This window comes from Mycobacterium sp. NGS17 (assembly GCF_059813205.1).
The window spans coordinates 167,026-279,010 of sequence record NZ_JCALED010000006.1; the positions used below are offsets into that span (position 1 = coordinate 167,026).

General features: G+C 65.3%; 116 protein-coding genes, 4 tRNA genes and 1 pseudogene (1 of these 121 cut by a window edge). 60 read left to right on the forward strand and 61 right to left on the reverse strand.

What is annotated here, in order from left to right; translation table 11 throughout:
- The 5 genes from AC5Y7E_RS15170 to AC5Y7E_RS15190 form a co-directional block, all read left to right on the forward strand.
- Positions 1–15, forward strand: the 3' end of a protein-coding gene (locus tag AC5Y7E_RS15170; protein ID WP_499918714.1) for an NAD(P)-dependent oxidoreductase. Its footprint begins 879 nt before the window's first position; only the last 15 of its 894 coding nucleotides appear in the window; its start codon lies off the left edge, out of view; it ends in the stop codon at positions 13–15.
- Between the two features lie 248 nt (positions 16–263).
- Complete coding sequence (locus tag AC5Y7E_RS15175; RefSeq protein ID WP_499918715.1) at positions 264–1,355, forward strand: amidohydrolase family protein; 1,092 nt, start codon at positions 264–266, stop codon at positions 1,353–1,355.
- A 29-nt stretch (positions 1,356–1,384) separates the two neighbouring features.
- A complete protein-coding gene (locus AC5Y7E_RS15180; RefSeq protein ID WP_499918718.1) occupies positions 1,385–2,530 on the forward strand; it encodes an amidohydrolase family protein in 1,146 nt (381 codons plus the stop codon).
- A 1-nt stretch (position 2,531) separates the two neighbouring features.
- Entirely contained in the window at positions 2,532–2,930 is a 399-nt protein-coding gene (locus AC5Y7E_RS15185; protein WP_064882584.1) for a Rieske (2Fe-2S) protein, read from the forward strand.
- Between the two features lie 15 nt (positions 2,931–2,945).
- On the forward strand, positions 2,946–3,812 hold the full coding sequence (locus AC5Y7E_RS15190) for an alpha/beta fold hydrolase (protein WP_067133749.1): 867 nt from the start codon (positions 2,946–2,948) through the stop codon (positions 3,810–3,812).
- 17 nt (positions 3,813–3,829) lie between these two features.
- Here the strand turns inward: AC5Y7E_RS15190 and AC5Y7E_RS15195 are convergent, their stop codons facing one another.
- Positions 3,830–4,303 (reverse strand): hypothetical protein, encoded by a 474-nt coding sequence (locus AC5Y7E_RS15195; protein WP_499918720.1) that lies wholly within the window; start codon positions 4,301–4,303, stop codon positions 3,830–3,832.
- 36 nt (positions 4,304–4,339) lie between these two features.
- Between AC5Y7E_RS15195 and AC5Y7E_RS15200 the strand changes: the two genes are divergently transcribed.
- Genes AC5Y7E_RS15200 through AC5Y7E_RS15210 form a run of 3 tightly spaced genes read left to right on the forward strand, consistent with a single transcriptional unit; the run spans position 4,340 to position 7,128 of the window.
- Entirely contained in the window at positions 4,340–5,638 is a 1,299-nt protein-coding gene (locus AC5Y7E_RS15200; RefSeq protein WP_499949615.1) for an NADH-ubiquinone oxidoreductase-F iron-sulfur binding region domain-containing protein, read from the forward strand.
- Positions 5,635–5,931 (forward strand): ferredoxin, encoded by a 297-nt coding sequence (locus AC5Y7E_RS15205; RefSeq protein ID WP_499918723.1) that lies wholly within the window; start codon positions 5,635–5,637, stop codon positions 5,929–5,931. The genes AC5Y7E_RS15200 and AC5Y7E_RS15205 overlap by 4 nt, the downstream gene beginning before the upstream one ends.
- A 21-nt stretch (positions 5,932–5,952) precedes the next feature.
- Positions 5,953–7,128, forward strand: a complete 1,176-nt coding sequence (locus AC5Y7E_RS15210; RefSeq protein WP_499918724.1) for an acyl-CoA dehydrogenase family protein — start codon at positions 5,953–5,955, stop codon at positions 7,126–7,128.
- Between the two features lie 15 nt (positions 7,129–7,143).
- Here the strand turns inward: AC5Y7E_RS15210 and AC5Y7E_RS15215 are convergent, their stop codons facing one another.
- Genes AC5Y7E_RS15215 through AC5Y7E_RS15225 form a run of 3 tightly spaced genes read right to left on the reverse strand, consistent with a single transcriptional unit; the run spans position 7,144 to position 9,788 of the window.
- Entirely contained in the window at positions 7,144–8,100 is a 957-nt protein-coding gene (locus AC5Y7E_RS15215) for an LLM class F420-dependent oxidoreductase (RefSeq protein WP_499918725.1), read from the reverse strand.
- Positions 8,101–8,112: 12 nt separating this feature from the next.
- Positions 8,113–8,856 carry a hypothetical protein gene (locus tag AC5Y7E_RS15220; protein ID WP_499919028.1) on the reverse strand — a complete coding sequence of 248 codons (744 nt, stop codon included), beginning with the start codon at positions 8,854–8,856 and terminating at the stop codon, positions 8,113–8,115.
- Between the two features lie 8 nt (positions 8,857–8,864).
- Positions 8,865–9,788, reverse strand: coding sequence for an NAD-dependent epimerase/dehydratase family protein (locus AC5Y7E_RS15225; protein ID WP_499918726.1), 924 nt, complete (start codon positions 9,786–9,788; stop codon positions 8,865–8,867).
- Positions 9,789–9,964: 176 nt separating this feature from the next.
- Between AC5Y7E_RS15225 and AC5Y7E_RS15230 the strand changes: the two genes are divergently transcribed.
- From AC5Y7E_RS15230 to AC5Y7E_RS15255, 6 genes are all read left to right on the forward strand, one after another.
- The gene (locus AC5Y7E_RS15230) at positions 9,965–10,288 is read left to right on the forward strand and encodes a hypothetical protein (RefSeq protein WP_499949616.1); all 324 of its coding nucleotides are present in this window, start codon (positions 9,965–9,967) and stop codon (positions 10,286–10,288) included.
- A gap of 136 nt (positions 10,289–10,424) precedes the next feature.
- Entirely contained in the window at positions 10,425–12,077 is a 1,653-nt protein-coding gene (locus tag AC5Y7E_RS15235) for a thiolase C-terminal domain-containing protein (RefSeq protein ID WP_499949618.1), read from the forward strand.
- Complete coding sequence (locus AC5Y7E_RS15240; protein ID WP_499949620.1) at positions 12,074–12,964, forward strand: alpha/beta hydrolase; 891 nt, start codon at positions 12,074–12,076, stop codon at positions 12,962–12,964. Before AC5Y7E_RS15235 ends, AC5Y7E_RS15240 begins: the two co-directional genes overlap by 4 nt.
- Positions 12,964–13,779 (forward strand): NAD(P)-dependent oxidoreductase, encoded by an 816-nt coding sequence (locus AC5Y7E_RS15245; protein WP_499949621.1) that lies wholly within the window; start codon positions 12,964–12,966, stop codon positions 13,777–13,779. The genes AC5Y7E_RS15240 and AC5Y7E_RS15245 overlap by 1 nt, the downstream gene beginning before the upstream one ends.
- A 131-nt stretch (positions 13,780–13,910) precedes the next feature.
- Positions 13,911–15,116 carry a cytochrome P450 gene (locus tag AC5Y7E_RS15250; RefSeq protein WP_499949622.1) on the forward strand — a complete coding sequence of 402 codons (1,206 nt, stop codon included), beginning with the start codon at positions 13,911–13,913 and terminating at the stop codon, positions 15,114–15,116.
- An 11-nt stretch (positions 15,117–15,127) separates the two neighbouring features.
- A complete protein-coding gene (locus AC5Y7E_RS15255) occupies positions 15,128–15,328 on the forward strand; it encodes a ferredoxin (protein ID WP_499949624.1) in 201 nt (66 codons plus the stop codon).
- Between the two features lie 3 nt (positions 15,329–15,331).
- Here the strand turns inward: AC5Y7E_RS15255 and AC5Y7E_RS15260 are convergent, their stop codons facing one another.
- From AC5Y7E_RS15260 to AC5Y7E_RS15295, 8 genes are all read right to left on the reverse strand, one after another.
- Positions 15,332–15,616: a DUF1330 domain-containing protein gene (locus AC5Y7E_RS15260; protein WP_499918734.1), complete on the reverse strand. Its 285-nt coding sequence runs from the start codon at positions 15,614–15,616 to the stop codon at positions 15,332–15,334.
- Between the two features lie 31 nt (positions 15,617–15,647).
- Positions 15,648–15,836 carry a ferredoxin gene (locus AC5Y7E_RS15265; protein ID WP_499949625.1) on the reverse strand — a complete coding sequence of 63 codons (189 nt, stop codon included), beginning with the start codon at positions 15,834–15,836 and terminating at the stop codon, positions 15,648–15,650.
- Entirely contained in the window at positions 15,833–17,104 is a 1,272-nt protein-coding gene (locus AC5Y7E_RS15270; protein ID WP_499949626.1) for a cytochrome P450, read from the reverse strand. The genes AC5Y7E_RS15265 and AC5Y7E_RS15270 overlap by 4 nt, the downstream gene beginning before the upstream one ends.
- A 126-nt stretch (positions 17,105–17,230) precedes the next feature.
- Positions 17,231–17,734 (reverse strand): hypothetical protein, encoded by a 504-nt coding sequence (locus AC5Y7E_RS15275; protein WP_499949627.1) that lies wholly within the window; start codon positions 17,732–17,734, stop codon positions 17,231–17,233.
- Positions 17,731–18,345, reverse strand: a complete 615-nt coding sequence (locus tag AC5Y7E_RS15280) for a TetR/AcrR family transcriptional regulator (protein ID WP_499918739.1) — start codon at positions 18,343–18,345, stop codon at positions 17,731–17,733. Before AC5Y7E_RS15280 ends, AC5Y7E_RS15275 begins: the two co-directional genes overlap by 4 nt.
- 129 nt (positions 18,346–18,474) lie before the next feature.
- On the reverse strand, positions 18,475–19,629 hold the full coding sequence (locus AC5Y7E_RS15285; RefSeq protein WP_499949628.1) for a thiolase family protein: 1,155 nt from the start codon (positions 19,627–19,629) through the stop codon (positions 18,475–18,477).
- Positions 19,630–19,725: 96 nt separating this feature from the next.
- Positions 19,726–20,892 (reverse strand): acyl-CoA dehydrogenase family protein, encoded by a 1,167-nt coding sequence (locus AC5Y7E_RS15290; protein WP_499949629.1) that lies wholly within the window; start codon positions 20,890–20,892, stop codon positions 19,726–19,728.
- A 127-nt stretch (positions 20,893–21,019) separates the two neighbouring features.
- Positions 21,020–22,318, reverse strand: a complete 1,299-nt coding sequence (locus tag AC5Y7E_RS15295; protein ID WP_499949630.1) for an amidohydrolase family protein — start codon at positions 22,316–22,318, stop codon at positions 21,020–21,022.
- A gap of 388 nt (positions 22,319–22,706) precedes the next feature.
- Between AC5Y7E_RS15295 and AC5Y7E_RS15300 the strand changes: the two genes are divergently transcribed.
- The 8 genes from AC5Y7E_RS15300 (at position 22,707) to AC5Y7E_RS15335 (ending at position 28,837) form a co-directional block, all read left to right on the forward strand.
- Positions 22,707–23,240: a carboxymuconolactone decarboxylase family protein gene (locus AC5Y7E_RS15300; protein WP_499918742.1), complete on the forward strand. Its 534-nt coding sequence runs from the start codon at positions 22,707–22,709 to the stop codon at positions 23,238–23,240.
- Between the two features lie 17 nt (positions 23,241–23,257).
- Positions 23,258–24,535 (forward strand): aromatic ring-hydroxylating oxygenase subunit alpha, encoded by a 1,278-nt coding sequence (locus AC5Y7E_RS15305; RefSeq protein ID WP_499918743.1) that lies wholly within the window; start codon positions 23,258–23,260, stop codon positions 24,533–24,535.
- Positions 24,519–24,842 carry a hypothetical protein gene (locus tag AC5Y7E_RS15310; protein WP_499918744.1) on the forward strand — a complete coding sequence of 108 codons (324 nt, stop codon included), beginning with the start codon at positions 24,519–24,521 and terminating at the stop codon, positions 24,840–24,842. The genes AC5Y7E_RS15305 and AC5Y7E_RS15310 overlap by 17 nt, the downstream gene beginning before the upstream one ends.
- A 3-nt stretch (positions 24,843–24,845) precedes the next feature.
- Positions 24,846–26,066 carry a metal-dependent hydrolase family protein gene (locus AC5Y7E_RS15315; RefSeq protein WP_499949632.1) on the forward strand — a complete coding sequence of 407 codons (1,221 nt, stop codon included), beginning with the start codon at positions 24,846–24,848 and terminating at the stop codon, positions 26,064–26,066.
- Complete coding sequence (locus AC5Y7E_RS15320) at positions 26,044–26,514, forward strand: nuclear transport factor 2 family protein (RefSeq protein WP_499949633.1); 471 nt, start codon at positions 26,044–26,046, stop codon at positions 26,512–26,514. Before AC5Y7E_RS15315 ends, AC5Y7E_RS15320 begins: the two co-directional genes overlap by 23 nt.
- Before the next feature lie 18 nt (positions 26,515–26,532).
- Positions 26,533–27,630 carry an acyl-CoA dehydrogenase family protein gene (locus AC5Y7E_RS15325; RefSeq protein ID WP_499918749.1) on the forward strand — a complete coding sequence of 366 codons (1,098 nt, stop codon included), beginning with the start codon at positions 26,533–26,535 and terminating at the stop codon, positions 27,628–27,630.
- Positions 27,631–27,705: 75 nt separating this feature from the next.
- A complete protein-coding gene (locus AC5Y7E_RS15330) occupies positions 27,706–28,464 on the forward strand; it encodes an acyl-CoA dehydrogenase family protein (RefSeq protein WP_499949763.1) in 759 nt (252 codons plus the stop codon).
- 103 nt (positions 28,465–28,567) lie between these two features.
- Positions 28,568–28,837 carry a DUF4190 domain-containing protein gene (locus AC5Y7E_RS15335; protein WP_499949634.1) on the forward strand — a complete coding sequence of 90 codons (270 nt, stop codon included), beginning with the start codon at positions 28,568–28,570 and terminating at the stop codon, positions 28,835–28,837.
- An 8-nt stretch (positions 28,838–28,845) separates the two neighbouring features.
- On the opposite strand, the gene AC5Y7E_RS15340 is transcribed toward AC5Y7E_RS15335, so the two are convergent.
- Together AC5Y7E_RS15340 and AC5Y7E_RS15345 are read right to left on the reverse strand one after the other, a co-directional pair.
- Complete coding sequence (locus AC5Y7E_RS15340) at positions 28,846–29,403, reverse strand: acyl-CoA dehydrogenase family protein (RefSeq protein ID WP_499949764.1); 558 nt, start codon at positions 29,401–29,403, stop codon at positions 28,846–28,848.
- Between the two features lie 9 nt (positions 29,404–29,412).
- Positions 29,413–30,033 (reverse strand): annotated as a pseudogene (locus AC5Y7E_RS15345) (acyl-CoA dehydrogenase family protein); the annotation flags it as partial.
- 242 nt (positions 30,034–30,275) lie between these two features.
- On the opposite strand from AC5Y7E_RS15345, the gene AC5Y7E_RS15350 reads away from it, so the two are divergent.
- Both AC5Y7E_RS15350 and AC5Y7E_RS15355 read left to right on the forward strand, forming a co-directional pair.
- A complete protein-coding gene (locus AC5Y7E_RS15350; RefSeq protein ID WP_499949635.1) occupies positions 30,276–30,926 on the forward strand; it encodes a TetR/AcrR family transcriptional regulator in 651 nt (216 codons plus the stop codon).
- Positions 30,927–31,152: 226 nt separating this feature from the next.
- Positions 31,153–32,001 carry a mycofactocin-coupled SDR family oxidoreductase gene (locus tag AC5Y7E_RS15355; protein WP_499918753.1) on the forward strand — a complete coding sequence of 283 codons (849 nt, stop codon included), beginning with the start codon at positions 31,153–31,155 and terminating at the stop codon, positions 31,999–32,001.
- 3 nt (positions 32,002–32,004) lie between these two features.
- Here the strand turns inward: AC5Y7E_RS15355 and AC5Y7E_RS15360 are convergent, their stop codons facing one another.
- The gene (locus tag AC5Y7E_RS15360; RefSeq protein WP_499949636.1) at positions 32,005–32,421 is read right to left on the reverse strand and encodes a DUF5313 domain-containing protein; all 417 of its coding nucleotides are present in this window, start codon (positions 32,419–32,421) and stop codon (positions 32,005–32,007) included.
- Between the two features lie 19 nt (positions 32,422–32,440).
- On the reverse strand, positions 32,441–32,932 hold the full coding sequence (locus tag AC5Y7E_RS15365) for a MarR family winged helix-turn-helix transcriptional regulator (RefSeq protein WP_499949637.1): 492 nt from the start codon (positions 32,930–32,932) through the stop codon (positions 32,441–32,443).
- A gap of 85 nt (positions 32,933–33,017) precedes the next feature.
- Between AC5Y7E_RS15365 and AC5Y7E_RS15370 the strand changes: the two genes are divergently transcribed.
- The gene (locus tag AC5Y7E_RS15370; RefSeq protein ID WP_499949639.1) at positions 33,018–33,857 is read left to right on the forward strand and encodes an SDR family NAD(P)-dependent oxidoreductase; all 840 of its coding nucleotides are present in this window, start codon (positions 33,018–33,020) and stop codon (positions 33,855–33,857) included.
- 33 nt (positions 33,858–33,890) lie between these two features.
- Here the strand turns inward: AC5Y7E_RS15370 and AC5Y7E_RS15375 are convergent, their stop codons facing one another.
- The 8 genes from AC5Y7E_RS15375 to AC5Y7E_RS15410 all read right to left on the reverse strand — a co-directional run bounded on the left by AC5Y7E_RS15375 (position 33,891) and on the right by AC5Y7E_RS15410 (position 42,996).
- Positions 33,891–36,329: a CaiB/BaiF CoA transferase family protein gene (locus tag AC5Y7E_RS15375; RefSeq protein WP_499949640.1), complete on the reverse strand. Its 2,439-nt coding sequence runs from the start codon at positions 36,327–36,329 to the stop codon at positions 33,891–33,893.
- 2 nt (positions 36,330–36,331) lie between these two features.
- The gene (locus tag AC5Y7E_RS15380) at positions 36,332–37,459 is read right to left on the reverse strand and encodes a M24 family metallopeptidase (RefSeq protein ID WP_499949641.1); all 1,128 of its coding nucleotides are present in this window, start codon (positions 37,457–37,459) and stop codon (positions 36,332–36,334) included.
- Positions 37,449–38,687, reverse strand: coding sequence for a M24 family metallopeptidase (locus tag AC5Y7E_RS15385; RefSeq protein ID WP_499949642.1), 1,239 nt, complete (start codon positions 38,685–38,687; stop codon positions 37,449–37,451). The genes AC5Y7E_RS15380 and AC5Y7E_RS15385 overlap by 11 nt, the downstream gene beginning before the upstream one ends.
- Entirely contained in the window at positions 38,688–39,749 is a 1,062-nt protein-coding gene (locus AC5Y7E_RS15390; RefSeq protein ID WP_499949766.1) for an amidohydrolase family protein, read from the reverse strand.
- Between the two features lie 153 nt (positions 39,750–39,902).
- On the reverse strand, positions 39,903–41,147 hold the full coding sequence (locus tag AC5Y7E_RS15395) for a cytochrome P450 (RefSeq protein ID WP_499918761.1): 1,245 nt from the start codon (positions 41,145–41,147) through the stop codon (positions 39,903–39,905).
- A gap of 1 nt (position 41,148) precedes the next feature.
- A complete protein-coding gene (locus AC5Y7E_RS15400; protein ID WP_499918762.1) occupies positions 41,149–41,343 on the reverse strand; it encodes a ferredoxin in 195 nt (64 codons plus the stop codon).
- An 11-nt stretch (positions 41,344–41,354) separates the two neighbouring features.
- Positions 41,355–42,020, reverse strand: a complete 666-nt coding sequence (locus AC5Y7E_RS15405; protein WP_499918764.1) for a TetR/AcrR family transcriptional regulator — start codon at positions 42,018–42,020, stop codon at positions 41,355–41,357.
- Positions 42,021–42,189: 169 nt separating this feature from the next.
- Positions 42,190–42,996 carry an SDR family NAD(P)-dependent oxidoreductase gene (locus tag AC5Y7E_RS15410; RefSeq protein WP_499918765.1) on the reverse strand — a complete coding sequence of 269 codons (807 nt, stop codon included), beginning with the start codon at positions 42,994–42,996 and terminating at the stop codon, positions 42,190–42,192.
- A gap of 128 nt (positions 42,997–43,124) precedes the next feature.
- Here AC5Y7E_RS15410 and AC5Y7E_RS15415 point away from each other — a divergent pair, with 128 nt between their 5' ends.
- From AC5Y7E_RS15415 to AC5Y7E_RS15425, 3 genes are all read left to right on the forward strand, one after another.
- Entirely contained in the window at positions 43,125–45,908 is a 2,784-nt protein-coding gene (locus AC5Y7E_RS15415) for an ATP-binding protein (RefSeq protein WP_499949644.1), read from the forward strand.
- 96 nt (positions 45,909–46,004) lie between these two features.
- Positions 46,005–46,769 (forward strand): SDR family oxidoreductase, encoded by a 765-nt coding sequence (locus tag AC5Y7E_RS15420; RefSeq protein ID WP_499949645.1) that lies wholly within the window; start codon positions 46,005–46,007, stop codon positions 46,767–46,769.
- 21 nt (positions 46,770–46,790) lie between these two features.
- A complete protein-coding gene (locus AC5Y7E_RS15425; RefSeq protein ID WP_499918768.1) occupies positions 46,791–47,513 on the forward strand; it encodes an SDR family NAD(P)-dependent oxidoreductase in 723 nt (240 codons plus the stop codon).
- Between the two features lie 164 nt (positions 47,514–47,677).
- Here the strand turns inward: AC5Y7E_RS15425 and AC5Y7E_RS15430 are convergent, their stop codons facing one another.
- From AC5Y7E_RS15430 to AC5Y7E_RS15465, 8 genes are read right to left on the reverse strand one after another with little or no spacing between them, the layout of a single operon-like run.
- Positions 47,678–48,496: an alpha/beta fold hydrolase gene (locus AC5Y7E_RS15430; protein ID WP_499949646.1), complete on the reverse strand. Its 819-nt coding sequence runs from the start codon at positions 48,494–48,496 to the stop codon at positions 47,678–47,680.
- Positions 48,493–49,482 carry a cyclase family protein gene (locus tag AC5Y7E_RS15435; protein WP_499949648.1) on the reverse strand — a complete coding sequence of 330 codons (990 nt, stop codon included), beginning with the start codon at positions 49,480–49,482 and terminating at the stop codon, positions 48,493–48,495. Before AC5Y7E_RS15435 ends, AC5Y7E_RS15430 begins: the two co-directional genes overlap by 4 nt.
- Complete coding sequence (locus AC5Y7E_RS15440) at positions 49,470–50,297, reverse strand: coniferyl-alcohol dehydrogenase (protein WP_499949649.1); 828 nt, start codon at positions 50,295–50,297, stop codon at positions 49,470–49,472. The genes AC5Y7E_RS15435 and AC5Y7E_RS15440 overlap by 13 nt, the downstream gene beginning before the upstream one ends.
- A gap of 41 nt (positions 50,298–50,338) precedes the next feature.
- Positions 50,339–51,640: an LLM class flavin-dependent oxidoreductase gene (locus AC5Y7E_RS15445; protein WP_499949650.1), complete on the reverse strand. Its 1,302-nt coding sequence runs from the start codon at positions 51,638–51,640 to the stop codon at positions 50,339–50,341.
- Positions 51,641–51,642: 2 nt separating this feature from the next.
- Positions 51,643–53,370, reverse strand: a complete 1,728-nt coding sequence (locus AC5Y7E_RS15450) for an FAD-binding protein (protein ID WP_499949768.1) — start codon at positions 53,368–53,370, stop codon at positions 51,643–51,645.
- An 8-nt stretch (positions 53,371–53,378) separates the two neighbouring features.
- Positions 53,379–54,296, reverse strand: a complete 918-nt coding sequence (locus AC5Y7E_RS15455; RefSeq protein WP_499949651.1) for a 3-carboxyethylcatechol 2,3-dioxygenase — start codon at positions 54,294–54,296, stop codon at positions 53,379–53,381.
- Positions 54,244–55,965: a bifunctional 3-(3-hydroxy-phenyl)propionate/3-hydroxycinnamic acid hydroxylase gene (locus AC5Y7E_RS15460; RefSeq protein WP_499919041.1), complete on the reverse strand. Its 1,722-nt coding sequence runs from the start codon at positions 55,963–55,965 to the stop codon at positions 54,244–54,246. The genes AC5Y7E_RS15455 and AC5Y7E_RS15460 overlap by 53 nt, the downstream gene beginning before the upstream one ends.
- A complete protein-coding gene (locus AC5Y7E_RS15465) occupies positions 55,965–56,828 on the reverse strand; it encodes an alpha/beta fold hydrolase (RefSeq protein WP_499949653.1) in 864 nt (287 codons plus the stop codon). Before AC5Y7E_RS15465 ends, AC5Y7E_RS15460 begins: the two co-directional genes overlap by 1 nt.
- Before the next feature lie 127 nt (positions 56,829–56,955).
- On the opposite strand from AC5Y7E_RS15465, the gene AC5Y7E_RS15470 reads away from it, so the two are divergent.
- The 4 genes from AC5Y7E_RS15470 (at position 56,956) to AC5Y7E_RS15485 (ending at position 61,432) form a co-directional block, all read left to right on the forward strand.
- Entirely contained in the window at positions 56,956–57,633 is a 678-nt protein-coding gene (locus AC5Y7E_RS15470; protein ID WP_499918775.1) for an IclR family transcriptional regulator, read from the forward strand.
- A gap of 14 nt (positions 57,634–57,647) precedes the next feature.
- Positions 57,648–59,264, forward strand: a complete 1,617-nt coding sequence (locus AC5Y7E_RS15475; protein ID WP_499918776.1) for an FAD-dependent oxidoreductase — start codon at positions 57,648–57,650, stop codon at positions 59,262–59,264.
- 60 nt (positions 59,265–59,324) lie between these two features.
- Positions 59,325–60,065 carry a class I SAM-dependent methyltransferase gene (locus tag AC5Y7E_RS15480; protein ID WP_499918778.1) on the forward strand — a complete coding sequence of 247 codons (741 nt, stop codon included), beginning with the start codon at positions 59,325–59,327 and terminating at the stop codon, positions 60,063–60,065.
- 116 nt (positions 60,066–60,181) lie between these two features.
- Complete coding sequence (locus AC5Y7E_RS15485; RefSeq protein ID WP_499918779.1) at positions 60,182–61,432, forward strand: HNH endonuclease signature motif containing protein; 1,251 nt, start codon at positions 60,182–60,184, stop codon at positions 61,430–61,432.
- Between the two features lie 201 nt (positions 61,433–61,633).
- On the opposite strand, the gene meaB is transcribed toward AC5Y7E_RS15485, so the two are convergent.
- Positions 61,634–62,521 carry a methylmalonyl Co-A mutase-associated GTPase MeaB gene (gene meaB, locus AC5Y7E_RS15490; RefSeq protein WP_499918780.1) on the reverse strand — a complete coding sequence of 296 codons (888 nt, stop codon included), beginning with the start codon at positions 62,519–62,521 and terminating at the stop codon, positions 61,634–61,636.
- A gap of 223 nt (positions 62,522–62,744) precedes the next feature.
- Between meaB and AC5Y7E_RS15495 the strand changes: the two genes are divergently transcribed.
- Positions 62,745–63,629, forward strand: a complete 885-nt coding sequence (locus AC5Y7E_RS15495) for a proline iminopeptidase-family hydrolase (protein ID WP_499918781.1) — start codon at positions 62,745–62,747, stop codon at positions 63,627–63,629.
- Between the two features lie 21 nt (positions 63,630–63,650).
- Here AC5Y7E_RS15495 and AC5Y7E_RS15500 read toward each other — a convergent pair whose 3' ends face one another.
- From AC5Y7E_RS15500 to AC5Y7E_RS15520, 5 genes are read right to left on the reverse strand one after another with little or no spacing between them, the layout of a single operon-like run.
- Positions 63,651–64,421 carry an enoyl-CoA hydratase/isomerase family protein gene (locus AC5Y7E_RS15500; protein WP_499918782.1) on the reverse strand — a complete coding sequence of 257 codons (771 nt, stop codon included), beginning with the start codon at positions 64,419–64,421 and terminating at the stop codon, positions 63,651–63,653.
- Between the two features lies 1 nt (position 64,422).
- Positions 64,423–64,590, reverse strand: coding sequence for a hypothetical protein (locus AC5Y7E_RS15505; RefSeq protein WP_499949654.1), 168 nt, complete (start codon positions 64,588–64,590; stop codon positions 64,423–64,425).
- A 2-nt stretch (positions 64,591–64,592) separates the two neighbouring features.
- Entirely contained in the window at positions 64,593–65,675 is a 1,083-nt protein-coding gene (locus AC5Y7E_RS15510; protein WP_499918788.1) for an acyl-CoA dehydrogenase family protein, read from the reverse strand.
- The gene (locus AC5Y7E_RS15515; RefSeq protein ID WP_499918792.1) at positions 65,662–66,567 is read right to left on the reverse strand and encodes an acyl-CoA dehydrogenase family protein; all 906 of its coding nucleotides are present in this window, start codon (positions 66,565–66,567) and stop codon (positions 65,662–65,664) included. The genes AC5Y7E_RS15510 and AC5Y7E_RS15515 overlap by 14 nt, the downstream gene beginning before the upstream one ends.
- A complete protein-coding gene (locus AC5Y7E_RS15520; protein WP_499949655.1) occupies positions 66,545–67,948 on the reverse strand; it encodes a class I adenylate-forming enzyme family protein in 1,404 nt (467 codons plus the stop codon). Before AC5Y7E_RS15520 ends, AC5Y7E_RS15515 begins: the two co-directional genes overlap by 23 nt.
- 126 nt (positions 67,949–68,074) lie before the next feature.
- Here AC5Y7E_RS15520 and AC5Y7E_RS15525 point away from each other — a divergent pair, with 126 nt between their 5' ends.
- Genes AC5Y7E_RS15525 through AC5Y7E_RS15535 form a run of 3 tightly spaced genes read left to right on the forward strand, consistent with a single transcriptional unit; the run spans position 68,075 to position 70,053 of the window.
- Positions 68,075–68,413, forward strand: coding sequence for a 2Fe-2S iron-sulfur cluster-binding protein (locus tag AC5Y7E_RS15525; RefSeq protein ID WP_499918796.1), 339 nt, complete (start codon positions 68,075–68,077; stop codon positions 68,411–68,413).
- A gap of 23 nt (positions 68,414–68,436) precedes the next feature.
- Entirely contained in the window at positions 68,437–68,751 is a 315-nt protein-coding gene (locus tag AC5Y7E_RS15530) for a hypothetical protein (protein ID WP_499918797.1), read from the forward strand.
- Positions 68,752–68,784: 33 nt separating this feature from the next.
- Complete coding sequence (locus AC5Y7E_RS15535; protein WP_499949657.1) at positions 68,785–70,053, forward strand: amidohydrolase family protein; 1,269 nt, start codon at positions 68,785–68,787, stop codon at positions 70,051–70,053.
- 14 nt (positions 70,054–70,067) lie between these two features.
- On the opposite strand, the gene AC5Y7E_RS15540 is transcribed toward AC5Y7E_RS15535, so the two are convergent.
- Positions 70,068–70,946 carry a TIGR03620 family F420-dependent LLM class oxidoreductase gene (locus AC5Y7E_RS15540; protein WP_499949769.1) on the reverse strand — a complete coding sequence of 293 codons (879 nt, stop codon included), beginning with the start codon at positions 70,944–70,946 and terminating at the stop codon, positions 70,068–70,070.
- Between the two features lie 20 nt (positions 70,947–70,966).
- On the reverse strand, positions 70,967–71,860 hold the full coding sequence (locus AC5Y7E_RS15545) for an SDR family oxidoreductase (RefSeq protein WP_499949658.1): 894 nt from the start codon (positions 71,858–71,860) through the stop codon (positions 70,967–70,969).
- 164 nt (positions 71,861–72,024) lie between these two features.
- Between AC5Y7E_RS15545 and AC5Y7E_RS15550 the strand changes: the two genes are divergently transcribed.
- Entirely contained in the window at positions 72,025–72,930 is a 906-nt protein-coding gene (locus tag AC5Y7E_RS15550) for a LysR family transcriptional regulator (protein ID WP_499949659.1), read from the forward strand.
- Between the two features lie 92 nt (positions 72,931–73,022).
- Here AC5Y7E_RS15550 and AC5Y7E_RS15555 read toward each other — a convergent pair whose 3' ends face one another.
- From AC5Y7E_RS15555 to AC5Y7E_RS15585, 7 genes are all read right to left on the reverse strand, one after another.
- Entirely contained in the window at positions 73,023–74,012 is a 990-nt protein-coding gene (locus AC5Y7E_RS15555) for a CaiB/BaiF CoA transferase family protein (protein ID WP_499949771.1), read from the reverse strand.
- 53 nt (positions 74,013–74,065) lie between these two features.
- The gene (locus AC5Y7E_RS15560) at positions 74,066–75,022 is read right to left on the reverse strand and encodes an LLM class F420-dependent oxidoreductase (protein WP_499949660.1); all 957 of its coding nucleotides are present in this window, start codon (positions 75,020–75,022) and stop codon (positions 74,066–74,068) included.
- Entirely contained in the window at positions 75,007–75,447 is a 441-nt protein-coding gene (locus tag AC5Y7E_RS15565) for a cobalamin B12-binding domain-containing protein (protein WP_067349370.1), read from the reverse strand. Before AC5Y7E_RS15565 ends, AC5Y7E_RS15560 begins: the two co-directional genes overlap by 16 nt.
- Positions 75,448–77,025, reverse strand: coding sequence for a methylmalonyl-CoA mutase family protein (locus AC5Y7E_RS15570; protein ID WP_499949662.1), 1,578 nt, complete (start codon positions 77,023–77,025; stop codon positions 75,448–75,450).
- An 87-nt stretch (positions 77,026–77,112) separates the two neighbouring features.
- On the reverse strand, positions 77,113–77,925 hold the full coding sequence (locus AC5Y7E_RS15575) for a methyltransferase domain-containing protein (protein WP_499949663.1): 813 nt from the start codon (positions 77,923–77,925) through the stop codon (positions 77,113–77,115).
- A gap of 85 nt (positions 77,926–78,010) precedes the next feature.
- Complete coding sequence (locus tag AC5Y7E_RS15580) at positions 78,011–78,709, reverse strand: M15 family metallopeptidase (protein ID WP_499949665.1); 699 nt, start codon at positions 78,707–78,709, stop codon at positions 78,011–78,013.
- A 135-nt stretch (positions 78,710–78,844) separates the two neighbouring features.
- Complete coding sequence (locus AC5Y7E_RS15585) at positions 78,845–79,048, reverse strand: cold-shock protein (protein ID WP_065028413.1); 204 nt, start codon at positions 79,046–79,048, stop codon at positions 78,845–78,847.
- A gap of 355 nt (positions 79,049–79,403) precedes the next feature.
- Here AC5Y7E_RS15585 and AC5Y7E_RS15590 point away from each other — a divergent pair, with 355 nt between their 5' ends.
- A complete protein-coding gene (locus tag AC5Y7E_RS15590; protein WP_499949666.1) occupies positions 79,404–79,541 on the forward strand; it encodes a hypothetical protein in 138 nt (45 codons plus the stop codon).
- A 22-nt stretch (positions 79,542–79,563) separates the two neighbouring features.
- On the opposite strand, the gene AC5Y7E_RS15595 is transcribed toward AC5Y7E_RS15590, so the two are convergent.
- Complete coding sequence (locus tag AC5Y7E_RS15595; RefSeq protein WP_499918829.1) at positions 79,564–79,797, reverse strand: hypothetical protein; 234 nt, start codon at positions 79,795–79,797, stop codon at positions 79,564–79,566.
- Positions 79,798–80,267: 470 nt separating this feature from the next.
- On the opposite strand from AC5Y7E_RS15595, the gene AC5Y7E_RS15600 reads away from it, so the two are divergent.
- Positions 80,268–80,747: a DUF5994 family protein gene (locus AC5Y7E_RS15600; RefSeq protein ID WP_499919049.1), complete on the forward strand. Its 480-nt coding sequence runs from the start codon at positions 80,268–80,270 to the stop codon at positions 80,745–80,747.
- Here AC5Y7E_RS15600 and AC5Y7E_RS15605 read toward each other — a convergent pair.
- On the reverse strand, positions 80,744–82,033 hold the full coding sequence (locus tag AC5Y7E_RS15605; protein ID WP_499949667.1) for a cytochrome P450: 1,290 nt from the start codon (positions 82,031–82,033) through the stop codon (positions 80,744–80,746). The genes AC5Y7E_RS15600 and AC5Y7E_RS15605 overlap by 4 nt on opposite strands.
- A gap of 163 nt (positions 82,034–82,196) precedes the next feature.
- Here AC5Y7E_RS15605 and AC5Y7E_RS15610 point away from each other — a divergent pair, with 163 nt between their 5' ends.
- Positions 82,197–82,856 carry a TetR/AcrR family transcriptional regulator gene (locus tag AC5Y7E_RS15610; protein WP_499949668.1) on the forward strand — a complete coding sequence of 220 codons (660 nt, stop codon included), beginning with the start codon at positions 82,197–82,199 and terminating at the stop codon, positions 82,854–82,856.
- Positions 82,857–83,043: 187 nt separating this feature from the next.
- Positions 83,044–83,880: a mycofactocin-coupled SDR family oxidoreductase gene (locus AC5Y7E_RS15615; protein ID WP_499949669.1), complete on the forward strand. Its 837-nt coding sequence runs from the start codon at positions 83,044–83,046 to the stop codon at positions 83,878–83,880.
- Between the two features lie 66 nt (positions 83,881–83,946).
- Here AC5Y7E_RS15615 and AC5Y7E_RS15620 read toward each other — a convergent pair whose 3' ends face one another.
- Positions 83,947–84,486 carry a cation diffusion facilitator family transporter gene (locus AC5Y7E_RS15620; protein ID WP_499949670.1) on the reverse strand — a complete coding sequence of 180 codons (540 nt, stop codon included), beginning with the start codon at positions 84,484–84,486 and terminating at the stop codon, positions 83,947–83,949.
- A gap of 579 nt (positions 84,487–85,065) precedes the next feature.
- Between AC5Y7E_RS15620 and AC5Y7E_RS15625 the strand changes: the two genes are divergently transcribed.
- Both AC5Y7E_RS15625 and AC5Y7E_RS15630 read left to right on the forward strand, forming a co-directional pair.
- Complete coding sequence (locus AC5Y7E_RS15625; RefSeq protein ID WP_499949772.1) at positions 85,066–86,442, forward strand: TIGR00366 family protein; 1,377 nt, start codon at positions 85,066–85,068, stop codon at positions 86,440–86,442.
- A gap of 257 nt (positions 86,443–86,699) precedes the next feature.
- Positions 86,700–88,241 carry a rolling circle replication-associated protein gene (locus AC5Y7E_RS15630; protein ID WP_230587760.1) on the forward strand — a complete coding sequence of 514 codons (1,542 nt, stop codon included), beginning with the start codon at positions 86,700–86,702 and terminating at the stop codon, positions 88,239–88,241.
- On the opposite strand, the gene AC5Y7E_RS15635 is transcribed toward AC5Y7E_RS15630, so the two are convergent.
- Together AC5Y7E_RS15635 and AC5Y7E_RS15640 are read right to left on the reverse strand one after the other, a co-directional pair.
- On the reverse strand, positions 88,193–88,507 hold the full coding sequence (locus AC5Y7E_RS15635) for a hypothetical protein (protein ID WP_080677204.1): 315 nt from the start codon (positions 88,505–88,507) through the stop codon (positions 88,193–88,195). The two genes, AC5Y7E_RS15630 and AC5Y7E_RS15635, sit on opposite strands and share 49 nt — an antisense overlap.
- 215 nt (positions 88,508–88,722) lie before the next feature.
- A complete protein-coding gene (locus AC5Y7E_RS15640; RefSeq protein WP_012396369.1) occupies positions 88,723–89,304 on the reverse strand; it encodes a TetR/AcrR family transcriptional regulator in 582 nt (193 codons plus the stop codon).
- Between the two features lie 66 nt (positions 89,305–89,370).
- Here AC5Y7E_RS15640 and AC5Y7E_RS15645 point away from each other — a divergent pair, with 66 nt between their 5' ends.
- Positions 89,371–90,564, forward strand: a complete 1,194-nt coding sequence (locus AC5Y7E_RS15645; RefSeq protein ID WP_031349045.1) for a cytochrome P450 — start codon at positions 89,371–89,373, stop codon at positions 90,562–90,564.
- Between the two features lie 12 nt (positions 90,565–90,576).
- On the opposite strand, the gene AC5Y7E_RS15650 is transcribed toward AC5Y7E_RS15645, so the two are convergent.
- The gene (locus tag AC5Y7E_RS15650) at positions 90,577–91,263 is read right to left on the reverse strand and encodes a TetR/AcrR family transcriptional regulator (RefSeq protein ID WP_012396371.1); all 687 of its coding nucleotides are present in this window, start codon (positions 91,261–91,263) and stop codon (positions 90,577–90,579) included.
- 800 nt (positions 91,264–92,063) lie between these two features.
- Here AC5Y7E_RS15650 and AC5Y7E_RS15655 point away from each other — a divergent pair.
- Entirely contained in the window at positions 92,064–95,132 is a 3,069-nt protein-coding gene (locus AC5Y7E_RS15655; RefSeq protein ID WP_012396373.1) for an MMPL/RND family transporter, read from the forward strand.
- 14 nt (positions 95,133–95,146) lie between these two features.
- Positions 95,147–96,040 carry an alpha/beta fold hydrolase gene (locus tag AC5Y7E_RS15660; protein WP_014941273.1) on the forward strand — a complete coding sequence of 298 codons (894 nt, stop codon included), beginning with the start codon at positions 95,147–95,149 and terminating at the stop codon, positions 96,038–96,040.
- Positions 96,041–96,155: 115 nt separating this feature from the next.
- Here the strand turns inward: AC5Y7E_RS15660 and AC5Y7E_RS15665 are convergent, their stop codons facing one another.
- Entirely contained in the window at positions 96,156–96,578 is a 423-nt protein-coding gene (locus tag AC5Y7E_RS15665; protein WP_012396375.1) for a DUF6188 family protein, read from the reverse strand.
- 45 nt (positions 96,579–96,623) lie between these two features.
- Positions 96,624–97,256: a TetR/AcrR family transcriptional regulator gene (locus AC5Y7E_RS15670; protein ID WP_012396376.1), complete on the reverse strand. Its 633-nt coding sequence runs from the start codon at positions 97,254–97,256 to the stop codon at positions 96,624–96,626.
- A gap of 384 nt (positions 97,257–97,640) precedes the next feature.
- Between AC5Y7E_RS15670 and AC5Y7E_RS15675 the strand changes: the two genes are divergently transcribed.
- Positions 97,641–98,240: a TetR family transcriptional regulator gene (locus tag AC5Y7E_RS15675; protein WP_031349047.1), complete on the forward strand. Its 600-nt coding sequence runs from the start codon at positions 97,641–97,643 to the stop codon at positions 98,238–98,240.
- Between the two features lie 70 nt (positions 98,241–98,310).
- Here the strand turns inward: AC5Y7E_RS15675 and AC5Y7E_RS15680 are convergent, their stop codons facing one another.
- Positions 98,311–98,739, reverse strand: coding sequence for an NUDIX hydrolase (locus AC5Y7E_RS15680; protein WP_012396378.1), 429 nt, complete (start codon positions 98,737–98,739; stop codon positions 98,311–98,313).
- Positions 98,740–98,816: 77 nt separating this feature from the next.
- Here AC5Y7E_RS15680 and AC5Y7E_RS15685 point away from each other — a divergent pair, with 77 nt between their 5' ends.
- The 5 genes from AC5Y7E_RS15685 to AC5Y7E_RS15705 all read left to right on the forward strand — a co-directional run bounded on the left by AC5Y7E_RS15685 (position 98,817) and on the right by AC5Y7E_RS15705 (position 102,878).
- Positions 98,817–99,611: a GntR family transcriptional regulator gene (locus AC5Y7E_RS15685; RefSeq protein ID WP_012396379.1), complete on the forward strand. Its 795-nt coding sequence runs from the start codon at positions 98,817–98,819 to the stop codon at positions 99,609–99,611.
- 99 nt (positions 99,612–99,710) lie between these two features.
- Positions 99,711–100,133 carry a hypothetical protein gene (locus AC5Y7E_RS15690; protein WP_023866548.1) on the forward strand — a complete coding sequence of 141 codons (423 nt, stop codon included), beginning with the start codon at positions 99,711–99,713 and terminating at the stop codon, positions 100,131–100,133.
- A complete protein-coding gene (locus AC5Y7E_RS15695) occupies positions 100,130–101,476 on the forward strand; it encodes a cell division protein FtsK (RefSeq protein ID WP_023866549.1) in 1,347 nt (448 codons plus the stop codon). The genes AC5Y7E_RS15690 and AC5Y7E_RS15695 overlap by 4 nt, the downstream gene beginning before the upstream one ends.
- Before the next feature lie 10 nt (positions 101,477–101,486).
- Positions 101,487–101,720 carry a helix-turn-helix transcriptional regulator gene (locus AC5Y7E_RS15700; protein ID WP_080677205.1) on the forward strand — a complete coding sequence of 78 codons (234 nt, stop codon included), beginning with the start codon at positions 101,487–101,489 and terminating at the stop codon, positions 101,718–101,720.
- Positions 101,721–102,878 (forward strand): site-specific integrase, encoded by a 1,158-nt coding sequence (locus AC5Y7E_RS15705; protein WP_023866550.1) that lies wholly within the window; start codon positions 101,721–101,723, stop codon positions 102,876–102,878.
- A 32-nt stretch (positions 102,879–102,910) separates the two neighbouring features.
- Here the strand turns inward: AC5Y7E_RS15705 and AC5Y7E_RS15710 are convergent.
- From AC5Y7E_RS15710 to AC5Y7E_RS15720, 3 genes are all read right to left on the reverse strand, one after another.
- Positions 102,911–102,987: transfer RNA gene (locus tag AC5Y7E_RS15710), tRNA-Phe, on the reverse strand.
- A gap of 27 nt (positions 102,988–103,014) precedes the next feature.
- Positions 103,015–103,091 (reverse strand) — tRNA-Asp (locus tag AC5Y7E_RS15715).
- Between the two features lie 29 nt (positions 103,092–103,120).
- Positions 103,121–103,193: transfer RNA gene (locus AC5Y7E_RS15720), tRNA-Glu, on the reverse strand.
- A 124-nt stretch (positions 103,194–103,317) separates the two neighbouring features.
- On the opposite strand from AC5Y7E_RS15720, the gene AC5Y7E_RS15725 reads away from it, so the two are divergent.
- A tRNA-Lys gene (locus tag AC5Y7E_RS15725) sits at positions 103,318–103,393 on the forward strand.
- A gap of 30 nt (positions 103,394–103,423) precedes the next feature.
- Here the strand turns inward: AC5Y7E_RS15725 and AC5Y7E_RS15730 are convergent.
- Positions 103,424–104,323: a class I SAM-dependent methyltransferase gene (locus AC5Y7E_RS15730; protein WP_499949673.1), complete on the reverse strand. Its 900-nt coding sequence runs from the start codon at positions 104,321–104,323 to the stop codon at positions 103,424–103,426.
- A gap of 110 nt (positions 104,324–104,433) precedes the next feature.
- Here AC5Y7E_RS15730 and AC5Y7E_RS15735 point away from each other — a divergent pair, with 110 nt between their 5' ends.
- The 3 genes from AC5Y7E_RS15735 to AC5Y7E_RS15745 are packed head-to-tail and all read left to right on the forward strand — an operon-like array spanning position 104,434 to position 105,625.
- Positions 104,434–104,931 (forward strand): nucleoside deaminase, encoded by a 498-nt coding sequence (locus AC5Y7E_RS15735; protein WP_499949675.1) that lies wholly within the window; start codon positions 104,434–104,436, stop codon positions 104,929–104,931.
- Between the two features lie 44 nt (positions 104,932–104,975).
- Positions 104,976–105,389, forward strand: a complete 414-nt coding sequence (locus AC5Y7E_RS15740; RefSeq protein WP_499949677.1) for an ArsR/SmtB family transcription factor — start codon at positions 104,976–104,978, stop codon at positions 105,387–105,389.
- Between the two features lie 32 nt (positions 105,390–105,421).
- Complete coding sequence (locus tag AC5Y7E_RS15745) at positions 105,422–105,625, forward strand: zinc transporter Slc39a7 (RefSeq protein WP_499949678.1); 204 nt, start codon at positions 105,422–105,424, stop codon at positions 105,623–105,625.
- A gap of 21 nt (positions 105,626–105,646) precedes the next feature.
- On the opposite strand, the gene AC5Y7E_RS15750 is transcribed toward AC5Y7E_RS15745, so the two are convergent.
- Positions 105,647–106,720, reverse strand: a complete 1,074-nt coding sequence (locus tag AC5Y7E_RS15750; RefSeq protein WP_499949680.1) for an oxygenase MpaB family protein — start codon at positions 106,718–106,720, stop codon at positions 105,647–105,649.
- 67 nt (positions 106,721–106,787) lie between these two features.
- On the opposite strand from AC5Y7E_RS15750, the gene AC5Y7E_RS15755 reads away from it, so the two are divergent.
- From AC5Y7E_RS15755 to AC5Y7E_RS15770, 4 genes are all read left to right on the forward strand, one after another.
- Complete coding sequence (locus AC5Y7E_RS15755; RefSeq protein WP_499918850.1) at positions 106,788–107,402, forward strand: TetR/AcrR family transcriptional regulator; 615 nt, start codon at positions 106,788–106,790, stop codon at positions 107,400–107,402.
- 153 nt (positions 107,403–107,555) lie between these two features.
- The gene (locus AC5Y7E_RS15760) at positions 107,556–108,578 is read left to right on the forward strand and encodes an acyl-ACP desaturase (RefSeq protein ID WP_499918851.1); all 1,023 of its coding nucleotides are present in this window, start codon (positions 107,556–107,558) and stop codon (positions 108,576–108,578) included.
- Positions 108,579–108,585: 7 nt separating this feature from the next.
- On the forward strand, positions 108,586–109,719 hold the full coding sequence (gene dusB / locus AC5Y7E_RS15765) for a tRNA dihydrouridine synthase DusB (RefSeq protein WP_499949681.1): 1,134 nt from the start codon (positions 108,586–108,588) through the stop codon (positions 109,717–109,719).
- Positions 109,720–110,014: 295 nt separating this feature from the next.
- Positions 110,015–111,985, forward strand: a complete 1,971-nt coding sequence (locus AC5Y7E_RS15770; protein WP_499949774.1) for an LCP family protein — start codon at positions 110,015–110,017, stop codon at positions 111,983–111,985.

Genomic DNA, 111,985 nt, shown 5'->3' on the forward strand with positions numbered 1-111,985 from the left:
GGCACGTCGGAGTAGCCCGCCGAGGTGATCCCCCGTCGTGGCGAGCAATCCGCATCGCGGGTGTCCCCAAGCGGAGAATGGTATTATCCGGAAACAAGAACCCGACTTGCCCAATAGACCGCAAAACGTCCTCTACCTGGGGCGATGATTAAACGAAATGCTTACCGGAAACCCATTGATGGACAGCCGCAGAAAATGTTAGATTGGCTATCATATGACCTCGCACGGCCGGCTTTGGCCGCCGTAGCCGAAGGGTGGCCCTGGTGATCACACACGCTGACGGAAGCAGCACACCGCTGATCGATGCGAGCGTGCACATCTTCTTCCCGTCCAACAAAGCGCTCCGGAAGACCCTGCGCGAGCCGTTCAAGAGCCGCGGCTTTCCCGATTACGAGATGGACTGGTACGGCGCACCCGGCGGCGAGTACGCACCCAACACCGAGGGTCCCGACGGACAGTACCCCGGATCGGATCCGGATTTCGTTGCCGATGAACTGTTTTCGAAGCGCGGGGTCGATGTGGCGGTGCTGCATCCGATGGCGCGCGGCATCATGCCGGACCGGCACCTGGGCAGCGCGCTGCATGCCGCCCACAACGAGATGATGGTGTCGAACTGGCTGGAGTCCGGCCAGTTCGGCGAACGGTTCCGCGGCACCATCCGGGTCAACCCCGATGACATCCCCGGCGCGCTACGCGAGATCGAGAGATGGCGCGCCCATCCTCGGGTGGTTCAGATCGGCGTGCCGCTGCAATCCCGCGAGCTCTACGGAAAACCGCAGTTCTGGCCCATTTGGGAGGCCGCCGTCGATGCCGGGCTTCCCGTCGCTGCGCACATCGAGGTCGGGTCGGGCATCGCGTTTCCGCCGACGCCGAACGGGAACACCCGGACCTACGAGCAGTACGTCAGTTTCATGGCGTTGAACTACCTGTATCACCAGATGAACATGATCGCCGAGGGTGTATTCGAGCGGTTCGACGGCCTCAAGTTCGTGTGGGGCGATGGCGCCGCCGATTTCATCACGCCGTTCATCTGGCGCATGGACACCTTCGGCCGGCCGCACCTGGAGCAAACTCCATGGGCCCCGCGGATTCCCAGCGACTACCTGCCCGGTCACGTGTATTTCGTTCAAGGCAGCCTCGATGGGCCCGGCGACGTCGAATTCGCCGGTGAATGGTTCGGCTTCACCGGCAAGGACGACATGGTGATGTTCGGCTCGAGCTATCCGCACTGGCAATGCGGCGACGTGAGCAAGCTGCCCAGCGCGTTGTCCGCCGAGCAGCGCGAGAAGCTGTGCTGGCGCAACGCGGCGCAGCTCTACGGCATAGACATTCCCGCCGGGGTGGGCGCACAGTAGAAATATCGCGAAAGACTGAGGAGAACCAGATGACGCTGACCCATTCGCAGGAGCGGGTTCCCGCTACCGAGCGCATAGCCGTCCGCTGCGTCGACTCGGATGTTCATCCCGCCCCCAAGCGCGGAGAGTTGCTCCCCTACATCCCCGAGCCGTGGCGCAGCAAATACTTCCTCACTCGCTCCGTTGGCGAGCAGATCTACTACGACGCGCCGGACTATGCGCACTCCTACGCGATGCGCGTTGACTCGTTCCCGGCCAACGGTGAGTTTCCCTGCAGCGACCCGGATTTGGCGTTCCGGCAGCTGATCATGGAGGCCGGCTCCGATATCGCGATCCTGGAACCGGCGGCATATCCGGCGCGCCTTACCGAGGCGCAGCACGCGATGTCGGCCGCGTTGAACGACTGGCAGGCCAATCACTGGCTGGACAGCCACAACAACTGGCACGAGCGGTGGCGCGGTTCGATCTGCATCGCCATCGAAGAGCCGGAAGAGTCGGTGCGTGAGATCGAGCGCTGGGCCGGACACCCCTTTATGGCGCAGATTTTGATCAAGGCCGAGCCGCGGCCGTCCTGGGGCCATCCGAAGTACGACCCGATCTGGGCGGCCGCCACCAAGCACGACATCACCGTGAGCTGCCACCTGTCGCGCAGCCAGTTCGATGAGCTGCCGATCCCGCCGGTGGGCTTCCCCAGCTACAACCACGACTTCATGGTGACCTACTCCCTGCTGGCGGCCAACCAGGTGATGAGCCTGATTTTCGACGGAGTCTTCGACCGATTCCCGACGCTGCGAATCGTGTTCGTCGAGCATGCGTTTAGCTGGATACTGCCGCTGATGTGGCGGATGGACGCGATCTATGACGCGCGCAAGTCGTGGCTCGACATCAAGCGCAAGCCGTCCGAGTACGTCAAGGACCACATCAAGTTCACCACCCAGCCGCTGGACTACCCGGAAGACAAGACCCAACTGACCCGCGCACTGGAATGGATGGAGTGCGAGAAGATTCTGCTCTTCTCCTCGGACTACCCGCACTGGACGTTCGACGACCCGCGCTGGTTGGTCAAACACCTGCCCAAATACGCCCGCGACGCGGTCATGTACAAGAACGGCATCGCCACCTATCACCTACCCGAGACCGTTCCGGTGCTCGAGGGTCAGACCCGGGTGCTCTGAGTTGACGGAAGAAACCAAGCGGCCCGAGCCAAGACTCGCCCAGGGCCGCGAGCATGTCGTCGCAACCGTAGACGAAATCCCTCCGGGCACACACAAACTGGTTCCGATCGGGCGACACGGCGTCGGCGTCTATAACGTCAACGGCACGTTCTACGCCATCGCGAACTACTGCCCCCATCAAGGCGGCCCGCTGTGTTCGGGACGAGCCCGCGGGCGCACGATCGTCGACGAGACCGCGCCGGGCGACTCCGTCATGGTGCGCGACCTGGAGTACATCTACTGTCCCTGGCACCAATGGGGTTTCGAGCTGGCGACCGGCACCACCGCGGTCAAGCCCGAATGGAGTATCCGTACCTATCCGGTGCGCGTCGTCGGCAACGATGTTTTGGTTCAGGCCTAGCTACAGGAGAATCGGGTGCCTGCTATCGAGATCAACGGGGGAAATGTCGTCTACGAAATCCTCGGTGACTCTGGCGATCTCATTGCCCTGACGCCGGGCGGAAGGTTCAGCAAGGAGATCCCCGGCCTGCGTCCGCTGGCCGACGCCCTGGCTGCCGGCGGATATCGAGTGCTGCTGTGGGACCGGCCGAACTGCGGCGCGTCCGATGTGCAGTTCTACGGGCAAAGCGAGTCGCACATGCGCGCCGAGACGCTGCACAAGCTGGTGACCGGCCTGGGCTTCGAGCGCTGCATTCTGGCCGGAGGGTCCGGCGGCGCAAGGGATTCCATGCTGACCACGATGCTTTACCCCGAGATGGTCACCAAGCTCGTGGTGTGGAACATTGTCGGCGGCACCTACGGCACCTTCGTGCTCGGTTCCTTCTACATCATCCCCAGCATCCTCGCGGTGCGTGGCACCGGCATGGACGGCGTGGTGAAGGTGGCCGAATGGCGCGAGCGCATCGAGGAGAACCCTAATAACAAGCAGCGGTTCCTCGACTTCGACAAGGATGAGTTTCTCAAGCTCATGCTGCGCTGGCTCAACGCCTTCGTTTCTAAGCCGGGACAGACGATTCCGGGCGTCGAGGACGAGATGTTCGACCGAATCAAGGTCCCCACGTTGATCATCCGCGGGGGCGAGAACGACATGGACCACCCGAAGCGGACTTCCCTGGAAGTCAGTTGCCTGATCAAGGGATCGAAGCTGATCGATCCGCCCTGGCCCGAGGACGCCTGGGAACGCGCGTCCGAAGACCGCGCGGCCGGCCGGGTGCAGCATTTCAACATGTTCGACACCTGGGTGCAGGCGGCGCCCGCGATTCTCGAATTCCTGGGCTCGTAATGGGGCGAAACGGTGCATTACCTGGTGCGGATGTGGACCTCACAATTGAGCGACGCCTCCAGCGCCGTGTGCACACGGCTTTCCGGAATCCGTTCGAGGTCGGACTCTCGCAGCGTGACGTGGACGATGTCGAACCCGTCATCGCCGGGCGTGCGCTCGATGTCACCGGTCAACCCGAACGCGGACAGCACCCCGTGCGCGTCGTCGTCAGTGCCCCGGCTGACAAAGGTGATCACACCCGGGACCGGCCCGGCGCCGAACACCTTGGCGCACAACTCGATAGCGGTGCTCCTGGCCGTCTCGCCATCTTCGGCCTCGATGAGCAGTTCAACCTCGCGACGACTCGCCGGCAGGGACGCGAGGTCGTTGTCGACCACTCCGACGCCGGCCTCGGCCGCAGCCTCGAGGAGAGCCGCCATGCCGTCACGTAGTTGCGCAGGCGCGAGAACGGTGTCCGGGTCGACGTTGACACGCACCACGGCAGTTCGCATGTGCGCAAGCCTAACCAAGACGATGGCAGGCCAGCTGTGAACACCACTGAAACCACCAACATCACCACCGCCAGCGCACCCGGGTGCACGCCGCGGCTGCTGATCGAGCAGACCGGTCGGGAAGACCTGGCGGCCTATCGAAAGCTCGGCGGCTACCGTCCACTCGCCGATGCCGATGAATTGCTAAGCGAGGTCGAATCGAGCGGACTGGTCGGGCGCGGGGGTGCGGCGTTTCCGCTGGCGGTGAAGCTGCGGGCGGTACGCGACAACGGACGCTTGATGGGTGTCCCCGTCGTCGTCGCGAACGGCGAAGAGGGAGAACCGGCTTCGATCAAGGACCGCTGGTTGCTACGGAATCGCCCGCACCTGGTCCTGGACGGGCTGCGGCTCGCCGCGACGATGGTGACCGCTGACCGCGCCTGCATCTACGTCTCCGACCCGGAATCGGCACACAGCGTCGAAGCCGCGTTGAACGAGTTGGGCGCCGAGACGCTCGGCGTCACGATCGACATGCTCACCGTGCAACCGGGATACGTGGCCGGCGAGGAGACCGCCGCGGTCCGGGCCATCAACGGCGGCCCCGCCAAGCCAACGGACAAACCACCGCGGCCCTTCGAGGCGGGAGTCGACGACCGGCCCACGTTGGTGAGCAACATCGAGACTTTGGCGAACCTGCCCTATCTGCAAAGCCACGGCTCGGCTGATTTTCGGTCGCAAGGCACGACGCTGTCGCCGGGGACCTTCCTGGCCACCATCACCGGAGGCGGTAAGCCGCCGGTCCTCTACGAGCTTCCCCATGGACTGGCGTTCACCGATTTACTTGGCTTGCACGGCGTTTCGCCCGGCGACGTACGCGGGGCGTTGATGGGCGGCTACTTCGCCGGTCTGCTCAACCGTTCTGTGTTGGAGACGACCCTGGACCACGAGACGATGCGGCGTGTCGGTAGCGGCCTTGGCTGTGGCGCGATCTCGGTGATCACCGACGACTGTCCCGTCGCGGTGGCGGCATCGGTGCTCGCGTACTTCGACCGCGAAAACGCCGGGCAGTGCGGCTCTTGTTTCAACGGGACGGCGGCGATGGCCGCGGCCGCCGGGACGCTGCGCGACGGCGCTGCGACGACAGAAGACGTCCAACGGTTGCGCCGTTGGTCGGTGCTGCTGCGTGGACGCGGCGCGTGCGCGACGCTGGATGCCGCGACCAACGTTGCCGCCAGCCTGCTCGACCAGTTCCCGGACGAAGTCGGTGTGCATCTCGACGGCAGGTGCCCTGACTGCGCAGACGGCGCGTTCCGCGCGGACCGCCCCTACGAGGCGGAACCAGTGAGGCAAGCATGAAAATCCGTCTGGACCGCACCATTTGCGACGGCTTCGGTATCTGCGCCAAGCACGCGCCGGGATACTTCTCGCTGGACGATTGGGGATACGCATCGCTCATCGGGGACGGCACGGTGGCGGAGCCGGATCGCGACGCGGTCATGCGGGCTCTGCTCGACTGCCCCGTGCACGCCATCACCGAGATCGGTCAGCGCACCAACCGCGCTTCTCAGCCCCCGCTCGCCGACACCGAGGATCCGGCCGAACACCTGAAAACCGAAGAGAACGAGGCGGAGTGGGGATTCACACGCTGAGGCGACCGGGAAGGTAGCTCGGTGCGACTCACCTTTGACACCGACGTGGAAGCGTTTCGCGCGGAGTTCGTGAGGTTCCTGACCGAACATCTGCCGAGCCAAGCCCAGGCCGGGGAGCGGCCCTCGTCGACCTCGCACATGCCCGAGTGGTCGCGTCGCTGGCAGCGGCTCCAGTTCGACCACGGGTGGCTACTGCCGGGCAACCCGCCGGAATTCGGCGGCCGCAACGCAAACATCCTGAAGCAGTTCGTACATCGCGAGGAGTTGTCGCGCCGCCGGATCTATCACTGCTTCAATCCGCAAGGCGTCGGCATCATCGCGGCGTCGCTGTTGTCCTTCGGCACCGAGGAACAGAAGCGGCGCTGGGCCGTTCCCATCCTGCGAGCCGAAATGACCGCGTCGCTGGGAATGAGCGAACCCGGAGCCGGCTCCGACCTGGCCGGGCTGCGAACCAAGGCGGAGTTGATCGGCGATGACTTCGTGGTCAACGGGCAGAAGGTGTGGACGTCTGGCGCTCATGACGCCGACGTCATCCTGACCTTCGTTCGCACGGACCCAAAGGCCCCCAGGCACAAGGGAATCAGCGCGCTGCTCATCCCGACCGACACTCCGGGGGTGGTGCGTCGGCCCTTCCCGCCGGTCTATGACCGTGACGAGTTGGACTTCAACGAGGTCTTCTTCAACGACGTCCGGGTCCCCACGGACAACCTGGTCGGCCCGCTCAACGGTGGGTGGCAGGTGGCCAACGGCTCCCTCGGCCACGAGCGCACCCTGATGTGGATGGCCTTCGCGAACCGGCTCGAACAGCTGCTCGAGAACTACCGGCCGGCGGACGCGGTGAACGCGGACCACTACGCCACTATCGTGATGGACTATTACGCGCTGCGGCTGCTCGGTTCGGCTGCGCTGGGGCGCGCGGCCCGGGGTGAGGTAGACGTGGCGGCGCTGTCCGTGCTGAAGGTCTTCGGTTCGGAGGCCGAGCAGAGCGCACTCCGGCACGCACTGGACGCGGCGGGGGCCGACGGTTTACGCGACAAAATGCTCACGGCTCCGTACAACCCTTACGCCCCCGACCTTTTCACCGCCGGCTGGTTCGCGCGCTACATCAGCAGCTACGCGGGCACCATCGCGGGCGGCACCTCGGAGATTCAGCGCAACATCATCGCCCAGCGCGTCCTCGGATTGCCGTCGCGCTGATCTTCAGCGGGCCGCTCAGATACTTGGACACAGGGACGACAGGAACTCCTGAGTACGACGCCGCGATTTGGTCCGCTCGCTGATGTCCTTGCCCAGCGGCACGATTCGCACCGCGAGGTCGGTGACGCCCGCGTCGCGATACCGGTTCAGCCGATCCAAGACGGCCGCCTCGTCGCCGGCCGCCATCGTGTCGCCGACGTCTGCGGCGTCGCCGTGCTGCAGCAGCCGCACGTAGTTCGGCGAGAAGTCGGCGTGCCCGAGCACCTCGCTGGCGTAGCCGCGAGCACCGTCGGTCTCGGCGTTCGAGCAGAGTGCGACGGGCACCCCGGCGACGATCCGTGGCGCGGGCCGCCCGGCCCGGTCAGCCGCCGCGGTGATGCGCGGAACGACGTGGTCTGCGATTGCCCGCTCGTCCGCCATCCACAGAACGGTTCCGCCGGAACGCTCCCCGGCGAGCTGCAGCATCGTCGGACCGAGCGCTGACAATAAGACCGGCATCTCGAACCCGTCGGTGACATCGACCGGTGAATGGACGCAGAAGCTTTCGTTGTCGACATCGACGCTCCCGGGCCCGGCGAAGGCCGAGCTGAGCACCTCGAGGTAGTCACCCATCAAGCTGGCCGGGCGATCATAGGGCAATCCCAATTGAGAGTTGACGATCCAATGATGCGAGGGTCCGATGCCAAGCGTGAACCGCCCGTCACACACGGCCTGGGTGGTCAACGCTTGTTGCGCCATGATCATCGGATGGCGAGTCTGGATCGGCACGACGGCCGTTCCGATCTCGATACGATCGGTGGCCTGTCCGATCAGGGCCACGGCGGTCATCGCGTCGAGGTAGCCGGGGACCTGGGGCATCCAAAACGCGGTGAAACCGTCGGTTTCGGCGGCGACACCATCATCGACCAGTCCCGCTAGCCGATCGGCGCGCGAGCGCTCCTTATCAGAACCAACCATCAGGCCGATGCGCACACGACCCCTTTTCTAGGGCACATACCGGTCCCACTCGTACGGAACGACCGCGAAAAAGGGTGCGGCGAAAAAAGGTTCGATGTCCGACTCGGCCCACCGGGTCTTGAGCGCCGGGTGCAGCCGTTTCGCGGTGGCGATCGGATCGTCATCGAGGAAGCAGTATGTGATGGTCTGATTCTCTTGCGCACTGGCCAAGCCGGCGTCGACCCGAAACGATACTGCGGACCAGACACCCGCGACTCCGTCGACCTCCAACAGCGGGTTCGGCGATGCCGATCCTCGCTCGACCAACACGAAGGCGCCCCGGACGGGCAGCCAGGGCAGCACGTCCGACCCGACCTTGACGCGCGGCGCGGCCGCTTTCCGTTGCACGCCATAGACGCCGCGCTCCACCGGTGGCAGCAGCGGGAGCTTACGGTCGGCATTGCCCAATGCCGTTGACAGCTCGTTGAAATCCTGCAGCCCGGCCGGGTCGGTGAAGAAGTAGGTCATCATGTGGTCGACGGCGTCCAAGGGCCCGTCGATGATCGCCCGGGCGGAGCGGCAGGCCGGCGTGGACACCAGGCGCAGTGAGGCGCGCACAGCGGCCAACCGGTGCTGCTCGGGGCGGTGGTCCAGGGTGTGCCAGCGTAGGTACTCCGCGTCCTTGCCGTCGGGGTGCCGGGTCGCCATGGAGACGAACAGGGTAGTGATCTCGCCACTGCCGGTGGCAAGGATCTCGGTGACCTCATCGGACGGCGTGCCGGGAAGGTGCATAGCCGTCGTCACGCTCTCGCCGGATCGTGCTGGGGCCGAGGAATTTCGGGATGTCGTGCCGCGACCATGCGCCGGAACCCCTCTCGCCACGGCACCTTGGTGCGCCCGAGGACGTCGTGCATGCGGGTGACGTCGGGCCACAGCGGCGTGTGCGCCTGATCTGTGTACTCGAAGATCGGCTCGACACCGACCAACTCACCCATGAAGGCGCAATACTCCTCGACGCTGACCGTCTCGCTACCGGCCCAGTTCACCACCACGGGCGGCACCGCGGCGACCTCCATCGCACGGATGCCGAGTTCCACATAGTCGTCTTCATAGATGGGGTTGTAGTTGTTCGGCTTGTCCGGATGCAACCGAATGGGCTTGCCCGCCAACATCGCATCGAGACGATCGGCGGGTGCACCGCCTTGGGGGCCATACGTCGAACAAATGCGGATGATCGTCAGCGGAATCCGGTAGTGCTTGGCGATCCAGGTGCACACCGCCTCGGCGGCAACCTTGGAGAAGCTGTAGTTCGCCCGCAACGGCGCCCCCGGTGGATCGGTCTCGGTCAGCGGTCGGTGGCCCTGGTAAGCGTAGATCGAGCCGGTAGAGCAGAAGACGAAACCCTGTGCGGCGCGGCAGTGGTACAGCAAGTCGCCGGACGCCTGTGCGTTCGTTTCCACGCAGCGGTTCCAGTCGTCCACGCCGGGGTCTACGGCCGCGTGGAATACGTAGGTGAAATCGTCTGGGAGAGAGGAGAAGTCCCCGTCGCCGACGTCCAGCGCCACGGGTTGGATTCCGGCGTCCGCGAGTTTCTGCCGGGCCGCGGGGTCTTTCAGGCGCGCGGCGCCCCATACCTCGTTTCCCGCCGCCGCCAGGGCACGCGCGATGGGGAACGCGATCTTGCCGGTCGCGCCGGTGATCAGGATCTTCTCTGCGTCGAGCAATCAGCCCTCCGAATGTTAAGTACTTGATATCGCGTCTGGAGCATAACCTTCGGCCGCAAGTAAATGCCACAGGCCAGAGCGGCTCGCTGCTGCTTCGCTTTGAATCTGGCCGTGGCGGTACCGACGGAATAAGCTGTGACCAGCCAGCGTGGGGATGGCGCCAAGGGAGGCCCACCATGAGGTGGTTTTTGGGTCGTCTGACAGTTGTCGTCGCTGTTGCCTTCGTGCCGATGGCGGCCGCGGTGATCGCGACGCCGGCAATCAGCTCGGCGGAGTGCGATCCCAACATGTCGTTCAACGTGGCGACGTGGGAATGCAAGCCGATGGCGGGCCCACCGGCGTGGTATGCGGCCCCACCTGCATATGCACCGCCGTTTGCCGCGCAGGACGTGCCGCCGCCCCCACCGCCACGGCCATGGTGGTCACCGAACGAACCGATGTGGAATGCCGGCTTTCACCAATGGGGTACCTATTTCACCGGCACCTGGGTGCCGTACTGACGGCAAGCCGCTCCTCGCCTGATAGGCGGCACGATCGCCGCCAACGCCATCTAGATCATGCCTCTCGGCAGTGATAACGTGATTCTCCGATTCGTATAATGGGGCTACCGCCCGCCGTCCGACTCCCGGAGGTGACGTGCCAGAACCCGGACGTCCTCTGCCCCTGATCACGCAGGACAACGAATTCTTCTGGACCTCGGGCGCCGACGGCAAGCTCCGGCTGCAGGAATGCCAGGCGTGCCAATCGCTGATCCATCCGCCGGCGCCGGTGTGCCGGTATTGCCGGTCACTGGACATCGGAATTCGGGAGGTCTCCGGCAGGGCGACCCTCGCCGGCTTCACCATCAACGAGCGATTCAGCCTGCCCGGGCTCCTCGCGCCCTACGTGATCGCGCAGGTGGCGATCGCCGAGGACCCCCGGGTGCGACTGACCACCAACATCGTCGACTGCGAATTCGACGACCTCGAACTCGGACAGCAGGTCGAGGTCACCTTCGAACAGGTCGAGGACGTCTGGTTCCCACTGTTTCGGCCCATCCCCGGCGTCGAGCCCGCTCCCCTGCCGGTCGACGAGATCGCACCGGAACGCTTCGGCGAGTACGTCCGGCCGATGCTCACCACCGAGAAGTTCGAAGACAAGGTCGCGCTGACGGGTATCGGCATGTCGCCGATCGGGCGCCGGCTCATGCAGCCGCCACTGGCGCTGACGGTGCAGGCGTGCGAGGCGGCGATCGCCGACGCGGGCCTGACCTATGCCGACATCGACGGCCTGTCCACCTACCCCGGCGCAATCAACGTGGCGGGGATGGGCGAGGGGGGCACCACTGCCCTTGAGGCCGCGTTGGGCATCCGGCCGACATGGCATAACGGCGCGATGGAAACGTTCGGCCCGGGTGGCTCTTTGATCGCCGCGATGCTTGCGGTCGCGGGGGGGCTGGCGCGGCACGTGCTGTGCTTCCGGACGGTGTGGGAAGCCACCCATGGCGAGCTGATGAAGCAGGGCAAGATCGCCCCGTCGATGGGCCGAATGTCGGGCTGGCAGATGCCGTTTGGCGCCACGTCCGCGGCGCACACCCTGGCGATGAACGCGCAGCGGCACTTTCACCGGTACGGCACCACGAAAGAAACGCTGGGCTGGATCGCGCTGAACCAGCGCGCCAACGCCGAACTCAACCCGACGGCCATCTACCGGTCGCCGATGACGATGGACGACTATCTCAACGCGCGGCCCATCACCACGCCGTTCGGTCTCTACGATTGTGACGTGCCCTGCGATGGCGCCATCGCCGTCATCGTCTCGGCCGTCGACGCCGCCCGCGACCTGGCCAAGCCACCGGTGCTGGTGGAGGCCGTGGGGACGCAGATCATCGAGCGAATCGACTGGGATCAAAGCACTTTGACGCACGAGCCACAGGTGCTGGGCCAGGCGGCGCATGTGTGGACGCGCACCTCGCTGCGGCCGGCAGACGTCGACGTCGCCGAGCTGTACGACGGGTTCACCATGAACTGCCTTTCCTGGATCGAGGCGCTGGGCTTCTGCGGGATCGGTGAGGCCAAGGAATTTCTGGACGGCGGCAAGAACATCGCGCGCGACGGACAACTGCCGCTCAACACGCATGGTGGTCAGCTCTCGCATGGCCGGACCCACGGCATGGGCCTGTTGCACGAGGCCGTGACCCAGCTGCGGGGCGAGGCCGGCGACCGCCAAGTCGCCGATGCCCGCGTCGGAGTGGTCAGCAGCGGCGGACTGACCCCCAGCGGCGTGATCCTGCTACGGGCCGGCACATGAGCACCGCCCCCCGTCCCCGGCTCGTCATCGTCGACGGCGTGCCGATGTCGGCGTTGGTCGCTGAGGCCGACGATCCCAAGGCCGTGATTGTGGCGATCCACGGGGGCGGAACCACCGCAACGTATTTCGACTGCCCCGGCCATCCGTCGTACTCGCTGTTGCGCACCGGCGCCGCTGCGGGATTCACCGTGGTGGCCCTCGACCGGCCCGGCTATGGCAGCTCGGCACCGTATCCCGAAGCGATGGCGTCCGGCGAGCAGCGCGTCAACCTTGCTTACGGTGCTGTCAATCGCATCCTCGGCGAACGACCGCGTGGCGCAGGAGTATTCGTGTGGGGGCATTCGGGCGGCTGCGAGCTGACCGTACGGATGGCCGCCGACGGGCGAGGTACCGACCTGCTCGGCATCGAGCTCGCGGGCACGGGCCGGCACTACCACCCCGCGGCGAAGGAGATACTGAAAACGGCTACCCGCGAACACCGCCCGTCGGGCATGCGCGAATTGCTGTGGAGCCCAGAGGAACTCTATCCGCCCGAAGTCCTCGGGGGCGCCACGGTTTCGCCGTCGGCCCCCGCTTACGAGGACCAGATGGTGTCGGACTGGGCGCGAAAGACGTTTCCGGAGCTCGCGCCCGCAGTGCGCGTCCCGGTGCATTTCAGCATCGCCGACCACGAAAAGGTCTGGCAGACCGACGATGCGGCGGTCGCCGAGATCGGCACCCTGTTCGCCGGGGTCGCGCGGTTCGTCGTGCATCGGCAGCCGGACGCCGGGCACAACATCAGCCTCAGCCATGCCGCCCCCGCCTACCATTCGAAAGTTCTTGCATTCGTGCAGGACTGCGTGGCCGAGGGCTCAGCGGACACGCAATCCGATCTGGAGGCCGGCTGATGCGCGTCGGGTTCATCGGGTTGGGCAGCCAGGGCGGCCCCATGGCGCGCCGGATCGCCGAAGGCGGCTACCCCACCACGTTGTGGGCGCGCAGGCCGGAAGCCCTCGAGGCGTTCGCCGACACCACAGCCAAGATCGCCGGATCTCCGGGCGAACTCGCCGCAGCCAGCGACCTGGTCTGCCTTTGCGTAATCGGCGACGCCGACATCGACGAACTCGCCTGCAGCGAGAACGGATTGCTGTCGGCGATGAAACCGGGCGGCGTCATCGCCGTGCACAGCACGGTGCACCCGAACACCTGCCGAGAACTTGCGACCAAGGCCGCCCCGCTGGGCGTATCCGTCATCGACGCGCCGGTGAGCGGCGGAGGAGGGGCGGCGGCCGAGGCCCGCCTGCTGGTGATGGTCGGCGGCGACACCGACGTCGTCGAGCACTGCCGTCCGGTCTTCGAAACCTATGCCGATCCGGTCGTGCACCTCGGTGAGCTGGGTTCCGGACAGACCACGAAACTGCTCAACAACTTGCTGTTCACCGCCCACCTGGCCACCGCCGCCACCGCCCTATCATTGGCCAAGGAGCTGGGCGTCGAACCGGACCGTCTCGCCGAGGTGGTGTCGCGCAGCAGTGGCAGCAGCTTCGCGCTGAACGCGCTGGGCGGCATCGGTGGACTGGATCGGCTGGCCGGTGTCGCAGGTGGGCTGCTGCAGAAAGACGTTCGGTTGGTGGTCGACCTCGCCGACCGGGCCGGAGCAAACGGCGGCGCCGTGCTCGATGCGGCCGATGCGGCGCTGACCCTGATGGACCACCCACGATGAGAGCTCAGCAGGGTTGCGAAATGCCAGCGTTTTGGTCTTTCCGGTTCGTCACGAAGGTATTACCGTTAGCGTTACAGTCCCGGACTCCGCTGTAAAGGTTTCAGCCCGCCCTCGCCGCTGAGGAGGATTCAGTGACAAAACCGAAGGTCGTCTTCGATCCGTTCTCGGAGGAGTACTTCAACGATCCGTTCGAAATCTACCGACGGATGCGTGAGGATGCGCCCCTGTACTACGACGAAAAAGAGGACTTCTACGCGCTGACCCGCCACGAAGACGTGTCGGCCGCGTTCAAGGACTTCGAGACGTATTCCTCGGCGCGCGGCTGCGACCTTGCGATGGTGCGCAAGGGCATCTCGCCCGAGCAGAAGTCGATCATCTTCATGGATCCCCCGGAGCACCGCCACATGCGCAGCTTGCTCAACAAGGCGTTCACCCCGCGGGCCATCCAGTCGCAGCGCGAGACGGTCGTCGAAGTCATCGAGAAGTATCTGGGCGCCGCCAATCCCGACAACTTCGACGTCGTGCAGGACTTCTCCGGGCCGTTCCCGGTGGAGGTCATTACCCGGATGGCGGGGGTGCCGGAGGAATACCGCCAGCAGGTGCGCCTGTGGATCGACACCAGCCTGCATCACGAGCCCGGGCAGATCGAGGTCAGCGAGGCCGGCATTCAGGCGAACATCGACACGGCGATGTACTACTTCGGTCTGATCCAGGAGAGGCGCGCCGAGCCGCAGGACGACATGATCAGCAGGCTGATCGCGGCCGAGATCCCTGGTGAGGACGGACAGCCCCGCAAACTGGACGACATTGAGATCACCGGCTTCGCAACGCTATTGGGCGGTGCCGGCGCCGAGACGGTGACGAAGCTGCTCGGCAACGCGGCGGTGCTCTTCGCCCGTCATCCCGAGCAATGGCAGAAGCTGCAGGACGATCGCGACAAGGTCCCGGGCGCGGTGGAGGAGCTTCTGCGCTACGCGGGTCCGGTGCAGTACAACGTCCGCTACACGCTGAAAGAGGCCCACGTCAGCGGTGGCGTGATTCCGGCGGGCAAACCGGTGTTCCTTTGCGGCGCCGCGGCGAACCGCGACCCGGAGGCCTTCACCGAGGCAGACACATTCGATATCGAGCGTGACCAGACCGAGGCGCAGCATCTCGGGCTCGGATACGGGATTCACAGTTGCCTCGGCGCGGCGCTGGCCCGCATGGAGAGCAGGATCGCGCTGGAACACCTGCTCGACTTCATGCCCCGCTACGAAGTGGACTGGGCGGGGTGCAAACGGGTGAATATGCAAAACGTGGCGGGCTGGAAGAACGTGCCCGTCAAGGTACTTCGTTAAAGGAGGCCACAATGACGAAGAAGATCGAAGTCGATTGGGGACTCTGTGAGAGCAACGGTGTGTGCATGGGCATCAACCCGGAGATCTTCGAACTCGGCGACGACGACATGCTGACCGTCCACCACGAAGAGGTCACCCCGGAGAACGAGGCGGACGTGCGCGAGGCCGTCCGTCAATGCCCCCGGCAGGCGATCTCCATCGTCGGGGAGTAGCGATCAGAATCCGGAGAGGATGACCGCATTGCAGTCGGCGGCGGCCTGCCGCAGTTTCGCGGCTTCCTGGTAGCCCTCGGACTCGTACCAAGCCCGAGCCGCATCGACCGACTCGAATTCCAACACGACGGTCTGGTCGCCGTGCCAGTCGCCTTCGATGACCTTGGGTGCGGTGTCCACCGCAAGGATGGTGGCACCGCTCATCGCCGAACCGGCGGCTTGGGCGTAGGCCTTCATGCCTTCCGGGTCCTTGATGGCCTCGGTGAGGATGACATACCCTTTGGCCACTCGAATCTCCTTACTCGTCCGTAACTTTGGGTTATTTCTCGCCGATCGCCTGCTCGGGACAGCATTGGATCGCCTCGATAGCGGCGGACTCCAATTCCGTTGGGACATCGGAATCTATGGCCTCGGCGTAACCGTCGTCGGTCAGGCTGAACACGTCGGGGCACAGCGTGAGACACATTCCATGGCCGCGACACTTCTGGTCGTCTACCCATACCTTCATGCCAGCGTGAACTCCAGGTGTAGTTCGGTCAGGCCGCGCAGGATGTAGGTCGGAACATATTGGTAGCTGCGGTCGTTCGCCGGCCCGTGAACGCTCTCGTCGATCCTGATGTCCGTCGTGCGGTCGAGCAACCGCTCGATCGCCACCCGGGTCTCGGCCCGGGCCAGGGGCGCGCCGGGACAGCTGTGGATGCCTCGCCCGAACGAGATGTGTTGGCGCGCATTCTTGCGGGCCGGATCGAAGACGGCGGGTTCTTCGAACCGGCGCGGATCCCGGTTGGCCGCCGCCTGCAGGATCATCACGGTGCTGCCCGCGGGCAGGTCGACCCCGCCGACGTTGACCGGCCGGCGGTTCATCCGGAAGTCGCCCTTGACGGGGCTCTCGTAACGAAGCGACTCTTCGATGAAGTTCGGAATCAGGCTGCGGTCCTTGCGCAGCCGCGCCTGGATGTCGGGCCGTTCCCCGATGGTCTGCAGCGCGGCGCCGAGCAGCCGGACCGTGGTCTCCTGTCCCGCCGAGAAGACATTGCTGGCAACGCGGGCCACGTCCTCGACCTCCGGGGTGGAGCCGTCGGGATAGGTGGCGGTCGCCAGGCCGGTGAGCACGTCGTCGCGCGGCGCATTGCGGCGATCACGCACATAGTCGGAGAACAGGCCGTAGAGGAACTCCAGCGGACTGTGGGCCAGGGATCCCTTGGTGCCACCGACGCCCCCGCCTGCGTGCTCGGCGATGCCTTTGACGAACTTGTCGCGATCCTCGATCGGCACTCCGAGCAGGTCGGCGATGACCAGCAGCGTGAACGGGCCCGCGAAGCCCTTGATCCACTCGCCGCGCCCCGGCGCCAGGAAGTCGTCGAGCGCCTGGTCGGCGAGCGCCCACATGGCGTCCTCGTTCTCCTTGAGGCGCTTGGGAGTGATCAGCCGCATCATCAGGGATCGGTGGTTGGTGTGCGTAGGCGGGTCGAGGGTGGGCAGTTGGTCGCTGAACGGCAGCTCGTCGCGATGCTCCTCGATCAGCTCGGTGATGTCGTCACCCTCGATCGGCACCGGAAAGCCTGGGAACGGGCCGGTCACCGAGATGCACGAGGACCAGGTCTCGGCGTCGTTGAGCACCGCGCACGCCTCGTCCCAACCGGTGATCATGGTGACGTCGTGATGGCTCTCGCGTGTGACGGGGCACCGCTCCCGCAGCGCCTCGTAGTAGGGGTACGGGTCCTGGATCAGCTCGCTGCCGCGGAAGAAGTCCAACTCGGAGAATTCGTCCGCCATCTCCCGCTCCTTGAATCTCGGCTAGTGAGAACGTGCCTCTCGCAGATGAGTATTACATTTTCACACAGGCTGGTGGTCGTCAACGACGGACCCCGGAAAGAACGTCAGGCCGCGACGGAACCCCGGTTAGCTGGCGGGGACCAGGTCTGCGGCAACCGACGGCCAAGCGAGCAGCCCGCTCCGGAAGGTCTCCACGTGACCGACTGAGGCGCGCGCCGCAGCCGCCGCCAGGGCTTGGGCCTTGAACGTCTGCGCGGCCATGCTCAGCTGGTGTTGCACCAGCCCGACGCTGTCGTCTAGTTCGGATGGCCAGTTTTCTCCCCACAGCGTGACCTCGGTGACGCCGTGATCCAGGGCCTGCAGCACGCCTTGGCGCACCCGTGGGTCGCAGCCGAACAGGTCCGCCGCCGCCGCCAGGGCCTGCGGGCGGGGACGCGATTGCACCGTCGCCAGCGCGTCTTCCAGGTCGAGCACCTGGGCCCCGATGATCTGCAACGGCCGGTCGTCGGGGTGGTCGGCGACCAGCACGGTGACGTCCCAACCCGCCATCGACCTGTCGAAGATCCAGCCGCCGGCGAACCTCACCACGTCTATGACGGTGGCGGCGACGACGTCGAGCCGGTATCTCATATCGCCTCGGGCTTCTTCGGAGGTGCGAAATCCCGCGCCAGTGTCTCGGCGTACTGCTTGAACGCCTCGGCTAGCGGGATCGAAGGATCGAGTAACCATGTGGTTTCCATTCCGTGGACGAAGGCGAGGATCTCTACTGCCTTGACGGCGGGGTCTATGTCTTTGCGGTACCGGCCGTCGGCCTGACCGCGACGGATGAGGTCGGCGACGATGTCGGTCGCGGCCCGGTGCCTGGCGAGCATGCGGTCGTGCAACGGGGCGTCGGGAAGGATGTTCTCGACCAGCAGCACCGTGAACGTGCCCACGAGTTCGGGTGCGCGGTGAAAACGGTCGGCGACCGCGGCGATCTGGTCGAACAGGTCACCGGTCCGGTCGGCGTGAGTGTCGTCATCGAGGTCGCGGGCATCGAGCACCGCGTGCAGCAGCTGCTCCTTCGATTCGAAGTGATGCAGCAACCCGGCGGGGGTGACCCCGGCCTCGCCGGCGATCTGGGCGAGTGTCGTGCTGCGCCAGCCGTTGCGGGTGAGCAGGCGTTGCGCGACGTCGAGAATCCGCTGTTTGCGGTCCTCGCCCTTGGCGAGCAGCGTGTCGTATCGCCGTGCGACGGGCACCGGGACCCCCTCAAGCCACGTTGTATCGACGTCGGGAAACCAACCTAGTGAACACACAGTAGGTTAGTTTCGCCGCTGTGACAAGGGTCACGCAGAGCAAGATTTTGTGGATGCGGCTGGCCGCGGCTCTTAGCTCACCAGCTCCACCAGCGTGGCGTTGGCGGTGCCGCCGCCCTCGCACATGGTCTGCAGGCCGTAACGAATCCCGTTGTCACGCATGTGATGCGCCATGCGTGTCATCAGCACCGCTCCGGACGCACCAAGCGGATGTCCCAGCGCGATGGCGCCGCCCAGCGGATTCATTCGTGCCGGGTCGGCCCCGGTCTCCGCCAGCCACGCCAGCGGCACGGGGGCGAAAGCTTCATTGACCTCGAAGACGCCCACGTCGGGCAGGCCAATGCCGGCCTTGCTCAGCACTTTTTCGGTCGCCGGAATGGGGCCGGTGAGCATCAGCACCGGATCCGCTCCGGTCACCACGCCCGCAAGGTACCGCACCATCGGCGTCAGGCCCAGCTCGACCGCCATCTCGGCGGTGGTCACCAGCAACGCGGCGGCGCCGTCGGAGATCTGTGAGGAGTTGCCCGCGTGGATCACGCCGTCCTCGGCGAAGGCCGGCTTGAGCGTCGCGAGCTTCTCGACGCTGCTGCCGCGCCGCACGCCCTCGTCGGCGGTGACGACGTTGTTGTCGGCTCCGTCGACGAACACCGGCACGATCTGCTCGGTGAAGGCGCCGCCATCCTGGGCCGCGGCGGCCCGCTCATGGGATTCGACGGAGAATTCGTCGAGCCGGGTGCGCGAGAATCCCCACTTCTTGGCGATCATCTCCGCCGACAGACCCTGGTTGAAGGAGAAATCGTCATAGCGGGCAAGGACTTTCGGGCCATACGGCATACCCGTCGCCCGGGCCGAACCGAGCGGAACGCGACTCATGACCTCGACTCCACCGGCCACGACGACATCCTGCTGGCCCGACATCACCGCATGCACGGCGAAGTCCAGCGCCTGCTGGCTGGACCCGCAGGCGCGGTTGACGGTGGTCCCGGGAATGGTCTCGGGCCAGCCGGCGGCCAGGACCGCGTAGCGCCCGATGTTGCTGGACTGGTCGCCAACCTGGGACACGCAGCCCCAGACGACGTCGTCGATGATGTCTGGACCGATGCCGGTGCGTTCGATGAGTTCTGTCAGTACGACCGCGGAGAGGTCGGCGGCATGCATGCTGGACAGCGCGCCGTTGCGCTTTCCCACGGGCGTACGCACGGCCTCGACGATCACTGTTTCACGCATATCTTTGCCCAACCCCTCAGTCGCCGAGCGTGCACTGAGGGCGAAAAAACCGCAACAATCCCGCCGTCAGTTCACGTTCGATGACAAACAAACTACCTAGTAGCTTCTCGGCAGCTTCAGGACGTTGGCTCCCAAGAAGTTCAGGATCATCTCCTGGCTGACCGGCGCGATCTTCATCAGCCGGGCCTCGCGGAAGTACCGTGTGATGTGGTACTCCTCGGCGTAACCCATGCCGCCGTGCGTTTGTAGCGCCCGGTCCGCGGCGGTGAAGCCGGCATCGGCGCACAGGTACTTAGCCGTATTGGCCTCGCGCCCACAGGGTTTGCCGTTGTCATAGAGCCAGGTGGCCTTGCGTAGCATCAGTTCGGCGGCATCGAGCCGGGCCAGTGAATCGGCGAGCGGAAACTGCAAACCCTGGTTCATCCCGATGGGCCGGCCGAAGACCTCGCGCTCGTTGCCGTATTTCACCGCCTTCCCCAGCGCCACCCGGCCGATACCGAGCGCCTCGGCCGCGATGAGCATTCGCTCCGGGTTGAGGCCGTCGAGGATGTACTGAAAGCCCTTGCCCTCCTCGCCGATTCGGTCCTCGACAGGCACCTCGAGATTGTCGATGAACAACTCGTTGGAGCTGACCGCGTTGCGGCCCATCTTGCGGATCGGGCGGACGTCGACCCGGCTGCGGTCGAGATCGGTGATGAACAGCGTCATCCCGTCGGTCTTCTTGGTCACCTCGTCGTAGCTTTGCGTCCGGGTGAGCAACAGGATCTTGTCGGATTCCATCGCCTTGGAGATCCACACTTTGCGGCCGTTGACGATGTAGCGATCGCCATCACGCTTGGCGAAGGTGGTGATACGCGAAGTGTCAAGCCCGGCACCGGGTTCGGTGACTCCGAAGCACACGTGGACCTCGCCGGTCGCGACGGCGGGCAACGTTCTGGCCTTGAGCTCGTCGGAGCCGTGCACCACGACCGGCTGCATGCCGAAGATGGACAGGTGGATCGAGCTCGCCGCGTTCATGGCACCACCCGATTTGGCGACCTCCTCGAGCAGGATCGTCGCCTCGGTGATGCCGAGGCCATGACCGCCGTACTCGGTGGGGATGGTCATTCCCAACCAGCCGCCGTCGGCGATGGCGCGGTAGAACTCGGTCGGGAATTCGTGCGCCTGGTCTTTTTCCATCCAGTACTGGTCGTCGAATTTCCCCGCCAGCTCCGCCACCGACCGACGGATCAGCTCCTGGTCATCCGTCAGCTCAAAGTTCATTCCAGCCACCGGTGGCCTCCTCTTCTCAGCGCGAGCTGGGGGTCCCCCCGCGTGCGGGGGAACACAAAAGCACCCGACACGCCGACAAAGTAGGTGCTTTTGCGTCTGCTCGGCGACAGTCTCGCGCTCAGTCCTTATTGCCGGTAAGGGCTTTCGCGTTGGCCGCGAAATCGGCAAAGGACGCGCCGCCTCGGCCGTCCTTGGCGTGGCCCGCCGCCTTGATGGAAACGTCATGCCCCTCGGCGGCCTTACGCAGCGCACCCACGGTGGCCTGTTCACGCGAAATGTGCGTGAAGGGGTCGAACGAGTACCAGCGCATCGCGTTCTCGTAGGTCATCTTGTTGATCTCGTCGTCGGGAACGTTATTGATGGACAACACATCCCACAACTCTTCCGGCGCACCCGGCCACATCGAGTCGCTGTGCGGGTAGTCGGCTTCCCAGCAGATGTTGTCGATGCCGATCATGTTGCGCAGCGCCACGCCCACCTTGTCGCTGATGAAGCAAGTCAGGAAGTGGTCGCGGAACACATCGGACGGCAGCTTGTCACCGAAGTTCTGATGCGTCCAGGTGGAGTGCATTTCGTAGGTGCGGTCGGCGCGCTCCAGGAAGTAGGGGATCCACCCGGTGCCGCCCTCGGACAGGGCGATCTTGAGGTCGGGGTACTTCTTGATCGGTGCCGACCACAGCAGGTCCGCCGCGGCCTGCACGATGTTCATCGGCTGCAGCGTGATCATCACGTCCATCGGCGCGTCCGGCGCGGTGATCGCCAGCCGGCCCGAGGAACCGATGTGGACGTTCATCACGGTGTTGGTGTCGCACAACGCTTCCCACAACGGGTTCCAGTATTCGTTGTGGAAGCTCGGGTAGCCCATCGCGGCCGGGTTTTCGGTGAAGGTCAGCGCGTGCACGCCCTTCTTTGCGACTCGGCGGACCTCGGCGGCACACGCCTCGGCATCCCAGATCACCGGGATGGCCATCGGAATGAACCGCGCCGGGTAGGCGCCGCACCACTCTTCGATGTGCCAGTCGTTGTAGGCCTGCACCAGCGCGATGGAGAAGTCGTGATCGTCGGTGACGAACAGCCGCCCGGCAAAGCCCGGGAAGGAGGGGAAGCAGATCGAAGCCAGGATGCCGCCCGCGTTCATGTCCTTGACGCGTTCGTCGACGTTGTAACAACCCGGCCGGATCTCGTCGAGCCCGGTCGGCTCGATGCCGTATTCCTCCTTGGGACGACCGGCGACCGCGTTCAATGCCACGTTCGGGATGACCGTGTCGCGGAACTTCCACATATCCGAGCCGTCATCGTTGTGCACCAGCCGGGGTGCGTCGTCCCGGTACTTCTTCGACAAGTGGTTCTTGAACATGTCGGGCGGCTCGACGGTGTGGTCGTCGACGCTGATCAGCATCATGTCTTCTTTGTTCATGAGCTTCCCTTTCATCGGATCCATCGGATCGATTACCGCCTCGGCGAACCGCTGTCCCGTGCCAAGATCACTGAAATGAAAACTATCTTCTCGCCAGACGAGAATCAACATTCATAGGTTGCTGCGGGCGCATGCAGCGGCCTGACCTGCGGCCCAGCAGTCCGGCGAATTTCCCACCGCGATGCGGCAAGGCCATGAGGTAGACGCCGGCGTGACACGTCGGTGCGGCCGGGCCCGGTCAAGCCCCGACCGTCCGGCCGCCCGGGTGCGCCAGGCGGCTCCCACGCGCGCCCGCCCGGCACGCCGGCATTGACCGAGCGCGCGTTTCGTGCCAGTCTGTTAGTTGCAAATGAGAATACGATTCTCTTTCACCGAGAGGACACTGCCGATGCGCCTGCAGCCGCTCCCCGCCGACCAGTGGGACGAGGCTACCCAGCAGGCACTCTCGGCCATGCGGGACGCGGACACCAACAACGCGCTTTCCACGCTGGCTCACCACCCAGCGCTCGCCAAGGCGTTTCTTCGATTCAATGTCCACCTGTTGACGTCGTCCACACTGCCGGCCCGCATCCGCGAACTGGCCATCCTGCGGGTGGCCCATCGTCGCCAGTGCGCATACGAGTGGTCGCACCACGTGCGGATGGCCAAGGACGAAGGGATCACCGACGAACAAATCGCGGCGGTGCGGCGATTCGGCGATGGCGGCGCGGAGGATCTCGACGCGTTCGATCGCGCGGTGATCACCGGGGTTGATGAGCTGGATGAGAAGTCGGAGTTGTCCGACCAGACTTGGGCGGCGCTGGGCGAGCGCCTCAGCGACCAGCAGCGCATGGATTTCGTCTTCACGGTCGGCTGCTACGCCCTGCTGGCCATGGCCTTCAACACTTTCGGCATCCAACCCGAACACGCCGACCAGCACTGATCAAGAGGAGTAAGAACTTGCCGCACTTCCCGAAACCAGCCGCCGGCAGCTGGACAGAAAACTACCCCGACCTCGGGACCGCGCCGGTTGACTACACCGACTCGATCGACCCGGCGTTCTTCGAGGCCGAACGCGACGCGGTGTTCCGGAAGACGTGGCTGAACGTCGGCCGGGTCGAGCGCCTCCCCCGCACCGGCAGCTACTTCACCAGGGAACTGCCGTCGGCCGGCAAGGGCACGTCGGTGATCATCACCAAGACCAAGGACGGGACGGTCAAGGCGTACCACAACGTCTGCCGCCACCGGGGAAACAAGTTGGTGTGGAACGACTTTCCCAACGAGGAGACCTCCGGCACGTGTCGTCAGTTCACCTGCAAGTACCACGCCTGGCGCTACAGCCTCGACGGCGACCTGACCTTCGTCCAACAGGAAGAGGAGTTCTTCAACCTCGACAAGAGCAACTTCGGCCTGGCACCCGTGCGGTGCGAGGTGTGGGAGGGCTTCATCTTCATCAACTTCGACGACGACGCGGCGCCGCTCATCGACTACCTCGGGCCGCTGGCTAAGAGCATCGAGGGCTACCCCTTCGGCGAGATGACGGAGACCTACTCCTACCGGGCCGAGGTCGGCAGCAACTGGAAGCTGTTCATCGACGCGTTCGTCGAGTTCTACCACGCGCCGATCCTGCACCAGGGGCAGTACACCAAGGAAGAGGCCGCCAAGATCCAGAAGTTCGGCTACGAGGCGCTGCATTACGAGCTGGCCGGACCGCACAATCTGCAGTCGACGTGGGGTGGCCAGGCCCCACCGGAGGACATGTCCATGGTGAAGCCCATGGACCAGGTGTTGCGCAGCGGTCTTTTCGGTCCGTGGGACAAGCCGGAGATCATCGAAAAGCTGGAGCTGCCACCGGGTGTCAACGTGAAGAGGGTGCCGCAGTGGGGAATCGACTCGTGGCTGTTCTACCCCAACTTCATGCTGCTGATCTGGGAGCCGGGCTGGTTCCTGACCTATCACTACTGGCCCACCGCGGTGGACAAGCACATCTTCGAGTCGACGCTGTATTTCGTTCCGCCGCGCAATGCGCGGGAACGGCTGGCCCAGGAGCTGGCCGCGGTGACGTTCAAGGAGTACGCGCTGCAGGACGCCAACACGCTGGAAGCGACCCAGACCATGATCGGCACCCGGGCCGTCAAGGAGTTCCTGCTCTGCGACCAGGAAGTGTTGATCCGTCATCTGCACAAGACGACCGCCGACTACGTGAAGGAGCACCAGCGCAATGGCGTTACCGTCTGAATTCGCGGCCCTGGAGCCCTATTTGGATTGGGACCTGGCTACCGAGCCCGAGCGCTACGCCAAACGGCTGGCCTCGACGATGCCCGAGATGCAGGCCTTCTATGACGTGGCCTTCCCGAAGCTCAACGCTGTCATCGAATATGTCGACAAGTTTCCACTGGACGACTTGCCCGACGACGCAAAGACATTGATGCACATGATGCAGTCACTGGTCATGGTCTCGTTTCCCATCGAGGCCTGGAAACAGCCGCGCGTTCCCGACAGTGGCGCGGCGTGGGTTGAAGTGATCAGGGAGCCGGTGATTTAGGCGGTGCTGACGATCAAGGCCGCAGGGCTCCTCGATATCGACGCCGGCGAGATCGTTCGCCCGGGCATTCTGCAGATCGAGGACGATCGGATCGTCGGTGTGGGCGGCAATCCCGAGGGCGAAATCATCGACGTCGGCGACCAGATTCTGTTGCCGGGCCTGATGGACATGGAGGTCAACCTCCTGATGGGCGGGCGCGGCGAGACACCCGGGCTGTCCCAGGTGCAGGACGACCCGCCGACGCGGGTGCTGCGCGCGGTCGGCAACGCCCGGCGCACGCTGCGCGCCGGTTTCACCACCGTGCGCAACTTGGGCCTGTTCGTGAAAACCGGCGGCTACCTGCTCGACGTCGCGCTGGCGAAGGCCATCGACGCGGGTTGGATCGACGGGCCGCGAATCGTCCCGGCCGGCCACGCCATCACGCCCACCGGCGGTCACCTGGACCCGACGATGTTCGCCGCCTTCATGCCGGGCGCGCTCGAGCTCACGGTCGAAGAGGGCATCGCCAACGGGGTCGACGAGATCCGCAAGGCGGTGCGCTACCAGATCAAGCACGGCGCCGAACTGATCAAGGTGTGCGTTTCCGGCGGCGTCATGTCGTTGACCGGTGAGGCTGGGGCGCAACACTATTCAGACGAGGAACTGCGCGCGATCGTCGACGAGGCGCACCGGCGTGGGCTGCGCGTCGCCGCGCACACCCACGGAGCGGAAGCGGTCAAGCACGCGGTCGCGTGCGGCATCGACTGCATCGAACACGGCTTCCTGATGGACGACGAGGCCATTCAGATGCTGGTCGACAACGACCGCTTCCTGGTGACCACCCGCAGGCTCGCCCAGGCGATGGACGTGTCGCGCGCCCCGAAGGAATTGCAGGACAAGGCGGCCGAGATGTTTCCGAAGGCGGAAACGTCGATCAAGGCCGCCTACGAGGCCGGGGTGAAGATCGCGGTCGGCACCGACGCCCCGGCCATCCCACACGGCCGCAACGCCGATGAGCTCGTCACGCTGGTCGAGTGGGGCATGCCACCGCTGGCGGTGCTTCGGGCGGCGACCGTCACCGCGGCCGAGCTCATCAACGCGAGCGACCGGGGCCGCCTCGCGGCGGGCCAGCTCGCCGATATCATCGCGGTACCCGGAAACCCGTTGGAAGACATCACCGTCACCCGAAACGTCGGCTTCGTGATGAAAGGCGGCAAGGTCTATGTCGACGCCCGATCAGTCTAAGAGCGGCCCAAGCCGAACTGACGACCTCGTCGAGATTCAGCAGCTGCTCGGCCGCTATGCGGTCACCATCACGCAGGAGGACATCGAGGGCCTCGTCGCCGTCTTCACGCCCGACGGCACCTACAGCGCCTTCGGTGAGACCTACAGCCTCAGCCGATTCCCGGAATTGGTGGCCGCGGCCCCAAAAGGCCTGTTCCTCACCGGGACCGCGGTGGTCGACCTGGACGGTGACGCGGCCAGCGGCACCCAGCCGCTGTGCTTCATCGATCACGCAACCCACGACATGCGGATCGGCTACTACCGTGACACCTATGTGCGAACCGCCGACGGGTGGCGGCTGAAGACCCGCGCCATGACGTTCATCCGCCGCAGCGGTGTGCACGACTCCGGACGCCCGCACGCGATCGGGCGTCCCGCCGGTGACTCCGCGGCCCAGGCAGCGACCTAAAGGAGCCGATCAATCGAAGTGAATGTCGAGCAGTTCCGGGCCGACCTGCGCGCGTGGCTCGACGACAACGATCTGACCCCCGGGCCCGACCACTCGCTGCGGGGGCACATGCGGCAGTTCGCCCGGGTCAGCCGTGCGCTCTACGACGCCGATTGGATGCGATTCGGCTGGCCGGTCGAGGTGGGTGGATTGGGCGGTCCCGCGGTGCTGCGAGCGATCGTCGGTGAAGAGGTGGTGGGCCGCCGCTTGGCCGAACCCGGACCCTATTCGATGCTCGAGGTGCTCGCGCCGACAATGATCGACTACGCGCCGGCCGAGCTCGCCAAGGAGATGGTTCCGCGCCTGCTGAGCGGTGAAGAGCAATGGTGCCAAGGCTTTTCCGAGCCGGGCTCGGGCAGTGATCTGGCATCGCTGACAACACGGGCGGTCCAGGACGGCGACAACTGGATCGTCAACGGCCAAAAGGTATGGACCAGCTTCGCGCAGTTCTCCACCCGGTGCGTCCTGCTTACCCGCACCGCGCCCGGGCACGACGGGATCACCGCGTTCTTCGTCGATCTCGACACTCCGGGCATCACCATCCGTCCGCTGCGGACGATGCACGGCGTCGACGAGTTCTGCGAGGTGTACTACGACGACGTGGTGATACCGGCCAGCCGGATGCTGGGCAAGCCGGGAGACGGCTGGCGGCTCGCGATGGACCTGCTGCCCTATGAGCGTTCGGCGTGTTTCTGGCAGCGGATTGCGTACCTCTATTCGCGTTTCGACGATCTGATCACCACGGCAGCCGAAGTCGGCGAGCCCGACGAATCCGCGCTCGGCGGCGCCTATCTGGCGCTGCACACATTGCGCTGCCGGTCGCGCGCGACCCAGCACCGGATGCGCGATGGGGCCCGGCTTGGACCCGACACCTCCATCGACAAGGTGCTGCTCGCCTCTGCCGAGCAGCGGCTCTACGACACCGTCCGCGATGTGTTGCCGGGCACGCTCGAGCTCGAAGACACGCCGTGGCGTTCGGAATACCTGTACTCGCGCGCGGCGACGATCTATGGCGGCACCGCTGAGATCCAGCGCAATATCATCGCCCGCCGGCTGCTCGACCTCGGGAAGGAGTGAACCGTGGCTTCTTCGGCAGATACCGAGTCAGACCCCGAATCGCTGCGCCTGCTGGCAGAGTCGCTGCGGACGACGATGAGCGCCGCCTCGGGCGCCAAGCTCGATGCGGCGCTGACCGACCTCGGCTGGCGCGACATGCTCGACGAAATGCCCGATACCGCAATACCTCTGGTGTTCAAGCTGCTCGGTGAGACCGGCGCGCACGCGCCCGTCCTCAACGACGTCGTGCTGTGCGCGGCCGGCGACGCGCCCGGAGGCACGCTGTCGCTGCCGTTCGCCGGCGGTTCCTGGGTGCTGTGGGAACGCCGCGACCACCCCGAGTCGGCGATCGACGAGTTGCTGCCGATCCGCCCCGCACCGCAGGGAGATCCTCTGCCGTCGGCCGCCCTGCACGCGGGTTGGCTAGCCGTGGGTTGGTGGCTGGTCGGCACCAGCCGGGCCATGCTGTCACTGGCTCGTCAGCACGCCGTGGACCGCGTGCAATTCGGCCGCCACATCAGCTCGTTCCAGGCGATCCGGCACCGGCTGGCCGAGACGCTCGTCGCGATCGAGGGCGCCGAGGCAACACTGCAAGCCGCGACGGAATGCGACGATCCGCAGGGACTGGCTTCCCTGCTGGCCAAGGCCGCGGCTGGTCAGGCCGCGCTCACCTCCGCACGCCACTGCCAGCAGGTGCTCGGCGGGATCGGCTTTACCGCCGAGCATCCGCTGCACCACCACATCAAGCGGTCCCTGATTCTCGATGGACTGCTGGGCAGCTCTCGAGAACTGACGCGTGCGGCCGGAAAAGCGTTGGTGGCGGCCGGTTCTGCGCCGCGGCTCGCGCAGCTGTAACGGGTCGCGCGCCCCGGAACCAAGCACCGTGCGCCGGGCATGGGATGCTTCGCTGCAACGATGGCGTGGTCGACCACGGCCGCAACCCGGGGAGGTGGGAAGCATGAATCACGCGCAAGCACCACAAAACCAGTTCGGCGTCGCCTCGCTCCTGCTGGGCCTGGTCGGCCTCGTCACCTGCTGGTTGCTACTGGGAGTGCCCTTTGGCATCGCGGCGGTGGTGACGGGCGACATCGCCCGGCGAAGGGTTGCCCGCGGGGAGGCGAACAATCCCCGAACCGCGGTGGCCGGCATGGTTTTAGGGGCGATCGCGGTGGTGGCGGGTCTCGTCGCCATCGGCTACTACGCCCAATTGGACGCGAAGAACCACTGACGCTCAGATCAATTGCGCGGTAACCCGAGTACGCGTTCTGCGATGATGTTGCGCTGAATTTCCGATGTACCGCCGGCGATGGTCGCGGCGAAGGTGCGGGTGTACCGGTCGAACCAGCTGCCGTAGTGGCTATCGAGGTTGAGCGGCGCGAACGGGGCCGTGACCGCGCGCAACGCCAGTCCGTCGCCGTCCTTGGCGGCCAGCGCGTCCTCGCTGGCGCGTTGCATGGCCTCCGAGCCCAGCAGCTTGAGCACCGACTGAGCGGGGACGTCCTCTTCGCCGCGAGCGGCTTTGGCCAGCGTTGCCGACCCCAGCAGCCGCATCGCATAGAAGTCCATCACCAGCGTCGCGTAGTGATCCCGCTGCACCGGACCCGAGGGATGGGACTCGACCGTCAACGCGTGCAACATGTCCGCGTAATCCAGCCACAGCATCGCGCGCTCGTGGCCGAGCGAACCGGTCGCGACGCGCCAGCCCGCGTTCAGCTCGCCCACCAAGTTCTCGGCCGGCACTTGTACGTCGGTGAAGAAGACCTCGTTGAAGTCGACGTCGTCGATGTCACCCATCGAGGCGAACGGGCGGCGGACCACGCCTGGGCTGTCGGTGGGAATCAGTAAAGCGCTGATGCCTTTGTGTTTTGGCGCGTCCGGATCGGTGCGCACGAAGGTCAGCAACACATCGGCGTGATGGGCGCCGGATGTCCAGACTTTCTGCCCGTTGACGACGAAGTGGTCGCCTTCTGAATCAGACGAGCGCACCGCGCGCGTCTTCAGCGAGGCGAGATCCGAGCCCGCGCCGGGTTCGCTCATCCCCAGTGACGCGGTGATCTCCGCCCGCAGGATCGGTACCGCCCAGCGCCGCTTCTGTTCGGGTGTACCGAATGACAGCAATGACGCCGCGATGATGCCCACACCCTGCGGATTGAAGCTTTGATAGATGCGCCGCCGCGACAGCTCTTCGTGGTACACGTACTGCTGCAGCAGCGTGGCGTTGCGCCCGCCGAACTCCGGGGGATTGCCGGGCTGTAGCCACCCGCTGTCGAACAGCAAGCGCTGCCACCGGCGGGCCCACTCCGGGATGTCCGAACTCGATTGGGGCCGCAGGAACGCCTCGGCCTCGGAAGGCAGGTGCGCGTCGAGGAAGGCCACGAATTCGGCGCGGAACGCCTCCACCTCGGCGTCAAAAGTCAGCTGCACAGCTCTTCCCGGGATGGTCGTGAGCGCACCGCGCCGTCAGTAGATCATGGTTTCCGCCGACGACGCGGTTCGCTCTTGCGATTAAGCTTCCATACACACGTCTAAGAGAATAGTATTCTCGCGGTAAGAAAGTTACAATCTCCGACACGTGATCCGTGAGGGGGTCGAGCGCAGCGATGTCACGGCGTTCTCCGGTAGAGTCCAACCATGTTCTCCCCTCGCGGCAATCACCTGAGCCGGCCGTGACCAATCCAAGCGAAGAGCCGGCCTGGAAGCAGCGTGCCGTCGAGCGGTCCATCAAGACGGCGAAACTGCGCGCCGCGCAGCGTGTTCAGCGCTTCCTCGACGCGGCCCAGGCCATCATCATCGAAAAGGGCAGCACGGACTTTACCGTGCAGGAGGTCGTGGACCGCTCCCGCCAGTCGTTGCGCAGCTTTTACCTGCAATTCGACGGCAAACACGAGTTGCTGCTGGCGCTCTTCGAGGATGCCCTGAGCCGATCGGCCGACCAGATCCGCGCGGCCACCGAGAGCCAATCCGATCCGTTGGAGCGGCTGCAGGTCGCCGTTCAGCTCCTCTACGAGGCATCGCGCCCGGACCCGACGGCCAAGCGCCCGTTGTTCACCGACTTTGCCCCGCGGTTGTTGGTGACGCATCCGGCCGAGGTCAAGGTGGCTCATGCGCCGTTGCTCGCGTTGCTGACGGAACTGATGGAGGCGGCGCACGACGCCGGCAAGTTGCGCACCACCAGCAATCCGAAGCGGGTGGCCGCCATGACAATGCAGACCGTCATGTTCATCGCGCAATCCAGCGGCGGCCCCGATGACGCGACGATGCACCCCATCACCGCCGATGAGGTGTGGGATTTCTGCTCACGCGGATTCGTCGCGTAGCGCTACCGTGCCCCGTCCCCTCACGTGACGAGCGAATAGCGCACGCCGTTTGCCGGTGAGAATGAGATTCTCTAATATCTAGAATCACAAATAGCCGAAACGGATTCGTCATTGACACCCGCGACGGCTCAATGACAGAGTTCAAGGCGGCAAGACCCGCGGTCCTGCAGAACGCGTTCGTTCTCCGCCGAGGCGTGCCGATCGAAAGTCAGGAGTTGAGGTAGCCATGACCGGACGTGTTGAGGGCAAAGTCGCTTTCGTCACCGGAGCGGCGCGCGGTCAGGGCCGCAGCCATGCGGTGCGGTTGGCCGAGGAGGGTGCCGACATCATCGCCGTTGACATCTGCAAGCCGATCCGCGACGGCGTGACGGACACCGCGATCCCGGCGTCGACACCCGAAGACCTCGCCGAAACCGCGGACCTGGTCAAGGGGCACAACCGCAGAATCTTCACGGCCGAAGTCGATGTGCGCGACTTCGACGCACTCAAGGCGGCGGTGGACAACGGTGTCGAACAGCTCGGCCGCCTCGACATCATCGTCGCCAACGCCGGAATCGGTAACGGCGGCGAGACTTTGGACAAGACCAGCGAAGAAGACTGGACAGAGATGATCGACGTCAACCTGTCCGGGGTGTGGAAGAGTGTGAAAGCCGGTGTGCCGCACATCTTGTCCGGCGGGCGAGGTGGCTCCATCATCCTGACCAGCTCGGTCGGCGGGCTCAAGGCCTACCCGCACACCGGTCACTACGTCGCCGCCAAGCACGGCGTCGTCGGTCTGATGCGCGCCTTCGGAGTCGAGCTGGGGCAGCACATGATTCGCGTCAACTCCGTGCACCCCACGCACGTGAGCACCCCGATGATCATGAACGAGGGCACCTGGAAAATGTTCCGCCCCGACCTGGAGAGCCCCGGCCCCGACGACATGGCGCCGATCTGCCAGATGTTCCACACGCTGCCGGTTCCCTGGGTCGACCCGATCGACATCAGCAACGCGGTCCTGTTCTTCGCCTCCGACGAGTCTCGCTACGTCACCGGCGTGACCCTGCCCATCGATGCGGGCAGCTGCCTGAAGTAGCCGCTAGAAGGGGCTGCTATTCGACTGCCATTCGGCCGACTCGGGTCGCGGCCCGTAGCGGCGGATGTAGTCCTCGTGCATCCGTGCCTGTTTGCGGCGGGCGATCACGTCGACCAGATTCGGATCCAAACCATGGACGGCCAGCCGGTGCCGCCGCCAGACCTTGTTGAGCGCAAGGGTTATCAGCAGTGCCCAGATGTAGAGCGGCGCGGTCATCTCCGTGTGCACGTAGAGCGATGCGGGCAGCAGCCAGAATGGAGCAAGGACCAGCAGGGGCGGGATGGCCCACCTGATCATGTGCCGGCGGATGGCTCCCTCGCCGGCCAAGTCTCGTGCCACCCAGGTGCGCATCGAGTCGGGCAGTCGCCGGCCGTAGGAATAGCCGATCCGCTGCCAGAGAGTGGGTTTCGCGTCGGTCATCATGCTCCTCGGGGTGATATCAGGCTTGCAATGCGCCGGCCGCCACGGCCGCGGCGTTGATGCGGGTGAGGAGCCGATGCAGGTTCTCGAGTTCGGCCATGTCCACACCGAGCCGGGCAACGACGGCGGGCGGAATCTCAAGTGCCTTCTCCCGCAGGGTGATTCCGCGTTCGGTGAGCCTCACGTCGGTGGTCCGCTCGTCGCCCGCATTCTTCGAGCGGGTGATCAGGCCCAGCCCCTCCAGCCGTTTGAGCATCGGCGACAGCGTGGCGGAATCCAACTGCAGCGCGGCGGCGATCTGCTTGACCGACAACGGGAACTGCTCGGCCCCGGGGGTTTTGCGGTGATCCCACAACGCCAGCATCACCAGATACTGCGGATGGGTCAGGCCGAGCGGCTCCAACAGCGGCCGGTACACCGCCAAGACCGCCCGGTTGGTCGTCGCCAATGCGAAACACACTTGGTGTTCGAGGGCTAGGGGGTCGATTTCGCGCGCGGTCGGTGCGGCCATACGTACATAGTGCGCTAATAGTTAGGGTGCTATCTACATGACGCCTCTCACACCGCCCCGCGCGCGGGTAATACCCTCGGAATCCATGGACGATTTCGAGGGACGCGGGGCAGTCATCACCGGCGGTGCGAGCGGCATCGGTTTGGCCACCGCCACCGAATTCGCCCGGCGCGGCGCCCGCCTGGTGCTGGCCGACGTCGACCAGGCCGCGCTGGAACGGGCCGTGGCACACCTGAGCGGCGAGGGCTTCGATGCGCACGGAGTGACGTGCGACGTGCGCCACCTCGATCAGATGGTTCATCTGGCCGAGGAGTCCTTCCGCCTGCTGGGTCAGGTCGATGTCGTGTTCAGTAACGCCGGCATCGTCGTCGCGGGTCCACTCGCGGCGATGACGCACGAGGACTGGCGCTGGGTGATCGACATCGATCTGTGGGGTTCCATCCATGCCGTCGAGGCGTTCGTGCCGAAGCTGATCGAGCAGGGCAGGGGCGGGCACATCGCCTTCACCGCTTCCTTCGCCGGATTGGTGCCCAACACCGGTCTCGGGGCGTACGGCGTTGCCAAGTATGGGGTCGTCGGTCTGGCCGAGACCCTGGCCCGCGAAGTCAAGGACAACGGCATCGGTGTATCCGTGCTCTGCCCGATGGTCATCGAAACCGGGTTGGTCGCGAACTCGGAACGAATTCGCAGCGCCGATGACGGGCTCGCGTCAGCGCCCGACCTGACGAGTGGGTTCGGACAGCTCCCGCCGACGCAGGATGACACCGTGTCGGTCGATGGCGTCGCGCGCCTCACGGCCGACGCGATTCTGGCCAACCGCTTGTACATCCTGCCGCACGAGGCGGCCCGGGCGTCGGTCAGACGCAGGTTTGAGCGCATCGATCGCACCTTCGACGACCAGGCCGCCGAAGGATGGAAACACTAACCGGATGTTCGATTGGTCGATCACCATGGCCGCTCAGCTACTTGCGCGCGTGGCCGGTGCGCGGCCGATCACACCGTCGGATTCCAGGCGGGCGATGTCGCAGTCGGACAAGCCCAGCCCGGACAGCATCTCGTGGTTGTGCTCCCCCAGCAGCGGCGCATGCTCGGTGTGAAACCTGTGGGGCCCGGCGGAGAACCTCGCCGGCACGGTGCTGAGCCTGGCCGGCCCGTTGACCGGGTGGTCGACCTCTTCGAAGAAATCCCGGAACGCCAACTGCTCCAGCTCAGTTTGACGGTGCGGTTGCATGACTTTGGCCACCGGGACGCCGGCGTCCCAGAGAGTCTCGACGATCTCGTCGCGGCTGCGGTGCGCGCACCAGGCGGCGAGTCGCTCATCGATGAAGTCGTGGTGCGTGCGCCGGCCGGCATCGGTCGAAAGCCCGGGATCTGTTGCCCAGGAGGGTGATCCGAGGGCCCGGCACAAACCGTCCCACTGGTCGTCGGTGGCCACCGCGATCGCGACCCAGCAATCGAGCCGGCCGAATTCGTCGATGTCAGCGCTGAGGTAAAGGTTCTGCGGCGCGGCGGTCGGGCCCCGATTGCCGGCACGCTCCAACACCGCCCCGTATGCCGAGTACTCGACGACCTGCTCGGCGGAGATGCTGAGGGCGGCGTCGACCATCGCCGCCTCGACGAACACGCCTTCGCCGGTGCGGCGCCGGTGCTCCAGCGCGAGCAGTATCGCGTTGAGCGCGTGCATGCCGGCGCATGCGTCACCGATCGAATAGGGGTCATACGGTGTGCGATCCGGGTAGCCGGTAAGCCAACTCACGCCGGACGCTGATTCGATGGCGTAGGCGAACGCCGGGTTGTCGCGCCACGGGCCGCCGAGTCCGAATCCGGGCATCCGCACCAGCGCCGTGTCCGGCCGAATCGATTGCACGGTGGTGAAATCCAACCCGATCTGGTCCAGCACCCGCGGCGTGAAATTCTCCACGATCACATCGCAGGTCGCGATGAGCTCATGCAGCAATTCGCGACCGCGCGGACTCTGCAGGTCGAGCGTCAGCCCTTTCTTGTTCGTGTTGAGGGCCTCGAAGATCGGCGACTTCTCCCACCACTGATCGTCGGTGATCGGGATGCCGGCGATCATCCGTGTGCCATCGGGACGGCGGGTGGATTCGACGTGGATGACCTCGGCACCCAGCAAGGCCAGAGCGTGGGTACAGCAGGGTCCCGCCCAGAAGGTCGTCATGTCCAGGACCCGAAGTCCGCTGAGGGGATGCGCTTTCGCCACACCGGCAGGCGCGGGTCGCGCCGGCAGGGCCGCGGCGCGGTAGAACTCGGTGTGCTCCCCCAGCCGCGGCGCGGGCTGCGGCGGGCGCAGCTGCGCGGGCCGCAGCCGATACGGGTGGCTGGGCTGCTGGAACCCGTCGCGTGGATTTCGCACGAACGAGCCGCGCTCCACGAACTGATCGAAGGACGTGACGTTGGCGCCGTTGGCGACCGGCGCGTTGGGAATGCGGAATGCCGACGCCAGTTCGCGGATTTCGTCGACCGGGGTGGCGGCCAGCCAGGAGAAGATCTCATCGGCGTGGATGTTGGCCTGCTCGGTGATGGACAGCGGCGATTCCTCGTCGATCCATTCCGGATGGCCCACCATCGCACACAGGTCGAACCATTGTTGCGCGGTCCCGCAGCCGAGGTTCACCAGGCCGTCCTTGGCCTGAGCCACTCCCGGAATCGTCGGCCGTCGCGTGTCTCGCCACGGCCGGCCGAGCACCTCGAAGTAGGTGACCGGGTAATAGGTGAGGCCGAGGATCTGTGTCTCCAGCATCGAGAGGTCGACCAATTCCCCTGCGCCGCCGCTGATCCGGCGCCAGCGGGACGCCAAGGTGGCCGCACTTGCGTAGACACCGGCCAGGTATTCGCCGGCCTGACCGCCGATGAAGACGGGCGCGCGCTCCTGCTCGCCGCGGCCGAGCCCGACGATGCCTCCCGACCACGCCTGCAGGGTGAACTCGGTCGCCGGGCGGTCTCGCCAGGGGCCTTCCAGTCCGAACGGTGTGATCGCGGTGACGGTGAGGTGCGGGTGGCGTCCCTGGATGGCGTGCGGCGTGAAGTGCGGCTGCTCGGCCACTTTCGAGCCGGCCGACCACACCACCGCGTCAGCGGAAGCCAGCAGCCGGTCCACCAGCTCGGTATCGTCGCCGCTGGTGGGGTCGGCCACGACACTGTGTTTTGCCCCGGCCAGGAAGCTGAACAAGGCGCCGTCACCGCCGAGCGGGATGGTGGCGCCCGAAGCCGACCACCTGCGCAACGGATCACCCTCTGGCGGTTCGACTTTCACGACGTCGGCGCCGCCGTCGGCGAGCAGCTTGGTGCAGTAGGCGCCGGCTATCCCGGTGGACAGGTCGACGACGCTGTAGCCGCGCAGCGGCGCTTCGGCCGTCGGCACCGAGGACTCGGGCACGGTTAGGGCCGCCAGAACGGGCTCGCGGTAAGCACTTCGGGGCCGTCGGCGGTGATCAGGACCGCTTCACGCCCGAATACCGCGCCGACTCCTTCTTCCCACACGTAGCCCGTCACGGCCAGCACCATTCCCCGCTCCAGGCGTTCTGCGGCCGCGGTGGTGGGCAGGTGCTTGGAAACGACGGGTGGGTCGAACCCCATGCCCAGGCCGCGGGCCACCGGCATCGGCGGCTCGGGCTCACCCGCGCTCCGGTAAGCGGCGAGCAACTCGTCCGCGTGAGTGCCGGGATGGCAGGCTGCGATCAGCTTGCCCCACAGTCGATCCCACCGCGTGTGCAGTGCTGCCGCACCGCTGGGCGCACGCCGGTTGTCGGCGGGCCAGGTCCGGCCCACTTCGCCGACGTAGCCTCCCGCCAGCACTCCGGCGGAGAACGCCACCAGATCGCCGTCCTGGATACGACCGTCGCCGTGAGCGCGCCGCCAGGGGTGCTTGCGCGATGTCACCCATGCGACGTCCTGGTTCGACGGCGTGCTGACACCGCCGGCCGCGGCGGCCTCCAGCAAGACGCCGGCCAGCGCCTGCTCGGTGACCCCCGGCCGCAGTTCGGAAACCGCCGCCGCGAGCGCCGACTCGGCCACCGCGACTGAGTCCCGCAGCGCGGCGATCTCCTCGTCCGTCTTGATGCGCCGCGCGGCCCGCATGGCCAGCTCGCCGTCGACCAGCTGCGCGTCGGGGAACACGGTCGGCAGGAGTTGGGCGAAAACCGGTGACAACGCATCGGTTCCGACGCGTCGTGCGGTCGCCGCGCCGTCGATCCGCTGCAAGGCCGCCATCGTGTTCATCGGGTTCCACGAGATGCCGTAGAGGTTCTCGTGGGGAATGTCTTCGGGGACGCCCTCATCCCACGTGCTCAGCAGGTGCACGGCGCCGGTCTCGCGCACCAGCACGCAGGTCGGGCCGAACGGCCGGGTGCCGGCCACCCACAGTTGCGGAGCCCCGGTGACGTAGCGGACATTGGCTTGCCGGCCGAGGACCAGTACGTCGAGATCGTGTGCCGCCATCTGGGCCAGCGCCCGCTGGCGGCGCCCGGAGCGCAGCGTGCGCTCGTCGGGCAGGACTTCAGTTGCCATAGGGGTCGTAGGGGTAGTCGGTCAAACGGATCCAGCCTTCCTCGGTGATCACCAGGACCTCTTCGCTGCGGTAGCCGCCGGTGCCGTCCTCCCATACGACGGGCTCGAGAACCAGCACCATTCCGGATTGCAGGACGAAATTCTCGTCGAACTCCTGCCCGAGATCGGTTCCGATCATCGGCATTTCGGCGGCGTTCACGCCGATTCCGTGGCCGAGGTAGAAGTGCGGCAGCCACGGCTTGGTGCCGCCGTTGGCCGTGATGGCGGCCCGGCCCAGATCCGCCGCGGTGGCACCGGCCTTGGCGACGCCCAGAACCGCACTCATGATCTCGAACCATTTGTCGAACTGCGCCTGCTGGCGCCGGGACGGATCCCGCCCGACGATCCAGGTGCGCCCGAAGTCGGAGCAGTAGCCCTGATACGTGATGCTGACGTCGGTCCACAGCACATCGCCTTCGGCCAGCTCACGCTCGGTGGTCAGGAGCGGCAGCGCCAAATCGCCGTGCGTGGTCCACACGCCCTCGGCCTTGCTCGGCGGCATCACCTGCCAGATCGGCTCGAGCATGCTGGCTGTGGCACCCAGTTCGAAGGCGCGGCGCAAAAAGCTTGCCGACAAATCGATCTGGCGGATGCCGGGCGCCAGGCGTTTCTGCACCTCGACCATCGCCTCGTCGGTGATCCGGATTGCGCTGCGCATGCACGACAATTCGTCGGGCGTTTTCACCGACTTGGCGGCGCTGACGATGGCCGCGGCGTCAACGGGTGCACCGCCGGGGAACAGGAGCTTTGTGGCGCGCGACATGGCACCGGTGCACTCGTCGACCGCCGTGACCGCTTTGGCCGGAATGAGCTCGGCCAGCTGGCGCGCGAAATGCTCGACACCCTCGTCGAATTCGAGGTAGACGGGCCCATGCAGGTGATCGGCCGGCAAATCCGCTTCCTGCGAGGCTCCCTCCCGGAAGGGCAGGAACAGATGCGGCCATTCGTCGTCGGCGAGCACCACGGCCACCGGCCGTTCGACGTAGGACAATCCGGCGTCGCCGAGTGGCCAGCTGGCGCCGGTGGCATAGACCACCGCGTTGTTGCCCAGCAGGATCATCGCGTCGACACCGCGCTCGGTCATCGCCGAACGCAACCGGGCCCCCGTCTCGCGGCGCAGGCGAGCCAGGTCGGCGGTTTCGGGTATCACCAGCGTCGTGTTGGTGTCCAGTTGCGCGAACGTCGTCACTTACAGACCCAGGAACTTCGTGACGTTGCCGCTGACGATCTTCACCGCGTCGTCCGGACCCACCGCCTCAACGACGGCTTTCAGCGATTTCTCGGAATAGCCGTACGTGCTTTCGTTGTGCGGGTAGTCGCTGGACCACATCACCTTGTCCACCCCGATTTGGTCGATCAGCTGCAGGCCCAGCGGGTCGACCATGAACGACGCGCTCATATGCGTGTCCCAGTAATAGCGCGGGTCGCGCTCGAGGGTCCGGTTGAACATGTGTTGGTACGACCCCATCAGGTGGTCGGCATCCTGCAACGCCCAAGGCACCCAGGCAATCCCGCCCTCGAACCAGCCGATTCGCAGCCCGGGATGATCATCGAGGATTCCGGTGAAGAGGTACTTGGCGAACTGCTCACGGAAGCCGTCGATGTTGATCATCATGCCGACCACCACGCTGTTGAACTGGCACGGGGTTTTCGGCGGCGTCTCCCCGATGTGGTGGGTCACCGGCAGACCGGCGGCCTCGATCTCGTCCCAGACCGGCTTCATGGCGGTGCTGCCATAGTCGATGATGTTGCCGTCGTCATCCTTGCCAGGATTGAGCGGCAGCAGGAAAGTCTTGAGCCCCAACGACTTCAGCTCGTCCAGCGTCTTGCGGGTGCCCTGCGGGTCCCACCAGTTGATCAGCCCGGCGCCGTAGAAGTGGCCGTTCGAGCGCTCCTGAAGCTCGGCCATGTACTCGTTGTAGATGCGGAAGGCCAGCTCGCGAAGCTGCTTGTCCGGATAGTGAAACAGCGCCAGCACCGCGTTGGGGAACGCCAGTTCCTTCTCGACGCCGTCGTCGTGCAGCTCTTGAATCCGGGCCTCGATGTTGGTGCTCGCGGCACCGGGCAGATCGTCGTACTGCATGAGCACGGCGCTGAAATCGCCCGGCAGGAAGGACTGGCCCTTGCGACCGACCTGGTAGGCGCCCTCCTCGTACCAGATCCGCGGCGCCTTGTCCTTCAGCTCGTCCGGAAAGCGTTGATAGAAGATGTCATCCGCCAGCGAGATGTGGTTGTCCGCCGAGAAGACCACCGTCCCCCGCGGCAGACCGACATCGGCGCCCGCGGCGTGGCCACGCCGATCCTTCGGAGCGCCATAACCTCCGGGCGGGTAAAGCGTGCTTGCTTGAGTCGTCATCATTGACCCTCCGTTCGGATCCGCAATTTGGATAGGCAGCGAGCTGGGCTACCAGGTCACCGGCAATTCGTAGACGCCGTAGGCGAGTCGGTCGTCCTTGAACGGCACCTCCTCGATCGGAATGGCAAGTTGCAGAGTGGGTATGCGCCGGGCCAGGGTGTGGAACACGATCTGCAGTTCGGCGCGGGCAAGCTGCTGCCCTACGCACTGGTGCCGGCCATAGCCGAACGCGACGTTGCGGTCGGCGCCCGAGCGATGCAGGTACAGCCGGTCCGGCTCGGCGAACGCGTCCGAATCCCAATTGGCCGGGGCCAGATCGATGATGATGCCCTCGCCGGCACGGATCGTCTCGCCGGCGATGTGAATGTCGTCGAGCGCGACGCGGCGCTGGCCGTTCTGAATGATGCTGAGATAACGCAGCAGCTCTTCCACCGCACTGGCGATGACCTTCGGATCTTCCGCATCGCGAATGATGGCCAGCTGGTCGGGATTTTCCAGCAGGGCGAGCACACCGAGGCCGATCATGTTGGAGGTGGTCTCGTGCCCGGCGATCAGCAGGCCGGTGCCGAGTTGCGCGGCCTCTTTCACGCTGAGCTCTCCGGCCTTGACCCGCTCGGCGAGGTCGGAAACCGCGTCCTCGGCCGGCTTCTCCATCTTGGCTTCGACCAGCTGAGCGAGGTATTTGTTGAGATTCATCGCGCCTTTGACGGTGTCCGCGCCGGTGGCATAACGCGCGAGACCGACGTTGGCGTGGTGCTGAAACATATCGGCGTCTTCGTACGGAACACCCAACAGCTGGCTGATCACCAGCGAGGGCACCGGCAGCGCCAGCGCGGTGACGATGTCAGCGGGCTGCGGCCCGGCGAGGATCGCGTCGATATGGTCGTCGGTGATCTGCTGGATGGTCGGGCGCAGGTTTTCGACGCGCTTGAACGTGAAGGGTTTTGACAGCATGCGCCGGAACCGGGTGTGCTCCTCACCGTCGGCGGTGAACACCGACCGCGGGCGCTTGTGCACCGTCGACAGCATGCCTTCGTTCCAGTGCGGGAATCCGGGCTGCCGGTCGTCGACGCTGACCCGGGAGTCCGAAAACAGTTCGCGCACTTGCTCGTAGCCGGTGATGAGCCACGGTGTGCTGCCGTCCCAGATCCGGACCCTGGACAGCGGCCTGGCCTCGGCCAGTGCCATGACGTCCGGTGGCGGCGCGAACGGGCAGCGCGGCTCCCTGGCCATCGGGTAGTCCGGGATGTCGGAGGTCTGCGCTGTTGCCGTGCTCGCCAGTGTGTCTGACATGTCATTCCTCGATGTGGATGGCGAGCGCGGGGCAGGCAGCCGCCGCCCGCCGCGCGCCTTCGGACTGTTCGGGAGTTGGGTTTGGGTTGAGGAGGACGACGACGCCGTCGTCATCGCGCTGATCGAACACGTCGGGCGCATTCATCACGCAGTTCCCCGAAGAGGCGCAAACGTCTTGGTCGACAGTCACTTTCATCGGCGAGTCCTTCACTCGTACGCCGTCACCGGCGCCAGCCACAGGCCGACGATCGCGTCGATGAGCCCGGATGCCGCAGCCCGCCATGGACGATGGGACGTCATCGCGCCCGTGGCGAAGGCGCGTTCACGATCGGCGCAGGTGTGCATCAACAGGTTTCGGGCCATGATGTTGCGTTCGAAGTGCACATCGGCGGGCAAGTTGGGCAGGCAGCGGTTGAAGCCGTCGACGACCTGCACCAGCGACGGCGAGCTGAGCGCGCCTTTGACGACGATGTTGTAGTAGGCCGGATCGGTCATGGCCTGGGCGGCGAAGCGCGCGTACCACGTCGGGTTTCCCAGCTGCTCAAGGTGATCGGTGAGTGGGCGCACCAAACACGCCACCCAGGAGCGCAATTCGCCGGACCCACCCGAGGCCAGCAGGTCGGACACCATCCGCTCGCGGAGCTCCTCGACGGGTCCGCGGTGCTTTTGCTCGATCGCCCGCACCAGGTCGGCTTTGGTGCCGAAGTGGTAACCGACGGCGGCATTGTTGCCCTGGCCGGCGGCCTCGCTGACCTGCCGGTTGGACACCGCGAACATGCCATGCTCCGCGTACAGGCGCTCGGCCGCCACCAGGATCGCCTCCTGGGTGGAACTGGCCCGATCGGTGCGAACGGTCCGGCCTGCGGTGGTCATTGGATCAGTCAACCTCCTGCTAGGGTTTAAGTCAAGCGATTGATTTAAATGCTGCGCGTACAGGGGTTGACGTGCCGCCGGCCCACCGCCGCGCCTGGGCGACCGTGACCGCAGTGTCACGCTGGAGCCCGACCGTGACCGCACCGTCACGCTCGCGCCGTCGGCGATGTCACCCGTGCTTCTTGGAACGGATCGGCTTGCCCGCCACGGTCCCACCGTCGACTGGAAGCACCGTCCCGGTGACATAGCGCGAGCGGTCGGTGGCGAAGTACAGCGCCGCTTCGGCGACGTCATCGGGAGTGCCCTCGCGCTTCAGCGGCCGGTCCTCCCGCATCGTCTCGCGGATTCGCGCCTCGAACTGCTTCAGCTGCTCGGGGTCCATGCCGGTCCCCGACTTCCCCAAGATCGGCGTCGGTATGTTGCCGGGTGCGATGGCGTTGACGCGAATCTCGTGGTGGGCCAACTCAATCGCGGCGGCCTTGGTGAATTGAATGACGGCCGCTTTGGACGCGCGATAGATCATGACGCCGCCGCCGGCCTGGATGCCGCCGATCGAGGTGATGTTGATGATCGACCCGCCCCCGTGTTCTGCCATGTGCCGCGCGGCATCTCGGGTTCCTGCCATCACGCCCAGCACGTTGACCCCCATCACGCGGTGGAAATCGCTGAGGTCGTCGTCCAGCAACTTGCGCAGCGGGCTGGAAATCCCGGCATTGTTCACCATGACGTGCAGGCCGCCGAACTTCTCGACGGCACCGGATACCAGCGCTCGCACCTGTTCGGGGTCGGAGACGTCGGTCCGGCAAAAGACGGCGTTGTCACCGAGCGAGGTCGCCAGCGCCTCGCCGCGATCGGTCTCGACGTCGGCGATGACGACCTGTGCGCCCTCGGCCACAAACCGCTCCGCGAGACCGCGGCCGATGCCGGAGGCCGCGCCGGTGACGATGGCGACCCTGCCGTCCAATTCGTTAGCCACACGACGAGTTAATCGGCGCATGCCGCGTTAAGTCAAGCAATTGATTTAACGGGGGCGCCGCTCACCGCGGTGATGACACCCGCGCCCCGGTAAGGTCGAACGCAAATCTTCTTCCAGCGGTGGTACGGGTGAAAGTTCGACAGGCATCGCCTCTGCGCGGTCGACGTGCGGAATGCGCGGCCCTCGATCGGCTGGTATCGGGCGCCCGCTCGGGCCGGGGCCAGGTCTTGGTGCTGCGCGGCGAGGCCGGCATCGGCAAGACGGCCCTGCTGGACTTTGCGGCCGAGAACGCCGCGGGCTGCCTCACCGCGCGGGTGGCGGGGGTCGAATCAGAGATGGAACTCCCCTTCGCTGCCCTGCAGCAAGTCTGTCTGCCGCTGCTGGAGTGTCTCGATCGGCTACCGCCGCCGCAGCGGGGTGCGCTGGATGTCGCCTTTGGACGAAGCACTGGGCCGGCGCCGGACCGCTTCCTGGTCGGGTTGGCGATGCTGAGCCTGATCGACGCAGCGAGCGAGGTCAGGCCCCTGATCTTCCTCGTCGACGACGCCCAGTGGATTGACCGAATCTCGGCCCAGACGTTGGCCTTTGTTGCTCGCCGCCTAATCGCAGAGCCCGTGGCGATGGTGTTCGCAGTGCGTGACGGCTGCGCCGATGAGTTGGCCGGCCTTCCCGAATTGACTGTGCGTGGCCTCAATCCGCGCGACGCTCGCGCATTGTTGAACTCGGTCATCCTCGGCCGGCTGGACGACCAGGTGCTCGATCGCTTCGTGGCGGAAACGCGGGGAAATCCGCTGGCGCTGTTGGAGTTGCCCCGTGGCCTGACAGCGGCGGACCTGGCGGGAGGCTTCCAGCGCCCAGACGTCCAGCCGTTGGCGGGACAGATCGAGCACCTTTTCATCCAACGCATCCGGTCATTGCCCGAAGAGTCCCAGCGGCTTTTGGTCACCGCGGCAGCGGAACCGGTTGGCGATGCGGCGCTATTGTTGTGCGCCGCAGAACATTTGGGTCTTCCACTGGGTGCGGCGGAAGCCGCCGAGTCCGCGGGACTGATCGACATCGGGACGCGAGTGCGATTCCGGCACCCGCTGGTGCGGTCGGCGGCATACCGCACGGCGGACCTGATGGAGCGCCGCCGGGTGCATCAAGCCCTCGCCGAGGCAACGGATTCCGACGCCGATCCCGACCGACGCGCATGGCATTTGGCGATCTCAGCGCCAGGACCCGACGAGTCCGTCGCTGCCGCGCTCGAGCGCTCCGCCGATCGCGCACACGCCCGGGGCGGTGCCGCCGCTGCGGCCGCCTTCTTGGAACGGGCGACCCAGCTGACCGCCGACCCGGCCCGCCGGGAAACACGGGCGTTGGCCGCGGCTCAGGCCATGCGCGACGTTGCGGCTTTCGACGCCGCGGACGAACTGCTGACCATCGCCGAGAACGCGTCGCTGAACGAACTCGGGCGGGCCCGAAGCGCCAGGCTGCGCGCGCAAATGATTTTCGCTCGACGCCGGAACGGAGATGCCGATGCGCCTACGGTTTCCGATGCCGCCGTCGGTCTCCTCGATGCCGCCCGCCGGCTGGAAACACTCGACGACGCACAATCTCGGGAGACGTATTTGGACGCGCTGGGGGCGGCGATGTTCGGCGGCCGGCTGTGCCCGCACGGCGGTATTCACCTGGTCGCTGAAGCCGCCCGCGCGGCCCCACCCGCGCCGAAGCCCGAACGGGCGGTCGATCTCCTCCTCGATGGCATCGCACTGCGAGCCACAGCCGGTCTCGTCCCGAGCCTGGCACCGCTGCGGCGTGCACTGACACTCATCGATGCCGAAGCCGAGCGTGGCGACGACGTCATGCACTGGTTCTGGCGAGCCTTCCCGATCGTTCAGGAATCCAGCGTCCACGAAACATGGGACGACGAAGTGTGGCACCGGCTTGCCACGCACGCCGTCCGTCTCGCACGTGATGCGGGCGCGCTCGCGGTGTTACCGCACGCGCTGGCCTACCGCGCCGGCGTACACCTACAGGCTGGAGAGTTCGCGTCGGCTTCGGCGCTGATCGACGAAGCCAGCGCCATCAGCGCCGCGACCGGCTATGCCCCAGTGAAGTACCAATCGGTGCTGCTGGCCGCCTGGCGCGGCGTCGACGCGGAGGCGCACAAGCTGATCGACACCGCCGCCGCCGACGGAATGGCAAGGGGTGAAGGACGAATCGTCGGTTTGGCGGGCTACACAAAAGCCTTGCTGTACAACGGCCTCGGCCGCTACGACGACGCGTTCGATTCCGCGCGGCAGGCATGCGAACACGAAGATCTCGGTTTGTTCGGCTGGTGTCTCATCGAACTCATCGAAGCCGGCGCTCGAAGCGGCGAGCACGAAGCGGCGAACGATGCCCTGCGCCAACTGGAAGAGCGCGCGACAGCCAGCGGAACAGACTGGGCTGCAGGCATTTTAGCCCGATCGCGAGCGCTGCTGGTCCACGACCGCAAGGCCGAGAACTTCTACCGAGAGGCGATCGAAAAGCTCGAACGCACCCGCATCACGGTGCAACTGGCCCGTGCCCATCTGATCTATGGAGAGTGGCTGCGCCGCTGCAATCGACGCATCGATGCCCGCACACAGCTGCAGACTGCCCACGAGATGTTCGGACGGATGGGCGCCGAGGCGTTCGCCGCGCGGGCGCGCCGCGAACTGTTGGTTACGGGCCAGAAGGTGAGTAAGCGACCCGCCGCCCCGGGCGACGAGTTGACGCCCCAGGAGGCGCAGATCGCGCGCCTGGCCGGGGAGGGCCTGACCAATCCCGAGATCGCCGCTCAGTTGTTCATCAGCGCGCACACCGTCGAATGGCATCTGCGGAAGGTGTTTGCCAAGCTCGGCATCACCTCGCGCAGACAGCTCCGGGGTTGCGACTTGGCCCCCTGAGCCGATAAGACTACGGACTTTCCAGGGTTCCGGGCGGCCTCGTTCAGCGCCATGCTGAATACACCAGTTCATCGGGAAATTCGGAAAGGCGTGATCATGAAGGTTCTGGTAATCGGCGGTAGCGGACTCATCGGGTCGCAGGTAGTCACCCAGCTCGACGAACTGGGACACGAGGCGGTTGCGGCCTCGCCGAGCTCCGGGGTCAACACCATTACCGGCGAAGGTCTCGCCGAGGCCGTCGCCGATGTCCACACCGTGGTCGACGTGTCCAACTCCCCGTCCTGGGCCGACGAGGACGTCTTGAACTTCTTCACGACCTCAACCCGGAACCTCCTCGAGGCCGAGCGCGCGGCCGGTGTGCACCACCACGTTGCATTGTCGATCGTGGGAGCCGACCGAGCGGCGGCAAGTGGCTACATGCGCGCCAAGGTGGCCCAAGAGAAGCTGATCACCGAATCCGGCGCTCCCTACACGATCGTGCGGGCTACTCAGTTCTTCGAATTCGTTGAGGGCATTGCCGATTCGCTGGCCGAGGGCGACACGGTGCGCGCCCCGCATGGCGCATTCCAGCCGATCGCCGCCGCAGATGTCGCCACGGCTGTCACTCGCGCCTCGGTCGGAGATCCGGCCGGACTGATCAATATCGCCGGTCCAGAGAAGCAAGGCATGGACGACTTCATCCGGACCCGCTTTGCCGCAACCGGCGACACCCGCCAGGTGGTAACCGACCCGAATGCCCAGTATTACGGCGCCGTGCTCGACGAGCGCATGATCGTTCCCATCGAGGGCGAAGAAGTGACGATCTACTCCACTCGATTCGGTGACTGGCTGACAGCCCAGGTGCCCAGCAACGCCAAGTAGGCGTCCGCGGGGTCGACTTCGATGGAGCTGATGGATCAGACCGCCGTGATCACCGGCGGAACAGCGGGAATCGGACTGGAATCCGCGCGACTGCTCGCAAGCGAAGGCGCCACCGTCATCATCGCCGGCCGCCACCGGACCAAAGGTGACCAAGCCGTGGAAGCCATCGGTACGAACGCACGGTTCGTCCAAACCGACATGGCCGACGCCGAATCGGTGAATTCGCTTGTACGGCGGTGCGGCGAGGTCGACATCATCGTCAACAACGCCGGCAGCTTCCCGTCCGCATACACGGTCGACCAGGACATGGCGATGTTTGAGACGATGTTCGACACCAATGTCCGCGGCGCCTACTTTCTGGTCGCCGGCCTGATCCCGGGAATGTTGGCACGACGCCGTGGGAGCATCGTCAACGTCACCAGCATGGCGGCGTTCAAGGGGATCCCCGGCGCATCGGGCTACAGCGCCTCCAAGGCCGCGCTGGAGTCGCTCACCCGCACCTGGGCCGCCGAATTCGGGGCGGCCGGGGTGCGGGTCAACAGCGTGGCGCCCGGCCCCACCCGCACAATCGGGGTGGCCGCCGCATGGGGCGACGTGAACGAGGAACTCGGAAGGGCGTTGCCGCTCGGCCGCACCGCGTTCGCGTCCGAGATCGCGGAGGCCATCCTCTTTCTCAGCTCCCCACGGGCCAGCTTCATCACCGGCTCTACCCTCCACGTCGACGGCGGCGGTGCGGCCGTTTGATTCCGCCTACCCGAGATAGCCTCGCGCTCAACCGCATTGACATGATCGCGGGGCAATGCCCGAATGCCGGGCGACTCGCGATACTCGGATGGGCTAGCGCGGGCGGTTGAGCTCCGCCTCGCAATCAAAGCACGTGAGCCAATGACGAGGAACACCAATGACCTTCAGACGGCGCCCAAGAAATCCATCAGCAGCTGGTTGACCACCGAAGGCTGCTCGATCTGGGGACAGTGGCCGGCCTTGTCGACCACGACCGAACGGGCCCCGTCGATCTGTTTGGCGATCTCGGCGGCCCAGCCGGCCGGAAGGAGCTTGTCCTCTGCACCCTCGAGGACAAGCGTTGGCACGCAGATGCATTCGTAGGCTCGTGTGGTCGACGGCGCCGCGGACGGCGTGGCGCCGGGGCGGCGAAACCTGGCCGCCGCCACGGCCTCCCATGCCCCCGGCGCTGTGCTCGATTCGTGGCGGCGGCGCACGTAGCCGTCGTCGGCGGGATAGCCGGAGTCGAAGAACAGCGCCTCGACGATGCGGCGCATGCCAGGCACCGTTGCGTCATAGTTCTGCAGCGCCTCGAAATGCTCGTTCTGCTGTATCTCCCCGCCGCCGCAGATAAGCACCAAGCTGTGCACCGGCAGTAATCGTGTGCCCGACGTGGCGTCGGTGAGCAGATTGATGGCGCCCATCGAATTGCCGACGAAGTGCGCAGAGTCGACGCCGAGCAGTTCGCAAAAGCGCGCCACATGCCGAATCCGCATGCCACGACCGTCGACGAAGTCGATGACCTTGGCGGACTGCCCAAACCCCAGCTGGTCCGGCGCCAGCACCCGGTAACGGGCGGCAAGCGCTTCGATGTTGCGCTCCCACCCGAGCTCGGCGCCGGCCCCGAACTCACCGCCGTGCAGCAGCACCACCGGATCGCCTTCGCCGGCTTCCAGATAGCTGGTGGTCAGCCCGTCAACCGAGATGGTTCTTCGTTGCATCATTTGATCGCGATCGGGTTCACCGGTGAGCCCACTGCCCCAACGAATCTCAGCGGCGGTGCGATGAGCTGGAACTCGTAGACGCCGTCGGCTGCGCAGTCGGCTGCCAGAGCGGTCAAATCCCAGTATTCACCGAGCATCATGCCCATGTCCCGCAGCGTCAGCAGGTGGAAGGGCAAAAACACACCGTCGACCCCGGACACCGGGTCTTCGACTTGGAGGTTATCGGCAGCGACCGCGGCGATCTCGTGATCGTGCAGCCACTGCGCGCATCGCCAGTCCAGGCCCGAATACCGTTCGGTTTTGTTTCCGGTCTGCAGATACCTTGTCCACCAACCGGTTTTGATGAGCAGGATGTCACCCCGACCGATCGTCACATCCTGTGCGCGGACGACATCGTCCAATTCCTCGGGGGTGATGGGATTTCCGTGCTCCAGGAACACCTCCGCGCCCCGGTGGCGCACCAGGTCCAGCAGCACACCGCGGGAGGTGATGCCCTTACCGTCGACCTTCTCGATGCCGAGATGCCGTGCGCCGAGGCTGGTCACCGAACCGGCCGGGATACCGTTGTAGAGCTGGTCGTCGTAGTAGACGTGCGACAACGCGTCCCATTGGGTGGCCGCCTGCAACGGCATGATGATCATGTCGTCGTTGAACCGGAACAGGTTGTCGACGAAGTACGGGCCCATCTGCGCCGCCGTCGGGTTCCGTTCCCAATCCGGCCCGTACTGGGCCAGCGTGCTGGCGTCACCGCCGTCCACCGTCATGACGTGGACCGGGTTGTGCCGAAAACCGAAGGCGCCCTGCGGCCCCGACGAGCCGAAGTCCACGCCGAGGGGAAACACTTTGCCGTGCCGGACCAGGCTTGCGGCCTGGGCGATCTTGTCCGCGGTGATGAAGTTCAGTGTGCCGAGTTCGTCGTCATCACCCCAGCGGCCCCAGTTGCTGACGTCGCGGGCGGTCCGGCGAAAGTCGGTCACACTGGCCACTGGACACGCCCTTCCTCGAGTTCACGCGCGATTGCGGCGCCCACGTTTCCGCCGTCGACCCACACCACTTGGCCCGAAATATAGCTGGCGGCATTGCTATTCAGGAAGAGCAACACCGCGGCCTGCTCGGCGGGGCCCGAGACGCGGCCCAGCGGCTTGGGAATGTCGTCGAGGAAGCCCGGTCCGTACGCCGTACGCAGCTGGTCCAGGATCGGTGTCTCGGTGACCCCGGGGCCGGTGCAGTTGATGCGGATTCCCCGCTCGCCCAGCGGCGTGGCGCTGCGCATGGTGTACAGGATGATCGCTTCCTTGGACAGCTGATAGCCGGTGCCCAGCGCGTCGGGATGCTCACGGCACCAGTCGATACCCTCCTGCATCGTCGCCGTATTCAGCAGCGGCGCAACATCTCTCAGATGCTCCCGAAACGCGGCAGCGGCGAGAGAAGACACGCCGACAATGGAGGACCCCGCGACCATCTTCGGGATCAATGCCTCGGTGAGGTGACGCATCCCCAGGAAATTGATGGTCACCACGAGTGGCGGATCGCCGATCCCGGACGACACGCCGGCAACATTGAACAGCGCATCGACCCGACCCGTTACCCCGGCTACCGCCGCGTCGATCGATGTCCGATCTGCCAGGTCGACCTCATGGAATTCGTCGATCGCGAAGTCGGGTCGCCGTTTGTCGAGTCCGACGACTTCGGCCCCAAGCTCGGTGAGCTGCCGCACCACGTGTTCGCCGATGCCGGAAGCGCATCCCGTCACCACGGCACGGCGGCCGCCGTAGCGCCACAGCTCGTCGATCTCTCCCAAGGCTCGCCTCGAAATTCTCCCGGCTCAGATGCCGTCCGGCCCTACTTCTGCTGTTCCTTTGCGCGCTGCGCGGCCTGCACGCGGCCTTCGTTTATCTCCGCCATGGCTTCGGGGATCTCGCTGGCGGTGAACTTACCGCCGCGACCGGTCGGGAGTCCACCGAACGAGTAATCCTCGTCGAATTGCGGTGCGGTCGATTCCGGCCGGCGCGACTCCACCTTTTCGATGACGGGCTCCAGCCGCTTCGCCTTTTCCGCCACGGCCTTTGCGTCCCGCTCGATGAATTCGGGGAGCACCTCTTTGCCCATCAGCTCGATGGATTCCATGGTGCCCTCGTGGCTGCGTGGGTTGAGCAGCAAGATGATCTCGTCGACTCCGCTCTCCTCATAGCCGCGTAGGAACTCGCGCACCGTGGCCGGCGAGCCGATCGCACCCCGGCCCGGCCCGTACGCCAGCGTCGGATCCTTGTCCACCTCTTCGAGATAGCGCTGCCACACGCCGGTCCGTCCCGGCGTGTGCACGCCGGTCATGTAGTAGTGCATGATCCCGAACGAGAAGAATCCGCCGCCCTGCCCGAGGCGCTGCAGGGCCTGCTCATCGGTCTTGGCCACCATCATCGACAGGTCACCGCCGATCGCCAGGATGTTGGGGTTGATCCGGGGAGTGACCGGGACGCCGTTCTCTTCGAACTCCTTGTAGTAGCCGTTGACGCGCTCGGTGAGCGGTCCGGGACCGGTGTAGGCGAAACTGAGTGCGCCGATCGCCTTTTGGGCCGCCATCTGGACGCTGGCCGGCCGCGTGCAGGCGACCCAGACCGGCGGGTGCGGCTTCTGCAGCGGCTTGGGGACGACGTTGCGCGCCGGCATCTGGACGTGTTCGCCGTTGAAGCCGGTGAACGGCTCCTCGATCATGCACCGGATCGACACCTCGAGGGCCTCTTCCCACTGCGCCCGCTTGTCGGCGGGGTCGATGTTGAATCCGCCGAGTTCGCCGACCGACGACGATTCCCCGGTGCCGAATTCGACGCGGCCGTTGGAGAGCAGGTCGAGGGTGGCGATGCGCTCGGCCACCCGGGCGGGGTGATTGACGATCGGCGGCAGGTGCATGATCCCGAACCCCAGCCGAATGTTCTTGGTCCGCTGGCTGGCCGCCGCCAAGAAGATCTCCGGTGCCGTCGAGTGGCAGTACTCCTCGAGGAAGTGGTGCTCGGTCAACCACACGGTGGAGAAACCCGCTTTGTCCGCGGCCTCGACCTCGTTGAGACAGTCCTGCAGCAGGACGTGTTCGTCGTCGGGCGCCCAGGGTCGCGGCAGGGCGAATTCGTAGAACAGTGAGATTTTCATCGTTACCTCCTATGAGTATTAAGGGCACGCTTGGCTGCTTCGGCCGCAACGTGTTTCGCCGCGACATAGCCGAAAGTCATGGCCGGGCCGATGGTCGCGCCGGCACCGGCATAGCTACGGCCCATCACCGGGGCGGAGGTGTTACCCACCGCGTACAGGCCGGGCACCACGCCGCCGTCGGCCCGCAGCACGCGGGCGTGCTCGTCGGTCAGCAGGCCGCCCGAGGTCCCGAGGTCCCCGAGCACGATCCGGAAGGCGTAGTACGGCGGATCGCCAAGCGGATACAGGTTCGGGTTGGGCAAGGTGTGGTCGCCGTAGTAGTTGTCGTATACGCTGTCGCCGCGGTTGAAATCGTCGTCGTGGCCCCTGCGGGCGAGTTCGTTGAAGCGGCTGGCGGTTTCGGCAAGCTGGTCGGCGGGCACGCCGATCTTGGCCGCCATTTCGTCCCACGTCCTGGCCGCTTTGACGACGCCCGATTCCAGCCAGGCCGGCGGGATCCTGCGGCCGGTGGGAACCGGCGCTCCCGGAATCTTGGGTATCGGCAGGTGTCCTCCGACGACGTAGCGGTTGAACGATCTGTGGTCGGTGATCAGCCAGCACGGGATGTGGGTGACGCCGGATCGCTGGCCCTCGATCATGGCGTGACCGAAGTCCATGTAAGGAGCCGCCTCGTTGATGAAGCGCTTGCCCGCACCGTTGACGATGAACTGCGCCGGCATCATCCGTTCGTTGAGCATGAATTGCATACGGCCGTCCGGCCACTGGATCGCCGGGAACCACCAGGCCTCGTCGAGCAAATCCGTTGCGGCGCCCACCTTTTGGCCAGCGTGGATGCCGTCGCCCATGGCCGCGGGATTGCCGAAGCTCCAGTCCTGATCCACCTCGGGCAGGAGCTCCTTGCGCCAGGCGAGGTCGTGGTCGAATCCGCCGGACGCCAGGATGACGCCCCGTCGTGCGCCGATCCGCTGTGGCGTGCCCTCCCGTTCCACCACCGCACCGGTGACCGACCCGTCGGACTCGGTCAGCAGCTGGACCATCGGCGACTCCAGCCAGAGCGGAATGCCGCGTTCGCGCAGCGCCAGCCGGAGCCGAGCTGCCAGCGACTGCCCGATCGCGGCCATCCGCTCACCGAACACCCTCGCCCGGACCATTCGCCCAATCAGCTTCAGCAGCACTCCTTTACCCGTCCAGGACTGCCTGATCCGGTAGAACTGACGGAGCTCCTTGGGCCCCAACCAGATTCCCTTCGGCGCCAGGGCCAGGGGCTGCAACAGCTTCTGCTCGTCGGGGCCCAGCTTCCGCAGGTCGATGGGCGGCACGTTGATGGTGCTGCCCAGTTCCGAGCCGCCGGGAAGCTCCGGGTAGTAGTCGGCATAGCCGGGCTTCCACACGAATTCGAACCACCCGGACAGTTGCTCCAAGAACTGCAGCATCTGTGGTGCGGACTCGACGTACTGCCGCAGCCGCGCCTCGCTGACCAATCCGTCGGTGATCAATTTGAGATAACCCACAACGTCCTCGGGTGAGGGCACATAGCCCTCGCGCCGCTGTGCGGGGGCCCCGGGCACCCAGATGCCGCCGCCGGACAGGGCCGTGGAACCCCCGAAGTACGACGACTTTTCGATCACCAGCGTGTCGAGGCCGGCGGCGTGGGCCGTCAGCGCGGCCGTCATGCCGCCACCGCCGGACCCGACGATGAGCACGTCGACGACGTGATCGAAACCGTCCAGTGCGGACGTCACTTCGGAAGTGCCGTTCTGATGGCGAAACCGGCGATCAGTTCGGGCGCGGGTTGGTAGAACCGCCCGCTGATTTCGTACGGTCCCGCCGATTCCAGCGCCCCGAATGCCGCCACCCAGGTGCGGATCTCATGCGCGGAGCTGCCGCCCTCATGAGCGACGAACGAATTCGACCACCCATCCAATTCGGCGAGCCGCCCGCCGTCGATGATGTCCAGGAATCGGTGATCCCATGCGGGGTTGAGTGCCTGCAGGTCGCTCTCGCCCGCGGCGAAGCTTCTGGCCGCGTCGATGACGGCGGCTTGGCGGGCGTGCCGCTGTTCGGGCGTCATCGGGCGGCCGTGCACGATCCGCTCCAGCATGGGTGCGGGCGCGGTCGCCAGGTTCGGCACCGGCGGGCTGTGCGAGAGCCCGCCGGATCCCAGGATGAGCACTCGCTTGTCCAGGCTGACAAGGTAATTGCCGACGGCGGCGCCGAGCGCGCGGCAGCGATGCATCGGGCCCAGCGGCACGCCGATGGCGTTGACGAAGATCGGTATCACGGGACGCGATGTGGCGTCGCCGAAGAGCTTCTCCAGCGGCTGGATCGTGCCGTGATCTACATCCATGCTGGCCGACACCGCGATGTCGACGCCCGCGTCGAGGACCGCCTTCGCACACTCGGTCGCAAGCGTCTCCGGCACGTTCAGCGGACCGGCGTGGGTGCCGTAGTCGCCCACCCCATGGGCGCTGGTGCCAATGCAGAAGGGCGGCATCACCTTATAGAAGAAGCCGTTGTAGTGATCCGGTGAGAAGCTGACCACGAGTTCGGGGTCATACTCTTCGACGAAGCTTCGGGCTTCCGCGATTGCGCCCTCGATGTCGTCAAGCAGGTCCCGCGACGGCCCCGGAAGATTCAGGAGAGGGCTGTGCGACATACAGCACAGAGCCAGTGCCACTTTGTAGATCACCCCCTCGCGGCGTGAGTGTGAGTGCGTCAAGGAGCGCGGCACTCAGGTCGGGCGCGCGCTGAGCGATGCACGCACCCGCGATGCATCGGTCGGGGCGCAAAAACAGCACCGAGTCCGAGTGGGTGTCGAACCAGGACTTGAGGCCGCCGTGCCGATCACCGACGACCGCCACGTCGGGGTCGTCGTGTCCGGTCCAGTGCAGCTGCGTCGCCGGGCGCAGTGCAAAGAATCGGGCGCCCAGAGCTTTCCAGTTCGCGAATGCCACATCGCCGAGAATCTTGCGGGGGTTGTTGTTCCAGCACAGCACGGCAAACCACGAACCGAGCACGTCGTCGAGCAACACGTCCTGCTGGTCGCGGGTGTCGACGCGCGGCTGGACGAACAGCGTGCCCACCGGCGAATCGGTGCACCCTGGCGCGGCGTGCACGACGGCCCCCTGCTCGTAGCGCGGCATCGGCTTGAACCGCATTTCCAGCACATAACGCTTGAGCGACGGGACAATTGACGCCGACCGCACCAGCAGATCGCGCGCCGCCGCCACGCGGCGGTTGGTCGGCGAGATCACCCGGCCCACCATGGTGGACAGGTCGATCATCGCGCGGGCATGCTTGCGGCGTTCCACGTCATAGGTCTCCAGGAGCTTGTCGTCGGCGCGGCCGCTCACCACCGCGGCGAGCTTCCAGCCCAGGTTTGCCGCGTCGCGGATCCCGCTGTTGTACCCCTGCCCCTGCCAGACCGGCATCAGGTGGGCGGCATCGCCGGCGAGCAGCAGCCGGCCCTGGCGGAACGCACCGGCGATCCGCGAGTGGTGGGTGTACACCCGGCGCCGGATCACGTCGACCCGGTCGGGGTGGGGCACCATCCTGGCCAGCATCTGCGTCAGGAACGCGGGATCTTCGGCCTGCTCGTCCGTCTCATGGGCGTGAATCATGAACTCGAAGCGGCGAATTCCGTGAGCGATCGAGATCGAGGCATACGGGCGTTCGGGGTCGGCACCGACCTCGCTGTTCGGGTGCCCCAGCGGGTCGTTGGCGATGTCGACCACCAGCCACCGGGTCGGCGACGTCGTTCCGTCGAACGACACGCCCATCACCCGGCGTGTCATGCTGCGGCCGCCGTCGCACCCGACCACATAGCGCGCCCGCACGCGTGAGTCACCGTCGTTTTCGGCGCCGCCACCGAGCTCGACGGTCACCCCGTCGCGGCCCTCCCGGCATGCCGTCATCGGACGCCCCCACCACACCTGGACATGTTCGAATCGGTCCAGGCCGGTAAGCAATTCGGCGTCGACGAGCGGTTGGACGAAACCGTTTCGCTTCGGCCAGCCGAAACATGCGTCAGGAGGGGCCATTTCGGCGAGCACACGCCGCTTGGCGTCGACGAACCGCAGAATCTGATTTGGCACGGTATGCGGCAGCACCCGGTCGGCGAGTCCGATCGACTGGAAGGTCCGCAGCGCCTCGTCATCTAGGCCGACCCCGCGAGGGTAGTCGATCAGGGTGTCCCGCTCGTCCACCACCACCGTGCGAATGCCCTGCAGGCCAAGGATATTGGCGAGGGTCAAACCAACCGGGCCCGCGCCCACCACCAAGACGTCCGTCTCGATGTCAGCAAACTCCTGCCCCGGTGCGACCATCACCGGCCCAGCAGAAAGTCGAGATGCAACTGATTGAAGGTCTTGGCGTCCTCGTACTGCGGCCAATGGCCGCAACCGGGCATCACCTCGAAGCGCGCGCCCGGAATCATCGCCGCCATCCGGCGTCCTTCCGTGACGTCCGCGGTGGGGTCGTCACTGGTCCACAGCACCAGCGTCGGGGCGATGATCGACCCGTATTCGTCCGGCCCGAGGATGTTGCGTGCGCGAATCTCCGGATCCTGCAGCGCCATGATGTCGCTCATTGCGGAGACGAATCCCGGTTGCCGGTATACGCGTTGGCGGCTGGCGACCAGATCGTCGTAAGACTTGGACTTGTCGGCCATCAGCCATTTGATGCGCGCTTGCACCGTTTCCCAGGTTGGGTCCTCGGCGGCCGCCATGGACAGCGTGATGATCCGCTGCATCACCACGGGATCGGCCTGAGATCCGCCGGCGGTGTTGAGCACCAGTCGCTCGACGACATCCGGATGGTCGACCGCCGTGCGCGCGGCCACCCAGCCCCCGAGCGATTCGCCGCTGAGGTAGGCACGATTCGCACCGATGGTGCGCAGCACCGCCATCAGATGCTCGACGTAGTGGACGACTTCCAGCGGATGCCCCGGCTTGTCGGTGTACCCGTGACCAAGCATGTCGATCGACCACGTCCAGAAATGCTCGGCGTGCGCACCGAGGTTGCGTACGTAGGCTTCGGCGTGGCCGCCGGATCCGTGCAGCATCATCAACACGGGCTTGCCGGGATCGCCGGCGCGCAGGTAGCGGGTCCGTATTCCTCCCGCATCGAGGTAGCCCTGCTCAAACGCGACGCCCTGGAGATCGCTCCAGATGCTCTCGAACTCCGCCACGGTGCTGTCCGGCCTCCAGTTCGGGGGAAATCTCGTTCTCGTTTTCTGCCTACGTCGTGTGCTAATATCGCACACTAATGTGCGTTATATATAGAGCTTCGCTTTTGTGGGAAGGTCTGTCAAGGCTGTGACTGGGTCCGGTACCGGTTCTCAGACCCTGGCCAGGGGCTTGACCGCGCTGCAGATGGTGGCGGATTCCCCCGGCGGGCTGACGGTGCAACAACTCGCCGATCAGGTGGGGGTGCACCGGACCATCGCCTATCGATTGCTGACGACGTTGGCCGAGTTCCGGCTGGTGGCCAAGGGGGAAGACGGCCGCTACCGGCCGGCAGCGGGCCTGGCCGCGCTCGGCGCTTCCTTCGATCGCAATGTGCGCCAAGTGAGCCTGCCGACGCTGCGCGCCCTGGCCGATGAGCTCGGCACGACCGTGTCCTTACTCGTTGCCGAAGGCGATCAGCAGGTGGCGATCGCGGTGATCGTGCCCAGCCATGTCGCCTACCAACTCTCCTTCCACGAAGGCAGCCGATACCCGCTCGACCGCGGCGCCGCCGGCATCGCCCTGCTCGCCTGCATGCCTCCGCGGCCGGGCGAACGCGAGCTGGTTTCCCGCGCGCGGCAACGCGGTTGGGTGATGACCTACGGCGAGATCGAACCGAACACCTACGGCCTGGCCGTGGGGGTACGCCGCCCGGCGCCGTCACCGCCGACGTGTATCAACCTCATTTCCCACCGAGAAGACGTGGTGATGCGCGGAAAAGACGCGGTCGTCAAGGCCGCCACGCAGTTGTCGGAGCTATTGAGCTGAAGGGATAGCAGCCCATGTCATGGGACCACGAAGTCGACGTCGTCGTGCTCGGCAGTGGCGGCGCCGGCCTCACCGCAGCGCTGACCGCCGCCGTCGCGGGAGCCTCGGTGGCGGTCTACGAAAAGGCTCCGACCGTCGGCGGCACCACCGCCGTCTCTGGCGGCATCGTGTGGATCCCCGCCCATAACCGTTCTGCCGACTGCGAATTGACGCCCGCCGATGCGTTGCGCTACCTGCGCGCCCAGTCGCTGGGATCGATGGACGACGAGCTGGTCGAAACGTTCGTGCGCACCGGGCCGGCGATGCTCGATTTCATCGAGGCACACAGCGGTCTTCAGTTCGAGATTGCGACCGGCTTCCCCGACTACCGTCCCGAACTACCGGGCGGGCAGCCGACGGGGGGCAGGTCGCTGAGCGCCGCTCCCTTCGATCTGGCCCAGCTCGGCGAATGGGCAACGCGGATAACGTCTTTCCCGGCGGACTGGTCCAACGTCGGTTTCGATGCCGAGACTCGGGCGCGCCTGCACGCGGCGATCGACGAACGAACCAGCCATCTGTGCGTCGCCGGCACAGCGCTGATAGCCGGGCTCCTCAAGGGCCTGCTGGACGCCGGGGTGACCCCACACACCAATGCGCGGGCCGAAGGACTCATCGCCGAAAACGGGGAAATCACCGGGGTGCGCGTGGCCCTGCCGGATCGGATGATCAGTGTTCGCGCTCGGCATGGCGTCATCTTGGGCACCGGCGGCTTCGAGTGGGATTCCGCACTGACACAAGCCTTTCTGCGCGGCCCCATGCACGGCGCCGTCTCGCCGCCCAACAACACCGGCGACGGTTTGCGCATGGCGATGGAGCACGGGGCCGACCTGACCAACATGGGCGAAGCGTGGTGGGTGCCGATCGTCCAGATCCCGGGCGACACCATCGAGGGCAAGCCGCGCAGCCGCAGCGTGCGGCTGGAAAGAACGCGGCCCCGCAGCATCATCGTCAACTCGGCCGGCCGGCGCTTCGTCAACGAGGCCTGCGATTACAACTCGATGGCCGGCGCCTTCCATTACCTGGATCCTCGCGGCGGCTACGTCAACGACCGCGGATGGATGGTGTTCGATTCGATTCACCTGCAGCGCTACGGTTTTCTCGGTATTGAGCCGGGCCAACCCGTCCCGGACTGGTTCTGTGAGTCGGCCGACCTCACCGAGTTGGCCGCCAAGACCGGCATCGACGCCGACGGTCTCACCCGCACCGTCGAAAACTGGAACCGCCATGTGGCTGCCGGCGCAGACCCCGACTTCGGCCGCGGCTCCAGCGCTTACGACGGCTACTGGGGCGACGACAGCGCGACCACCCCGGCCGGTAAGACGCTGGGCCCGATCGACACCGCCCCGTTTTACGCGGTTCCGGTGAGCATCGGCGCGATGGGCACCAAGGGTGGACCGCGCACCGATCACGACGCCCGCGTTTTGCATGTCAGCGGCGAGCCGATACCGGGCCTTTTCGCCTCGGGAAATGCGATGGGTGGCGTGACCGGGCGGGCCTACGGCGGCGCCGGCGGAACACTGGGTCCTGCAATGGTTTTCGGGTACCGAGCGGGCCACGCGGCGGCCACCGGGAAGTCGATCGACCTGATTTAGTTGAAACCGGGCAGGCGCCGATGCTGGCGTATTCGAACCCCCTTGCGTCATCCTGAGTTGATGGTCGCCTACGACCGGATCGGTGCTACCTATCGCAGCACTCGTCGTGCCGATCCGCGGATCGCCGCGCAAGTGCATGCCGCGCTCGCCACGATGGGCACGGTCGTCAACGTCGGGGCAGGAACGGGCTCCTATGAACCGGCCCAGACGGTCGCCGCGGTCGAGCCCAGCATGGTGATGATCGCGCAGCGTCCCGTGGGAGCAGCGCCGTGTGTCCAGGGTATGGCGGAGGCCTTGCCACTGCGCGACAGGTGCGTTGACGCCGCGATGGCGATGCTGACAGTGCACCACTGGCATGACCTGATGGCCGGAATCGACGAATTGCGCCGCGTCGTGCGCCACCGGATAGTCGTGCTGACGTGGGATCAATCCGTGATTGAGAAGTTCTGGTTGCTTAGCGAATACCTGCCCGCCGCCGCTCGGATCAACGAAGAGCTTCATGTTCCAATCGCGCGACTTGTTGAGTTACTGGGAGGGGCGGAGGTGCACACGGTGCCCGTACCACATGACTGCACCGACGGATTCGGTGCCGCCTATTGGCGTAGACCCGAGGCCTATCTTGACGCCACCGTCCGCGCGGGTATTTCCATGTTGGCGTATGCGGATCAAAGCTCGCTGGACGACGGCCTGGCCCGGCTCGCGGCCGACCTGCACTCGGGAAGATGGCAGCAGCGGCACGTCGATCTGCTTGAGCAACAACAACTCGACGCCGGCTACCGCCTGCTCGTCAGCGATTGCTGATTAACGCACAACTTTGGATCAATCCTCGTGAATCTCACCAGCTTTCGGGTGGGCCGTGGTGGGACCTCGGGCGGCTGCGCGCCGGTTTTGTCGGTGGTGGCTGCGATGATGGGGTCATGTCTTCGAACGCATCCGCCGGCGTCGTGGTGGCCAGTCCTAAAGAGCGTCTTGAGGTGTTGTTCGAGGAGTTGGCGGAGTTGACCGGTCAGCGCAACGCGATTGATGGGCGCATGGTGGAGATCGTGGCCGAGATCGAGCGCGACGAGCTGTGCGGCATGACCGGCGCGCGGTCGGTGCCGGCGTTGGTGGCCTGGAAGACCGGCTGCTCGCCGGCCAACGCCCACACAATCGCCACCATCGCGGGCCGGCTGCAGGAGTTCCCGCGCTGCGCGGCGGGCATGCGGGAAGGTCGGCTGTCGCTAGATCAGGTCGGCGTCATCGCGGCGCGCGCCGGGCAGGGCTCGGATGAGCATTACGCGCAGCTGGCGTCGGTGGCCACGGTCAATCAGCTGCGCACCGCGGTGAAGCTGGAACCCCGACCTGACCCCGAACCGCGGCCCGAGCCCGAGCGGTCGATCACCGCGACCACCAGCGAGCACGGCAGCTGCTATCGGATCACACTTGGCCACCTGGATGCAGCGAAGTTCGACGCGGCGTTGGCGTCTCATCGGGATGCGCTGATCGCCCAGTGGAAACGCGATCACGGCGAGGGCGCGAGTGCTTCAGGTCAGCGGCCCCCGTTGCCGAACACTGGTGAGGCGTTTATGCGCCTCATCGAGGCGGGTTGGGACGCCGAGGCGGCCCGCCGTCCACACGGGCAGCACACCACCGTGGTGGTGCACCTCGACGTTGAAAAGCGTGCGGCGGCATTGCATCTGGGTCCGCTGCTGTCCGACGCCGAGCGCCGCTACTTGATGTGTGATGCCACCTGCGAGGTGTGGTTGGAACGTCACGGCGAGGTCATCGGCTCAGGTCGGTCGACCCGCGTGATCAACCGGCGGCTGCGCCGCGCGCTCGAGCACCGCGACCGCACCTGCGTGGTGCCCGGCTGTGGGGCCACCCGCGGTCTTCACGCCCATCACCTGCGGCACTGGGAAGACGGCGGCCCCACCGAGTTGGCCAATCTGGTACTGCTCTGCCCTTATCACCACCGCTTGCACCATCGCGGCATGATCACCATCACCGGACCCGCCGGCGCGCTCACCGTCATCGACGACGCGGGCCGAGCACTAAGCCCGGGATCGCTGGCGTGCCCACCAACCACACCCCCGCCTGCGGTGGCGCCGTGTGCGGGACCTACCGGCGAACGCGCCGACTGGTGGTGGTACACACCCTTCCAACCCCAACCACCACCCACCAACAACTAGGGAACTTGCCGCCGCCGGTAATGACTAGCACCGGATCAAAGGCCCAAAAGTGTCGAGGCATCAAAAGATTCGTTCACGACTCGCACAGCAACGCCGACGTGTACGCTAACCCGAACCAAATTGGGTCTCAACTGATCTGCCTGACCCTCAACTCAGGGCGACCGCAGGGGACGCACGTCCCCCGATCGGGGCAGGGGACGGTCAGTCCGTTTGAGTCGCGGCAGGTGAGATCAGCTGATCGGCAGCCGTGTACGGGTCCTGTTCGCCGTCGACGACCGCCTCGGCCAGCCGGTCGAGATCGGGCTGGGTACGCAGCCGGGTTTGCGCCAGCGACAGAATCTGGGCCCGGGCTCGGGCCAGCCTGCGGGCGCGGCTGTCGGTGCGGCGGTGGTCCTCGATCGCGGCCATCAAGTCTTCGATGCCCTCGCCCCGGGCGGCGATCAACGAAACGATGGGGGCGCTGGTTTCGGCCCGGAGATCCCGAACCGTCTGTTCGGCACCGTCCCGGTCCGCCTTGTTGACCGCCACGATGTCGGCGACTTCCAGCACGCCCGCCTTGGCGGCCTGAACCGCGTCGCCCGCACCGGGATTGAGAATGACGATGGTCGGGTCGGCGACCGCGGCGATCTCGATCTCGGACTGCCCCACCCCCACCGTCTCCAGCAGGACCACGTCGTAACCGATCGCGCCGAGCAGCCGGATGGCCGCCGGAACCGCGGCCGCAAGGCCGCCCAGATGCCCACGGGTTGCCACCGACCGGATGAGTACGTCGGAATCGTTGATATGCGCGGCCATTCGAATTCGATCGCCCAGGAGCGCGCCGCCACTGAACGGGGACGACGGGTCCACCGCCAATACCGCCACCCGGAGGCCGCGTCCGCGGTAGGCGCTGACCAGCGCGCCCACCGTCGTCGATTTTCCCGCGCCCGGCGGCCCCGTGATGCCGACGACCGGTCCCATGCCGTCCGGTGCGGGACCGATCGTCGCCAAGACCTCGTCGCGCTGCTCGCTCTCCACGAGGCTGAGGAGGCGACCGGCGGCGCGGGGAGATCCATTGCGCGCGCGGGCAATCAGATCAGCGATGATCATGTACGCATTATGGTGCCGCGACCTCGATCACCGTCGCCGAGCCCACTCCACCGGTCGGCTTCAGACACGGGCCTTCTCCAGTTCAGCCAGCAGGTGCCGAACTTCAAGAGCGATCCACTCGTTCATGAGAACCATATTCTCTCATTGCGAGAGTACGGGTCGCAAGGAGCGGCCCTCGCCGCAGCCCACCGCGGGTGGGCCACGATTGCCTACACTGCTGCTGATGGCGGACGCGACGACTGCGCCGGAGGGGACGATCGCAGTCCCGGGCGGCAACGTGTGGTTCAAACGGACCGGTGGGGGTCCGGGTTTTCCGCTGCTCGTCATTCACGGCGGCCCGGGACTGCCGCACGATTACCTGCGGTCGCTGGGGCGGTTGGCCACGGAGCGCGAGGTCATCTTCTGGGATCAGCTCGGCTGCGGAAACTCGACATGCCCACCCAACCGCGGGCTTTGGACCATGGAGCGCTCGGTGGCCGAGATGGACGCCGTGGTGCGAGCCCTGGATTTGGACCGCTTCCATCTTTTCGGCAATTCGTGGGGCGGGATGCTGGCCCAGCAGTATGTGCTCGACGTGGCACCGCCCGGCGCCGCGAGCCTGACCATCTCGAACAGCATCGCCTCCATCCCAGCGTTCGCGAACATAGTGGCGCGCTTGAAGTCCGAGCTAGACCCGGCCACCCAGGCCGCCATCGACCAGCATGAAGCCGCCGGCAGCACGCACGCGCCCGAATATCGGGCCGCCATCCGCACCTGGAACGAAACCTACCTGTGCCGGGTACGGCCGTGGCCGCGAGAGCTCGAGGATGCGTTCCGGAACATGGGCGCCGAAATCTTCGAGACCATGTTCGGCCCCAGCGACTTTCGCATCGTCGGGACGATCCGCAACTGGGATGTGTTCGAGAGGCTCCATGAAATCGCCGTCTCCACACTGGTGATCGCGGGCAGGTATGACGAATGCGTGCCCGAACACATGTGGGATATGCACCAACGCATTCCTGGCTCGCGCTTCGAGCTGTTCGAAGCCAGCGCCCACATGCCCTTCATCGAGGAGCCAGACAAGTTCGACTTCGTGATGCGCGATTTCCTGCACCGGCACGACGCCTGAGGACGACCGGCGGCAACGACCTCAGTTCTTCTTTGCCGCGTTGAATTTCGCGACGTTGGCCCGGAAGTCCTCGGTGACGAACGACTGACTTTCGGCAGAGAGTGCATAGTCCAGGCTCGCGAGCACGGCCCGCTCCAGATGAATGTTGAGCACCCGCTTGGTGCTCTCCACCGCCTGCTGCGGAAATTCCAAAATCTTTCTGGCGGCGGCGATCGCCTCGGCAACCGGGTCGTCGACCACATGGTTGGCCAGGCCGAGCTCGACGGCGCGCTGCGCCTTGATTCGGGTGCCGGTGAGGGCGAATTCCTTGGCCAGCAGCAGGCTGATGTGCAGTGGCCAGGTCAACGGTCCACCGTCGGCGGCCACCAGCCCGACTTGCACATGCGGGTCGGCCAGGTAAGCGTCCTCGGCGATGTAGACGATGTCGCTGAGTGCCACCAGACTGCAGCCCAGGCCGACGGCGGGACCGTTGACCGCCGCCACCACGGGAATGCGGCAGCGGGCCATGCCCAACACGATCTCGCGCCCGTCCCGAATCGTCTTGGCGCGCAGCTCGGCATCGTTCGCCAGCTCTTCCAGATACGTGAAATCGCCACCCGCCGAGAACGCTCTGCCTGCGCCGGTGATCACCGCGGCACGGGCCGTGGGGTCATCGGTCAGTCGCTGCCACAACCGTGCCAGTCCGACGTGCAGGTTGTCGTTGACGGAGTTGAGCGAATCCGGCCTGTTGAGCGTGATGATGCGCAAGGCACCGTCGGCCTGAACGTCGATTTCGGTAGGCATGTCGTACACGTCAGACTCCTTCAATGGTCGTGACCCGCTTCACCCGGGCCTCGCCCGCGCTCGCGATCACTCCTTCAATCGTCGTGACCCGCTTCACCCGGGCCTCGCCCGCGCTCGCGATCACTCCTTCAATGGTCGTGACCCGCTTCACCCGGGCTTCGCCCGCGCTCGCGATCACTCCTACAATCCCAAGATTCGTGAAGCGATGATGTTCTTCTGTATTTGTGATGTTCCGCCCATGACGCTCTGCGCCCGGCTGTACAGGTAGGCGCTCAGCAGGTCGGGATCGCGAGTCCCCGTAACGGCAAGGGCCGCATGCCCGACGGATTGCTCGACCCACGTCATCAGCAGCTTGTCCAGCGAACCTTCCGAGCCGTGCGATACCCCGTCGAGCTGCTCGGACAGCCGCCGCCGCACGTGATGGGTCAGCATGTCCGACTGAACCGCGGCCCACGCCAACTCTTCGGGCACTTCTCCGTCGTTGCGCGACAACAACTCTCGAACGAGCTTGCCGTAGCGGGCCGCGTAGCCGAGCGTGGACGGCTCACGCTCATGCCCGACGACGGTCATGGCCACGGCCCAGCCATCGCCGGGAGCGCCTACCATCCGGTCCGCCGGCACCGTCGCATCATCGAAGAACACCTGACCGAATTCGTTGGTCACCCCGTTGATCATCTGCAGCGGGCGTTGTTGCACGCCAGGCTGTTTCATGTCGAGAACGAAAGCGGACAGGCCGCGGTGGCGCTTGGCCTCGGGGTCGGTGCGGGCCAGCAACAGGCACCGGTCCGCCACATCGGAATAACTGGTCCAGATCTTGTGCCCGTTCACCACATAGTTGTCGCCTTCGGGGCGAGCGGTGGTGGTCAACGACGCGAGGTCCGAGCCGGCGCCCGGTTCGCTGAAGCCCTGACACCAGCGCTCGGTGCCGTTGATGATGCCGGGCAGGAAGCGCTTCCGGAGCTCATCGCTGGCATGAGCGCCGATGCCGTACACCAGATATCCGACGCTGGGGCGCGGGGGCGCACCGGCACGCACCAACTCCTCGTCGACGATGACGTCGTAGACCGGTGCCAGGTCTTTGCCGCCCCAGTCGCGTGGCCAGGACAGGCCGAAGAATCCGTTGTCGTACAACGCGCGATGCCAGTCGGCCATGCGCACCCAGTACTCGTCACCCGAGCCGGAGTACTCCTTGGCGTGTGCGGCAAGCCAGGTGCGCAGCCGCTCCCGGAAGGCGGCTTCATCGGGTGAGTCACGAAAGTCCAAGATCGATCTCCTTCAACGCGACCGGCCACAGCTCGGTCGATGTGAGGGCCCGGCGCAGGTAGACGTGCGCCACGCATTCCCAGGTGTTGCCGATACCGCCGTGCACCTGGATGGCCGTCTCGCAGACGGTCCGGGTGGCGCGCGCGCAGTAGACCTTTGCGATTTGGGCGGCCCGGTCGGCTTCGGCGGCGGCAAGCTCGTCCACCGCCCACGCGGCATGACGCAACACGCTCACCGAACCCTCAATCAGCGCAAGGCTTTCGGCCAACAGGTGTGCGATGGCCTGATACGAGCCGATCTGCTTGCCGTACTGTTCACGGATTTTCGCGTAGTCACAGGCGACGGCGTGTGCGCCCCGGGCGATGCCGACCAAGTCGGCCGTCGTGGTGACCAACGCGAGGGCCCGCCATTGTGCGGCGACCTCGGGCGACACATCGCCCAACGGCTCCGGCGCGCCGGCGATCGTTCCGTCGGCCCGCGTGAGGTCGACGCTCTGCGGCGACGCCTGCACATCGACGGCGAGGACCGAGCCGTCCGAAAGCGACAGGGCGCGCCGGGCGCCGCGGGCGTCGATCACCCGATCGTCGAAGGCGACGGTGGCCGCGGACACGTCCGCACCGACGTGGCGGCCCAGATCGTCGGCGAGCACCGGGCCGAGAAACGGCGTGTCAACCAAACGGCGCCCGAATTCCTCGGCCACGATGGCCACCTCGACGCCGGATGCGCCGTCGGAACGCAACGACCGCCACCCGGTGTTCTCGATCTGCTTGTCCAGGCGGGCAATTCGATCCTGGTCGTCGAGATCCTGCACCGTGGCCGGCCCGAGATCGTCGGCAAGCTTGCCGGCGGCATCGCGTAGTTGCCGTTGTTCAGCTGTCAGACGTACATCCATGGCGCTCCTTCAGCACTCGGCGCAGCACCTTGCCGGAGGGCAGGCGGGGAATTTCGGGGACGAACACCACCCGGCTCAGATGTTTATAGGTCGCCAGTTTGTCGTCCACCATGGCGGTCAATTGGGCCGCATCGACGGGACCGGACGTCGCCACCGCGGCGACGACGGCTTCGCCGTTGAGCCCGTCGGGGATGCCGAACACCGCGCAGTCTTTGACGGCCGGATGGCCGTGCAGCACCGTCTCGATTTCGGCGGGCGCAACCTGGAAGCCGCGCACCTTGATCATCTCTTTGAGGCGATCGGTGATTCGCAACCATCCGCCGCTGTCGAGCCAGCCGACATCCCCGGTGCGGTACCACCCGTCACGGACCGCCTCGCCGGTCGCTTCGGCCGGCAAGTATCCGGCCATGAGCGACGCCGACCGGGCCTGGATCTCACCGACCTCCCCCGGGCCGACCGGCTCGCCGGTCTCCAGTGAAACGACTCGTAGGTCCACGCCCGGCACCGCCCGTCCGACGGTGTCGAGCCGCGGCCCATCGATCGGATTACACGCTACGACAGGCAATTCCGTGGTTCCGTAAGCCGGAAGCCAACGCACTCCGGCGCGCCGGGTCACCGCCTCTGCGACATGGGTGCTGACCGGCGTGGCCCCCCACATGATGTAACGCAGCGAGGACAGATCATAGGACTCGAGGTCGGGATGCGAGGCCATCGCCAGCGCGATGGGTGCGACCGCCATTTCTACTGTGATGCGGTCACTTTGGATGTGCTGCAGCATCCGGTCGATGTCGAACCGGCGGTGCAGCCGCACACAGGCGCCGACCTTGAGGGCGGTCAGCAGGTTCAACAGTCCCAGGATGTGTGACGGCGGTGTCGCAACCTGGATCCGGTCCTGGTGCGTCAGTTGCAACGCTTGGCGCCAATGCCGCACCGCCTCGCCCAGCGAGGCGTGGGTGTGCCGGACGGCCTTCGGCAGCCCCGTGGTGCCGGAACTGAACACCAGCGCCGCGTCGTTCGTGGGCGGCGCGCCGAGGGCTATCGGCTCCGCGGGCGCGACCGGATCGTCCAGATGCAACACCGGCATCAGACCGGCCAGCACCGGTTGGTCCCCGACGGCGTGCTCGGGGTTGGTCAGCGCGAGCGCATGGGCGACCTCGTCGCGCTTCCACGCGGGGCTGATGAGCACGGCGGTGGCCGCCAGTCGCCAGATCGCCAGCACCACGGCGAGGAACTCCGGCCGATTCGACGCCATCACGGCGACGCGTTGACCCTGGGTGACACCGTATTTTGCCAGTTTAGCGGCCCACCCGTCGGCCAGCGCGTTGAGTTCGGGCGCGCTGAATCGCCGTTCCTCGAACGCGAGCGCCGCCGGCTCGGTCACGTCCCGTCCTTCCCTGACAGACCGGGCTGACCCGACATCCATACAGTCTTGAGAAGATGCTGTCGCTTCGTGAGAATAGTATTCTCTATACTGAAGAATGCAAATACGTGAGAGGGGGCGGTCGCAGTGACGATCACCCGGACCATCGAGGGGACCTCGCGGGTGACAGATCCGGCAACAAACGGCTCCAGCGCCGGAACGGTGACGATTCATCTCGACCGCAAGAAGGTATCGGTGCCCATCGTCCCGGGCGAGACTCTCTTGGAGACCGCGCGACGGGCCGGGCTAGAGCCCCCCTTCAGTTGCGAAGCCGGCAACTGCGGTACGTGCATGGCCAAGCTCGAAGACGGCCATGCCACCATGCGGGTCAACGACGCTCTCGAGGAGGACGAGGTCGCCGAGGGTTACATTCTGACGTGCCAGGGCGTTCCGGATACGGACTCGGTCACGGTGCGCTACGAGTAGCAACCAGAGAGGTGGCGGCGACGATGGCCAAGGGCATCATCCTCGTGGAAAGCCGACCCAGTTCGCCCGAGCGCGAACAGGAGTACAACACCTGGTACGACGAGGTGCACCTGGGTGAGCTCGTCGCCCTGGACGGATTCGTCTCGGCGCGCCGGCTGCGTCCCGTTGACGCCGACGGACCCTATGTCGCCATCTACGAGATCGAGGGCGACGACCTGCAGGCGATCCTGGACAACATGATCGCCAACGCTGGGCAGTTGCACATGTCGGATGCCCTGCAGCTGGATCCGGCGCCCATTCCACGACTGCTCGAGACCACCACCGAGCGCAGCGGCTGATCGAATTCGGGCTGCGCGGGAGAGGACTGCTTGATGAAGGTCGATGACCTGATCTTGGTGAGCATCGACGACCACGTGGTGGAACCACCGGACATGTTCGTGCGGCACGTGCCCGCCAAGTACCGGGACGACGCGCCCGTCGTCGTCACCGACGACAAGGGCGTCGACCAGTGGATGTACCAGGGCAGGCCGCAGGGCGTGAGCGGACTCAACGCCGTGGTGTCCTGGCCGGCCGAGGAGTGGGGCCGCGATCCCGCCGGTTTCGCCGAGATGCGTCCCGGCGTTTACGACGTCCACGAACGCGTCCGGGACATGAACCGCAACGGCATCCTCGCGTCGATGTGTTTCCCAACGTTCACCGGCTTTTCGGCCCGTCACCTCAACATGACGCGCGAAGACGTCACCCTGGTGATGGTGTCGGCCTACAACGACTGGCACATCGACGAATGGGCCGGGTCCCACCCGGACCGCTTCATCCCGATCGCGATCCTGCCGACCTGGACACCCGAGGGCATGTGCGCCGAGATCCGCCGCGTCGCCGCGAAGGGCTGCCGCGCGGTCACCATGCCGGAGTTGCCTCACCTGGAAGGACTTCCGAGCTACCACGACGAGGACTACTGGGGTCCGGTGTTCCGCACGTTGTCCGAGGAGAACGTGGTGATGTGTCTTCACATCGGCACCGGATTCGGGGCGATCAGCATGGCGCCCAACGCGCCGATCGACAACCTGATCATCCTGGCCACCCAGGTGTCGGCGATGTGCGCCCAGGATCTGCTGTGGGGCCCGGCGATGCGCAACTATCCGGATCTCAAATTCGCCTTCTCCGAAGGCGGTATCGGCTGGATTCCGTTCTATCTGGATCGCAGCGACCGCCACTACACCAACCAGAAATGGCTCCGCCGCGACTTCGGTTCTCAACTGCCCAGTGACGTCTTCCGCGAACACTCGCTGGCGTGCTACGTCACCGACAAGACGTCGCTGAAGCTGCGCCATGAGATCGGCATCGACATCATCGCCTGGGAGTGCGACTACCCGCACTCGGACTGCTTCTGGCCGGACGCGCCCGAGCAGGTGCTCGCCGAGTTGAACGCTGCCGGGGCCGACGATTCCGACATCGACAAGATCACCTGGCAGAACTCGTGCAAGTTCTTCGGATGGGACCCGTTCGCCCGGACCCCTCGCGAGCAGGCGACCGTCAAGGCCTTGCGCGCCAAGGGAAGTGACGTGGACGTGTCGATCCATTCGCGGGCCGAGTGGGCGCGGCTGTATCAGGAAAAGCAGCTCGCGCCGTCCAACTCTTGAGGCCCGAACGGCGGCTAGCCGATCAGCGTCGAAGCCAGCTCTTCGAATTGTCCTATGCCGGCGGCAAATTCACCGTCAATGGACGGAAGCAGCGCGACGTGATCCGCACCCGCCGCCAGGTGATCCCCCACCTTGGCCGCGATGTCCTCCGGATCGCCATGCGCGACAAGCGCATTGACCAGTCGATCGCTCACATCGTCGATGTCACCAGCCGGGTAGCCCAGCTTCGCCAGCCTCGACGCGTAAGACGGCAGGCCCAGTCTGGCAGACACCGCCTCGCGCGCGGCCTCGATGTCGCGCGCCACCGACAGGCCAACGACCAGGAGCTTGTCGGGTCCGAGCGCCTCGCGGGCCCGGGCGGTGAACTCCGGCGGCATCCCGCCGGGGAATGCCCCATTCGCCTTATCGCCGGCCAGCGCAAGCATTTTCGGCCCGTTGGCCGCGACGATCCGGGGATAGGGCGCGTCGGGTGCCGGCGGCCACGTCGGGCTGTCCATGGCCTCCAGGTAGTCGCGCATGGTGGCCAGCGGACTGCCGAATTCGCGGCCGACGCCGGCCGCCTGCTCCGGGTAGCCGACGCCTAACCCCAGCGCGATTCTGCCCGGATACGCCTGCGCCAGTTGGGCGGCCGCGGCGTGCATGGTCTGGGCCGGCCGCGCCCAGATGTTGGCGATGCACGTGCCGAAGGTCATTCGGTCGGTGGCGGGTAACAGCACGCCGAGCTGCACCAAGGCGTCCTTGCCGATGACCTCGTTGGTCCAGACAGCGCCGTACCCGGCGTCTTCCAGACGGCGCGCGGCCTGCCGCAACAGGTCGGCCGGCGGTGTGCTGGTGAACGATACGGGCAGACACACCCCGACCGGGCCCAGCGCCTGGCGTGCCGAGGCGATCACCGAGTCAGTCACTGTTGCGCTCACTCGCCGAAGTAGTGGCCGGCATCGAGGTCCTCGAGCAGCCCCGGTTGCTCGGGGTGCCAGTCAAGGATCTTCTGCGTCAACGCATTCGACGTCGGATTGTCCAGGGAGGCGAATAGCGCGAGAAAGCCGAAGTGGCTGGCATTTTCGGCGGCGATGCTGGACGTCGGCACGTCCAGGTGACGACCGATGACCGCGGCGATGTCGCGGAACGGCACACCCTCATCGTCGACGCCGTGCAAACGCGTTCCGGCGGGCGCGTTTTCGAGCGCCAGCCGGTACAAGCGTGCGGCGTCGAGCGTATGCACACCCGGCCAGCGGTTGGCGCCATCGCCAAGGTAGCCGGACACGCCGGTCTCGCGGGCGACGTTGATCAGGTGGTGGGCGAAGCCATGGTGATCGAGGTCGCTATGCACCAGCGGGGCAAGGCGGATCACCGACGACCGAACCCCTCGCTGGGCGAGCGCGATCACCGCGTTCTCGGAGTCGACCCGCGGTCCGGATGGCAGCGTGTCCTGCTCGGTGGCGACACCGCCCTGCCCCAACAGTGCAAGCAGCAGAGATCCCGAAGTGCTGACGAACGGCCGATCGGAACCGACGAGTGCTTCCCCGAGGGCGCGCACGGCGCGCAGGTCCGTCTCGGCCGCGCCCGCGAAGTCGTCGAAGTCATGCTTGAAGGCGAGGTGGATGACGCCGTCGGAGGCCGCCGCCGCGGCGCGCAGGCCGTCGAGGTCGTCGAGATCTCCGCGTCGGGGTGTCGCCCCCACGGCGTGCAAGGCGGCGGCGCCCGCGTCCGACCGCGCCAATCCGGTGACCTGGTGCCCGGCATCGAGGAGTTCGGTGACAACGGCGGAGCCGATGTGACCGGTCGCGCCCGTGACAAAGACGTGCATGAGGGTTCCCTTCTGGTCGCCTGGAGGTATGCCATCAAGTCAATGGCGGCCGGATGGCGGTGTCCAAGTCCTGTTTCATATCGCGCCATGCAATTCAGTCATCACGGCACCTCACCAAGCCTTCTGCGGCGCGTAGCAGGGCGAGATCGCATTACACTGGGCGCATGACCGACTCGGCATCGCCGGTGGTGGACCTCGACCTGCGGCTGGTGGGTTACTTCGTCGTCGTCGCCGAGCATCGGCACTTCGGCCGGGCCGCCTCAGCGCTACGTGTCGCGCAGCCGTCGTTGAGCCGCCAGATCCGCCGGCTCGAGCAGCAACTCGGCGTCCGCCTGTTGGACCGCACCCCGCAGGGCACCCGGCTCACGGAGGCGGGCGAGGTGTTTCTGCCCCGGGCCAAGGCGCTGCTACGTTCGGCAGCCCAAGCCACCGCGCAGGCGCGAGCGGCCGCGCAGCCCAGCCGGATCACCATCGGCTACACGATGGGCATGATCGTCACACCCGCGGTGCGCGAGATGCGCCGCGAGCATCCCGAAGCCGATGTCCAAGTCACGCATTTGGATTGGGACCAGGCGCTCGACGCGTTGCTCGGCCATCGGGTGGACGCGGTGGTGACCCGGCTGCCGTTTCCGACCGAAGGGCTGCACGTGACGATCCTGTACGACGAACCGCGGGTGCTGGCGATACCAGTCGACCATCGCCTGGCCGGCCGGAAATCGGTCACCCTCGACGACATCGCCGACGAACCCATGCCGCGGGTGCGGCATTCGGATCCGGCCTGGAGCGCCTTCTGGCGCATCGATCCGCGACCCGACGGCCGCCGCGCACCCGATGGCCCGTTCATCGAGGCGCTAGAGGACAAGTTCGAACTCATCGCCTCGGGGCAAGCCGTGGCGATCACGGCGGGCGTCTACGGCAACGGTGTGCGGCCGGACATCACCACGGTCCCGCTGGAAGGGGTCGAACCCAGCCATGTCGTATTGGCCTGTCGCGCTGGGGATCGCAGCCGTCTGCTGGCGGCCTTCCGCAAGATCGCCGAGGCTGTGCTCACCGGGCCTGCGCAAACCTGAGCGGCGCGCTACTCGGGCTCCGGCGCCGGACTCGAGCGTGAAGTTAATTTCACGCTCGACCGCGAGTGTGAAATTAACTTGACGTTCGGCGGCTACTGGGCCTGCTCGGGAAGCTCCGGCGCCGGACGGTACTCGGGTTCATACCCCGAGACGTGGATCGGGCTGCCCACCAAACGGAATTCGCCCGCCGTCACGACCACTTCCGGCGTCGCCTCGAGCGCCTCGGGCAGCGTTCTGACGGCCGCGGCCGGAACTCCCAGCGGGCGCAGCCGTCGTTCCCACCCGACGGCGCTGTCGGTGGCCAGCATCGCCGTCACGACCGCCAGCACTTCGTCACGGCGGGCGACTCGCTCGGCCATCGTTTCGAAACCCCCGATGCCCGCTTCGGCGGCGAACGACTTCCAGAAGCCGTCATGCGTGATGAACAGCGCCAGATATCCCTCGGCCGTCGGAAAGAGCTGAGCGGGAACGTAATAGGAGTGGGCCCCGTGGGGGCGGCGCTGCGGCTCGAAGCCGCCGTTGAGATAGGCCGACGCGTGGTAGTTCAGCTGGGACAGCATGACGTCGCGCAGCGACACATCCACCTGCCCGCCGGTGCCCGAGATGATTTTCGCCAACAACCCCAGCGCCGCGGTCATTCCGGTGGAATTGTCGGCCGAGGAGTAGCCGGGCAGCGTCGGCGGGCCGTCCGGATCGCCGGTCAACGCGGCGGTGCCGACACCCGCCTGCACCACGTAATCGAAGGCCGGATCATCGCCGCCGTACAGCCCGAAGCCGGTGATCGCCACGCAGACGATCCGCTCGTTGTGCCGTCGCAACTCGTCGTAGGTCAGGCCCAGCCGCCGGATGGCCGACGGCTTGAGGTTCACCAGCAGCGCATGGGATTCGGCGACCAGTTCACCCAATCGCTGCTGTCCGGCATCGGAATTGAGGTCCAGCGTGACGCTGGACTTGTTGCGGTTGAGGCTGGCGAAATAGGTGGCGCCGACGCTGCGGGAGATCTCGCCGCCGGCCGGTTCGATCTTGGTGACCTCGGCACCGAGATCGGCGAGCAGCATGGTCGCGTACGGCCCCGCCAGCATGGTGCCGACCTCGAGGATGCGTATCCCGGCCAGCGGCCCGGAGTCGTTTGCGGTCAACGCAATTCCGCGGCGAGTGAGGCGATCATTTCCCGGGTGCGCTGTTTGGACGCGACCAGCTCGTCGCGGTTGTCACCGATGGGAAGCAGCCGCACCGACAAGTCGGTCACGCCGGCGTCGGCGAAGCCACGCATCCGCGCCAAGATCTGTTCCTCGTCACCGGCCGCGCACAGGTCGCCGACGTCGCGGGCGTCACCGCGGTCCAGCAGGCGCTGATAGTTGGGCGACACCTCGGCCTCGCCCAGGATGCGGTTGGCCCGCTCCCTGGCCTCGTCGATTCGTCCAGCCGCACACAGGCATACCGGGATTCCCGCGACGATCCGCGGTGCGGGGCGACCGGCGTCCGCGGCGGCCTTGGTGATCTTCGGAGCGATGTGATCACCGATCGCGCGTTCGTCGGCCATCCACAGCACGGTGCCGTCGGCCAGTTCACCGGCAATCTGCAGCATCACCGGCCCCAGCGCGGCGACGAGCACCGGCATCGGGGTGTCGGCCCCGATGGCCAGCGGATTGTGCACCGTGAACGAATCGTTCTCGACGTCAACCGATCCCGGCCCGGCAACGGCTGCATTGAGCACCTCGAGGTAGTCGCGGGTGTAGGCGGCCGGCTTCTCGTACGGCAGGCCGAGCATGTCGCGAATGATCCAGTGGTGCGACGGCCCGACACCCAGCGCCAGCCGTCCACGGGCCATCGCATGCGTCGAGAGGGCTTGGCGGGCAAGGGCGATGGGGTGCTGGGCCTGCAGCGGCACCACCGCGGTACCCAGTTCGATGCGCGAGCTGTGGGCCGCCATCAGCGACACCATGGTCAGGCAGTCGAAGTCGTTGGGCACCTGCGGCATCCAGGCGGTGTCCAGGCCGGCGGATTCGGCCCATTCGATGTCGGAGGCCAGCTTGTCCACCTTGCGGGCCATGTCGCCCCGCTCGGCGCCGATCATCACTCCGACGCGCATGGTTCCTCCGTGACGGGTTCGTTCGAGTCGATGTCCGCCGTGCCGGTCAGTGCGCGGATGTCGCGCACCAGGTCGTCCAGCGGCGTCCCGGTGGGGAATACCGCGGCCGCGCCGGCGGAGAGCAGCTTGGGGACGTCCGCATGGGGGATGGTGCCCCCGACGACGACGGCGATGTCGGCGGCATCGGCGGCGCGCAGAGCTTCCACCGTGCGCGCGGTGAGGGCCAGGTGCGCACCCGACAGGATGCTCAATCCGACCACCGCCACGTCCTCCTGGACGGCGATCGACGCGATGTCCTCGATGCGCTGGCGGATGCCGGTGTAAATGACCTCGAACCCGGCGTCACGTAGGGTGCGGGCGACGATCTTCGCGCCGCGGTCATGGCCGTCCAGGCCGGGTTTGGCAACTAGAACGCGGACAGCCATCTAAAACACCACCGGTTGTTGGAATTCGCCCCACACCGCCTTGAGCGCGGAGACCATCTCCCCGACCGTGCAGTAGGCGTTGGCACAGTCGATCAGCTTGTGCATCAGGTTGTCGTCTCCCGCAGCCGACCGCGACAGTGCGGCCAACGCGGATTGCACTGCGGCCGAATCCCGTTCGGCCTTCACTTTGGACAGCCGCTTGAGCTGCAGGTCACGTCCTTCGGCGTCGAGTTCGTAGGTGACGACATCGTGGGCGAGTTCCTCCGTCACGAACCGGTTGACCCCGACAACGGGCCGGGTGCCGGCTTCGACCTGCTGATGCAGGGTGAAGGCTTCGTCGGCGATCAGGCCCTGCAAATAACCGTCCTCGATGGCCTGCACCATGCCGCCGTGCCGCTCGAGGTCGGACATGATCTCGATGATGCGCTCCTCGGTCGCATCGGTCAGCGCCTCGACGAAGTAGGAGCCGCCGAGCGGGTCCGCGACGCTGGCGACGCCGGTTTCGTGCGCCAGGATCTGCTGGGTGCGCAGCGCCAGTGTCGTGGTCTCCTCGGTCGGCAGCGCGAACGGCTCGTCCCAGGCCGCCGTGAACATCGACTGCACGCCGCCGAGCACCGCGGCCATCGCCTCGTAGGCCACCCGGACGATGTTGTTGTGGGCCTGCGGCGCGTACAGCGACGCGCCACCACAGACGCAACCGAAGCGGAACATCGCCGCCTTCGCCGTCTTCGCCCCGTAGCGCTCCTGCACGATCGTTGCCCAACGGCGCCGTCCCGCACGGTATTTGGCGATCTCCTCGAAGAAGTCCCCATGGGTGTAGAAGAAGAACGAGATCTGCGGCGCGAACTGGTCGATCGTCATGCGGCCCCGCTCGACCACCGTGTCGCAATAGGTCAGCCCGTCGGCCAGGGTGAACGCCATCTCCTGCACCGCGTTGGCCCCCGCGTCGCGGAAGTGCGCCCCGGCCACCGAGATCGCGTTGAACCGGGGAACCTCGGCGGCGCAGAATTCGATGGTGTCGGCGATCAGCCGCAGCGACGGCTCCGGCGGCCAGATCCAGGTCCCCCGCGAGGCGTACTCCTTGAGGATGTCGTTCTGGATGGTCCCGGTCAGCTTTTCGCGCGGAATCCCCTTCTTCTCGGCGGCCGCGACGTAGAACGCCAGCAGGATCGCCGCCGTTCCGTTGATCGTCATGCTCGTGCTGAGCTTGTCCAACGGGATTCCGTCGAACAGGATCTCGAAATCGGCCAGGGTATCCACCGCGACGCCGACCCGGCCAACCTCCTCGCCGAATTCGGGATCGTCGGAGTCGTAGCCGCACTGGGTGGGCAGGTCGAGCGCAACCGACAGCCCCGTCCCGCCCTGCTCGAGCAGGTAGCGGTACCGGCGGTTGGATTCTTCGGCGGTGCCGAAGCCCGAGTACTGGCGAAACGTCCAGAGCTTGCCGCGATAGCCGGAGGCGAAGTTACCCCGGGTGAAGGGGAACTCCCCCGGCTGAGGAGGCTCCGCGGTTACGTCCGCCGGCCCGTATACGGGCTGCAGCGGGATACCAGACGGAGTGTGGGCCGTATTATCCATCGGTGAATAACGTACTTGCAAAAAAAGAGAATGCCAATACCACACCGCTGAGCAGGTAAAAGGACCCCGCTATGCCGCCGCCCCGGTCTATGCGCGGCAGATTATCTCGCCATGCGGGATCGCGATCCAGCCGTCCGGTGCGGCGGCCCATTCTCGCCACGCGGCAGAGATCTCCTCGAGCTGCGCGGTGGTCGCCAGGTCGAGGCTCACCAGGTCACGCGCCACAGCCGAGTGCAGAATCCGGTCGGCCCACATTCCGCCCCACCAGCCGCGCGTCTCGGGCGTGGCGTAACACCACAGGCTGCCGGTGGGCGTGATGTCGACGAATCCCGCCTGCTGCGCCCACGACAGCAGTCGCCGGCCCGCATCCGGTTCGCCCCGGTTCGCGCGCGCGACGCGGCGGTAGAGGTCGCGCCACAGCTCGAGCGCCGACGCTTCCGGGTACCAGATGAACCCGGAGTAGTCGGCGTCGCGGGCGGCCACGATGCCGCCCGGCGCGCACACCCGCCGCATTTCTCGAAGTGCTGCAATGGGATCGGACACATGCTGTAGCACCTGATGCGCGTGGACGACGTCAAAGGCGTCGTCAGGAGAGTCGAGGTTGTGCACGTCGGCGGTGGCGAACGAGACGTTGGACAGGTCTCGTCGCTGGACTTCGTCGCGGGCAACACTGAGCACGTCGGCAACCTGGTCGACCGCGGTGACCGGTCCGGGTGCGACTCGCGCGGCCAGGTCGGCGGTGATGGTGCCGGGTCCGCAGCCGACGTCGAGCACGGACAGCCCCGGTCTCAGGTGCGGTAACAGATAGGCGGCGGAGTCCTCGGCGGTGCGTCGCTGGTGAGAGCGCAACACCGACTCGTGATGGCCGTGCGTGTAGGTCGCTCGATATTGGTCGTTCACTGTGCCCCTCGGTTGCCGCGTCTGGTCTGGCAGCCTACGCGTCGACAGTCACATTCTGAAACTAGCGTCCCGTATTTTGAGACGCCTAGTCGACGGGCACGTCGACGATCGGTCGGTCGACACCGGCCCCTGGCCCGTCGAAATGCCACCACTCGCCCGAATACACCTTCAGCCCGCCATAGTTCATCGCCGACCGCAGCGCCGCCCGGTTCGCCGCAGCGTCAGCACTGATGCCCTGCGTGTTGAAAGCCGTTGCCCGAGGCGTGAAATCGTCGAAGTCGGTACCCATGTCGGCCAGGCAGAGACCGCTCGCGTGCAGCCCGGACGAGCACGGCTGCTGCGTCGTCGTGAAAGTCACGTCGACCGAACGGCCCGACTCGTGGCTGTGTGCGTACGGGCCCGGGCGTGCCACCCAAGCGGGATTCGGGACCAGATTGAACATCTTGACCTGAACGTCGTGCGGTCGATAGCAATCCCAGAACACCAGGAGGTGCCCCTGCGGGCGCAGCGCGCCGGCGGCCGCGGCCAGGCCGGGCGTCATCGATTGGTGCACAAGGCATCTGGCGTCGGAGGGATACAACTGTGTATGGGTGAAATTATTGGTGGTCGCGTAGCGCAGATCGAGTATCGCATCGGGGATGACACTGCGGACGTCGACGAACCCGGCCGCCCGTGCGGCGTCGCTGACCGGTGGTACGTCGGGTCCGGCGTTCGCGGTGGGTATCCCGCCCACCGAGACGAGCGACAACGCAGTGGTCAGTCGTAGCACCCACGCGAGACGCATGCGGTCATTATCCCGGTTTGTCAGTCCGGATCGCGCTAGAGGTGCGGGGTTGTCGCAACCGGCGACCCAGGTCCAAAAAGCATCGATGGGCTGGTACGAAGCAACCGCACCAGCCCACCGTGACGTATGTCAATCTCAGACGGTACTGACTCCTACCGCCTGGGGTCCTTTGGCTCCTTGCTCAACCTCGAACTGAACACGTTGGTTTTCATCGAGCGAGCGATAGCCGTTTCCCTGGATCTCGGAGTAGTGGACGAAGAGGTCCTTCGTGCCGTCGTCAGGGGTGATGAAGCCGAAGCCCTTTTCACCGTTGAACCATTTCACAGTTCCCTGTGCCATTTACTTACTTCTCTCATCAAATGCGGATGTACCAAACACATCCATGCGGGCTCAGGGTAGCACGAGTGGGCTAATATTCGAAAATAATTGCAACGCTTACTAATTCACCTAGTACCTGGTCTAGATGGTGATCGGCCCGGCGGCCGGCGGAAGCAGGGCGCTTATACCCTGACCAAACCGTCTTCACCCGAGCCCGACATGCACCGCGCCGGCCACCTGTAGAGTGGGGAGGAACCGCGTTCTAGCGGTCACCGCGAATCGTGAACGAATCATTGAGACCGCCTGCGATTCGATAGTCGTCCGACGCCAAGCAGCGGCGCGTATCGGCCGACATCTTCATTCGGAAGGACAGCTCATGGACGAGTCGAACTTGTTTTCCCACCCCGAGGCGCCGAAGTATGTCGCTTCGGGCGAAACCTCTGCAAAACCGGTCGAGCACCCGGCATTTTCCGATCGGCCCGACGCCGCCGGATCTACAAATCAACGTCGCTGATCGGCCTTGACGAGCGTGGATGTCAGGACGCTTGGGCGTACCTGCGGACCAATTCGCCATCGCCGAAGGTACTGGTTCGCTGCTGACCGTTGTCGTCTCGACTGAAAAATGTCCACTGCCCCGGGCCGCTCTGTGGAGCACTGATCATCTTGACCGTCAGACGCAATTCGGTGGGACGCCGCGTGCCGATGACGTCACCGACACGGACCTGCGATGGGTGGATCTCGACCGCGTCGCACCAGTTCTCTATTGCCATGTAGCCCCGTCCTCGCTGTTGTCACTACCCTACCCGTCATCCCTCGATTCGTGACAGACAACAGCAATCGTCTCTTATCCCTTGCGCCGCAAGGGATTTCGTTCCGTCGGAAATGACAAAGCTCATCTGCCAGGCGAGTTTCCAGATGCGGTCAGCCGACCAGCGCCGCGCCTGCGTGCGCTGTCGCTGGCCACCCGAGCGTCCAAGTGGGCCGGTAGTGGCGTAGCGTCGAAGGCGAGCCGTTCGTTGTCAGCGGTGGTCGGCTGCGCAATCGGCGCAGATGACACCCACGGGCAATGTGATTCCTCCGTCGGTCCCTCGTCCGTGGACCCGACGACGCCGAGCGCGAAGGAACCGCCCATGGGTTACGCGACCCCGATCGTTACACGACAACAAAATAATTCGACGCCTGATGCGGACGGCTTCGCCGCCGTGGTCAAGTGCGCGAACTGCCGGCCGCGGTTTTCGCGATGAGCTTGGCCGTTAGAACCCGACGCCAATCCACTCCCATCCGGCTCTCGGTGGCTCGCAAACTCGGACGCGATATCGACGGTGCGTGGTGGCCGCGTGCAGATCGCATCACGAATGAATTGCCCGAGCTCGTCGCCGTCCTCACTCCATTGCTTGGCGAAGTCACTTCCATCAACGTCAATTGGTCTTCGCTGCAACGGCCACCCGATCTCAATTGGCCGGGATGGGAAGGCAAACGCCAGCACGTAATGACGGTCATCGGCATACACGCTCGCGTCAACCTTTTGATCGTCTCGTACGCGACCCACAGCGGGTTGGCGTTGATGGTGCTCCGCCGTGCCGCAAATCTACCCATCGAGAGCGCCGACCGCATCAAACCCGCGTTCGTGGCCGCGGACTCGATCCTGCGGGCTGCCGAACAACAACGTGAACATGCTTGCAGTGACCGGCAGGTGAAAGGCCTTGCGGTACAGGACTAACGCTCGCCAGGCCCCTGGGCGAACTCGATATGCAGCTCGGTGAGGCCGCGCAGCAAGAACGTGGACTCGTAGCGGTACTCGCGGTGGGGCGGCGGGCCGTGCTTGGCCTCGCTGATCCGGATGTCGCGCGTTCGGTCCAGGAGGCGGTTGATGGTCACTTGGCCTTCTACACGCGCCAGCGGTGCGCCGGCGCAGGTGTGGATCCCGCGACCGAAAGCGATGTGCTCGCGGACGTTCTTTCGGTCGACCTGAAACTCGTTGGGATTTGCGAATTTTCGCGGATCACGATTGGCCGCTCCCAGGCACAGCATGATGACCGTGCCGGCCGGGACGTGTACTCCGCCCAGAGTGGTGGTCTTGCGCGCCAGCCGGAAGTCGACCTTGGTCGGGCTCTGCATGCGCAACGCCTCTTCGATGAACGGGCCGATCAGGCTTCGGTCGGCGCGCAGCCGCGCCTGAAGCCCGGGTTGGTCACCGAGGACCTGCACCGCGGCGCTCAGTAGTTTGGTCACCGTCTCCTGGCCTGCCGCAAACAGAAAGGTGGCCGGTCGCACGACCTCCAGTAGCGGTGGAGTCGAGCCGTCGGGATACGTGGCGGTCGCCAGGCCGGTCAGTACGTCTTCGCGGGGGCTTTCCCGCCGGTCGGCGATGTACGCGCTGAACAGGTCATCGAGGTACTGCAACGGGTTGCTGCCGACCGGTTCGTGATCGAGCGCGCCCACCCTGGCCCCCGGCGCGTTGCCGGCTCCCAGGTTGCGGCGAATCTCGGCGCGGTCGTCGTCGGGAACCCCGAGCAGGTCGGCGATCGCCAAGGTCGCGAACGGCTTTGCGTACTCACCGAGGAACTCGCACCGACCGTGGGCGATGAACTCGTCGAACTGCCGATCGGCCAATTCCCAGATGTAGTCCTTGTTTTCCTGCAGCCGACGCGGCGTGAGCAGCCGTCCGAGCAGTGAGCGCGCCTTTTCGTGCTCGGGCGGGTCCATGACGACCATGTGCTCGAAGATGGGGAACTCATGACGGTGCGCTTCGATCTGTTCGCTGATGTCGTCGCCTTGCGGCGTAAACGGCAACGGCGGGAACGGGCCGCCGATCGCATTGACCGCGGAGAACGAATCGACGTCTTTGAAGGCGGCCTGCACTTCCTGGTAACCGGTCACCGCCACCACCCCGTAATGCGGCTCGCGGAAGACCGGGCCCTGGCCGCGAAGGTAATCCCAATAGGCGTAAGGGTCTTGCGCGATGTCGGCGTCGGTGAAGTAATCGACGTCGGCGAGTTCAGTCATGAGTTCGATTCCTTTTCCTGGCCTACAGAGCGGCATCACGCCAGCGCACCCTCGGTGCCCACGCTGACGCCTTGGCGCGGACAGGCGGCCACGGCGCCTCCGTCCCAGTCGAGCCGACTCGCGGTCATGAACTGATCGATCGACCAAATTGATAGGATGCGGTATGCCTACCACGGATCGCGCGCGCCGGTCAAGCAAAGCGGGCGCGTCCAGCCCCGCATCGACGCGCCACAACAAGAGAGGCGCCGACGCGGGCGCGCGCACCAAGCTCATCGAGGCCACCGCACGCATCATGCGCGAGGAGGGCTATGCGGCGGCCACGTCGCGCCGGGTGGCCGCGGAGGCCGGCGTCAAGCAGGCCCTCGTTTATTACTACTTCCCGACGATGGACGATCTGTTCGTCGAGGTGCTGCGCGCCGGTGCCGAGACCGCGCTGGCACGCATGCGCGCCCTGCTCACCGACGACGACCCGTTGCAAACGCTGTGGTTGATCAACAGCGACACCGCGGCGACGGCACTCAATGCCGAATTCATGGCATTGGCCAACCACCGCAAGGCAATTGGTGCCGAACTCAAGGCTTACGCCGAGCGGGTCCGCGACATCGAGACGGCGGCGGTGACGATGGTCCTGCGCGCAAACCACATCGATCTCGAGGAATATCCGCCGGTGGCCATCTCGATGCTGATCGCGCAGGTCGCGCGCAGCCTGTGCAACGAGAGCGCCGTCGGCGTCACCCACGGCCACGACGAGTTACGCGCGTTCGTCGAACGCCAGATAAGCCTGCTGAAGGCACCCGCGGCCGCGCCGACGCCGAGCGGTTAGGGCCGGGGCGCCCTACCGCGATGGCCCCGGCATCGCTCCCCCGGGCGCGTCACTTGATCGCACTCCCCTGCCGGCGTCTGTTGACACCGCAATCAAATGATGCGACGCTTCCTGATCGATCGACAAATATTTGGAGTCGAACGCCGGGCCGTCGTCGACCCGGTTTTCTGATCAGTGAGGTGCAGTCATGGGCAGAGTTGAGGGCAAAGTCGCGCTGGTCACCGGGGCCGCCAGGGGTCAGGGCCGCAGCCACGCGGTGCGACTGGCGGAGGAGGGTGCCGACATCATCGCTGTCGACATCTGCGCACCGATCAGCAGCAGCAGCGAGATCCCGCCCTCGACGCCGGACGACCTGGCCCAGACGGCAGACCTGATCAAGGGCCTCAACCGCCGCATCGTGACCGCCGAAGTCGACGTGCGCGACTACGAAGCCTTGAAAGCCGTGGTGGACGGCGGGGTCGAACAGCTCGGCCACCTGGACATCATCTGCGCGAACGCGGGAATCGGTAACGGCGGGCAGACTCTCGACAAAACCCGTGAAGACGACTGGCGAGACATGATCGACGTCAACCTGTCCGGCGTTTGGAAAACTGTCAAAGCCGGTGTGCCGCATTTGATTTCCCAGGGCCAGGGCGGGTCCATCATCTTGACCAGCTCGGTCGGCGGCCTCAAGGCCTACCCGCACACCGGTCACTACATCGCCGCCAAACACGGGGTCGTCGGCTTGATGCGCGCCTTCGCCGTGGAACTCGGCCAGCACTTCATCCGCGTGAACTCCGTTCACCCGACCAACGTGAACACGCCGATGTTCATGAACGAGGGAACGATGAAGTTGTTCCGGCCGGATCTGGAGAACCCCGGCCCGGACGACCTCAAGGTCGCCGCGCAGTTCATGCACGTTCTGCCGGTCGGCTGGGTCGAGCCGGTGGATATCAGCAATGCGGTGTTGTTCCTGGCGTCCGACGAATCGCGTTACATCACAGGCCTTCCGGTCACCGTTGACGCCGGGAGCATGCTCAAGTAGCGCTGGCCGCCGATTGGGGTTTACTCCGGGGCGCGCCTTCGGGTTCGCACAGTCATGGCCGACGCATTACTTCGTCGTCGGTTCTGTGCTGCCGGGTTGAAGAAGATTTTCCTTGACCTCCCGCAATGCGTAGAGCGCGAGCACATTGCCGGCGACGGGATCAGCCCACCACCAGCCGGCAAGGCTGTTGAGTACCAGCCCGAGCAGCACCGCGGTGGCCAGCAGGCCATCGACGAGAGTGACCCGACCTTCTGTGGTGAGCACGGGGTTGCCGAGGGCGGCACCGGTTCGGGTCTTGCCAACCGCGAGCGCGAACATCGCCGCCGCGGTGATCCCTGTCCATGCGATGCCAAGGGGTGAGTGCCGTGGGTGAAAGCCGGTAACCAGGACGATCGTCGACTGCACCGCCAGATAGATCGCAAGCGCTCCGAACGCGACCCCGATGAGCCGCAATGCGAACCGCTGGCGGGCTTCTCCGGTTCCCGAGAGCTCCCAGACAACGACCGCCGAGGCGCCGATCTCGACCAGGGAGTCCAAACCGAACCCGAACAGCGCCACCGATTGGGCTCCGATCGCCGCCACGGTGAGGATGACGATGCCGACCACGTTCCAGGCCAGAGTGGCATACTCGAGCACAAATCCGCGCCGCATCAAGGACCGGCGAACAGCCTCGTCGAGGTGACTCATACCCGTCAGTCTCGCAGTCAGGCCCCTCGCGCCCGGCAGGTGGCTTGGCGCAGCAATCGAAGTCCATTGCTACTGCTCATCATCACCGCCGTAATCGTGGCAGCCCACCCAACGACTCACGCAACCAGCCAAAGTCACTGCACCACAGACGCGTTCACGATCCACAGAAGCGTGACTGGCGCATCGGTCGGCGATCCAAACCGATGCCCATCCGCGCGGCACGTCCGCACGTAAAACCGCCATGCCCGCCGACGCCCGCGGCGCACATCCTTTCCTCGCTCGAGCGCCTCGAGCAGTCGACGATGCGGTGAGCGCAAAGGACGCGACCCTGCGCAAGGTCTATTACGATCGGCCAATGCGCGCGGCCGAACGCGGGCTGAACGCGAGGGCAGGTCGATGACGACGAGCGAAGATCCCATGGCCGCGACCGAGGTGCCCGAGGCCGAGCCCGAACGATTACGGCCGCAAGAAGAACGTAAACCCAGACGCCGCGGCATAATCCAAGCGTTCACCGCACTGTGTGTCCGGTACGTCGAACGACTGATGCCCGACCCTTACCTGTTCGCGGTCATCCTCACCATCATCGTGGCGGCGCTGGTTGCGCTCTTGGTGCACGGCGCCTCGGCGACCGGCATGCTCAAGGCGTGGTACGGCGGCGTGTGGGGAGCGCAGAACATCTTCACTTTCGCCTTCCAGATGGTCTTGATCCTCGTAACCGGTTACGCGCTCGCCGAGGCGCCGGTCTTGAAGCGGGCCATCGTCTACATCGCGAGCAAGCCGAGGAACCAGGCGCAGGGGGCCCTCCTGTGTTTTGGTGTGAGTGCCGCACTCTCCCTGCTGAACTGGGGGCTCGGGTTGGTAGCCGGCGCGCTGGTTGCCCGCCAGTTCGCGAAGCGCTTCACCGACACACATTTCGGCTACCTGATCGCGGCGGCGTTCATGGGCTTCATCGTCTGGACGCAGGGACTGTCGTCGTCGATCGCGCTGGCGAATACCGACGACGGCAGCCCAATCAACGTGATCCACAAGATGACTGGCGCCACGGTGCCGCTGAAACTCACCATCTTCGAGCCCTATAGCTGGCTGTCGGTGATCGTGGTGCTGACGCTGCTCGCGCTCGCAATCTGGCGCATGCAGCCGGCGCAAAGCCTTGAACCCGATCCCGCCGTGTTCGACGACGAGGACCAGCCCGAGATCAAGCGCGAGGGCAAACGATCGTTTGCCGAATGGCTGGAAAACCAGTGGATCCTCAATGTCCTCGTGTTCGTCGCGGGCATTGCCTACTTCTGGCGCAGTGGTTTTGCGCTGAACATCTCATCGATGATCATGTTGTTCACGATCACGAGTGCACTGCTGCATCGCACGCCGATCCGGTTCATCCGGGCATTCACCGGCGCCGCAAAGGTGTCCGGTCCGCTGCTGCTGCAATACCCGCTGTACGGCGGTCTGGTTGCCCTGCTCGGCTATGCGCCCTCGCATGCCGACGGTAAGGCCGTGCCATTGCAGACGCTGCTGGCCCACGGGGTCGTGAGCGGCGCGACGCAGTACACGCTGCCGTTTGTCACCTTCATCGGGTCGTTGATCATCAGCCTGTTCGTGCCGTCCGGCGGCGGGCACTGGGCGGTGCAGGGCCCGATCGCGATCGACTCGGCGCGGGCGCTCGGCCAAACCTCGCCGGCCTATCTCGGATTGATGTCCATGGCGGTCGCCGTCGGCGAGGGGGTCGCGAACATGATTCAGCCGTTCTGGCTGTTGCCCCTGCTCGCGATAGCGAAGCTCAACGTGCGTCAGGTGATGGGCTTCACGATCGTCGCGTTCTTGGTCGGATTGGTGGTGCTGGGTGCCACCACTCTGATTGCGCCCTACGTGGTTTGACGCCGCGTTCGAAAGCTGGTGGCCAGGGGCGGGATCGAACCGCCGACCTTCCGCTTTTCAGGTGGGCGGAACGGCCGCTGGCCTGCGGCTTAACGACACCCATACGTCAAATACGGCGCGCTGAGCGCGTCTGACGCAGGGTGCTCGTCCGACGATCGGACACAAACCGGACACGGTGACAGCACTCCCGTCAGGGAACCCATCATCGCCCGTCACCCAGGGACGCGCGCCGCGGGCTCCCGGGGAGCAGGCACCCGATGCCCAGCATCACGAGGTCGAGCGCGCATTCAACGAGCGCGATTGCGCAGCGACCCACTCTTCGCCCGGGCACGACCCGAACGGCCAGCCGGAACACGGACGGAGTCGCGGACGCCGGTAGACCGCGAGGGCCCGAGGCCGGCACGGCCGGAGGGCGCGAGAGCGGTAGCGGTCGGTCGGACGGTGGGAGCGACGTAGACGGTGTTCCGGCTGGGACCAACGGGCTTGTTATATGTGCCAAAAGTGTCCGCGACAGCATCGAGGGCGGCGCCGATGCGGAACTGTCGGCCGCAGATGCGCTGGGGCTGCGGTTCCCGAGCTCCGACTTGGTGGCCTCGGCGGCAGCGCTGTTTGAGCCGGCACAGCCATGGGCAGACGGGCAAGACCGTCTCGGGGTGGAACCGGAGTCCGGCCGGTTCCGGATCACGGTGGGCCCTGGCGTGGTGCGCCTCGGTTGGACCAGTCCTGCTCGTGCGGAGAAGGCATCGGAGCGGGCAGTTAAACGCCACCGGGTGGATGTAGCGGCCGAGGAGGACCGGATCAAGACGGGCCGTGACCGGTCCAACCCATCTGACCGCACGATCACCGAATGGTCTCGCAAGTCGAGGGCCGCGATGTGCCGCACCTTCGCCGAGCTCGACTACACACCGCTGGTGGAATGCGGCCGTGTGCCAGCGATGGTGACCCTGACCTACCCAGGCGACTGGGAAGCCGTCGCGCCTCACGGGGCCAGCGTGAAACGACATATGGCTCTGTGGCGCAAACGATTTCAACGCGAGTGGGGTGAACCGGCCCGCTACATCTGGAAGTTGGAATTTCAACGCCGTGGCGCACCGCACATTCACCTATGGATGGCTCCCCCGCATACGGTCGGCCGATCAGGGCGCAAATTCCGAGACTGGTTGTCACAGGAATGGGCGGAAGTCGTCGGCCATCCAGATCCGGAGCAACGCGCGCGCCACTTGGCCGCTGGCACGGGGATCGACATCCTCAACGGATTACGTGCCTGCGATCCCAAGCGCTTGGCGGTTTACTTCACCAAGCACTCGTCGCCGAATAAATTGGGCGATAAGGAATATCAGCACATTGTCCCCGAAGCCTGGCGGCGGCCGGGCTACGGGCCGGGTCGCTTTTGGGGGGTCCACGGGTTGCGACGAGCGACCGCGATTGTGGAGATCAATAAGGATGCGTACCTGACCGCAAGAAGGATCATCCGTCGCTGGTCTCGTTCACAAACCAGCTACGGTAATTCCACGCAACGCTTCCCCACCGCGGTCGTTCCGCGAATGGCGCGCTTCGTAGTTCGACGAGTGGACAGTCAGACTGGCAAAGTACGCCATCGGAGGGTCCGCCGGCGACGGCTTCTTTGTAACCAAGGCGGAATTGCTGGCGGCTACGTGCTTGTGAATGACGGACCGGCGTTCGCATCCCAGCTTGCGAAGGCGTTATCGGTAGAGAAAGGCTCATCCGGACCCAACCGCGACCTGCCGCTTCATGTCGTGCCTGAGGGCCCTGGCTCGTGGTCGTCGGCTTTGAGCTGAGCATGAACGAGTCTATTGCGCGCAATGCCCATGCCCTTCAGCGCTTCGAGCAGCGCAGCAATGATGTCCGAGACGACGAGTTTGTCTTCGCCGTCTGACAGCCCGTAGTCATAGAGTTGCCAACGGTATTTATGATCTTCCAAGCGTGGCCATAGGTCGGCTACAACTGGCACGAATTCATCTACTAACTCAGCCAATTCTGCGCGGAGAACTATGAAGTCGCCGGGTTTGCCGGCGTTACCCGGGATATCGGATGATTCGTTCACTCGGTGGACCTCTGCGTCGGTCGGCGATGGTGCCGACACATTTTGTGCGCAGACTATAGGACGGGGGCAGCACCGCTGCACGATGGCGCGAACTCCTTACCTGCTAGTCCTTCTCACCCGGGCGATGACGACCCAACACGCATTTCCACAAGCCGCAGGGCCGTCGAGGCGAGGTATTCACATACGAGACGACGGTGACACGTCTGCGGGGGCAGTTAGCGTGGCCGTAAGCCGATAAACGCGACGTCGTGGATTGTTCGCGCGATTAGCTCTTCGTTGAGCGCATCGTCGGTGATGAGGTAGGTCAGTGCGCTGATCGTGACCGCACCGAATAGGGCGATGGCGGCAGCTCTGGGTTTGTCGAGTGCCACGAGTGAGCCGTCGGCGGCACCCGCCCGAAGCAAGGTCTCGACGGGTTCGAAGTAGGCAGTGGTGATCATGTCCGCGATGGCGGGCATGCGGGCGGCGCGGCCCAGTTCCCCGATGAGGGCGCGACAGACCGCGGGCCGCTGGGCCATCACGCGCAGTTGAGCATTGATGACGGTGTGCAGGCGTTGGGCGGCGGTGCCGTCTGCCTCGACGATCGCGGTGACCTCGTCCGCGACGTGTTGTAGGACGTCTTCGAGCAGGAAGGCGAGTATTTCTTCTTTACCGGCGAAGTAGTAGTAGAGCGTGGCCTTGGCGATGCCCGTGGTCGCGGCCACGTCTTCGATCTTTGTGTCGTTGAGTCCGCGCTCGGCAAAGAGTTCGGCCGCAGCCGGCAACCGTTCGGAAATCTGAGCGGGAATCTTACGCATAAAGTCCTCCCCTCGGTTTAAACTCTCAGTCTAAACCGGTGTTCTGCAATGTGGCAGGAGACGCTCATGTCGACCGTACAACTTCGCTACGACCCCTTTGACCCGGAAATTCAGGATGACCCCTACCCCGTCTACCGGCAGCTACGCGACGACGCACCCGTCTACCACGCCACCGATACCAACACGTGGGTACTGAGTCGCCACGCAGATGTCATCAGCGCGCTGCTGGACCATCACAGCTACTCGTCGGTCGACGGAGTATTTCCGACTCCGCCGGGCTCGACTTTTCGCGAATCGCTGCTGCCGATGATGATTTTGATGGATCCCCCGCGACACGATCAGCTGCGGGCATTGGTGAGCAAAGCCTTCACACCACGCCGAATCGCGGCGCTGACGTCCGCGATCGAGGACCTCGCTGATCACTTGACGGGCGGCCTAATACAGGAAGCAGGTTCGGCCGATTTCGTCGCCGACTTCGCAGCTGTACTACCAGCGATGGTGATCGCTGATTTGCTCGGTGTGCCGCGCGAGGACCGCACACAATTTCGGCAATGGTCGAACGCGCTGGTGCAATCCAATCCCACCCACGGCGAGACCGGCGAGGCTTTGGCAGCCGCGGCCGCGATCTATGGGTACTTCACCGATTTCCTCGCCGACCGCCGCCGCCAACCGCGCGACGACTTGATGTCAGCGTTGGTGTGTGCCGAGATCGACGGAAAGCACCTCAGTGACGACGAACTGCTTGGCTTTTGCCTGCTGCTGCTGATCGCGGGTCATGAGACGACGTCGAATCTGCTGGCCAACGCCGCGGTGGTACTGGCCGACTATCGCGACACCCGCCGCCAGCTGGCTGGCGATGAGAGCTTGCTCGGGGCAGCCGTTGAGGAGTTGCTGCGGTATGACTCACCGGCGCAAGGACTTTCGCGAACGTTGACCCGCGACGTCACAGTGCATGGCGTCAGGATGTCCGCCGGTGAATCGGTGCTGTTGTTGTTCGGCTCGGCTAATCGTGACGAACGCGTGTTCGCCGATCCCGACGTATTTGATATCGGGCGCAAACCCGAACACCAAGTGGCATTCGGCAGGGGCATTCACTTCTGCCTCGGCGCGTCGTTAGCGCGGATGGAGGCCCGGATTGCGTTGCGTGCCCTGCTGGCCCGGGTGCCCAACTGGGAGGTCGACCTAGAGCGCGCGCAACGCCTGCGGTCGGGCCCCATCCGAGGTTATCTGTCGTTGCCGATCTCGTGGTCGGCGAATTAGCCGCGCTGCAGGCTAGTCGGAGCCGCTGCGGCGCGAAACTGGTTTACGGCTGACGGCCCGCTGTGCGGGTTTATCTGCCTGGCGGCGGTGCGCGACGAGGAAGTCATCGACGATGCGCTCGCAGTCTTGACGATCGATGGCACGCAGCCCGGTGAGGCGGGCGAACGCCACAGGCCCGATGAGTTGACACAGGATCAGCTCCATGTCGAAGTCATCCAGGTCGGCGCGAGCTTCGGGGCTTTGCAACAGGGCAACGAACGGTTGTCGATATTGGTCGATGATCCGCGCGCGCAGCGCGTGTCGGTCCTGGGTTTCCTGGGTGCCGTCGGGTGTTGGGCCAAGCGCGACCCAAGCCAGGGTGGTGACATGCAGCGGGGCTTCCTGGAACAGCGTGGCCTGTCGGCTCAACAGTTCGATGAGTTGGTCGCGCATAGATCCCGTCGCCGGTGGCGGGTGGACTTGCGGCAGGAGCCGCTCAAATGTGGCGGCCAGCAGTTGGGTGGAGCTGCTGAAGTGGCGGTACAGGGTCGTCCGCGCGACTTTGGAGGCCTTGGTGACGGCATCGATGGTGACGGCTTCGATGCCGCCGGCGCTCAGGAGTTTGGTGGCCGCATCCAAGAGCCGGGTTCGTGAGCGCAGCCGGCGCGGGTCAACGTCGTCATCGTCGTCGACCGGGAATTCCAGGGTGTCACGCTCCACGTAGTCACCGTAAACCTCACGCGTACCCAGCCCGCACCGAATCGCCCCTGCATCGGTCGATTGATCTGGACTCTAGGCAACTAATGCTACCTATAGTAGCGTAGCGCTACTACTAGTACCCTTTCTTGTAGGGGTCTGTGCGGGGAAGGAGGGAGCATGATCGGGCAGTGGGTCGGACAATCCCGGGTTGAGCAGCCCCAGGGCGTGGCTACCACAGGCCGATTCGTGTGGCGGACGAACGAACTCTGCCGGCGGGCGCGAGGGGGAATCGTGCACTCGGGCGGGGCTGGTCGGCGATGAATGTCGCGCTTGCGCTAACCAAGACGCATGTGTGGGCGCTCGGGGTTCGCGATTTCAGGCTGGCCCGCCGCGCTATCACCCGGCGCCTACACCCACGGCCGCCGGTCGACGACCAAGGCCGCGTTCGTCCCCGTCACTACCCCCCTCGCTCGTGCTCTTACTTGGACGACGAGTTGATGAACCGGGAAATGTATGACCACGTGCGCGAGGAGCCAATCAGGTTGATATCCCGGCTGGGATTTCGCCTGCGCCGTTGATGAAACTATCACAGTGCGGAGTGCATCGTTATTGCCAAATCAACTGTGCGCAAAGGGATCACGTATCGCTATACCGGACATGCTGGACAGTCGACGGCGCGTTGGCCACCGCCCGAAGCTGCTGGTTGCGCGGCGGCGATCGGAGTGATTCGGTCACCGGTGGCAGTTTTGCCGGGCAGGCGGAAGGGTACTAGTAGTACTGTTGCGATACCGTTGGTTTCTTTTGAGGTAGCGGGGCGGGGGATGGCGGATTACGGGTGGGTTTCTTCGGGTGTGGCGACCTTGAGTCGCCCCGTTCGGGAGCGACTGCAAAAAGTGGCGGCCGGTGAGGGCGCATACAGCGATCGGCTGGCCCGCCTGGCGGGTTTCAGCATCCGGCATAAGGTGCTGATCATCGGCATGTGGGTGGTGACCGCCGCCGCCCTGGCGGTGCTGTTCCCGCAGCTGGAAACCGTTGTTAGACAGCAGTCGGTGAATCTCATACCGCGCGATGCGCCATCGCTGCAGACGGTAGACCGCATGGGCGCGGCCTTCGGCGAGCAGGGATCCAAGACAACGATATTTGTCGCGATGGAGGATCCGGCGGGCCTGACTGCGCCGGTGCGCCAGCGCTACAACACCATGATTTCGCGATTGCGTGCCGACTCGGAGCACGTACGCCTGGTTCAAGACTTGTTGGCCGACCCCGTCACCGCAAGCCAGGCAGTCAGCCAAGACGGCAAAGCCTGGTATGTACCGGTGGGAGTGGCCGGAACGTTGGGCGATGTCAAAGCTGCCGAATCGGTCCAGGCGGTCCGCACGATCGCCGCCCAAGCATTCAGCGGCTCACCCACCAATGTTCGCGTCACCGGGCCCCCAGCCACCTTCCACGATCAAATCGCCTCGGCCGAAGAGGATTTGGTTGTCATCTCGATCGCGACGGCAGGCCTGATCGCAATGATCTTGCTGGTCGTGTATCGGTCGGTGTTTACCGCCTTGCTGCCACTGCTGGTCATCGGTGTAAGCCTGGCAGTGGGGCGCGGAGTGCTATCGGCGTTGGGCGAATCGGGCATGCCGGTATCGCAGTTCACCATCGCCTTCATGACGGTGATCCTGCTGGGTGCCGGCACCGATTATTCGGTGTTTTTGATCAGCCGATATCACGAGCAGCGACGCCAAAACGTTCCGCCGGATCTGTCGGTGATCAACGCGACCGCCACCATCGGGCGCGTGATTTTGGCTTCGGCCGCCACCGTGGCGTTTGCGTTTCTGGCCATGGTGTTCGCGAAGTTGAGCGTGTTCGCCGCGTTGGGTCCGGCGTGCGCTATCGCCGTCTTTGTCGGATTCGCGGCCACGGTGACGTTATTTCCCCCGGTGTTGGCGCTGGCGGCCAAACGCGGCATCGGTGAACCCAAGGCAGATCGCACTCGCCGCTACTGGAACTGGATCGCCGTGGCGGTGGTCCGTCGACCCGTGCCGCTATTGGTCGCCAGTCTGGCGCTGGTGCTAGGCCTGGCAGCCGTCGCGCTGACTATGCACATCAGCTACGACGATCGCCGAGGACAGCCGGCGACCACGGCCAGCAATGAGGGATATCGACTGCTGGACAGGCACTTTCGCAAGGACGCCATCGTCACCGAATTCATGGTCGTCGAATCGCCCACCGATATGCGCACCAGCAAGGCCCTGGCCGACCTGGATGAAATGGCCTCTCGGGTCTCGCAACTGCCCGGCGTCACCAAGGTCTCCGGTGTCACCCGGCCGACGGGCGCGCGTCTGGACCAGGCTCAACTGTCGTGGCAAAACGGCGAGATTGGCGACAAGATGGCCGGCGCGGTCGCCAAGGGCGACGCACACAAGGATGACCTGGCCAAACTCACCCACGGCGCCGACCAACTCGCCGGCGGTCTCGCGCAACTGGACACCACCTTGCGCACCGCGTTGACCCCGTTGACCGGACTCCTCACCCAAGCCCAATCCAGTGGATCCCAAGTCCAGCGGTTCCGTCCGCTGCTACAGCAGCTTTCGGCTACCGCCCCGGCCGTCGACCAAGCCATCCGAACCGGTCCGGGACTGCGCCAGCAAGCCGACCAGGCCCAAAACGCGATCGCCGCCATCGACCCGCTCGTCGGTGCGCTCAACACCTCCCCGTGGTGTGCGACCACACCGGAATGCACCCAACTCCGCGACCAGGTCCAGATCCTGGTGACCCTGCGCCATACCGGCTTCTTCAACCAGCTCGCCAACCTCGGCGACCTGTACCAGCCCGGCAGCGACACCGCGGCCGGCACCGTGGCCGACGTCCAAAACACAATCACGTCGCTGGACAAGACTTTCGGAGCGCTCGGCGACCCCGCCGACCTGGCCGGCAACATCCGCCGCCTCCAAAGCGGCATCAGCCAACTCGCCTCCGGCGCACAGGCGCTCGCCACCGGCGTGCATACACTCGCCGACAGCAACATCGAAATGCTGTCAGGCATGAGCCAAATCGCCACCCAACTGCAGAATTCCGCACGAACCACCGCCGGCTCCGACAACGCCAGCGGCTTCTACCTGCCCACCAATGCCTTCGAGAACCGCCAATTCGCCGACGTTGCAAAGCATTTCCTGTCACCCGACGGAAAAACCGCACGTTTCGCCATCGAATCCAGTTACGACCCCTACAGCAGCGACGCGATGAACCTCGCCCACAAAATCACCGAGGTCGCCGATGCCGCACGACCCAACACCTCGCTGGCCAACGCCACGGTGTCGATGGCCGGATTCCCCGCCGTCAACTCCGACATCCAACGCCTGCTTTCCGCCGACTTTCATCAGCTGGCCTTTGCGACCCTCGTCATCGTCGGCCTCATCTTGGTCGTATTGCTGCGCGCCCTGGTCGCCCCGCTCTACCTGTTGGGTACCGTCGTGCTCAACTACGGCGCCGCGCTCGGACTGGGAACCCTCGTCTTTCAATATGGCCTTGGCAAGGAAATCGCCTGGCCCGTACCGCTTCTGGCGTTCATCATCCTGGTCGCCGTCGGCGCCGACTACAACATGCTGCTCATCTCGCGACTACGCGAAGAATCTGCCCACAACATTCGCGTCGGCGTCCTGCGAACCGTCGCAAACACCGGCTCAGTCATCACTTCGGCCGGGCTCATCTTCGCCGCCAGCATGTTCGGCCTGATCGCCGGCTCCATCGCGATCATGATCCAAGCCGGATTCATCATCGGCTGCGGCCTACTACTGGATACCTTCGTCGTTCGCACCCTCACCGTTCCCGCGATCGCCACCCTGCTGCGCGAAGCGAGCTGGTGGCCGCAACGGAAACCCCTGACTCACAACGGCTGACCACATCGGACCACATGACGATTAGCCAGGGGCGCATCCGCACCAGCGACGGGATCACCCTCGTGGCCGATTGCTACCGCCACGCCGCGACTCGCCCCGTCGTGTTGCTGCTCCACGGCGGCGGTCAGAACCGTCACGCATGGGCCACCACCGCTCGCCGACTCCATTCCCACGGCTACACCGTCGTCGCCTACGACACACGAGGTCACGGCGACAGCGACTGGGACCCCAGCGGACAATACGACGTCGAACGGTTCGTATCCGATCTGATCTCGGTACGAGACCACGTCAGCCCCGACAGTCCCCCCGCCGTCGTCGGCGCGTCGCTGGGCGGGCTGATCATCCTCGCTACCCACCTGCTGGCCCCACCCGACCTCTGGGCAGCCGTTGTCCTGGTCGACATCACCCCACGAATGGAATTTGATGGGGCCCATCGCATCGTGTCATTCATGGCCGCACACCCCGACGGATTCGGCACGCTCGATGACGCCGCCGATGTCATCGCCGAATACAACCCACGCCGCGCGCGACCCGAAAATCTCGACGGCCTGCACAAGGTTCTGCGCCAACGGAGCGACGGGCGATGGATCTGGCGCTGGGACCCCGCCTTCATCAGCTCCAACTTCGATGTCCTGCAAGGCAATCTCATGACCGGCAGCGAGGAGTTCGACGCCATCAGTGGATTTCTCGCCGACGCAGCACGTCGAATCACGGCCCCAACGCTGCTAGTACGCGGCGCACTGTCAGACGTCGTCTCCCAGGACACCGTCAACGAATTCCTCCAGCTCGTCCCACACGCCGAAACGACGGACGTCACCGGGACCGGTCACATGGTTGCCGGCGACAACAACGACGCGTTCACCGCCGCGGTCACCGACTTCCTCGACCGCACAATGGGGATGACATGAAGATCCAATCAATGGACACGGCCCGCCCTGCTATTGATCTCGTTGAATTCGACGAATCCGGCTGCCATTACGACTAAGCGCTCCAGATTGTTCCCTACGCCCCGCATGTAGTGATTTACGTAGTATCTAAGTCGTCGTCTTCGGCAGAAAGGTCGTGCCGAACCGCTCGGACTCGGCCCCGAGGCAGACACGCCATGTAGCCATGGCCTTTGCCATAGAGTTCCCACGCGGTCGCTGCTGCATCTGGGAGGACATCGATGCGGTGTCCGCGGGAGAACCCGAGATGGAGCGACCCGTCATCGTCGAACCAGGCCCGCGTGCATACCGCTCCGGCAAGGTCCAACAACGTCCGCTCTTCCGGCGAAAGGTGGGCGGGGTCGATCAACACCTCTTCCTCGGGCCAGGCTCCTACTGCAGGAAGCGTCAGCCGCATCGGACGGGAGATTACGAGCTCGCTGTAATCGTCGAGGTCGAGTACCAGGCCACCTTGCAGTGAGACTCGCTGAACAGTGCACTGCTCGATCCATTGTGCAGGCATAGCCGCTCCCTTCGACACGTCAGCGGAGCCACACTTATAAGACTTCTAGTATCGCAGCGATACTGTCGGTATTGCTAGAGATCGTTGGCGCCCGCCCACATCAAGAACAAGTCGCATAGCTCCGTCGATGCACTCGCGTGTCTGCTCCGCTGTTGCCCGGCCGCCGACGAAGGCCATCAAGTTGGCCAGCCAGATATCAGCGATGAGCCCTGCGATCTGTCGCTCGTGGATTCCTTCCGTACCGCCACTCAGTGCCCGCGCCAGCATGCTTTCGATCAGATCGGCGGCATGTTGGGCCGCCAGAGCTTCATCGGTGCCAGCAGTAACGAATGCGCGAACCACGGCCTCGGTGAGCTTCACATTTTGCTGCCATTCGTCGTGAAGCCGCCGAGTCAAGGATTCCACTCGCCGAATCGGGGACGCCGCACACGTGCTCCAGTCGCGTTCTTCATCCAGGCGCACGAACTCGCGGGCGAGCAGCGTCACCAGCAGGTGGGTCTTCGACGTGAAATGGTCATACACCGACCCGACCGTGACGCCGGCTTGCTTGGCGACCGATTTGAAGTGGACCGCCTTGAAGCCGCCCAACGTTGCGACCGCCCGGGTGGCGTCGAGGACTGCTGCGCTGCTCGCGGTGTGTGCCCCTGGACGAGACATCGCGGCCTCTACCTCAGCCAACAAGACACAGACCTCTACTGGGGGATGGACCTAGCAACCTGAGGCTTGCGGAGCGCCACTTCTCAGCGGAATGTCGACAACCCGGACAGCACCGAGAACGGCAGGCACGAGCGCACTGTTTGGCGACCGATATAGCCAGCGCCGAATTTGCGCCATGCCGAGCCGGTGTGAAACCTGAGCCCGATTGGCGGGCACCTGTGGCCGCGGCTACTCGCGAATATTCGTGAGGCGACCGCCATTCCCGTGCAATCCGCGTCGCCTGCCTCGGTCCCCGACATCGCGACACCAGCAAAACAACCCCTAGTACTGTTGGTTTCGCTACGCTACTGTTCGTACCATAGCGCAGAAGGAAGCCTGGAATGTCGGATTGACGAAGGCGATGTCATGCCCTCCGCAAACACTGGCTCGTTAAGGGACCGACGCCGCGCCGAGTTGCTCTCGCAGATCCAGGGAACCGCACATCAACTTTTTGCCGAACGTGGATTTGCTGCGGTGACCACCGAGGACATCGCTGCCGCTTCCGGGATATCCATCAGCACGTACTTCCGCTACGCGCCTACGAAGGAAGATCTGCTGATCGCCCCCTTGCGGCAAACGGTCGCTGAAATCGTTGCCGCCTATGGCACTCAGCCATCGGACCAATCAGCAGCCGACGCGCTGATCGCGTTGTTCGCCGAAACCGCGTGGGACAAAACCAATCCGAAGCCGCACTACTGGCAACAAGCCATACTGACCGCCCCCCACCTACTGAGCAAATCGGCACTGATCAGCGATAACGATGGCCGCAAGTTCATCGAACTCGTCGCTGCACGGATGGGCGTCGATGCAGGGTTGGACATTCGTCCCTCGCTGCTTGTCCACACGGCCTTGGCCACCGCACAATTCATACTTCGACGCCGGCTGAGTGAAGACACTAAAACGAGACCACCGCTCCACGTTGAGTTGGAACGGGCCTTGAGGGTTACGTTGGCTGGATTCGACTGAGTGCAGACCGCTTTGGAAGTCCGGGCCGTACGGTTGGCCAACTGCCCGGCAATCTGGTCCGTCATAACCTTTAACCTGAAACGACATTTACTCCATCATGGGCGCGGGAGTGCGGATCTTCATCGAATGCATCTAGAACCCGCACTGCGAAGGCAGGGCTCATCTCACCCTCAACTTGTTCTTTCGTCATCCAACGGACTTCCCGAGCTTCGGCAGTCGGGTGCGTGTCGCCGGCGGCAGGACCGCACCGGTAAACCAGCGCGACAATGCCCTGAGTAAGGTTCTTGTAGACCCCGGTGAGACGTTGCACTGTGACCTTCAATCCAGTTTCTTCGAGCACTTCGCGTCGAACGCCGTCCTCGAAGGACTCGTGCAGTTCGAGTACTCCGCCGGGAGCCTCCCAGCGGCCGTTGTCCTCTCGCCGGATGACGAGAACCCGACCGTCATCCCGTACAACGACCCCGGCGACACTGACCGAGTGCTTTGGCGTAGTTCCCATCGTTGGTCTCCATTGTTCGACGCCGGCAGACGTGACACCGGTTGACTGGCTTCCTAGACTAGTCGTCTAGACATGTAATGGAAGGCTGCCGGGTGCTGCAACTTGGACAAATCGATCGCACCGATGACAAACCACCGTATCGGCAGATCGCGAGCATGTTGCGGGAGGCGATCAGTTCCAGTCGGTTCCCGCCTGGGGAACGACTGCCGTCCGAGGCGGAACTGATCGAGCATTTCGGTGTGGCCCGCATGACCGTAAGACAGGCCATGCAGGAGCTTCGTTCCGACGGACTCGTCATCTCGCAACACGGCCGCGGAGTGTTCGTCCGGCCGACGCCACCAATCCGCAGGCTGGCGTCGGATAGATTCGCACGACAGCATCGCGCCGAAGGAAAGGCGGCTTTTTCCGTCGAGGCAGAGAAATCTGGCTACTCGCCGCAAGTCGACAATATCGCCGTCAGCCGCGAGAAGCCGAATTCGTTTATAGCGGAACAACTTCGAATATCAGCCGACGATGACATCGTCGTGCGATCGAGGCGTTACCTGGCGAATGGACGACCCGTTGAGACGGCCGTCTCGTACATTCCGGCGGCATTTGCCGAAGGCACGAGGATCGAGCAGGTGGATACCGGACCCGGTGGTATCTACGCGCGCTTAGAAGAGCACGGTCATGTGCTTGCTCGCTTCACTGAAGAAGTCGCCGCTCGGATGCCCACTCCTGAAGAACGGCGGCAGCTGGAGCTCGACTCGGGAGTTCCGGTGCTGACGGTGCTGCGAACCGCTTACGACACCAATGACGTGGCGGTGGAGGTCTGCGACACCGTGAAGGTGGCCTCCGCCTACCTGCTCGAATACGAGTTCCCGGCCCGCTGAGCGCAAAGTCTCACACGAATCACGTGTCGGCCGTTGCACTCCTCTAGACGACTATGTAACCTCAACTTGTCTAGAGCAGTTCTACGAAAGGTCGACAAAATGTCTGTGCCGAAGTGGCTCACGTTGTCTCACCAGCAGGTCTTCCCACACAAAGCGTTCGTGGTGTCCGACGTGACGCCGGTGATCGATTACGAGCGGTCAACGAAAGACAACAAGGTTCAGGCGACTGATCGAGAATCAGGCCTGCCGTTGTGGCAGGTGGAAGTCCTCGACGGCGATCCGGCCGCGAGCAAACGGGCACGCACCCTGACCGTCAAGTTCGCAACGCCCAAGCAGCCTGTGTGCCCACCGAACACTACCGGAATGCCTTTCACACCAGTGATTTTCGAGGGGCTGTGCGTGTTGCCGTACGTAGACCGTTCGAGCGAATCCGGCCGCATTGCGTGGTCGTTTCGGGCCTCGGGCATGACCGCGGACACCGGCAAGGCGGAGTCCTCAGCGGCAGACCGGGCGTCAGCATGAGTCAGTACGACCCCGTAGTACCTAGCGATCCGTATTCGATTCCAGATCCCGACGCCGGGACGGACCTCTTTGACCTCACGCACCTGCTGACGGTCGGCGCCACGTGGCTCACCGCGGTGACCGGCGTGGTCACCCTTTCGCTCGTCGTTTGGAGACTGCGTTCGCCCGCCACATTCAGGCGCTATGTCGCAACCCCTGCGCGGCGGGCCCGATGGCTGCTATGGGCGTTGATTTCCTGGCCACGAGTTGCCAAGGCCTGCGGGCTGTCGACTTCCGAGCGCGTGGCAGGTACGGACTCGCAGGGCAAGACCACGACGAAGACGGTTTGGACCCACCCTCGCCTTCTCGGAGTGAGCATCTCCGATCACTGTCTGCACATGACCGTCCGCACACGAACGGGCCAGACAGTCGATGATCTCGAAACCGCGGTCCCCGCAATCCGCGACGCTGTCGGGGCACATTCCGCCCGTTCCACGGTGGTTGCACCCGGGACGGTTCGCATGGAATTGGTTATGCGACAACAGCTGTCGGCCATCGAAACTGCTAGACGGCCAACCTGCACCGAGGCAACTGCCGTTAAGATTGGCCGACGCGAGAACGGCTCGGCTTGGATTCTCCGCGTCGCTGGCCTCCACACCCTCACTGTTGGGTGCTCAGGGGCGGGCAAAGGCTCCATTTTCTGGGGCATCGCAGGCGGACTGGGCCCAGCCGTCAAGTCAGGAACCGTCCGGCTGTTCGCCGTCGACCTCAAGTACGGGATCGAAGTGTCAGTCGGCTCCGCCCTATTCAGCAAGATTGCGACAACCGAGGTCGAGGCCGCGAGCCTGCTTAACAAGTTGGAGGAGCTGCTGGATAGCCGCGGCCGCAGGATGGCCGGCCGAGCACGTTCGCACACACCGAGCGCCGCCGAACCGCTCGTCGTGCTGCTTATAGATGAATTGGCGGGGTTGACCGCCTACATGACGGACGCCGCCCTGAGGAAGCAAGTTGCGGGCTCGCTCTCACGCATTCTGACGAAGGGCAGGGCCGTCGGCATCGTGGTCGCCGCCTTCATGCAGGACCCTCGCAAGGAGATTCTGCCCATGCGCGGGTTGTTCACCCAGACCGTTGCGTTGCGGCTGCGTTCACGCGACGAAGTCGCGATGGTTCTGGGTGATGGCCTCGCTGATGCCGCACCCGCGCACCGCATCAACCAAAGTGAACCTGGGACCGGATACGTCATCGCCGAAGACGGATCAACGATGCGAGTACGTGCCGACTACTGGCCAGATTCGTTAATCCGTTCTGTTGCACAAGAATACGGTCTCACTTGCCAAAGACCCGCTGGTCCCGCAGATAGCTGAGGAAATCGCCATGGCAACTCTCGGCATCAACACCACCGCTCCCGCGATAGCGACTTTTCCACAGCTTCTGACAGCGGAGCAGGTGGCCGAGCTGCTTGGTGTATCCGCTGCGACCATGAGCCGATGGGGCGCGTTACGCGAACATGGCGAAGACGTGGGACCACCCTGCTACACGCTATCCGATCGCGTAAGACGTTGGGACGCAGCGGAAGTCCGCGCGTGGCTCAAGCAGGTGCGCCGCTAAGTGGCCGGATCAGTACCGCGCGGCATCCGAAAGCGGACGAATTCAGCCGGCCAGGCGCGCTACCAAGTGCGCTACCTGGTGCGCGATCCAAACTCCCCGTCAGGATGGGTCGAGACGTCATCGACGTTTGCCACCATGCGGGAAGCGCGCGCGTTCAAGGCCGATCGCGACGGCGAGGCGGCGATCGGCGCCCGACGATTCGACCCCAGACTTGGCCGCGCCAGCCTCTCCGCTATCTGGACGCAATACAGCGCATCGAAGCAGCCGGCCGTTTCCCCCAAGACGTGGAGCGGCTACGCGCAGCATTGGGAGCTACGTATCAGCCCGCGCTTCGGCCATGTCCCGGTTGACGAGATCAGCCGGAAGGACGTGCAGCAGTTCATCGGCGGCCTCACCGTGGGCCCGTGGGCCAAACTCGCCACGCTCCGGCTGCTGCGCTCGATTCTCGACATGGCTCGCGAGGACGGCCGAATTCACATCAACCCGGCCCAGGCTGTGTCATCCGGTCGGATTCCGGCGCGGGAACGTCACCGCTACCTCTCCGCCACGGAAGTCGCCGCCCTGGCAAACGCCTGCGGCGACCAAGGCGACATCGTCACAATCCTGGCCTTTACCGGTCTGCGCTGGTCCGAACTCGTCGGCCTGCGCGTCGGCGACATCGACCTCAAAGCACGCCGCCTCTACGTCCGCCAAGCCGCCCCGGAAGTAGAAGGGCGGATCATCGTCGGGCCGCCGAAAACTCGCGCAGCCGTCCGAACCGTCCCACTCCCCCGAATCGTCATCGACGCGCTGAAGCCACGAATCGAAAACCGCTCGACTAAAGAGCAAGCGATCACGTCACCAAATGGCGGCTTCCTGAGATCAAACAACTGGCGCAGACACACGCACTGGAACAAAGCCCTCAAGAAAACCGGCCTGGCGCCGCTGACGATCCACGACCTCCGCCACACGTACGCCAGCCTCGCCCGCAAATCCGGGGCCGACCTCCGCTACGTCCAGAAGACCATGGGGCACTCGACGCCGACCGTCACCGCCAACATCTACAGCGACCTCTACTCAGACGAACTCGACCACGTCGCTACGAATCTCGACCGGCTCAATGACGTCGCCAAAGACCAGGCGAACGGACAGGAACCGGACACACCGAAACATCCATAGAGTGCTGTCCCCGCGTCCGTGCAGCTCAAGATTGGTGGCCAGGGGCGGGATCGAACCGCCGACCTTCCGCTTTTCAGGCGGACGCTCGTACCGACTGAGCTACCTGGCCGGAGGGCAGCGAGTGCCTCGCCGCGCTTGGCGACCCTGACGGGACTCGAACCCGCGACCTCCGCCGTGACAGGGCGGCGCGCTAACCAACTGCGCCACAGGGCCTTGCTGCTGCTCCGCGTCACCGCGTCGCGTACCCCCAACGGGATTCGAACCCGTGCTACCGCCGTGAAAGGGCGGCGTCCTAGGCCACTAGACGATGGGGGCCAGAACCGAATCACTCCGGGGTACTCGCAACGTGGTTTCGTTGGGAGCCACGTCAGCTTAGGTCACGGTGTGCCCAATCCTCAAACGAGCCTCGTTTTCGGTCCAAGTATCCTGAATCTCCGCGGCCCCTATAGCTCAGTTGGTAGAGCTACGGACTTTTAATCCGCAGGTCCCAGGTTCGAGCCCTGGTGGGGGCACCACAACGCGCACCGGCATGGTCCGATGACGGCTCATCGCCCGAACACGGCGGTGCTGTAGGTGACATCGGCGAAGGCCGTGGCGACGTCGTCGTCGGCGTAGACGAATCCGTTGGCCGCGTGCAACTCCGCAACCGTGGTGGAGGTGGTCTGCCAACCGCGCTGGCTCAGATGCTCGACGATGTGGCTGCGCTGGCCGTGGTAGACCAGGTCGTTGAAGTCGATCTCGAAGCCGAGTTCGCTCATCCGGTCGTGGTGGGCGCGCCACCGCGGGTCGGCGAAAACGGCAGTGTCAGGGACGAATTCGAAGGCGAGACGGCTGCCCGGGGCGCTCAGGGCCGTGATCCTGTCGAACAGCGCGTCCTGGGCTTCGTCCGGCAGGTAGACCAGCAAGCCTTCGGCACTCCATACCGAGGGGGTCTGCGGATCGAATCCGGCCGCCTGCAGGGCCGAGGCCCAATCGTCGCGCAGGTCGATGGCGACGGTGCGCCGCTCGGCGGTGGGCTCGGCCCCCAGGTCGCTCAGCGTCAGGGTCTTGAACTCGATCACCTCCGGCATGTCGACCTCGTAAACGACCGTGCCCGCCGGCCAAGCCAGCCGGTAGGCGCGGGAATCGAGGCCCGACGCGAGGATCACCGCCTGCCCGATGCCGCTGCGGGTCGCCTCCAGGAAGAACTGGTCGTAGAACCGCGTTCGGCAGGCCATCCCCCGCGCCATTCGCTGCGGATCGAACTCCGTGTTCCCGCCGGCTGCTATTTCGCCGTTCACCAGCCGGACGTAGACGTCGATCCCGACCGCGCGCACCAGCGGTGCGGCATACGGGTCGTCGATCAGCTTCGCGTCGGAAGACAGCGCTCGCTGCGCGGCCACCATGGTGGCCGTCGCGCCGACACTCGTCGCAAGATCCCAGCGATCACGTTCGGTGCGCGCCATGCTGCCCCCTTAGACCCGGGCCGGAAAAGATAGACAACCTAGTTAGTATCACAAGGCCGCCGCGGGACTACTCTCCGAGTTATCTGCCCCCGTTCGACGCCGGAGGACCGATGACCGATTTCGCGCAGCGGACGATCGAGCTGGCTCGCCGCAACGTAGGCGAGGGTGGGCGCCCGTTTGCGACGGTGATCGTCCAGGACGGCGAAGTGCTCGCCGAGAGCGCCAACAAGGTGGCCCAGACGAACGATCCCACCGCTCACGCCGAGATCCTGGCGATCCGCGAGGCATGCATGAAGCTGGGCACCGAGCATCTCGTCGACGCGACCATCTACGTGCTGGCCCACCCGTGCCCGATGTGCCTGGGCTCGCTGTACTACTGCTCACCCAAAGAAGTCGTCTTCCTGACCACCCGGGACAGCTACGAGCAGTACTACCTGGATGACCGCAAGTACTTCGAGTTGTCCACCTTCTACGACGAATTCGCGAAGCAATGGGACCAGCGACGCTTGCCGATGCGCTACGACCCCAGGGGCGACGCCGTGGAGGTCTACCGGCTCTGGAACGAGCGCAATGGCGGCCGCCGGTCGACGGTTGTTCCGTCGGCCTGATTCACGTCCTTGGCAGGACGACCGGCCTTCGCTAGTATTTGCGTATGCATGCAGGTAATGGCAAAGGCCGGCTGCCTGACGACCAGGCCAACCTGGTGGTCGAGGTGTTCCGGATGCTGGCCGATGCCACTCGCGTGCAGGTGCTCTGGGCGTTGACCGACCGGGAGATGGCGGTCAACGAACTCGCCGAGCACGTGGGGAAACCGGCGCCGTCGGTCTCTCAGCACCTCGCGAAGTTGCGGATGGCGCGGCTGGTTCGCACCCGCCGGGAGGGCACGACGATCTTCTACAGCCTGGAGAACGATCACGTCCGCCAGCTCGTCACCGACGCGGTCTTCAACGCCGAGCACGCCGGCCCCGGTGTGCCGGGCCATCACCGCGGCGACGGTGGCCTGAAGGCCGTCGGCCAGTCGTCTCGCCCGCCGACCCGGCGGCGCGGCGCGCTGAACGAGCAGTAGTCACAAGGCATTTGACAAAGGAGAAGTCAACGATGAGCGAACAGCACACCCATGACGGGCCACACGCGCACGAACACCAGCACGGCGACGTGACGCATGCCCACGCGCACACGAGCCACGAGCATGACCATGTCGAGCACGAGCACTCACACGCTCACGAGGACGGGACCGAGCACACCCATCAGCACGTGCACCAGGCGGGCCTGGAAGAAGTTCACGGTCACCTGCACGCATAGCGCGAGCGGCGCTTCGGCGACTCAGGAAACCATCGGGCAGTAGTGCTTGGGGTTGCCGCGCTCGTCCTCGGGCGGCAGGTTGCGCGCCGGTGTTTGCACCAGCGGCGTATCGAGCGGGATCCGCCCGCTGGCGCGGTCCAAGCCGGCCCGCGCGCGGGGGTGCTTGCGGAATCTGCTGGGCACCAGGGCGAACACGCCACGCACGACGTCGCCGAAGCGCCGGTGCAGCCACTCGTCGCGCCGCGACCAGCGGTAGCCCATCAGTTCTCGCACCGGCGGGTCGTACAGGCCCACCGTCACCCAGACGAAGAACGGCGCCAACAACTTGCGTTGCGCGGCCCACAACGGATCCGGAATCCATTGCGCGAACGGGGGTTTGGGAAGCTCGGTCAGATCGAGCACGGCCCGGGCGGCCCAATTGTTCTCCAGCACGTTGCGGCACATGTCGTCCCAGTAGACCTGGAATTCCTCCCACGAACCCGGCACCGGTCGCATGCTCATGCCGTACATGCGATACCACTCGACGTGTTCGTCGAACAGTTGCCGCTTCTGCTCCTCGGTGATGCCGCCGCAGAATCGTTCGGCCACATGAATGGTGCCCATAAAGAAGGTGGAGTGCGCCCAGTAAAAGACGTCGGGGTTCAATGCGTGGTAGCGCCGGCCCTGTTCGTCGACCCCCTTGATGTCGGTGTGGTAATCGCGGACCTCGGCGCCGGTACACGGGGCGCGATCCCCGTCGAATACGACTCCCCCGATCGGATACAACGAGCGCAGCAATCGCGGCCAACGCTCGCGGAAGAACGTGGAGTGATCGGTGACCGCCGCGCCCAGCTGAGGGTGCATGTTCTGCATTGAGCCCGCCCACGGACCCTGCAGCATGCCCCGCCAGTCCCCGAAGTACCGCCAGGTCAGCGAATCGGGCCCTAGCGGTGCGGGTGGCGCGTCATACCCCGCCGGCGAGACCGGGCAGCCGCCCGCGATGCCGTCGGACGCGCCCGCCGGGTCGCCGGAAACCGACTGCTCAGCGGTGCCCACACCATCGCGACCTGCGACGTCGCTGGTCAGAGGGGACGACGCGGACGTATCTTGAGTCACTATTAAGTCCCTGTAGGTATCGTGAATTTTGACTACAACCGTTGTCAATCTAGAGCTTAGGAGCGATGTGCAGACGGGTCAACGGCGGGGACGCTGGACCGGGGTCCCCTTGGAGAGTCGACTCGCGCTTCGCCGTGACAACCTCATCGACGCCGGCGTGCAGCTACTCGGCAGTGCCGGCGGGCCGGCGCTGACCGTGCGTGCGGTCTGCCGTGAGGCCGCGCTGACCGAACGCTACTTCTACGAAAGCTTCACCGACCGTGACGAATTCGTGCGCGCGGTCTACGACGATGTCTGCACGCGCGCGATGAACGCCCTGACGTCGGCGACGACCCCGCGCGAGGCCGTCGAGCGATTCGTCGAGCTGATGGTCGACGACCCGGTCCGTGGCCGCGTGCTGCTGCTGGCGCCGGCGGTGGAGCCCGTTCTGACCCGCTCCGGCGCGCAGTGGATGCCCAATTTCATCGATCTGCTGCAGCGCAAGCTGTCCCGGATCGGCGACGCCGTACTGCAGAAGATGATCGCCACCAGCCTGATCGGTGGGTTGTCAGGGCTGTTCACCGCCTACTTGCACGGGCAACTGGGGGCCACCCGCCAACAGTTCATCGATTACTGCACCAACATGCTCTACATCACGGCCGCGCCGTACGTCCCGGCCGGCGAGCTCGGCAAATCGCAATAACGCGCGTTGTCAGTGGCGCCGCATAGGCCGGCCACAAAGACCCGCACGAAACCGGCATAACTGGTCATCCGGCGCGCCGACGAGGAACTTGATGCTACTCAAGTACACAGATATATTGACTGCTACCCATCGACACAGATAACTGGAGGGCCTATGTCAGCCGAGCTGACAAACCTACAGCTGCTGCACGAACTCGAGCCATTCGTCGAGAAGTACCTGAACCGGCACGAGAGCATGCACAAGGACTGGAACCCGCACGACTACATCCCCTGGTCGGACGGCAAGAACTACTACGCGCTCGGTGGGCAGGATTGGGAGCCCGGTCAGTCACAGCTCTCGGACGTCGCCCAAGTGGCGATGGTGCAGAACCTGATGACCGAGGACAACCTGCCGTCATATCACCGCGAGATCGCGATGAACTTCGGCCTGGATGACGCCTGGGGGCAGTGGGTCAACCGCTGGACCGCCGAGGAGAACCGGCACGGCATCGCGCTGCGCGACTACCTGGTGGTGACCCGCGCGGTCGACCCCATCGAATTGGAAAAGCTGCGCATGGAGGTGGTGAACCGCGGCTTCAGTCCGGGCCAGAACCATCAGGTCCGAGCCGACCTGTTCGCCGAGAGCCTGTTCGACTCGGTCATCTATGTGACATTCCAGGAGCTGGCAACCCGGATTTCGCACCGCAACACCGGCAAGGCCTGCAACGAGACGATCGCGGACCAGTTGCTGGCCAAGATCTCGGCCGACGAGAACCTGCACATGATTTTCTACCGGGATGTCAGCGAGGCCGGGTTCGAGGCCGCGCCCAACCAGGCGATGAAGTCGCTACACAAGGTGCTGCGCAACTTCCAGATGCCGGGCTACCAAGTGCCCGAGTTCCGCCGGAAGGCCGTCGTCATCGCCGTGGGCGGCGTGTACGACCCGCGCATCCACCTCGACGACGTGGTCATGCCGGTGCTGAAGAAGTGGCGCATCTTCGAGCGTGAGGACTTCACCGGTGAGGCGGCCGCCATGCGCGACGATCTCGCGCTGCTGATCAAGGAACTCGAGACGACGTGCGAGAAGTTCGAGATCTCGAAGCAGCGTCAGCTCGAACGGGAAGCCCGAACCGGTAAGAGGACCACCGCGTTCGAGCTGCACCAGACCGCGGGCACGCTGACCATGAGCCGGCGGTAACCAAGCGGTGCACATCGGTTCCATCGCGCTCGCCAGCCCGGTGGTCCTCGCGCCGATGGCGGGCGTGACAAACGTCGCATTCCGGACGCTGTGCCGTGAATTGGAGCAGGCCAAGGTCGGCACCGTCAGCGGGCTCTATGTCTGCGAGATGGTGACGGCGCGTGCGCTTGTCGAGCGTCACCCGGCCACCCTGCACATGACCACATTCGCCCCGGACGAGTCGCCGCGTTCGCTGCAGCTCTACACCGTCGACCCAGCGACGACCTACGCGGCCGCCAAGATTATCGCCGACGAAGGCCTGGCCGATCACATCGACATGAATTTCGGCTGCCCGGTGCCCAAGGTGACCAAGCGCGGCGGCGGATCGGCGCTGCCGTACAAGCGGCGACTCTTCGGTCAGATCGTCGCCGCGGCGGTGCGTGGCACCGAGGGCACCCCGATACCGGTGACCGTCAAGTTCCGCATCGGCATCGACGACGAGCACCACACACACCTCGACGCCGGCCGTATCGCCGAAGCCGAAGGCGCCGCCGCCGTCGCACTGCATGCCCGGACGGCCGCGCAGCGTTACTCCGGCACCGCCGACTGGGACGAGATCGCCAGGCTCAAACAGCAGGTGCGGACCATCCCGGTGCTCGGCAACGGCGACATCTATGACGCCAGTGACGCGCTGACCATGATGGCCACCACCGGATGCGACGGCGTCGTCATCGGCCGCGGCTGCCTGGGCCGGCCATGGCTGTTCGCCGAGCTGTCGGCCGCCTTCACGGGAAGCCCGCCGCCCACCCCTCCGACGCTGGGCGAGGTCGCCGACATCGTCCGACGCCACGGGCAACTGCTAACCGCGCACTTCGGCGAGGACAAGGGCATGCGGGACATCCGCAAGCATGTCGGCTGGTACCTACACGGCTTTCCGGCCGGCTCCCAGCTGCGCCGGGCACTGGCGATGGTCAAGACGCTCGACGAATTGGACTCCCTGCTCGACCGGCTGGACGGCACCGTGCCGTTCCCGGACGAGGCGACGGGCCCTCGCGGCCGGCAGGGTTCCCCGGCCCGGGTGGTGCTGCCGGAAGGCTGGCTGGCCGACCCCGACGACTGCACGGTGCCGGCGGGCGCCGACGTCATGCACTCCGGGGGCTGAGCCGACGGCTCGAAATCGCGCCCGGGCCGATAAGTCAGTACGATGTGGGCTTTATTGCGTGCGCTCGGGTGGCGGATCGATTCCGTGCCGCCACACCAGCGGTGGCAATGGTTGGCACCAGCCGCGGCGCGCGCAACGCGACACTGCGCTGACATATGCACGAGCACGCTGACGTCTGCATCAGAGCTTCGGAGGCCTCTACGACATGAGTGACGCCGAGAACGACGCCACTCTCAATGGTCGGCACGGCCCGGGCGGGACGCGCACCCAACGGATCGCGACGAACCCGGCGCCGCTGGGCGCGGCGCCCTGGGAGCGATTCTTCGCGCCGCCGGCCAACGACAACCTTCACCGCTGGCAGCCCGAGGGCGCGATCGAGGCCGCCGGGCCGCGCGAGGATGACGCCGATCGGGGCGGATCCCACACCGGCGGCGGCGTCAGCGTCGCCGATCTGATCGCCAAGATCGGCGCGCCAAGCCGGCCGGTCCATCATCGTGCCGCTCCGGAGGACCCCGAGGTCGAGCCCACCGGCGCCGGGCCGGGCCTGCCGATCGAGCTGCAGAAAACGCAGGTGATCGACGACCTCGCCTATTCCGTGGACGCCGTCGCCGAGCTTCGCGCGCTGGAGGCCGCCGATTACCCGAACGACGACGACCCCCAAGACCTGGCTCCTGAGACCAGCGCCGAGGAACCCAAACGCCGGCGCCGGCCGCTGCTGGTCGCCGGGCGGTCGACGGCGGCCCTGGCTGCCGTGCTGGCGCTGGCCATGACCGGCGGCGCATGGCAGTGGAGTACGTCGAAAAACGCCCGGCTGAACACGATCAGCGCGCTCGACCAAAACTCCAGCGACATCCGCGACCCGGGCGGACAGTACGGCGACGAAGACTTCCTGATCGTCGGCCTCGACTCGCGCCTGGGCGACAACGCCAACATGGGCGCCGGGACGACCGACGATGCCGACGGAGAGCGCTCGGACACGGTCATGCTGGTCAACATCCCGGCGAACCGCAAGCGCGTGGTCGCGGTGTCATTCCCGCGCGACCTGGCGATCACCCCGATGCAATGCGAAGCGTGGAACCCAGAAACCGGCAAGTACGGGCCCCTCTACGACCCCAAGACCAAGACCTACGGTCCCAAGATGGTCTACACCGAGACCAAACTGAACTCGGCGTTCGCCTTCGGCGGCCCCAAGTGTCTGGTGAAGGAAATCCAGAAGCTGTCCGGCTTGAGCATCAACCGCTTCATCGCCGTCGACTTCTCCGGCTTCGCGAAAATGGTCGACGCCCTCGGCGGCGTCGAGGTCTGCTCGAGCACGCCGCTGCACGACTACGAGTTGGGCACGGTCCTCGAACACGGGGGACGCCAGGTGCTCGACGGCTCCACCGCCCTGAACTACGTGCGGGCCCGCCAGGTCACCACCGAGGTCAACGGCGATTACGGCCGGATCAAACGTCAGCAGCTGTTCCTGTCGTCGCTGCTGCGGTCGTTGATCTCCGAAGACACGCTGCTCGACCCTCACAAGCTCAACAGCGTCGTCAACATGTTCATCAGCGATACCGTCGTGGACAACGTGCAGTCCAAGGACCTTATCCAACTCGGTCAGTCGTTGCAGGGCATGGCGGCCGGGCACGTCACGTTCGTCACCGTGCCGACCGGTGTCACCGACCAGAATGGCGATGAGCCGCCGCGGATGGCCGACATGCGCGCCCTGTTCGACGCCGTCATCAACGACGATCCGCTGCCGGAGGAGAACGACCAGAACGCGCAGAATTTGAGCACGTCTGCAACGAAGGGCCCGTCGAAGGCGCCCACCACCAGGAAGTCGCCGGCACCGGCGCCGGAGGTGCAGCCCGAGCAGATCACTACGACCTCGCCGAGCGGCGTGACGGTGCGCGTTTCCAACGCGACCACGCAAAGCGGTCTGGCGACCACCGCGACCACCCAGCTCAAGCACGACGGCTTCAATGTGATGTCACCCGACGATTACCCCAGTTCGGTCAACGCGACGACCGTGCTGTTCTCGCCGGGCAACGAGGAGGCCGCCGCCACGGTCGCGTCCTCGTTCGCCGGCGCGAAAGTCCAGCGGGTTTCGGGCTACGGACAGGTCGTGCAGGTGGTGTTGGGGCCCGATTTCAAGTCGGTCTCGGATCCCTCGCCCAGCGGCTCGTCGATGAGCCTGCACATCGAACGCGGTTCGAGCAACGCACCTGCCAAGCTGCCGGAGGACCTGACCGTCACGAACGCGGCCGACACCACCTGCGAGTAA

Coding starts and splice junctions, on each gene's coding strand:
- AC5Y7E_RS15475 (WP_499918776.1), top strand. CDS start 57,648: ATGTCATGGGACCACGAAGTCGACGTCGTCGTGCTCGGCAGTGGCGGC.
- AC5Y7E_RS15230 (WP_499949616.1), top strand. CDS start 9,965: ATGAGGTGGTTTTTGGGTCGTCTGACAGTTGTCGTCGCTGTTGCCTTC.
- AC5Y7E_RS15630 (WP_230587760.1), top strand. CDS start 86,700: ATGCCCAGCATCACGAGGTCGAGCGCGCATTCAACGAGCGCGATTGCG.
- AC5Y7E_RS15195 (WP_499918720.1), bottom strand. CDS start 4,303: ATGCGAACTGCCGTGGTGCGTGTCAACGTCGACCCGGACACCGTTCTC.
- AC5Y7E_RS15570 (WP_499949662.1), bottom strand. CDS start 77,025: ATGGATAATACGGCCCACACTCCGTCTGGTATCCCGCTGCAGCCCGTA.
- AC5Y7E_RS15690 (WP_023866548.1), top strand. CDS start 99,711: ATGTCTGTGCCGAAGTGGCTCACGTTGTCTCACCAGCAGGTCTTCCCA.
- AC5Y7E_RS15760 (WP_499918851.1), top strand. CDS start 107,556: ATGTCAGCCGAGCTGACAAACCTACAGCTGCTGCACGAACTCGAGCCA.
- AC5Y7E_RS15340 (WP_499949764.1), bottom strand. CDS start 29,403: ATGGGTGACATCGACGACGTCGACTTCAACGAGGTCTTCTTCACCGAC.
- AC5Y7E_RS15405 (WP_499918764.1), bottom strand. CDS start 42,020: ATGACCACCGCAGGCCGGACCGTTCGCACCGATCGGGCCAGTTCCACC.
- AC5Y7E_RS15600 (WP_499919049.1), top strand. CDS start 80,268: ATGAGCTTGGCCGTTAGAACCCGACGCCAATCCACTCCCATCCGGCTC.
- AC5Y7E_RS15550 (WP_499949659.1), top strand. CDS start 72,025: ATGACCGACTCGGCATCGCCGGTGGTGGACCTCGACCTGCGGCTGGTG.
- AC5Y7E_RS15335 (WP_499949634.1), top strand. CDS start 28,568: ATGAATCACGCGCAAGCACCACAAAACCAGTTCGGCGTCGCCTCGCTC.
- AC5Y7E_RS15265 (WP_499949625.1), bottom strand. CDS start 15,836: ATGAAGGTATGGGTAGACGACCAGAAGTGTCGCGGCCATGGAATGTGT.
- AC5Y7E_RS15740 (WP_499949677.1), top strand. CDS start 104,976: ATGCATGCAGGTAATGGCAAAGGCCGGCTGCCTGACGACCAGGCCAAC.
- AC5Y7E_RS15605 (WP_499949667.1), bottom strand. CDS start 82,033: ATGACTGAACTCGCCGACGTCGATTACTTCACCGACGCCGACATCGCG.
- AC5Y7E_RS15535 (WP_499949657.1), top strand. CDS start 68,785: ATGAAGGTCGATGACCTGATCTTGGTGAGCATCGACGACCACGTGGTG.
- AC5Y7E_RS15700 (WP_080677205.1), top strand. CDS start 101,487: ATGGCAACTCTCGGCATCAACACCACCGCTCCCGCGATAGCGACTTTT.
- AC5Y7E_RS15640 (WP_012396369.1), bottom strand. CDS start 89,304: ATGCGTAAGATTCCCGCTCAGATTTCCGAACGGTTGCCGGCTGCGGCC.
- AC5Y7E_RS15515 (WP_499918792.1), bottom strand. CDS start 66,567: ATGGATGTACGTCTGACAGCTGAACAACGGCAACTACGCGATGCCGCC.
- AC5Y7E_RS15685 (WP_012396379.1), top strand. CDS start 98,817: ATGGAAGGCTGCCGGGTGCTGCAACTTGGACAAATCGATCGCACCGAT.
- AC5Y7E_RS15655 (WP_012396373.1), top strand. CDS start 92,064: ATGGCGGATTACGGGTGGGTTTCTTCGGGTGTGGCGACCTTGAGTCGC.
- AC5Y7E_RS15485 (WP_499918779.1), top strand. CDS start 60,182: ATGTCTTCGAACGCATCCGCCGGCGTCGTGGTGGCCAGTCCTAAAGAG.
- AC5Y7E_RS15320 (WP_499949633.1), top strand. CDS start 26,044: ATGTCGACGCCCGATCAGTCTAAGAGCGGCCCAAGCCGAACTGACGAC.
- AC5Y7E_RS15240 (WP_499949620.1), top strand. CDS start 12,074: ATGAGCACCGCCCCCCGTCCCCGGCTCGTCATCGTCGACGGCGTGCCG.
- meaB (WP_499918780.1), bottom strand. CDS start 62,521: ATGATCATCGCTGATCTGATTGCCCGCGCGCGCAATGGATCTCCCCGC.
- AC5Y7E_RS15275 (WP_499949627.1), bottom strand. CDS start 17,734: ATGAGATACCGGCTCGACGTCGTCGCCGCCACCGTCATAGACGTGGTG.
- AC5Y7E_RS15220 (WP_499919028.1), bottom strand. CDS start 8,856: ATGCACCTTCCCGGCACGCCGTCCGATGAGGTCACCGAGATCCTTGCC.
- AC5Y7E_RS15665 (WP_012396375.1), bottom strand. CDS start 96,578: ATGCCTGCACAATGGATCGAGCAGTGCACTGTTCAGCGAGTCTCACTG.
- AC5Y7E_RS15180 (WP_499918718.1), top strand. CDS start 1,385: ATGACGCTGACCCATTCGCAGGAGCGGGTTCCCGCTACCGAGCGCATA.
- AC5Y7E_RS15420 (WP_499949645.1), top strand. CDS start 46,005: ATGAAGGTTCTGGTAATCGGCGGTAGCGGACTCATCGGGTCGCAGGTA.
- AC5Y7E_RS15245 (WP_499949621.1), top strand. CDS start 12,964: ATGCGCGTCGGGTTCATCGGGTTGGGCAGCCAGGGCGGCCCCATGGCG.
- AC5Y7E_RS15285 (WP_499949628.1), bottom strand. CDS start 19,629: ATGCGTGAAACAGTGATCGTCGAGGCCGTGCGTACGCCCGTGGGAAAG.
- AC5Y7E_RS15545 (WP_499949658.1), bottom strand. CDS start 71,860: ATGCACGTCTTTGTCACGGGCGCGACCGGTCACATCGGCTCCGCCGTT.
- AC5Y7E_RS15530 (WP_499918797.1), top strand. CDS start 68,437: ATGGCCAAGGGCATCATCCTCGTGGAAAGCCGACCCAGTTCGCCCGAG.
- AC5Y7E_RS15370 (WP_499949639.1), top strand. CDS start 33,018: ATGGACGATTTCGAGGGACGCGGGGCAGTCATCACCGGCGGTGCGAGC.
- AC5Y7E_RS15300 (WP_499918742.1), top strand. CDS start 22,707: ATGCGCCTGCAGCCGCTCCCCGCCGACCAGTGGGACGAGGCTACCCAG.
- AC5Y7E_RS15380 (WP_499949641.1), bottom strand. CDS start 37,459: ATGGCAACTGAAGTCCTGCCCGACGAGCGCACGCTGCGCTCCGGGCGC.
- AC5Y7E_RS15395 (WP_499918761.1), bottom strand. CDS start 41,147: ATGTCAGACACACTGGCGAGCACGGCAACAGCGCAGACCTCCGACATC.
- AC5Y7E_RS15745 (WP_499949678.1), top strand. CDS start 105,422: ATGAGCGAACAGCACACCCATGACGGGCCACACGCGCACGAACACCAG.
- AC5Y7E_RS15555 (WP_499949771.1), bottom strand. CDS start 74,012: ATGCTGGCGGGGCCGTACGCGACCATGCTGCTCGCCGATCTCGGTGCC.
- AC5Y7E_RS15425 (WP_499918768.1), top strand. CDS start 46,791: ATGGAGCTGATGGATCAGACCGCCGTGATCACCGGCGGAACAGCGGGA.
- AC5Y7E_RS15595 (WP_499918829.1), bottom strand. CDS start 79,797: ATGGCAATAGAGAACTGGTGCGACGCGGTCGAGATCCACCCATCGCAG.
- AC5Y7E_RS15255 (WP_499949624.1), top strand. CDS start 15,128: ATGACGAAGAAGATCGAAGTCGATTGGGGACTCTGTGAGAGCAACGGT.
- AC5Y7E_RS15360 (WP_499949636.1), bottom strand. CDS start 32,421: ATGACCGACGCGAAACCCACTCTCTGGCAGCGGATCGGCTATTCCTAC.
- AC5Y7E_RS15205 (WP_499918723.1), top strand. CDS start 5,635: ATGAAAATCCGTCTGGACCGCACCATTTGCGACGGCTTCGGTATCTGC.
- AC5Y7E_RS15460 (WP_499919041.1), bottom strand. CDS start 55,965: ATGGTCGCACCGGGGCAGGAGTTTGCTGACATCGAGACGGACGTCTTG.
- AC5Y7E_RS15495 (WP_499918781.1), top strand. CDS start 62,745: ATGGCGGACGCGACGACTGCGCCGGAGGGGACGATCGCAGTCCCGGGC.
- AC5Y7E_RS15445 (WP_499949650.1), bottom strand. CDS start 51,640: ATGAAAATCTCACTGTTCTACGAATTCGCCCTGCCGCGACCCTGGGCG.
- AC5Y7E_RS15695 (WP_023866549.1), top strand. CDS start 100,130: ATGAGTCAGTACGACCCCGTAGTACCTAGCGATCCGTATTCGATTCCA.
- AC5Y7E_RS15590 (WP_499949666.1), top strand. CDS start 79,404: ATGGACGAGTCGAACTTGTTTTCCCACCCCGAGGCGCCGAAGTATGTC.
- AC5Y7E_RS15585 (WP_065028413.1), bottom strand. CDS start 79,048: ATGGCACAGGGAACTGTGAAATGGTTCAACGGTGAAAAGGGCTTCGGC.
- AC5Y7E_RS15560 (WP_499949660.1), bottom strand. CDS start 75,022: ATGCGCGTCGGAGTGATGATCGGCGCCGAGCGGGGCGACATGGCCCGC.
- AC5Y7E_RS15290 (WP_499949629.1), bottom strand. CDS start 20,892: ATGAACTTTGAGCTGACGGATGACCAGGAGCTGATCCGTCGGTCGGTG.
- AC5Y7E_RS15400 (WP_499918762.1), bottom strand. CDS start 41,343: ATGAAAGTGACTGTCGACCAAGACGTTTGCGCCTCTTCGGGGAACTGC.
- AC5Y7E_RS15660 (WP_014941273.1), top strand. CDS start 95,147: ATGACGATTAGCCAGGGGCGCATCCGCACCAGCGACGGGATCACCCTC.
- AC5Y7E_RS15730 (WP_499949673.1), bottom strand. CDS start 104,323: ATGGCGCGCACCGAACGTGATCGCTGGGATCTTGCGACGAGTGTCGGC.
- AC5Y7E_RS15455 (WP_499949651.1), bottom strand. CDS start 54,296: ATGTCGCACAGCCCTCTCCTGAATCTTCCGGGGCCGTCGCGGGACCTG.
- AC5Y7E_RS15610 (WP_499949668.1), top strand. CDS start 82,197: ATGCCTACCACGGATCGCGCGCGCCGGTCAAGCAAAGCGGGCGCGTCC.
- AC5Y7E_RS15565 (WP_067349370.1), bottom strand. CDS start 75,447: ATGGCTGTCCGCGTTCTAGTTGCCAAACCCGGCCTGGACGGCCATGAC.
- AC5Y7E_RS15270 (WP_499949626.1), bottom strand. CDS start 17,104: ATGGCGGACGAATTCTCCGAGTTGGACTTCTTCCGCGGCAGCGAGCTG.
- AC5Y7E_RS15480 (WP_499918778.1), top strand. CDS start 59,325: ATGGTCGCCTACGACCGGATCGGTGCTACCTATCGCAGCACTCGTCGT.
- AC5Y7E_RS15295 (WP_499949630.1), bottom strand. CDS start 22,318: ATGAACAAAGAAGACATGATGCTGATCAGCGTCGACGACCACACCGTC.
- AC5Y7E_RS15365 (WP_499949637.1), bottom strand. CDS start 32,932: ATGGCCGCACCGACCGCGCGCGAAATCGACCCCCTAGCCCTCGAACAC.
- AC5Y7E_RS15735 (WP_499949675.1), top strand. CDS start 104,434: ATGACCGATTTCGCGCAGCGGACGATCGAGCTGGCTCGCCGCAACGTA.
- AC5Y7E_RS15430 (WP_499949646.1), bottom strand. CDS start 48,496: ATGATGCAACGAAGAACCATCTCGGTTGACGGGCTGACCACCAGCTAT.
- AC5Y7E_RS15675 (WP_031349047.1), top strand. CDS start 97,641: ATGCCCTCCGCAAACACTGGCTCGTTAAGGGACCGACGCCGCGCCGAG.
- AC5Y7E_RS15330 (WP_499949763.1), top strand. CDS start 27,706: ATGAGCGCCGCCTCGGGCGCCAAGCTCGATGCGGCGCTGACCGACCTC.
- AC5Y7E_RS15615 (WP_499949669.1), top strand. CDS start 83,044: ATGGGCAGAGTTGAGGGCAAAGTCGCGCTGGTCACCGGGGCCGCCAGG.
- AC5Y7E_RS15680 (WP_012396378.1), bottom strand. CDS start 98,739: ATGGGAACTACGCCAAAGCACTCGGTCAGTGTCGCCGGGGTCGTTGTA.
- AC5Y7E_RS15645 (WP_031349045.1), top strand. CDS start 89,371: ATGTCGACCGTACAACTTCGCTACGACCCCTTTGACCCGGAAATTCAG.
- AC5Y7E_RS15355 (WP_499918753.1), top strand. CDS start 31,153: ATGACCGGACGTGTTGAGGGCAAAGTCGCTTTCGTCACCGGAGCGGCG.
- AC5Y7E_RS15580 (WP_499949665.1), bottom strand. CDS start 78,709: ATGCGTCTCGCGTGGGTGCTACGACTGACCACTGCGTTGTCGCTCGTC.
- AC5Y7E_RS15310 (WP_499918744.1), top strand. CDS start 24,519: ATGGCGTTACCGTCTGAATTCGCGGCCCTGGAGCCCTATTTGGATTGG.